This is a genomic window from Bradyrhizobium sp. BR14999, from assembly GCF_056106085.1.
Window position 1 is genome coordinate 2,398,874 of record NZ_CM148536.1, and the last position, 115,021, is coordinate 2,513,894.

Below are 115,021 nucleotides of genomic sequence, written 5' to 3' on the forward strand. Positions count from 1 at the left end.
CGTTCGAATTGCTTGTGAATGCAGCGCTCTCAGTTGCGGCACGCCACTTGCTTTGTTCAGCGTCGCATCGCCACCCAGCCTGGTGATGTGGGGGCGGGCCGGCGCGCCCCCGCTCGTGCGTCAGGCCCGCCCTGTTTCGCTCTCTGAGCCAGACTTGCATCGGCCTGGCGGCAATTCAAAAACTTGAGACGGCCCAATATTGAAGGCCGTCCGAAGGGATAGTCGTATGGAACGCCTGGACCAACCGCAGTCGCAGTATCGCTTGTCGCATGCGGGCCTAAACATGCGAAGGCCATTGTCGTATCTGAGGCGCATCGTCGGCATTGTTGCGTTGCAGCCACAAAACGTCGCCCACAGTGAGACAACGCCAATCCACTCACACCATCCTCTGGTGCTGGATGCCTGTCTCGCGGTGTGAGATCTGCCGTTTCGTCAGTCCAAATTCCCTACAGCTATTGGAGAGATAGCCGATGCACAACGTCGTCTGCATAAAGCAGGTTCCGGATTCCGCGCAGATTCGCGTCCATCCCGTAACGAACACCATTATGCGTCAGGGCGTACCGACAATCGTCAATCCTTACGATTTGTTTGCGCTCGAGGCAGCCATGGAGCTGCGCGACAAGATTGGCGGCGAGATCACTGTTCTCACCATGGGCCCTCCAGCCGCCGAGGACTCGCTGCGAAAAGCGCTGACCTTCGGCGCAGATCGCGCTGTATTGCTCACCGATCGTGTTTTCGCAGGCGCTGATACGCTGGCAACGACTTACGCGCTGGCGGCGGCCATTCGTAAGATCGGACAAGAGTACGGCCCGCCAGACCTCATATTCGCTGGCAAGCAGACGATCGATGGCGACACTGCGCAGGTTGGGCCTGGTATTGCCAAGCGGCTTGGCGTGGTTCAGCTCACCTACGTCGCCGGAATCACGAGCCTGGATCTGGCGGCCCGCGCAATCGAGGTGGAGCGACGTTCGGAAGGCGGCGTACAGGTGCTGCGTACAAAGCTTCCATGTCTCATCACCATGCTCGAGGCGACAAATGAGATCCGGCGAGGTGGAATGGTGGATGCGCTGCGCGCGGCGCGTACTGACATCGTAAAATGGAATGCACATGATGCCGGTATTGCAGATATCTCGAAATGTGGTCTTAAGGGCTCGCCGACTATCGTCAAGCGCGTTTTCGCCCCCTCCAAGCGCGCGGAGAAGGCGATGCTCGTCGAGGGGGCCGACCAACCTGTGTCGGCATTGATCGACGCAATTTTCAAGCACCGGCCGAAGCTTGAAACTGACCTTGCAGCCCTGGCGCGCTCTTCCGATGTGGGGTTGGAGCGATGATCCGTTGAAATGTCTTTCGGTTTTCGCGTCGTGGTGCGTCCCATGAAGCCTTGGTACAAGAGTCTGTACGTACAGGTGCTGATCGCCATTGTGCTGGGCACCATCGTCGGCTGGCTATGGCCCTCGGTCGCCACCAACGACTGGGTCAAGGCAATGGGCGACGGCTTCATCAAGCTGATTAAGATGGTGATCGCCCCGATCATCTTCTGTACCGTGGTCTCCGGCATTGCCCATATCCAGGACGCAAAGAAGGTTGGTCGCATCGGCGTGAAGGCGCTGGTCTATTTCGAGATTGTATCGACCTTCGCACTCCTGATCGGGCTCATCGTCGGCAATCTGGTCAAGCCGGGTGCCGGCTTTGGCAGTGCGGCGGCGAGCGCGAATGCGGTCGCCCACTACGCCAAGCAGGCCGAGGGGCAGAAGACCGTCGACCTCATTCTGCACATCATCCCCGACACCGTTGTCGGGGCCTTTGCACAAGGCGAGATCCTGCAAGTGCTGCTGTTCTCGGTGCTGTTCGGATTCGCCATCATGGGCCTCGGCGAGCGCGGCCACGCGATCCGCAACTTCATCGACGATGCGGCCCATGCTGTGTTCGGCGTCATCTCGATCGTGATGCGGGCAGCGCCGATCGGGGCGTTCGGCGCGATGGCCTACACGATTGGCAAGTTTGGTACCGGCGCGATCCTCAACCTGCTCGGGCTGATCGCGACGTTCTACGTCACAGCCGCATTGTTCGTGTTCATTGTGCTCGGCACCATCGCGCGATTCGCCGGCTTCTCGATCTTTCGCTTCCTGGCCTACATCAAGGATGAGCTATTGATCGTGCTCGGCACCTCGTCGTCGGAAAGCGCGCTGCCATCCTTGATGGTAAAGCTGGAACGCCTCGGCTGCTCCAAATCGGTGGTCGGTCTCGTGGTGCCCACCGGCTACTCGTTTAACCTCGATGGCACCAACATCTACATGACGTTGGCGACGCTCTTCATTGCGCAGGCGCTTGGCTTCGATCTCACCTTGGGCCAGCAACTGACGATCCTGGTGGTGGCGATGCTGACCTCAAAAGGCGCCTCCGGCATCACGGGCGCAGGCTTCATCACGCTCGCCGCGACGCTCGCGGTGGTCGATCCGCGGCTCGTGCCGGGTATGGCGATCGTGCTCGGCATCGACAAATTCATGAGTGAATGCCGCGCACTAACCAATCTCTGCGGTAACGGCGTCGCCTGCGTGATCGTCGCCTGGTGGGAGGGCGAGCTCGACCGGAAGAAGCTCAATGGGCGCGTCTGCCAAAATCGATCCCACGAGCATCAGCAAATCAGGATAGACTAGGGGGCGTTACGCACCGGACATTGGGATAGCCGAATCGGCACGTGGCGGCAATCCGGGGGCTGATGACCTAGGCATGACCGGAGGGTAACCTACAGATTCGAATGTCGCTGCCAAGCCAAGAAGCCAGCGGATTTCGATATCTAGATACTAGGAGAGCCGGACGTAGCCGATTTCTTAAGCTCATGGACATCGGCGCTAGCTCGCGATGGAGCCCAAGGGGTATCTGGAGGCGACACTATTCAGGTGCAAGGTGCGCAACCCTCCACCGGGGCCGACTGAGTTGATTTGCTCCGGCGACCGTCCGCCACGCTTGCATGAGCCGTCCCCTTTCTTAGCTCGCGCCATGTCTTAGCGATGTCGTGGCCGAATTGGAACTGCTGGTCAAATGCTTGGCGGTTTGAAGTCGCGCCAGACCTGCTCTTGTATCTGGCATCTCCGCAGCCGCTACCGTGTGTTGATGAGTAAGCGTGGGATTCACCAAGCTGGTGGGATGGCCGGTCGTGCATAAGGGTTTGGCGTGGGCTTGAATCTGACGTTACGTCAGGTTGTAGGACTGCAGACAATCGAGATCGACCTCACGGCGACACGCGGGTCGATGTCGTCGGCGCTCGGAGAGAGTTGGCGGCCTCGCGGGGGATCAAACACGTGTAAAGAGCGTTCAAATCAATGCGCGATGAAGGGCACAAGCGAGATCAGGATCGCTATGGTCGCAGCGTTCGTATCGAAGCGCCCGCACGTGGCCGCCAATGGCGGAAGGAGCCTTTGAGGGCGAACGCGGCGCGACCGTTTCGTTCGGCCCGGATGCTCGAAGCATTGCAGCGAACGACAACGGAGCTCGAGGTCAAGGTCGCCGCTGGTCGCTATCGGTGAACTAGCGCGTTGGTTCTGGTGCCTGGGAACCCCGAAGCGAGATCGGCGCGTTCAAATCGATCGATCGAACAAGCCAACAGAAGTGGTGCGTGGCGCTCCCTGTCGTTGCATCTGGGGCGTATCTACCCAGTGTGGACGCGATGGCGCCTTGGTCCAAATCAGGACGAGGCACGCCAGAGCAGAGCTGAACGCGCGGAATAATGACGCATCACATTGATGCTTAGAGTGAACGGATCAGGAAGCAGAATGGTCTCGTCAGTCAGGAAAGTTGCACGGCGTCATCCCAGGAAAGGCTCCCTGCCACATCCGCTTACAGATCATCACATTAGAAGGGACGTAACAGCATTGTTCGGCAGTGCTCGTCTGAAGGCGAAGGCCTGGGCAGAACGTGATCTACGCCAGAACAGTGTATCTGCGCGGCAAAGGAGGTAGCATGCGAGCGCAAATAGGGGACCAGCTCGAGGACGGTCGTGTACGATATGGACAATTCGCCAGTGCACCGGGATCAGGCCCTTGCGGTCTCTTCATTGTGCAGGGGCCGTGCGGCTGTGAACTCAAGATTATTGGACTGCTCCACCCGGGTTGGGAACACGTCTCCGTTTCGATACCGCGGCGCTGTCCGAATTGGCAAGAGATGTGCTTCGTCAAGGATCTATTTTGGGATGAGGAAGAGTGCGTGATGCAGCTTCATCCGCCCCGCTCCGAATACGTGAATAACAACCGATACTGTCTGCATCTCTGGAGGCCGACTAGTCAGGAAATCCCAACGCCACCCTCGGGGCTCGTCGGCATAGTCGGGATTGGTCCATCCGAAGCGGCTAGGCTCGCTGCACAAATACGGGTCGGATGACCCCGACCCGTTGGACCTGTCTTGAGGGAGAGGGCGCGATCAAGAATTGAGGCGCATCTTCCCGTAAAGGAGGTGCGCCGCACGGCGGTCCGTGGGCAGAAAGCACTGACGGTTACCTCGATCCATTTCGCGGTTCTCAAGAACTGCGACATGGATCCGTAATCGTTCGCGCTCGCGGTCCGTGCTCGTAGTCATCGCCCACTTTTGCCCATGATGCGGACCCATCCACTGTTCGGATATGTTCTATCGATACAATCGATTTTACGAGCTACCGAGAACGGCGGATAAGAAAAACACTTCAAAGACGAATTCAGGTATATCAGGATGGCACCGAGAAGAATTCTCAGGTTCGCCGCGAGCATCGAGGGCGGTCGCCCATCAAGGCGACGTCTTCTCGGCGGCTCACGCAAAAACTTGCCAGAGGCGCCTGGTCGACCGCCGTCAGCAAACCTTCGTATAGATGTCCCAACCAATTCGACTTCTGCCACCTACTTCCGTTCGATTGAACCTTCCGGTGCTCCCGTCCTAGCCTCGCGGCGAAGTCGAGAACTGTCGATTGCAGGTGTCTAAATGCTGCTTCAGAAGGATCGAGTGCCGTGCGGTCAGATCGTGCCGAAAGTGCAAACGAGGTCACTCCTAGATCTCGTCCGAATGGCCCACAAGCTCGATGTCGTCTCCGTCGTGTGCGACGATGGATCGGTTCAAGAACCACTATTGAACCTGCTCATCTCCGCCGGCTGCGTGCCAGAGCTCTTCCAGAGTGCCGATGAATTCCTGAGCTCAAAAGGCTACATCAGCACGTCGTGTTTGATTGCGGACATGGAGTTACCGACCGCAAGTGGGCACGAACTATACGAGCAGCTCATCGCATTCGGAAAAGTAATTCCCACCATTCTACTTGTGGCTGCCCCAGACGACGACAGCCGTGTGGGCGCGATGCAAGCCGGCGTGTCGCATTTCCTGCGTAAGCCGCTCAACAATAGCGAACTGCTCGCGTGCATCAAATCGACACTCAAACCGAATGACGCTTCGAGGGCGCCCGTTAATATGGGCATGCCAGCTTCGAGATCCCGTGGTGCGGGCACCGGTTGAGCCCGCTCCTGGGCCGCGAACGGGATAAGGATGTCAACCACGCCGAAACTCAAATCGTTTGGCCTAACGATTCCGCTTTTCCAGCGCATTGAAAGACGATCGAACGAAGAGCGCCAGCGCGTTGGCTGACAATCGCACGGCAAGAAACGCACGTGCCTTAAGTAGAGGAGAGGTTCAGTGAAATGAGGTCATTGTTCAGAAAGAGTGTACCGGCGGCGATAACGCAATTCGCGCACGAGGACCACAGCGCATGTTAGAATCGACCTCATCTTTAGATGTACACCAGCAGCTTGTTTCCCTTCTGGGAAATCCAAGCCCTGTTATCTTAGATATAGGCTGTAACGATGGAACTGATACGAAACGGTTTCTCGAGCTGTGCCCCGAGGCGCTGTTCTATTGTTTTGAGCCGGATCCCCGTGCGCTGGCCCGCTTTAAAAAGAACATGCAACCGGATCTCAACAACGTGAGGCTGTTTGAGATCGCCATCAGCGATCGCAATGGACAGATTGAATTCCACCCCAGCAATGCAGATGGAGAGGTGCGCGAATGGGACCTCTCCGGTTCAATACGCCGGCCAAAGAACCACCTTGCTGAGTATGAGTGGGTTCGATTTGATCAACCAATCTCCGTTGAAACGCGAAGGTTGGATGACTGGGCGAGTGAGGCGGATATAAGCAAGGTTGACTTGATCTGGATGGATGTCCAGGGGGCGGAGTCGGATGTCATCACTGGCGGCAGGCGGACCTTAAGCAATACGCGGTTCATCTACACGGAGTATAGCGACCGCGAGCTTTATGAAGGGCAGCTGACCCTGCACGCCATTCTGGACCTCCTACCTTCATTCGAAGTGGTAAGGGTCTTTTCCCGCGAAGTGGAGGGTGATGTATTGCTTAGGAATACGGGCTGTTAGCGGTCTCCGCCTTCTTTGCGGCCAGCTGTCGCATCACGCGGCTGCGTGATGCGACAGCGCGATTCTGGTCAGGGCGTCAGGGCAAGCAGATGCTTCTTAAAGTGGTTATTCGTTTCGCTCACTGGCGATAGCGCTTGCGGATGAATTCGCGCGAGACTATTTGGTTGATGAAAGTTCTCGCGCTGGCAGATCGCAATGAAAATGAATGACCTGAAGTCCATGAGTGTCGACGAGTTGTGGAATCTCCACGAGAAGGTGTCCGCCGCTCTAACACAACGGATTACAGCGGAAAAGGTCAGACTCGATGAGCGGCTGCGAACCCTCGGAGCGGTCGACAAACCCATACGGCCCGCCCCTGAGCGTCGGCCCTACCCGCCTGTGCGGCCGAAGTATCGAAATCCAAAGAACCCGGCACAAACCTGGTCAGGGCGTGGTAAATTGCCCAGCTGGCTCGACCCGCAACTTCGTGCCGGCCGAAAGTTGGATGAGTTCCTCATTGACCGATCTGCGCGTAAGCATCGCCACAAAGCCTGACAGGCCGGCCAGCAATGCTGATTTGACTTATGCGACCATCGTTGTTTCTTGTTTCGAGCTATTGGCTCTGACCAATTACGGGTCTCTTCACGCGTGTGGCGCTCGATAGCCTCGTCAGTGCCTTCTCTCCGCGTCCGCACCTTCCGGGCCACCAGTAGCCAAACATGAGCGTCCAACGCTGTCCGCGCGAGGGCTCGATGGTTTTAGTTTAGAGACCTTTCGACAAATCTCCTCCATAAACGCAATCGGCATCGCCTGTTCGGGGCCCGAAGATCTTCCAATGGAGGAGTAATGATCGGCTAGCCACCGGAGCAACGTGCCACGCATCATTTGCTGACTAAGAGATCTGGTCCGTCTTATTGCACATCTGTTTGCGTTCGCGGCCCAAAGCGCTCGAGCGGCAAAGAAAAGGCTGCTAAGTCGCGCCACAACGTCGTTAAGGGCGATGGAAGGCAAGCAATGGCTTAAAGCCGGCTACCTCAACGAGGTTAGCCGCTTCTGTGGATCTATTGGATTGCGAGTGCAGGTCCACATTTTGGACCAAGCAACCTGACGCCACGGGCTATATAGCTACCGCGCGGCGGCTCAACATGGTCGACCCCGTCGATCCAAAAGGACATATCATCGATCGCAAGCTGCGGATTATAGGTCCACCCCGTCTGGACGGCTTTCACCAGAGCGAATGCCCCGCGCGGTGAAAACGAATCCGGGATGACGACATCAGCATCCTGCTCGCATCTTGATAGAAGTTCAATAAGCTCTTTCACCTTCATTTTCGCAGCCCTGGGATCGCAGTTGCGAGGAGTATCCGTCTACGACTTCTGTAGGATCAGTAAGCCCCACGTCAAGCTGCAAGCGACCGATCGCGATCAACCGTCGCCTCTGCTGTTGCGTCCACGCGCAGCATGCTGCAGGCGTGGTCAAAGGTTCGACGCAGCCCGGCGCTTTGGGCGGCTATCATAATTAATCCGTGGCGGAATTGATCTGGCCTCTACGGAAAGATCCGCTCTCTCAGCGCCATCACAAAAGCGAAGCTGGGCGAGGAACGAGCGGCGGAATGGGATGTTCCACGAGCAGGAAGGCTAGCTCACCGCGCAGCTGATTCGTTTTCAGGCCAGCAAGGTGGTGCAAATGAGCTGATCCCTCCGATTTGGGCAGCTACGCTAACTCAGTCGAACATCATCAGTACGTCTCAGGCGATCAGGTCTTGAGTGAAGCATATCGGCCGCCGCTAATGCAGCAGCATAATATTCAAGGCGAGAGCCTCCGGGGGCTTGAACCGGACCCTGCGTCAAGTTGTAGAATCGCAAAGTAGTGTCGACACAAACAACAAAAGGGACGTTTCATGATGTCCTCGCTGTCCTTTTCGAAAGGCGCGATTGCTTTAGAAAGAGAGGCTTCTCAATGACGCTGTTTCTAGTTCTTCCGATTTTGTTCGTGGGTTTGGCAGCTGGGTACGCTGCCCATGCATGGCGTTCTCGGACGAGGCGTGAGCGGTATCGTTTGCACATGGCTCACCTTCGGCCAACATCGCGCATTACTGAACGTCCGACGGAATTGTCTAAGCGCAGAGCGTTTTGATGCGTCATGCTAACGGAGATTGGAGCTGAGGCCGACTGACTAGTGGGAAGGGCCGATAGTGGGAAGGCGCGCGTAGTTTGCGGTTCATCGAATAACGCGGATGTGTCGCTTTCGGCAAGCGATGCACATCTTGTCGACCATACGGATCATGAACGTAAAGGCGCTGGTGCAGACAGCCAGTGGTCAGAGCGGCCAATGAGTGCGGGTCCTTGATGCGACGCCTCGTTCGCGAGCCTCGCGTGATCGACTTTCAGAGCCCCCGCCGAGTGCACCGGCGCGGGTTTCTTCTGAATGCCTGCCGTCTTAAGGATGCACCGTCAGGGCATCGGCAATTGCCATCGCCCTGCCGTGAGCGAAATGTGCCGCACTAACACTGGTCTTTGGGCAGGCGGAGTGTCTCGATTCCGTCGCACGCGTTGCAGCTCAATTGACCAGCCAGAATGATGATCGTCCGCTCCTCGGTGGCTGTTTCGAAAGGCCATATCCGCCGCGATGGTCCCCGCATGAGCCGTGATGCGGGCGAAGGGAATGAAGCTCGCCAGAAGTCTTACAAGGAATGGAGCGCGCACCAGAGGAGGCGGATTGTGACGAATACTACTCGTCGCTTTATCTCACCTGATTGACCTCGCCGCTACGCGCGGCAGTCAAATCAGGCGAACTCTTCGGGCCAAGGCTGGCACCTGGAAGCTGTCGATCGCAACTTCTTGAGCCGCAGAGCGACCGCGGGCTCGCTCCGCTCGAGCAGGATAGAAATTCTCTTCGGCGGTTCGTTTTTCGAAGCGAGATCGAGAAGGCGTCTGTCGTCTTCTTTGCACCATCGACGAGATCGGTTCCTAAGCATTCTTCACTTTCGGTGATTTCCATTCCGAACGAGTCTAAGCTGAGCCACGCTAGGTAGTTCCATCCAAAATCCTGGCCGGGAGCGAATATTCTCCTCTCATGAGAAGTGCAGCACTGTTTCTTTACGCCGCCAGTCGCTGACGTGACCATCCCGAAGGAATAGTCGCGGCGCAGATACTGACAAATGTCCGGTACGCGAGGCTCATTGCGGGGCGGAATGGCGTCGAGGCTGAATAGTGTAGCAAATGCTTGCTAAGCTCGTGCACGCCGGCGTTGGCGCCCGTCTGCTTACGTTTGTGAGTGTGTGGGCGTCGAACTCGTTCGCCGAAATGGCTTGAACCTGCCGCAGTGTCAAGTTGTAAGCTTTAAAGATCGATCGTGAGGCAAAGCGACTGGTGCGCGCGAATGGCGCAGCTAGGCTCATCGCGCGCGTGAATGCTGAAATGAGGGTGGCGGGCGTGCCGGAAACGCGATCTGAAGCATCTTACAGTTGGCCCGCGCTTCACTGGATGTTGCCAAACAGTCATTGGCGCGGCCTTTGTGGAGGCCAGAAGTGGCGCCGGACAGACGGAAGGCTGTAGCGGAGCCAAACGTCAGTCTTCCACGTCGCGCATAAGCGCGCCGCTTAATTCCGTAAGCGCTACTAATAACAACTCCGACAGGCTCAAGAGCACGTGATGGATCTCAAATTGATCATGGGCAAAGTCGCCAGCGGCGTCCCATTGGACCACCAGGAAATGGCCTTGGCCTTCGACATTATGATGTCGGGCCAGGCGACGCCCTCGCAGATAGGCGGATTGCTGCTGGCGCTGAGGGTGCGCGGCGAGACGGTTGAAGAAATCACCGGCGCGGCTTCCGCGATGCGCGGCAAAATGCTGCGGGTCAATGCGCCCGCCGACTCGATCGACATTGCGGGCACGGGCGGCGACGGTCTGGGGTCAGTTAACGTCTCGACATGTACTTCTTTTATTATCGCGGGCGCTGGCATTCCTGTCGCCAAGCATGGCAACCGCGCGCTCTCGTCACGCTCGGGCTCGGCCGATGTACTGACATCGCTGGGCGTGAAGATCGACTTGAAGCCAGAAGGCGTCGCTCGCTGCATTCGGGATGCCGGCATCGGGTTCATGTTTGCGCCGGACCACCATCCGGCACTGAAAAGCGTGAGCGCAACCCGGGTCGAGCTCGCGACCCGCACAATCTTTAATCTCGTCGGGCCGCTCTGCAATCCTGCGGGGGTGAGGCGGCAGATGATTGGCGTGTTTTCGCGCAAGTGGGTGCAGCCTTTGGCGGAAGTCTGCAAGAGGCTCGGCGCGGAGTCGGCGTGGGTGGTGCATGGCTGCGATGGGCTCGACGAGATGACGCTCACCGGCCCCACCTTTGTCAGCGCCCTCGACAAAGGTCGGATTCGCAGCTTCGAGGTGACCCCGGAAGAAGCCGGGCTTCCCCGTTACGGAAAGGAGGAGCTGAAGGGTGGGGACCCCCATACTAACGCGATTGCACTACGAAGCGTACTCGAGGGCGTGCCAGGCCCATATCGCGACGTCGCTCTCTTGAATGCAGCAGGTGCCTTTATACTGGCCGGTCGGGCCACAACTTTGAGGCAAGGGGTAGCTATCGGGCAGGAGTCACTTGACAGTGGTGCCGCCGCAGCGCGCCTGAAGCATCTGGTCGCAGTCTCTAACGCAGAACAGACAAGATGACTAACCCCGACATTCTGACGAGAATTGAGACGTATAAGCGGGAAGAAATCGCAGCGGCAAGGCGTGCGCTTTCGCGTGCCCAACTCGACGCGCGCGCAAAGTGCGCGCCATCTCCGCGAGGCTTTCTAAGCACAATTCGCAAAAAGCACGCGTCGGGTGGCTATGCCCTGATCGCTGAAATTAAGAGAGCGTCGCCCTCAAAGGGGCTCATCCGCACCAACTTCCACCCGCCATCACTCGCCAGGTCGTATGAAGCAGGGGGCGCGGCTTGCCTTTCAGTCTTAACGGACAAACCGTCTTTCATGGGTGACCTTGATTTTATGGAGACGGCGCGCGCCGCCACAAACCTGCCAGTCTTGCGCAAGGATTTCATTTTCGACACTTACCAGGTGGTCGAGGCTCGCGCTCGTGGTGCCGACTGCATTCTGCTGATTATGGCCGCGCTGGACGACGGGGCGGCCCACGACCTCGAGGCCGCGGCCTTAGCATACGGTATGGACGTGTTGATCGAGATCCATGATCGCTCCGAACTCGATCGCGCCTTGAAACTACGCTCGCAGATGATCGGCATCAATAACCGCAACCTGCGCACGTTTGTGACAAATCTCAAGACAAGTGAGGCGCTGGCATCACTCATCCCGCAGGATCGACTGATCGTCAGCGAAAGCGGAATTTGTGAGTTCACTGACCTCGAGCGGCTCTCACGAGCTGGTATCGCAACCTTCCTTGTGGGCGAGAGTCTAATGCGGCAGCCCGACCTCACGGCAGCAACTCGCGCGCTGCTTTCAAAAAACTAAGCTGGAGCCATCTGGGGCGCATCAATGACACGCAAAGTCTCAAGCCCGTCGATACGGCAAGCGCGCCGAGAGCCTCAAGCAAGACAATGTCTGCACAGAGCTAAGGCGCGAACTTGCACGTTTCCCACAGGTAGGACGCTGATCCTTGGTTGTCTTGCCTAATGAGTGAGATTCAATCAATCGAGGCAGCCGAGTTTCGCCAGGCAATGCGAAATCTGGCCAGCGGCGTTGCCATCGTCGCGACAGGAACGGCGCTTGAACGGCGTGGGTTAACGGTGAGTTCTATTACGTCGATATGCGTAGATCCTCCCTGTTTGCTGGTTGGTATTAATCTCAGTTCCGGGACACATGATGCGATACTTGCGAACGGCAGGTTTGGCGTGAGCCTCCTTGCTATTGATCATCAGGACATCGCTCTGCGGTTCGCCGGCCGGGATGGCTCCAAAGGAGTCCAGCGGTTCGATACGGGTGCCTGGGACCAGGGGAGTCTCGATGTACCTTTATTGCAAGGCGCAATCTGCGCTCTCGAATGCGTTCTACACCACCATCAGGTCATTGGCACGCATGGAATATTTGTCGGTCGAACGATTGCGGTGTATCCAGGCGACGGCAATCCGCTCATCAACTGTCGTGGCGAACTTCGAGCATTACCATCAGACTGAGCGCGGTTCTGCGGGCGTTCTACACTGATAGGCTTACGATCGGAAACAGTGATGAAGCGATTGTTGATCGGACATTACTTGCGCGAGAGCGGCGCCCATCTGCGGAGCAGCTTGATAGTTGTGAGTTCAAGCGCGCCTTGAGAGGTATGCGCAGCGTCCGGCCGGGGCGGGGAGCAATCACCGTCGCTGACAAAGACAATGGGGGCCAAACTGCCTGATCGCCCGCTGGACGACCGGGCGTGGACGTTGCTTGTGGGCAGATGATCGCTGGTGCCCGCGAACGCGCCTGGATCGACCTCAAGCAATTGCGGTCCGAGTAGACCGCGAAAGCGGCATCTAAACGCAGAGCCTCCACTTCCCGCGCGAGCCGTTCGCGTATGCGTGTGCTTAACACTTCTCATCTCGGCTCGGTTTTCAGACCCGGCACAGATCACGATCTTGAACATTCCGAGCCAAGTCTTACCTTTCCCAAACACTATCGCAAGCACCGCCATCGCTGGTACGGCGGACCTTCATGTTCAACCAAGTCCCGCGGCGACTTCCGACCGAATGATGGTCGCCGTGTTCAATGAAGCATCCAGAGAGAGGTCCCCAAATGCGAGCTGACAAAGAAGGTAATTGGCGCCCGCCTCTTCGAGATGATTAAGAAGAGTGTGTCGTATCGAAGCGGCCGTCCCGGCAACGCACAACTCGCTCTCGATTGCTGCATCGAAGGTCAGGGGGAGGTTCGGCGGAGTGGGGATGTTGTTGCGCTCATAAAGGAACTTGAAGCTCTTGAGCCAATGATCGTAAGCCGGCGCAGCGAGTGCATAAGCGTCTGCTTCAGAGCTGCCGGCCACAACCATGCGGAGCAAGCCAAGAAATGGCGATTGGACATTCGCGTCTGAACCTAGCCCTCGACGTGAGCGGTACGCATCAGTAACCCTTCGAACAGACGATGCAGGTCCGATGCTTGCGATGTTCGCGCCAATCTCAGCGGCCCAGCTTGCCGAGCCAGGTTGATTTACGGCGATCCATGTCGGGGGGTGCGGTCGCTGATGAGGTGTTAGCGTCAATGGAACGTCATCCAACCGGAAGTGGTCCCCCTCGTAGCAGACCGAGCCGCCTCGCATGGCTTTAACAAGGATTTCACTGGCCTCTGCATAACGCCCTGGTGCCGCGTCGGCACTGACCCCGAAATAGCCCAATTCCACTGGAAGTGAGCCGCGTCCGATGCCAAGCTCGAGTCGTCCGCCGCTCAACTGGTCCAGCATACATGCCTCTTCAAACGCTCGCAGCGGGTGATGAAGGCTAAGCAGCATGACCATTGGGCCGACGCGAAGACGTGTCGTGCGCTGTGCGACGCTCGACAAGAACAGATTCGGTACGGGGCTTCTCCCATGCGGAGTGCAGTGGTGCTCTGCTAGATGGTACGCATAGAATCCCAGGCGATCGCATGCCTCAGCAAGCAGGAGGCGATCGTTGTATTGTTGGGCTACGTCATGACCGTTCGCGTCCAGGTGATCGAAGATGCCGAACGCTAGTTTTGAAGGGAAAGTACTTGTCACTCGATCACCTCATGTAGTGGAAGCGGCATAGCCATTGGCTTGGGGTCAGTTTGACGAGGAAAAAATATCACTGACGGTTGAAAGAAACGCATCCATTTGCCCTGCTGTGCCGATGGTAATGCGTATGAAATTCTCAAGACCGTTTTCGGGGAAAAACGCCACAAGCACGTTCTGCCTCTGGAGTGCGGCTTGCCACCAGGCGCCGTCGTGTCCTTCGGGCACGCGGGCTAGCAGGAAGTTGGCCTGGGAAGGCAAGACGGTAAACCCGAGTTTTGATAGTTCGACGCTCGTTCGCTCCCGTTCACGCATGATATGTTGATGGTTGTCGTCGAATGCGGCTCGATGCTCAATGATGCTCATGCCGACCGCATAACCAATCACATTCATGTTGAAGAGGTTCTGCATGGTACGAAGCCTGCCGATAAGCTCGGGGTGACCGAAGCCGAAGCCAATGCGGAGGCCCGCCGCGGCATAACTTTTCGAGAACGTGCGCAATAGCAGAACATTTGAATAGCGGTTGACGAGCCGTAGTCCATTGTCCGGCGCGAAGTCGGCATACGCTTCGTCAAGGACGATCAGCCGATCAGATTGTGCTACGAGCCTTTCGACATCGGCGATCGGAACAAACGTTCCCGTCGGATTATTCGGATTGGCTAGCACAACAAACTTGGCATCTCGGGCGGGGCCGAAAAGCAGCTGGTGCGTTGGCAAGGAATGATCCTCACCCCACCCTATCTCCAGAAATTGGGCCTCGTGCAACATGGCGAGCTTGCGGTTGAACGAAAATCCGGGCGACATCATCGCTACGGCGTCGCCTGGAGCGAGGAACGCTTTGTAGATAAGGCCGAGAAGTTCGGACGATCCGTTCCCAGCGATCACCTGATCGGCGGAAAGGCCGTAAGCACAGGCGGCAGCCTCTCTTAAGCCGACATTGTCATCTTCCGGATACAAATAGTGCCGCTCAAAGGCGGCAATTGCGCATTCCTTGACAACTGCGGGCAATGGAAATGGGTTCTCATTCATGTTGAGTTTGACGCAATTTGCGTCAAGCGCGGGCAGAGCGGGTGGCGGAACGTCTAATTGTTTTGCCACGTGCGAAAGGGATGAGAGTGCGCTTAGCAGCCTTGCGTCTGACATGTGGTCGCTCCGTCGAAAAGCATGGGTTTTGAGCATGGCTATGGTCCTATCTGGGTGAACACTCTGGTACTTGGCGCATGAGCTTCCGCGTCAGCAGGCCGACCCTGTCTCTGCACAGTCGGCCGGCGCGGACTTTCACCCGTCTTTAGGGGCCGATCCTTACAGTTGCATGAAACGCAAGGCGAAACCGAAACTTGCGTAAGTCAGGTCATGTATTTGCGAAGGGCGCACCAGTCGGATATGCGCTCTCCCATGATTAAACAGAGAAGGGGTCCCAACTAGGGTGCTGTTTAACTGCGGCGAATAGTCATTGCTGAGTTTGTAAACCTCAGCGATACCGCGCGGTAAGCTGTCGGCACAGACTCTGGCCAGAACTGTTCGGCAACGGTTGCCCGCACGAATGTCCGTCGGAGGCCTGGTTATGCCTCCAATGGAGGGGCAATGCGATTGCTCTCTAGCAGGCACACGCACGTGCTTGCGGGCGTTTTGCTCGAGGTGATCAGAGGGCGTGACGGTTGGTCGCGGCGCAAACATTTGCGTTTGAGACATTCACAATCCTCGTTCGCCAGCTATCGGGGGCCCCGATGCCTCCCCAGTTTTGATAGTTTACAACTTGACCTTACGTTCGTTTCAAGAGCTTTCGATCATGATCGGAAAATGTCTCACTTCCTACAACGAGAGCCGACCTCGATATGGGCGAGCTGAATTGCCAAGCCATAAATAGTTGTCACATAAGTCGTGCAGAGGATCATCCGCTGGCAAATGTCAGCGAGGTTCAAAGTCGCATTGAATCCAGCATCTCAAGTGGGTTCACAAATGAGATCGCAGTCGCATTGCTCGAGATTGGCATTGTTGTTGCAGCAGCAATGCAGCCGAAGCAGGCAGGTGGCTCACAGCGCGGCAACATGGCGCGAGCGGGAAGGAATGCGATGGAAGAGAAATTGTCATGAAGGCTCTGGAAGATAAAAACGACGTAAGAGACACGGAAACTCTCCTTTGTCACCTTGGTCGTGCGCCGGCAGAACATGCTGGGATGGCTAATGTGCCGATCTACCGCGGATCTACGATCGTATCGGAGACCTTGGAGGAATGGGACATCCGGAACAAAGACAATCCGAGCTACGGTCGCTTCGGCACGCCACTGTCGCGTGCGCTGGAGGCCGCGATCTGTAAGTTAGAGGGCGGCTATCGTTCAATTCTCTTCCCATCAGGGCAATCGGCTTGTACTCACTCTCTGCTGGCGTGTCTGAAGGCGGGCGACGCGGTTCTGATCAGCGACGGCGTTTATGCGCCTGTGAGAGCCTTCGCGGACAATGTTCTTGCGAGGCTGCAAATCAAGGTGGAGTATTTCTGTCCAACTAAGCCGTCAGAATTGGCCGCGAAGATCAAAGCAAATACACGCGCCATCTATTTGGAATCGCCATCGTCTATGACGTTCGAAGTTCAAGATGTCCCAGCGCTCGCGGCGATTGCACATCGCTCGGACGTACTTGTAATCATGGACAATACGTGGGCGACACCTCTGTATTTCAAACCGTTCGAGCACGGGGTCGACATTTCGATCCAGGCAGCGACGAAGTATATCGTTGGTCATTCCGATGCGTTGCTTGGCGTTGCCACTGCGAACGAAGCGGCATGGCACGGCCTGAAGTCAACTGCGCATCATTTCGGCGAAATTGGCGGACCAGACGATATTTATCTGGCCCTACGTGGACTTCGTACTCTAGGTTTGCGCATGAAGTGCCATTGGGAAAATGGCCTTATCCTGGCGCAGAATCTGCAAACCCATCCAGCCGTCGACAGGGTGTTGCACCCAGCCCTTCCCAACGATCCCGGCCATGTCATTTGGAAGAGAGATTTTCTGGGCGCCAGTGGACTCTTCGGAATTGTTCTGAAGCCTATGTCACGGCCGCAACTTTCGGTTCTCTTCAGCAGCCTGCGTCTCTTTGGGATTGGTCTGTCCTGGGGCGGGTACGAAAGTCTCGCGTTGCTCGTCGAGCCTCCGAAACGGATGGAAGGCTCGCTTCAGCTTCCAGGACCGCTGCTTCGCATACACGCGGGCATGGAAAGTCCGACCGAGCTGATCGCGGACATGCATGGGGCACTGAACGCCGCCTGCGAAGCTGCAGCTGACAGCATCGTTCCTCCGGAAACGAGCGAGGTCGTCAGTCAATGTCAAATAGTCAGCTAGTGTTCGTGCTTTGAACCTGACGGCTCGAGGCCGCTGCGCTAACGATCGTTCAGCGGCCCCTCCCCGGTGGTATACGTGGTACACGAGGTGCAATGCGCATTGCGCGCGATAGGACGATAATGAATTGTTCGACAGCAATTCAGTCGCCGAAGGAATGATCCTCGGCGCGTGTGCAAGCTACCAGATCCAGCCAAGCCCTCGCGGCGGGCGAGAGACACGCCTCGCGCCGCCAGATCATTGCAATGCGCCGGTCTGTATCAGCTTCGTCGAGAGGCAACCGCGCGAGCGAGAAATGCGCACGTTGCTCCGCAATCATCCGTGGCAGAAAGGCGGCGCCCATGCCCGCCGCAGCAAGTTCGATGATAAAGTCAATCTGATTGCTGCGTGCTACGACGCGCGGCTCAAAACCGTGCCGTTGGCAAGCATCCATAATCATGTGGTTCGATGCAAATCCGGGTTCGAAGAGAATGAACGGAATCTCGCGCAATGTCGAAAGATCGAGGGATTGACGCTGCGAAAGCTCATGGTCAACCGGTAGCAGTACAGCAAGGGGCTCGCGTTTGACGTCTTGCCATTCAAAGGCGTCTGATACGGGAAGAAGCGAAGCGGCAAGTTCGATCTCGCCTGATAGCAAAATGTCTTGCAGGCGCTCGCTTCCGTACTCCACGAGGCGGATGTCGACGTCTGGATAACGTTTACGGTAGATCGCAAAAAGCTTCGCGAAGAGTGTGCCAATCCCAACCGGTGGCAAACCGAGCTTGAGAATGCCGCATTTGAGGCCGCGCAGCTCGTTGAGTTCGGAAATTAGATCGTCCCGTTCAGTCAGAATCCTGATCGCACGGCGGTAAACAATTTCGCCGGCAGCGGTAAGTTTGCTGCGATGGCCGATCCGATCAAGTAAGGGCACGCCGATCTCATCCTCCAACTGCTTGACCGCCTTGCTGACCGTAGACTGGGTCGCGAATACGACTTTGCCGGCCTTGGAGAACCCGCCCTGCCGTACGACCTCCACGAAAGCGCGTAGTTTACGAAGCTCCATGTGAATTCCAAAACCGAATAGACTCTTGTCGATCAATTCATTCGCTGCGCTATCGGCGGTTCTCCACGTGAGCCCGTGTCCCCGCACTGGCCTGCCACGACAGCGCAACTCTGCAGGCCAAAAAATCTATTCTTGTTTTCGCTTCTTTGGGGCGGTTATCTGTTGTGACCGGTCGTCTTACATGCTGATCATGCTCTTGCGGCTGCGGAATCACTGTGAGTCGCGCACCTTCCTGCATGATGTCGAACTGCCCGATTGGACCACGGACAAATCAGTTTGCGCTACTAGCAGCATTCAGTACGAATGCAATTGTCAATCTGGATGAGCTTGCTGACTAAACTCTTACGGATCGTCCAATTCTAAACACAAGCAATGGTCTGACCGATCGGACTCGCGGCGCGCCGTTGAGCCCGTAAGTCGAGCGGAATGGCCGTTTCCGTGTATGCAGTCTTGTTTTACGAAGGACAATGCCTGCTTAGCGCCTCGCACGCTCGAATGGTGCTCAGTCTTGGCTCGCTCGCGTGAGCGAAGTTAACAAAGGCAGGAAATTGGAAGGCACGAATCGACGACAATTCCTGACCTCCGTACCATGGCCAGATGGTTTTGCTCAGGCGTTCTGCGTCTCGCCCGTAAGATTGCGCAGTCACAATCCGATCGACGTCGCTTTGCCCGCATCCATCACGCCAGTGCGCTTAACTGCGCATCGATCGACAGGTCGACATGCTCCTGACCGGCGCGCCGCAGGTCGGTCTTGTTTTTGCCCTAACGCAGCCAAACGCCCTTGCAAGGAGCCGAGCCGCCAGCGCGATGTTTCGACAGGAGAGATGGTACAAGTGTTGCAGGTACGAGGTGAGGTCTTCGATGCAGAAGTCCTTTCGGTGTTGGGGAAGATCTATGATGAAGCGGTGGCGGCGCTGCCTGCAAGTATGCGAACTCCCGTCAATCGAACAGAGATTGCCAAGCTGGTACTTGAACGTACGGCCGCTGGTGAGGCCGAATTGGCTCTCCTAAGAAGGCTGATGGTGGCTATCGCGCCAGTCGCTTAGTCGAGCAGCGGTTGAATGCCTCTACTTGAATTCCAGAACTATAACCGCGTTATCCGAACGCCATTGCAGCAGACTGTTGCTTGTATATTGCATGTCACTCAGCCTGCTGAGCCGTTTGCCGCAAGTCGAGGTTCGATATTGCCGACGGAAAGTTGGCAACAAAATCTGCAGGCTGTCGAAACCGCTTGAACCTCACGTGACGTTAGGTTGTAGGTTTGAAAAAGAGAAACATGACCAGACCTACAGTATTCAGGCGCCGGTGGCGGCGCATCGGTGAACTTGCAGAGGCGACCGGCGTGACCGTGCGCGCTCTGCGTCACTATGAGCACACCGGATTGCTCTCAGCGTCGCAGCGCACGGGCGGTGGTCACCGGATCTATGACTGTGAAAGCGTCAGAAGAGTGTATCACATTCTGGCGCTTCGCGAGCTTGGATTGTCTTTGCAAGAGATCCGGAAAGCGATGGAGGGCAGATCCTCGCTTCCTAACTTGTTGAGCGAACAATTGGAACGAGCGGAGATCCAGGTCGCGCGAGCGACCAAGTTGCGCGATCGTTTGCGCAATATCACGCAGAACGCCGAATCGGACGTGAGTGTAGAGGAGCTACCTGCTCGCCTTGATGCGATGTCGCAGGAAGGCTGCGGGCGTACCCGCCGGCGCGCACGCGCTCCGGATGATTCTGATCGATAGGCAGGTAGGAAAGAACCGTTGAGCTACGCGAACGATCGCCTGGGAAAGGCGACGTTCTGTACGACCGCCAACATCGGGACCGCGGCGGGTGTTCGAAACCACAGCAAGTCCTAAGACAAAACATAGCCAGGGACGTCAAATGGCATTCTTTAGCAAGAGTTCTATTGCCGGCGCTGCGATCCTAACGTCTGTATTGATCTCAGTCGCTTCCGCTGACGATGTCTATATTGCGGTGGCCGGTCCCATGACGGGCAGCAACGCTGCAGTTGGTGAGCAGATGCGGTATGGTGCGAGTGCGGCCGTGGATGATTTGAATTCTTCCGGAGTGCTTCTCGATACAAAGATCAGATTGATCATTGCCGACGACGCCTGCGATCCGAAGCAAGCCGTCGCGGTCGCGAATCGGTTGGCGGCGGACCAGGTCAGGTTGGTCATTGGTCACTATTGTTCCTCTTCATCCATTCCCGCCTCCGACGTTTACGCTGAAGCCGCAATTATCCAGATTTCACCTGGATCAACTAATCCTCAGCTGACCGAGCGGGGCCTCAAAACCGTTTTTCGAATCTGCGGCCGCGACGACCAGCAGGGGGTAGTCGCCGCCGACTATATCTTGCGGCACTATTCCAATAGCAAGATTGCCATCCTTGATGACAAGAGCACTGCGGGGAAAGGCATAGCCGATATAGTTGCATCTCGTCTTCACGAAGCGGGCCTGCAGAACCTCATGCGGCAGAGCTATATGGCCGGCGAGAAGGATTACACGGCCCTGGTGTCGAGGCTGAAGAGAGAAGGAATTCAGATCGCTTATATCGGCGGCTACTACGCGGAGATCGGCCTGATTGTACGGCAAGCCGCTGACGCACAAGCCGGTCTTACCGTCATGGCGAACGATCCCTTGATGACCGGCGAGTTTTGGGCGATTGCGAGCGGTGCCGCAAACGGCACTCTCTTCACATTCATGCCTGACGCCACCAAAAAACCTGAGGCGGCCGACGTCGTCGCTCGTTTGAAGGCCTCAAAGCGGTCCGCGGAGGGCTACACGCTTTACGCGTATGCCGCCGCGCAGGCATGGGCCGACGCGGCGAAACGCGCTGGCTCGTTCAACGCGCTGCGCGTGGCGAAAGCCCTCCGGTCGCACGAGGTCGAGACTGTAGTCGGCCAAGTCTATTTCGATGCGAAAGGAGACAATGCATCTCCCGGTTTCGTGGTTAATCGCTGGCACGACAACACGATTGAATTGGTCGAGTAGCATCGGCTGACTAAGGGCCGTTCAGGTCGACGAGGGCGCGACCTGATCTGATCAATCACTTCCAATGCTTTGGGCGGAGTGCCGAGGATGGAAGCTAGGGCAAACGAAAGCTGGAAGAGAGCATGCGATCAATTGGCAGCCGGACGGATTATATTGTGACGAGCAATTAACGGCTGAGCTGATCTTGAGAAAACGCTGGCACAGCGAGCTATGTCGCCTGGCCACCCCCGTCGAGCGAGTGGCGGTCCGTCATTCTGAGGCATCTGAAGCCGTGTCTGTAGCTGACGAAGAGTGGTTCGATAGATGGCCTACGAGCGTCTTAGAACCAGCATGGCCAGGAGCTAGGCGCGCTGCCTCCTCTAACAAAACCTCGCGCATCCATATGCTGGCTGGATCTGTATTGTGGACCGAAGGCCACTGGAGCGCCTCGGTAAAACCAGGAAGCGGTAGCGGAAGTCTGTTGGTCCGCAGTGGCATCGTCTTTGCGAAGTACTTCACCAGCGTTAAGGGCATCGTAGCTATTCGGTTGGTGCCCACGAGCATATGCGGGATCATGCCAAAGCTCTGCACGACGACCTCGACCCGTCTCTTCAGGCCGTGCTCTTTCATGTACCAATCGTCTATGGAGGGCACTCGAGAGCGCCCGAACTTGACGGCAACATGCCCCATCGACATGTATCGCTCGAATGTAAGCTGTCGAGACAGCTGCTTGTTCGAACGGCAACCGACGCACACTACGGTTTCATCAAAGAGAGCAACTCTGGGATGCGTGTCCGACATATACACCTCTGGCACGATGAGAAAGTCGATTTCCGCGCGTTCGAGCGGTTGATCGAATGGGTCAGCGTGAGGCATGAACTCGAATCTTATGCCGGGAGCCTCTCGCGCGACACGCTCCACCACGTTTCGCAGTAGTACGATCGTGGCAAAGTCCGACACGCAGATTCTGAAACGACGATTCGATTCGCTCGGTTTGAACGTATTTCCGGACGTAATAGAGAACTGGATGTGGAGCAGAGCCTCCCGAGTCGGGCCAGCGAGGGCTTCCGCACGTGGAGTCGGGATAAGCTCGCGCCCCCTCATCGTAAAGAGCTCGTCGCGGAAATACGTGCGCAGTCGGCCAACCGCCGCGCTCATGGCCGGTTGACTCAAGTTGATGCTGCGTGCTGCCGCCGTGAGGTTGCGCTCTGTCATCAGAGCATCGAGCGCGACGAGAAGATTTAGATCAAGGCCCCTGAAACGCATTGTCACCTATCCGCAGTGTAGATGTTTCTCATCCAAACAATCGATTTTACCAGTTCGCGCAGCGCCGGTTAGGAAACTGTCAGTAGTTAAGAACGTGGTAGATTTTGGAGAGGCAGAGCGTGGCGCCGCGGATCGCAAAAATTGGCGACGGGATTTCGTCCGCAGTTGCGCGCAGCTTAGCTCGACGGTCGTCATCATATTGTAGCCCTCGAAAACATTGCATCGATTCCAATACTAGCCACTCGTGCGAACGAGCTGCGATCGCTCCTGTAGAAATCCATCAAACTCTTCTTAAGTTCATTGAACGGCGCGAAATGCGTCGCGTGTACCATGGTCAGCACCAGATATTGAACTGGGCAAATCAAGCCGCGACTAAGATCATCCCGTTCCGTGTTCTTGACACGCAAGCAGCAGTTTCGCTGTGCAAGCTGGGAAGCGTGACGCCTGGTGCATCGCAGTGGCGGCACCTTCGCAACACAACCCGTCGCGAAAAAGGTTCTACATCACCGTCGTGTTCCGTTGCAACCGAATGCCGTTCAATGGCGCGTCCAGAAGCGTGGTTTAAACCATCGTATAGTCGCTACATACGGTTCTATGGAAGGCGTCTACCCCGATATGAATGGGTAGATGCGTGCTCCTTCGATAGCTTGTGTGGACCGCAAAGCCGTCGCGCAGAATGGACGTTTAGGCGCAATGGCAAGAAAATGAGATGCAGAGCAGTACATGAAGCATTTGTTCTAAAAGCACCGACCGCTACTCGCCTGACGGAGACGGCGGCAACAGTTAGCTGCGGCATACGCTGGATCGAAAGTATTCAAACGCTCGCTTGCCGCGACACCGCAAACGCCGTCAACAAGCCAACATCATTCACAGTCGCTGACGAAACCATGGAACGAGCACCGTCACGCTGCTCGTCCGCAGCCTGATGCGTGCCTCAGGTATACTGCAAGAAGCAGGAGAATCTTTCATGCGCCCTCAGCTAAAGTGGAGGACGTGTTGGGAAAATGACTTACAACTCGCCGACCACGTCGAGATATCCGAGTTCTTTCGAAATGCCTACGGACCGACGGGGGCTTTTAATGCAAAACCCTTTGAAGGCAATCGAAGCTGGGCCGGCGCCAGGCCTGAGCTCCGTGTAGTCGGCTACGATGAACGTGGCGTGGCGGCTCATATCGGCGCGCTGCGCCGGTATATCAAGGTCGGCGAAATCGATCTGCTGGTGGCTGAACTCGGACTGTACGCGGTGCGTCCGGATCTCGAGGGGCTCGGAATTTCCCATTCTATGCGCGTGATGTATCCTGTGCTGCAGCAGCTTGGCGTTCCGTTCGGCTTCGGTACGGTTCGACATGAACTCAAAGAACATATCTCAAGGCTGCTCGGCCGCCCGGGCTTGGCGACGATTGTTTCGGGCGTTCGCGTGCGGTCCACTCTTCCAGATATCTATCTCAACTTGCCGCCGACTCGCGTCGATGACGCACTCCTCGTCGTCTTCCCTATAGCGCGATCGATGAGCGAGTGGCCGCCCGGTACAATCATCGAGCGTAACGGGCCAGAGCTGTGAAAGACGCCAATTGCGCTTTCCAAGCGCACAGCAACCGCGCCAAGGATACCCGCAGCGTCTATTTGACGTTTGATGACGGGCCGAATCCATACTGCACGCCGGATATTCTCGATGTGCTGGCGGAATATCGCGCGCCGGCCACATTCTGCGTCATTGGCATGTATGTGGCGAATGAGCCGGGGCTAATCCGACGGATGGTCGCTGAAGGCCACGAGGTCGCTAACCACACGATGACGCATCCGGATCTATCCAGATGCGAACCAGAGGAAGTGCAATATGAAGTACTAGCGGCGAGTCGGGCGATCAGAAGCGCGTGCCCGCAGGCCGCGGTGCGTCGCGTGCGTGCGCCTTATGGCATTTGGACCGAACAAGTGTTCGCGATGTCAGCGAAGGCCGGGCTCGCCTCTCTGCACTGGTCGGTAGATCCGCGCGATTGGTCCTGCCCCGGCGCCGATGCGATCGTAGACGCAGTACTAGCATCTGTCCGTCCCGGCGCGATTGTGCTCCTGCACGATGGATGCCCTCCCGATGAGGTGGGGCGGCGCAGTCATGCCGATCTCCGCAGCCAGACCTTGATGGCGCTCTCCCAACTTATACCCGCTCTGCGTGATCGTGGATTTGCGATCTGCCCGCTTCCCCAACTTCACTGAACAAGATTGAGCCCTATGAGCCTGCTTGCCACAACCAGCACTGTCGTCGTCTCGTCCTATGCGCTGCTCTCCGCGGTCTACAAGACCGTGCAGGCATTTCATGCCTCACCGGAAAACACGCCGTCGACGTCGACACATGCGGTTCGCCCTGAAGCCATGCCCAGCGTGGATGTGATCGTGCCATGCTTCAACGAGGACCCGCGAACACTGTCGGCGTGTCTAGGATCGATCGCAAGCCAAGATTACGCCGGGCAGCTCCGCGTCTATGTGGTTGATGACGGTTCGTCAAATCGTGAGGACGTGGCATACGTTCATGAGGAATTTGCGCGTGACGTGAGGTTCAATTTCATTCTGCTGCAGAAGAACGTTGGAAAGCGGAAGGCGCAGATTGCCGCGATTCGCCGCTCATCCGGAGATCTTGTGCTCAATGTCGATTCGGACACGATACTGGCGACCGATATGGTCGGAAGGCTTGCATTGAAAATGCAAGACACCGAGGTCGGTGCGGCCATGGGTCAGTTAACAGCGAGCAACCGGAATGCCACTTGGTTAACTTCCTTGATCGACATGGAGTACTGGCTGGCGTGCAACGAAGAGCGCGCAGCTCAAGCGCGTTTCGGCGCGGTCATGTGCTGCTGCGGCCCATGTGCCATGTACCGACGATCCGCACTCGCTTTGCTGCTGGATCAGTACGAGGCGCAATACTTTCGAGGAAAGCCAAGCGATTTCGGTGAGGATCGCCATCTCACGATTCTCATGTTGAAAGCTGGGTTTCGAACTGAGTACGTTCCTGACGCCTACGCCGCGACAGTCGTTCCGGATAAGTTTGGCCCGTATCTGCGCCAACAGCTGCGCTGGGCCCGGAGCACCTTCCGAGACACGCTGCTTGCGTTGCGGCTTCTGCCGGGTCTCGATCCATACCTGACATTAGATGTTATTGGGCAAAACGTCGGACCCCTTCTTCTGGCTCTTTCGGTTGTAACGGGTATCGCGCAACTCGCACTCACGGGCACAGTGCCATGGTGGACATGTGTCATGATCGCATCAATGACGATGGTCCGATGCGGCGTAGCGGCCTTTCGTGCTCGTCAATTGCGATTTCTCGCGTTTTCACTGCACACCCCCATCAATATCTTTCTGCTACTTCCGGTAAAGGCATATGCCTTGTGTACGCTAAGCAACAGCGATTGGCTCTCACGCAAGTCGGCCAAGGCCACCAGTGCTGGCGGAAAAAAGGTGAGTAAGCAGAGCGAGCAGCCTCAACCGGGCGCCGCCCCGCTGTCGGGACTCGGCGTGCCGGCACGCAAGCGGGATAGTTCGCGCCGCCCTTCGGGCGGTGAGGCGACCGTACTCGCCGCGGCCAGTGATCGTGCGGACTGAGCGGCAGCTGGCCATGAACCTGCATGAGATTCGACAATTGTTGGAACGAGAATTGGCTGCCGATGATCCGTGGAAATTGGACGGCAATCCGTTCGAGCGAGAGCGTCACGCGCAAATGCTGCGGCTTTCACTTTTCAATGGCGCTATCAAGAATGGGCTCGAAGTCGGGTGCGCAGCCGGCGCGTTCACGGAAAAGCTGGCGCCGCACTGCGAGCGCCTCACAGTCGTCGACGTCGTGCCGCGAGCGATCGATCGGGCAAGCCTACGGACGATGCAATGGTCGCACATTACGTGGATTGTCTCTGACATTGAACAGTTCTCGACAGCTGAGCGGTTCGATCTGATCGTGGCGGCGGAAGTGTTCTACTATCTCCGCGATGTCGCCGAGATGCGTACGGCCGTCAGCAATCTGGTGCGAATGCTCGCGCCTGATGGTCATCTGGTCTTCGGATCAGCGCGCGATGCCACCTGCCGGGGCTGGGGGCATGCTGCCGGTGCGGAGACGATCATCGCAATGTTGAGCGAAACATTGGTCGAGGCCGAGCGGGTGCAATGCCAAGGTGTCTCGGCCAGCGAAGACTGCTTGCTCGCTCGTTTTCGGAATTCGAACCCATCCTCCGTTCTACTCAAGAATCCATCTTAAGCATTGAGGCATTATGCGCATCTGTGGCATCAAGCTGACGCATGACGGATCCGTCGCTCTTGTAGAGGATGGACACCTGGTCTTTTGCATCGAGCAGGAGAAACGCGAAAGCAATCGGCGGTATCAAACCATTGAGAATCTCGATGCAGTTGTTCTTGCTTTGGCGGAGCACGGGCTGGATCCCGGCGACATTGATCAGTTCGTCATCGACGGTTGGGACGGCGAGACCGAATCGGAATTCCAGGTCTTAAGTGGGGCCGAACTTCTCACGCTCAAAGGTGCGCCGTATGTTGAACGTCCCGAGGGACTCCTCTCAGCACACGAGAGGCCGGGCCTTGTGCTCGACGGGAAAAGTTTCTCTTACAGAAGCTATGCACACCTCACGGGCCATGTTGCCTCCGCATATTGCACGAGCCCCTTTGCGAAAAATAAAGAATCAGCATTCTGCCTCGTGTGGGACGGGTGCATCTTTCCACGGCTCTATTATGTAGAACCCGGTGGCGGCCGCTTCCTGGATTCCCTGTTCCCGATGATAGGCCATGCTTATGCTGTTGCGGGCCACCGCTTCGGGCCGTACCAGCAACCGAACCGGAATCACTGGGACCTTGGCGTCGCGGGGAAACTGATGGCCTATATCGGCCTGGGGGCCCCTGATGAAGACATTATAGCGGTGTTTAAGGACGGCTATGAGAAGCACTTTGCGGCCGACACTGAGGCTGCTCGGCGTTACCGTGCAAACATAAACAACGCCGAAGCGTCACTTGGGGCTACGCACGATTTTTTCGCGGAAAGCGCCCTTCGATTGGACGCGAAGCGCCCCGAAGACATCCTTGCATCGTTTCATGTTTTTGTAGAGCGTCTGCTCGTGCGGGAGATGGGCCTTGCTCTCCTGCGGCATTCGAATTTTCCGGGACCGCGCAACCTGTGCATAGCCGGTGGTTGTGGTCTCAACATTAAGTGGAACAGTGCGTTACGTGCGACCGGGCTATTTGATGCTGTATGGGTACCTCCTTTTCCGAATGACAGTGGCTCAGCAATAGGGGCCGCTTGTTCGGCAATGGTGGCCGACAACGGTTTCGCGCCACTGGAGTGGTCGGTCTATAGCGGTCCGTCACTCGCAAGCGGCGATGCTTCGGCGGAATGGAACGCCGCCCCGTGCAGCATGAGTGAACTCGCCGCGCTTCTTGCAAGTAATAAGCCCGTGGTCTTCCTCGCCGGTCGCGCCGAACTCGGACCGCGCGCTTTGGGTGGCAGAAGCATCCTTGCCGCGGCGACATCGCCCGGAATGAAGGACTATCTCAACGACATCAAATTTCGCGAACACTTCCGCCCGGTTGCCCCGATATGCCTGGAGGACCGAGCGTCGGATATTTTCGATCCTGGAACGCCGGATCCGTACATGCTCTTCGATCATCAGACGCGGCCAGAATGGCGAGACAAAATCCCATCCGTTGTGCACCTTGACGGATCTGCACGGTTGCAGACGATCGGCAGAACATCCCAGCATAAGGTTGCTGAACTGCTCATTGAATACGAAAAACTCACAGGCATCCCGCTGCTCTGCAACACTAGCGCCAACCACCATGGACGTGGTTTCTTCCCCGATGTCGCATCCGCCTGCGAATGGGGACGCGTCGAACACATCTGGTGCGACGGCCTGCTCTGGACCCAAACGCCAGCAACAAAAGTGTTGTCGTCCGGTCGACAAGCTGAGATGGACGCATGCCGGGCGTAGCGATCGACTTTGCCGCTGTAAACAAATCATACCGCGACAAAGTCGTTGTCAACGGGCTAACGTTCACCGTTGCGGCGGGAGAGTGCTTCGGGCTGCTTGGACCCAATGGCGCGGGCAAAAGCACCATCGTGCGTATGATCCTCGGTATGGTGGCGCCGGACTCTGGGAAGATCGCGGTGCTCGGCAAGCAAGTACCAGTACACGCTCGTTTGGCACGTGCAGGCGTGGGCGTGGTCCCGCAGTTTGACAACCTTGAGAACGAGTTCACAGTACGCGAGAACTTACTGGTGTTCGGCCGCTATTTCAGCATGAGTGCGCGTGAAATCGAGGCAGTTATTCCATCACTGCTCGAATTTGCTCGCCTCGAGAGCAAGGCGGATACGCGCGTTTCTGAGCTATCCGGCGGCATGAAGCGGCGGCTGGTGCTGGCACGTGCGCTGATCAACGATCCGCAACTGCTCGTTATGGACGAGCCAACGACAGGGCTCGATCCGCATGCCCGCCATTTGATCTGGGAACGACTACGATCGCTACTTGCCCGGGGCAAGACAATCCTGCTGACGACTCACTTTATGGAAGAGGCCGAGCGGTTGTGCGACAGGCTGTGCGTGCTTGAAGAAGGACGCAAGATCGCCGAAGGCGAGCCTCACGCGCTAATCAACGAGCAGATTGGCTGCGACGTCATGGAGATCTATGGCGGCAATCCGCAGGAATCTATTGAGCTGATAGCGCCTTACGCGCAGCGCATCGAACAGAGTGGCGAGACCATTTTTTGCTATGCGCCGGATCTGGAGCAGGTGCGGAAGAAGTTGCGGGGGCGTGCGGGCGTGCGCCTTCTGGAACGTCCGCCGAATCTCGAGGATGTGTTCTTGCGACTCACCGGACGCGAGATAGAGATATGATGAGAACGAGTTATAGCGCGGCCATGCCCGCCAATGCGGTTAACTGGATCGCAGTTTGGCGTCGCAACTACTTGGCATGGAGAAAAGTTGCGCTTGCATCGCTTCTTGGCAACCTCGCCGATCCGATGACGAATCTGCTTGGCCTTGGCTTTGGCCTCGGACTAATCGTTGGTCGTGTAAACGGGACTTCCTATATCGATTTTCTGGTGGGAGGCATGGTCGCCACGAGCGCAATGACTTCCGCGAGCTTCGAAACCATTTACGCCACATTCGCCCGCATGCACAGTCAACGGACTTGGGAGGCGATGCTGTGCACACAGCTTACGCTCGGCGACATCCTGCTCGGTGAGGTGGCATGGGCAGCCAGCAAGGCCTTGTTGGCCGGCACAGGAATTACAATCGTGGCGGCGGGGATGGGTTATGCTGCATGGCCATCCATGCTCTACGCACTACCCGCAATTGCCCTCACTGGGTTCGTCTTCGCGAGCTTGGCGATGGTCATCGTGTCACTAGCGCCGAGCTACGACTATTTCGTGTTTTACCAGACGCTAGTCCTGACACCGATGGTGTTCCTCTGCGGCGCAGTGTTCCCGATCACCCAGTTGCCCTCCGGCTTCCAGCTCGCAGCAGGCCTGTTGCCCTTGGAACACTCGATTGAACTCATTCGCCCGGCGATGCTGGGCCGGCCAGTCAGCGGAGCCGGCATACATATTGGCGCACTTTGCATTTACGCGGTGGCGCCGTTCTTATTGTCGATTGCGCTGCTTCTCCGACGCCTTATGCGCTGAGAGGTCGCAGTGGCAACTTTAACGAACGCACGGTCCATAATTTCGAGATCCGAGAAGCTTGCTAGGTCTCTTAGCCTAGTGATGGCGGGCTGGTGCATGCAGCGGCGAACAGCTGAGAGGCCGCTGGTCTCAAGGTGGCTTTCTTACAATGAATGGAGAGTATGATGCTGTGTCTCGGCGTGAGCGGTGGACTGGACAAGGTTTATGAATGCCGGCCCGAGCTTCCTAGCACATTTCTTCACGATGGCGCCGCGGTGCTCGTGCGCGACGGACGTGTGATAGCGGCCGTCGAAGAAGAACGACTCAATCGGGTCAAACATTCTAATAAATTCCCAAGCCACTCGATCCAATACTGCCTCGAAACTGCAGGTGTTCAACTGAAGGACGTCGATCGAATCGCGTTCTATGCGACCGAAGCGTACTGCAATGCTATGCTCGAGCGTCTGTTTGTTTCGCAGCCGTCCGACGCTATCCCTATGGATGCCAGGCTCTTACTGAGGATGATGCTGGGGCAAGAGTTCGGCACCGAAGTCGATCCGTCCAGAATCTCATTCGTAAGTCACCATCAGGCGCACGCTGTGAGTGCATTCGCAATGTCTGGATTTGAGCAAAGTCTGGTACTTGCAATCGATGGCGGTGGTGATTTCCTTTCTGGTCTCGTGGCCATCGGGTCCGGAACCGAAGTCAACCTGCTCGAGAGCTTCCCGGAAAGCAACTCATTGGGGTTGTTTTATCTCGAGACGATCCGGTATCTCGGCTATAGCTTGTTCGATGAGTACAAGGTCATGGGACTTGCGCCTTACGGTGATCCCGCGCCCTATCGCAAGCTGTTTGAGCAGTTCTACGAGCTCTCTGAGAACGGGTGCTACCGGCTCTACCTCGATCGTATCGGTCCAGCGTTGGTCCGCAATATTCAGGTCCGACGAAAAGGAATGCCATTCACCCAACAGCATCGAGATGTCAGCGCGTCATTGCAAGAAGCGCTTGAGCGGATCGTGTTCCATGTACTTCGACATTATCGAGAAATCACAGGCATGAAGCGGCTATGCTTGGCTGGCGGCGTAGCCCACAACTGCACCGTGAATGGTAAGCTACTCTATTCAGGGCTCTTCGACGATATTTTCGTGCAGCCGGCGGCCCACGATGCTGGTTGCGCATTAGGGGCCGCACTCATGGCGTCTCATGAGGGTGGTCGGCCCGCGCCGCGCGAGCGGCTCCAGGATGTCTATTGGGGACCCGATCTCGGTACCGAGCATGCCATGGAACAGGAACTGAATGCGTGGGCCGGGCACCTCCACATTGAGCGCAGTGATGACGTGGCGGGCAGAGCGGCCGATTGGATGGCAAACGGCTCAGTGATCGGCTGGGTGCAGGGTCGATCGGAGTTCGGACCACGTGCCCTGGGTAACCGCAGTATTCTCGCCGACCCCCGACCTGCAGCTAACAAGGATCGCATAAACGCGATGGTCAAGAAGCGCGAGGGCTATCGACCATTTGCGCCTTCCGTGCTGGGGGAGGATGCACCAGAATACTTCGATCTACCGGCGGGTCCGAGAGAATTGCCATTCATGAACTTCGTAGTTCGTGTGCGCGAGTCCAAGCGCGACTTGCTGGGCGCCATTACGCATGTTGATGGCACTGCACGGCTGCAGACAGTCTCTCGGAAGTCAAATCCGACCTACTGGGGCCTAATCCATGAGTTCAAGAAACGAACAGGCATTCCAGTTCTGCTCAATACCTCATTTAACAATAATGCCGAACCGATCGTAGATTCGGTCGCAGACGCCGTCGCCACATTTCTGACCACCGAGCTCGATGCCCTTGTTGTCGGTCCGTTTCTAGTGAAAAAGCGGGCGGTAACGCTTGAGGATTGGACTTCGCTCGCGGTTTCATTGCCGCCGTATGTATCCCTGCATCGCGTCCGCGCTCATACAGCACGAGATCGGCAAGAGACGGTATGCGAGATCCGCACGGCGTTCTCCGGCGGTGGGGCAGTGCGCATCTCAGGTGTGTTGTTCGATCTGTTGATGCGGATCAAGGGCGAATCCGTTCTCCGCGACCTCTTCGATTCTTTGATGATGGACCAGGCTGAGCGTGAAACTCTGGTCGAAGAACTGAGAGGACTGTGGGAGCAACGCCGGGTTCGCCTACATCCTCCCTCACGCGCTACTCAGTTGAAGAGTGCGCCCCATCAGATGACAGAGCAAGCACAAGCGGGCTCAATATAGTCGGAGAGTCTCGCAAATATAAGTTTAGGGGTCGAAGGAGAGCGTATTCCGGCGAAGACCCTCCAGGCGGAGAAGCCGACCGACCTGTTCGAATGCTGTGTCAAAACACCATAGCATTCGAGCAGATGGCCACTCGGTCCTAAGCAGCTTCAAAGAGTATTGCGGGCGTCGAAGAATGCGATGGGCTCGAGCCTAAGGTTTACGCGACCTGCTGACCAACCCGGTACGTTGCGACGAGGAAAGTTAGAATGCAAGTTGGATTAGCAAAGGAAAGGTTCGTCGTTTCTCGACGCCGTACCGGTCTCGGCGATTGCCTTTGGTCGCTCGCGGCAGCCTGGCAGTACGCGAAGCGGACAGGACGTACACTGGTTATCGATTGGCGCGGCTCTTGCTATCTCGACCAACCCTTTACCAATGCGTTTCGGGTCTTCTTCGAACAAATCCATGACATCGCCGGCGTACGCGTGATCTGCGATGATCAAGTCAACTCTCTCTCACTTCCAGGACCGTTTTTTCCAACCTGGTGGAATCGCCCGCCCATCGACTGCGTTTATCGACCTGATGAACAGATATTCCGAGAACGCGACGAGCTGAGGCAGCTCTTCGAGGCCAAAGATGATACTCATGCCAATACCGTAGTGTGTGATGCTTGTTTGATGTGGGCTTGCGATCAGGAGGCCGAGCGACAAATATTTCGTAGCATCAAAGTGCGGACTGAAATTCAAGCTCGGATCGACGCGATATATCACGAGCACTTTGAGGGTCAGAGCGTAGTCGGCGTTCATGTTCGACACGGAAATGGCGAGGATATCATGGCGCACAGGCCCTACTGGGCCGATCCAGATCTTGCTTTGCGGCAGGTATGCACTGCTATCCAAAAGGCCAAAGCATTGCCGCATGCAAAACCTATGAGGGTCTTTTTGTGCACAGACAGCCCGAAGGTTCTGGATCATGTCTCGGCTAAGTTCCCAGACGTGTTTACGATCCCAAAACGCTTTCAGGCGGATCAAGCGGGCCCGTTACACAGTGCCGAACTGGGAGCGGACGGCGGATCATCGGCTCTCATCGAGATGTACCTTCTCGGACGGTGCGATACCGTGATTCGCTTTCCGCCGACCAGTGCATTTACGCGCTATGCGCGACTTGTTGTTCCGCGCATTATCGAGTTCGATTTGAATGATCCGAGCCGCTTAATCCTGATCGATGAGTCGCCCAAGCATCACACGGTCTCCTGAACCGCAGAACACATTCTCGCCGATCCTACAGTGATGTCGCATGTGCTCGTTGGCTCCGTCGATGAAGCGTCCCGCAGAGCCGTGTCGGATGCCGCATGGGAAGACTTGCATCGGTCGCGGCGACGAACGAGCTTGTTAGTGACGGGCAGGGAGCCATGAGCGCGTCTCTAGATCACATGATGCAAGTCAAGAAGGGTGCGAAGCCGCCGGAGCTAATCATGCTCATATTGTGTCGCCTGTGGGACGGCTTAGCGGACAAATCGGACGTATAAGGCTGCCACGTCTGATTCCCAATCCTAGCGAAGCGCGCCAGACAATTACCGCCGTTGGTGCTGACATGTAAGCTGCCGTCCTCGGCTCCCGAAAGTCGGGGGGCCCGCTCTGGACACCAAGCGAGAGGCTAGAAAGGAAACCGGCCGCAGCCTATTGTCAGAAAAGCGCGGCAAAAGCTTACAGTGTCGATTTCTGGGCATCGAAGGCTCTCTGCCAGCAATCCGAATAGCGGGCGTAACGCTCGTCGGCTCGCAAGCAAATTGTCCAGCTTAGGAGGCATTGAAGCATTTCCGACAAACGAGGCGCGATTGTGCGGTTGCTGTCGCGGTTACGCCAATGCGAAAAGATGGCGGGGCACGTGTCCGCGGTGCGACCCCCAGATGTCTGGACGGGTGCATAGCTGTTTGCGCGGCGCGACACTGCGTCGCAATCGTGCCAAATTCCCCGCATCGCACTGGTCCAAATCCTGCACGCGCTATGACTGAGTGAATGCGGAAAGGCAAAAAGGAAGAGAGTCGTTCATTTGTTGACATGTTAGACGACGATGCGCTCTGGCGTTAATTGTTGGACTTGGACGTCGACATCTGTTCCGCGGCCGTGAGTGTGGGCAGAGTGCGAAGATCTGAAGATCACGGCTCGAAGATCCTGCGTCAGTGAAGGAAAGCTGATCTTGTCCTCGAGTTAAAGCCAAATCCCGCAAGATCTCAATTCGTGACGTAGAACATATGCGGTCGGATGCGTAGACCTGGGAGAAATTTCTGCCCTGCTTTGCTGGATCGACGCCGGTGGTATTTCAACAGAGTTCTTGCGCGATGTTATGAAGGAGATTGAACGAATGAAGGTCTCTTATTTATCGTCGCGCCATGAAAAAGTGTTATCTCCTACTGCCGTTAGAGTAGGCGCGAGATCGAGAGTGAGATGCAGGACGATGATTCGAAGGGCGAACTAACTGCAGGCAAAGAAAGCAAGGGCGGCGCCGACCTTGTTAAGGTGCAGATTGACTCCGAATGCGAATGGCACGGCCCGGAAGACGGCTCGAAGCATCCCGTGGTCTTGCCGGTGAACGAAATTGCGCTCAGAGGAGTGTTCGAAATATCGAACATGCTCGCCAGCCCTTCGCGACTCGAAGTTGCGCTGGCAAGCGTGATCGATTTGCTGCAGTCGTCCTTGCAGATGCGGCATGGTGTCGTGTCCCTCCTAGCCGACGATGACATGCCCGAGATCGCGGTTGGCGCTGGCTGGAGCGAAGGAAGCGATGAGCGCTACCGCATGCGCCTGCCGCAAAAAGCGATTGAGGAGATTGTGACGACGGGCCTGCCGTTTGTCGCTGAAGACATCGCCAAGCATCCCGCATTTAGCGCAGCTGACCTGGATGTGATCGGCGCGTCCGATCACATGCGACTATCGTTCATCGGGGTTCCTATAAGCATCGATGGAAAGGTCGTTGGCACCCTGTCCATCGAGCGTGTGCCCGACCTGGACTCGATGTTCCCGCTCGATTCCGATGTCAGGCTACTCACCATGATCGCCAACTTGATTGGACAGGCGGTGAAACTCCATCGCTTGGTCGCGCGCGACCGCAAGCGCCTCATGGCGGAGAGCTATCGGTGGCAGAAGGAGCTGCTCGACTTTAAACAGCCAGCGCGAGAGCGTAAAAAGGTTCACATTGATGGTATTATCGGTAACAGTCCGGCGCTGCGCGGGCTGCTCGACAAGATCGCGGTGGTAGCCAAGTCGAATGCTACGGTTCTGTTGCGAGGTGAATCAGGCACCGGCAAGGAGCTGGTGGCCAAGGCAATTCACGAGCTATCCCCGCGTGCAAAACGGCCGTTCATCAAGATGAACTGTGCAGCGCTGCCGGAGACCGTGTTGGAATCCGAATTGTTCGGTCATGAAAAAGGGGCCTTTACCGGCGCCCTTAACTCGCGCAAAGGCCGCTTCGAACTTGCCGACAAGGGAACCCTATTTCTGGACGAGATTGGCGAGATCTCAGGCTCGTTTCAGGCAAAGTTGTTGCGGGTTCTTCAGGAGCAGGAGTTCGAACGTGTCGGTAGCGGCCACACGATGAAAGTTGACGTCCGAGTGATTGCCGCAACCAACAAGGATCTGGAAGGGGCGGTCACAAAGAACGAGTTTCGCGCTGATCTCTATTATCGTATTAGCGTAGTTCCATTGATGCTGCCTCCCTTGCGCGAAAGGCGCAGCGATATTCCGCTGCTTGCCGCCGAGTTTCTGAAGAACTTCAACTGCGAGAACAGCCGTACATTAACGTTCGATCCGAGTGCCGTAGACGTGCTGATGAATTGCGGGTTTCCCGGCAACGTACGTGAACTCGAGAATTGCGTGCAGCGGACGGCTACACTGGCGCCCGGGCCATTCATTGTCAGGAACGATTTTGCTTGCTGCCATGGTCAATGCCTTTCCGCCCTACTGTGGAAGAGCGGATTAGATGAAGCGAAGCCGCGGGCCGCATCGATCGGTGAGCTACCAGCCAAGGCAGCTACGCCAATCCCCGACGCAGCAGCGCCGGTTACGGTTCTGAGTCCGCCTGTCGTGGCCGAGCCGGTCGATGGTGCCATTGTCAGCGGTGCGAAGCTGACGGATCGCGAGCGCCTCATTGCCGCCATGGAAAAAACTGGCTGGGTGCAGGCAAAGGCGGCGCGCCTACTCGGACTAACGCCGCGCCAAATCGGCTACGCGCTGAGGAAATATTGTATCGAAATTAAGCGCCTTTGAGTTGCTGAACCTGGTCAAGATGTGAGTTTGTCGCTTCTCGCATTCAAACCAGTCATATTAGATCTTTCGCTAGCTAGGGGAGGGCATAGTAGCCAAGGACCCAGCGGTGCTCTGCAAGTCTTTCGTAGACCAATCAGCATCGGCCGCAGAGTAACCTCAGCACCTATATGCTCGGACTCCAAGATGGGAGGAAGGCCGTCCTTGTAGCTATGCGAAACGCTCGCCGGGCCAGCGGTGTTAAAGTGCCAACCGGGCGCACAGCGACTGCGATCTATATGCTTAACCAGCTATACTTAAAGCCGGAGTATATGGGACGATCGCGAGCTGTAACAGCAGGCGCGCAGGTGATGCAATGATCAGCGGTTATCGTCGAGAGCGGCCCGCCGCGGCAGTCGGCGCTTGCGGCCGACTTCGCGGCCTCCAGTGAGCCGACACTATAGTCCGTTATAGTTGGGGCTGCCGTCCAAGTTCTGTACGCAAATTCCAGATAGCGTTGTTTGCCAGATGAAGTACATTCTTCTCGCCGTTTTTCAATGAACGTTCAAGGTGGAGGCGCAGCCGAGCGCGCAACAATGTCTCCGCATTATGGGTCAGGAATGGGTCCGTCTCTACGAAACGCCATGACTTCTCAAATGCCACGCTCATCAGAGCATCAAATGTTTGCTTCTGTTGTGAAGAAGTTTGATCCATGAATGGAAGCTCCAGCGGAAGATCCTTTCAGCAACAGCGCGCTGCTGCCAGAATTGGGAGGTCGAAAGTTGACGCTTGAACGCTGTAAGAGTCGCAGTCATTCAGCTCATATAACGCATGTCGATGCGTTGATCCGAGCCTATACATGCGATTGTTGAAGCCATGATGACTACCTTCGCGGAATTCGGTATTTTAGTATTCTAGACGTGAGATTGATGCGTTTTGCAGGACAGACGCGCCGGTCGGTCCCCTTCGGGAGGCGGCGGCAGCTTGTATGGGCTGAGCACTCACCCACCTTTATAACGGGTTCAAGCAACCCTTCATCGGGAAAGGGCGAGAAGGCCGGAGAATCTTTGCCCGGGAGCGGGTATATTTGATAAGCAAGCCACGTAAGTTTACGTACACATATGCGCAGCCGTGAAGCTTGATCGGCGACGTCGTTTGGCGCGATCCGACATGTAATTGAGCGCGCAAAAACAGCTGACCACGATGAGAGGTATCACCGGATATCAACTCCAGAATGAACTCAGTTGAGAGTCTTCGCCGAAGGCGCAAGGTGAGTTGGATCTTGCGATGGGACGCCGCACGTCGGTCTATGTTGGCACATCGGAGATCTGTCACCGATTCTGAGTTGTACTTCTAGTTTGGCGGAGTTTCCTTACCTCTCACGACTACTCTGGCCGCGCTATGGCGTGCTTCCAGCACTTGGTCTTCAGTCATGAATCCGGCTTCAACCAAGTTGTCTAGCACCGCGTTAGCGCGAGCATGCGCGGCCGTCAGATCGATGTGAGCGGTCGGTGCGTTGATCAGGCCGACCAGCATCGCAGCTTCGGCGAGACTCATATCGCGCGCAGGCTTATTGAAGTAAAACCGTGCCGCACCATCAACGCCGAGAGTGTCGGCGCCCATATCAACACAGTTGAGATAAAGTCTGAGAATTTCATCTTTAGTCATATGCCATTCGAGCCAGACCGCAAGCAATGCTTGTTTGATGGTGTGTCCGATGCCGCGCCCGTCGTTCAAAAGCAGAGTCCGGGCGAGTTGCTGGCTTATCGAGGAGCCGTCCTGGTGGCGACCGCCGTTCTTCGCGCTTACCAGCAGCGCATGGAGAGCGCCTGGGGAATCGAGCCCGAAGTGATCATAAAGATGGCGGTCCTCGGTTGCGAGGGTGGCCTTGATTAGCGTGTCCGGAAAGTCCACGAGAGGTACCCCAATCCGCCTGCCAACCGTCGCATCGGCGAACTGACTCAGAAGACAGACCGTGACATCGGAAGCCTTCGCGCAATCCTCTTGAGAGCGGGCGCTAGTAGTCGGGATCGCGAACGCCAACAACAGGAGCAATCCGCCCAAAGCGAGGGTCAGGGCTTCGGAAGCAGGTTCGAGAAGGAGCCAGCGTTGCCACCAGCTGAAAGAGATACCGTCAATAAACCTCGAGTAACGATAGCATAATTCCCGCAACTCGCTTGCGTAGGACAGTAGAGCGGAGGCGGAAGGCGACTTGCGATCGGACGAGCGGTGCCGGATGGCGGGCCGCTTAGGCGGTGCAATTTGATTCACGTGGATCTTTCAGGGTTAGGTACAGGGGCCTCGGTGAGGAGGCGACCGGGCGCCATTCGGAAGTGCAGCAGCAAAACTCAAAGCATTTGCACGCCTCAGCAGCCCGCTGCTTCCATTTGGCACGGGGTGCAGAGGCTACCGCGATGCTGAGATATGCGGCCCGTCATCTGCCGCGGCTACGGACGCTTGCGCCCGAGTCCGTACTCATCGACACAGTCCGAGTTTTCCGGCCAGCCAGAATGGCAACGATAGTTCGAAGGATCGAGGGTGAGAGGGGATCGGGGCTTGCACGTCAGTCTCTCAGCTCGACTCACTTTCTTAAAAGCTAACCTTGTCCAGATCGATCCCGGTCGTCGCAATGACGATCTTTCACTGCCCCTAGAAAGCTGCGGAGCGTCTGTTTCTTTGCTTGCCGTAGGCGAGGCTTGCCGTAGGCGAGCTATATCGAAACAGTTGATGTTCTGAACAGGTATCGATTGTCCAACTGTCTGATGTGCATTCTGCTCTGCAATTCGTCGAACAATCTCCGCCGCCTTCATACGGGGCAAGTGTGGCGCCTTCGCGCGCTTGCTGAAGCGACAAATCGACACGACCTGACATCTTTCGCGCATGTGTCAGCTTTTCCTCCCGAAAACTCGGTGAGGACGTGTTGCGGAAAATTGCAGTTCGTCTGGCCCGTTGGCTGAACGATGATTGATTCGCGGCTATCCAAGATGCCCGAGCGACAGCTGCCCGGAATCTCGCTCTATTCCCGCGGGAAACGCGATCTCAGCCTAACTGAGATGCTCCGCTGAAGTTCTGGCCGTGGCGCAACTGCTACGCGCGGGTGAAGCGCGTGAGCGTGACGGCGGGGGAACGTGCGACGACGCCCACAGTCGAGTGGTCAATCGTTGAAATCGTCTTCTTCTGATCGAGAATCGAGCTTTCTGAGTACAGCGTGCTGAACCTTGCCAAGTGCCGTTCTTGGCAATACCTCGGCAAAAATGATTTCGCGCGGAGCTTTGAAACGTGCAAGATGCGATTGCACATGCGCTACAAGTGTCCCGGCCTCTATCTGGGCTCCGGGCTGCCTGATCACATACGCAACCGGTACCTCATCCCATTGCGGATCGGGCCGGCCGATGACCGCGCATTCCGCAACATCAGGATGCTCCAAGAGTACGCGCTCGACCTCCGCCGGATAGATGTTTTCTCCACCGGAAATGATCAGGTTTTTCTTACGGTCCTGAACCCAAAAATATCCGTCGGCGTCGCGACGTGCGATGTCACCCGTACGGTACCACCCGTCATGAAGCGCCTCGCACGTGGCCGGAAGATTGCGCCAATACTCCTGCAAGACGTTGGGCCCGCGTACAACGATCTCTCCCGGCGTCCCTGCGGGCGTCTCGTTACCGGCATCATCCATGACAACCGCTTCACAGCATAGCCCAGGCAGCCCGGTCGACCCCTTCCGCGAAAGGTCTCCGCCGAGCCTCGTATAAATCGCAATGGGGCTCGTTTCGGTGGAGCCGTAAACCTGGAGCACCGGCACGCAGCGCGCAACCAAGCGATCAACCAGATACTGCGGCACGGTCGTTGAGCCGACGGAAACCGCCTTCAATGATGATAGATCGGTGCTGGACCACCTGAGGTGGTCGGTCAAGGCCTGGATGGTCGCAGGCACCAGGACCGTCAAAGTGGGCCGATCATCCTCGACCGAAGCAAGGGTAGCCTCAGTCGTAAAGCGTGAATGGATCGTGACAGTCGCGCCGAGTTGTAGTGCAGGGGTCGTTTGAATGTTGAGGCCGCCGACGTGAAATAGCGGCAGTACGGTCAGAACGTGATCGCCCGATGTCAGGGCATGCATGTGTTGACTCATGACGCCATTCCATAGCAAGGCCTCCTGCCGCAGCACTGCTCCCTTCGGTCGGCCAGTGGTTCCCGAAGTGTAGACGATCAGAAGCGGGTCGGCCAGCTGTGCGCAGAGTTCGTAGCTGTCTTCGTGCGTCTGATCCAACAAGCCTTCCCACGTGCACGCACCGCAAGACGCAAAGCCGAAGCCAACAGTTGCCATTTCGGGCAGCGCCTCTAATAGGATCGGCAGAACTGCTTCAAAAGCCTGCTCAAGGACCAGCACCTTAGCACCAACGTCGGACAGGATGAAAAGCTGCTCGGACACCGCTAGTCGCCAATTCAACGGAACCAGTATCGCCCCGAGCCGGGCACAAGCGTAGAGGAGAACTAGATAATCAGGGCGGTTGAGGCTCAGGAGAGCGACGCGATCGCCTCTCTTGACGCCAAACGCAGTTTGCAGAGCGCTTGCTGCCCGGCCGATGCGTCCATCAAGGTCGGCGTAACTCAAGGTTGCGCCCTCAAAATTGATCGCAGGCTTGTTAGGAGCGAACGCTGCGTTACGCTCTATCAATGTGGAGAGATTCACCTGTCCGTGATCCTGTGTTGTTGGGTCCACATGGCTCGCACCCAACTTGGCGGAGCCAACGCGTGTCAGCATTGTTTAAAGGTCGTGATCGCGTGTTACGCCGTCCAGGCGAATGCAGCTAAGCTGCACGCCAAACGGTTCGAGCTGAGGCGCAATGATGCGAGTGCAGTTGGCCGCACTCTCCTGAAGGCCTGTGTGAGGCTGAGGCGGCCGTGTTGGGATCAGGGGCGTTCGGCACAACTACATTTGCTACATCGTCGCAACCGATCGACTCCAGTTCCCGTGTCGGACCACCTGTGTTCTGCGTCAAAACGACCATTGCGGGATCACGCTCAGCTCGATATCGCGAAAAATCGTGTAATTCCGCCGAATCCACTGATGAAGTTCCGACGAAGAGTCCCTCTCATGGCGTAGATAGCCGGTGAAAGACAAGCCTAGTCGGCAGATGTAGTTATGTAGAAACACCGGCAGTGCCGCCAAACGGACCACGCGGCCCTCGCTCATGGCTTCAAACAATTCGCCCCGGACGAAGAATTCGTTGTGGACGGTGATCAGAATCTGCCTCGGAATCAGCCGCCGCAACATTTCATGCGCGCGCGCCGAGACCCTGTCAGTATCTGCCACGAATAGCACGATTGGCACGACCTTTTGTTGTATCGCCTCGCTCAGGAAGCCGATCTCTCCGCACATCTTGAAGAACTCGTCAAAAGCGTGGAAGCCAAGGTCGATCACCTTGGCCACTCCATCGTTGAAAACAAGTCGATCAACTAGCTGCATTTTTCCATAGGTATCAGTGACATCTGCTGTCTCTGTGATGGATGGGAGATAGTCGAGCAAGGACGGCTCCCTCAGGTTGATATCGAATGAGACCACCGCACCGTTCTTCAGCAGCAAAAATTCGCTCAAGAGCCGAGCAATTAGGGTCTTTCCGACCTGCGGGCTTGCAGAGCAGATGATGTAGACGGGGGTGGGCAAAATCGCCAAACCAGTGCGCATAGGTCCGCAAGCGGCTATCTTTCGCCCGCACGGGTCACCGACTTGGCGCCGGCGAGGTCTGTTAGATTGATGCGGTCATACTCGCTCCAGACGTTGGCGAGCCAGTGCCTTACGTAGCCGCGCAGCACAAACGAGAAGTTCGCCGCGTCATCGTGTTGTCCCTTGTTCGCGACAAAATTGACGAACGGAACAGAGGCGACCTCGACCTGCTCATAGGCCATCTCGTTGAGTTTCGGGATGGTCAGATCAGTGGCGTCTTTGATCCGGTTGAAATAAGAATTGTAGGTCGACTGATCCCACTGAAAGAACTGGGTGTCATTGATGAAGTTCTTGACCAGGAAGTATTTTGCGCCACCCATGAAATCGCTTGTTTCTGCGATCTCATCTAGCGAGGCGATGGACGACCCCAATACATGAAACACGGCGAAGGTGAGTTGGCCTGACCGGGCGGCGTCCAAAAAGCCTATGTCTCGTAGGGACGCGAGCGCTGGTGACATCAGTCCGGCTCGAACGTCGATGACGGTGACGGACAGGCCTGAATTCAGCGTATCGAAGATCTTCATCTGGTCCGCGGTTCTCGTCATGTCCACTATTTCGGTGATCGCAGGGTGAAAACGCTTCAGCGTCCCGCGGGGCGACTCGGTGTCGAATGCGCGGGTTTGCACGTTATTCGCGCTGAAATAGTCCAAAAGCGTGCGAGAGACGGTCGTTTTTCCGACGCCGCCCTTGTCCGCGCCGACCACAATTACAACTGGCTTTGCCATAGAAGTCCTCTCAAGTTGTTTGTTCTTCAATTCACGCGACCGCGAAGCGTGCGGTCTGCGTGTTTCCAGTCCTGCCTTCGACACTATGTTGGCCAAAGGAGAAGATCGTCCGATCTGCGAGACATAGACCGGCGTTATAGTTGCGGAGGGGCGCCGTCTATTACGGTCCCGGAAGCGAGTGCATTTCGGTTTGTGTCGGAGTTTACATGTTTTGATAGACTCTTCGGTTTGGGCTGAATGCGGCAGCCGTCGCCGTGAGATCCTCGATCTACGTTGCGCGAATCCGTGGCAGCATCATCGGACCGACCAGAGCGAAAAGGCCGATGGGTGAGAGAAACGGGCTTGTCGCAACACTTCCATTCGTCAACAAGTGATAGATGCGGCATTTTATAATCGTGGGGCACACCATGATGGAAACCACCCTGGTAGAGCGGCTAAGTTGATGAACATCGCCGCCCACAGCGAACTCCTGCAGCGTCAGGCGCGATAGATAATCAGGTGGGCGTTCTCGAGAGCGTCGAGGATCTCGCCTGCAACGCGCTGAGCGCCACTCTTGTGTTCGCCAACCAAGTGTGATGCCACGACTTCAGCGACTATTGCATATGCCCTTTCGCGCACGACCAACTCCTTCTCAACAAAGTCGCCGCAGGCGTTGCAAGCGATCACAGGGCGACCGCTCCAAGGGTCGTGTGACGTGCTTTGATCATTGGCACGACATTTCGGGCATTGCATGGTCAGCATGTGTCAGCTTGCAACTGATCTCGGGTGGGTGGAAAGAACTGCATACCGGTGAAAGAGAGTAGCGCCTCGCGGGGAGCGGCAAGCCAGACCGGAGCTGGAGCTCTCTTACGTAGGACGTGTGCGTCAGCGTGACAGATGTGACAGTCTTCCACGTCACCTGCGGGCTACATTCGGAAGACACCGTAGTGAGGGGCTTCGATTGGAGCATTAAGCGAGGCGCTTAAAGCGATTGAGAGTGCGTTTCGGGTATCTACGGGATCAAGAATACCGTCATCCCACAGCTCCGAAGTTGCGTAATAGGCGCTGGATCGCGCCCGATACTCCCTCATAATCGGTTCTCGAATGGCTGCCAGTTCTTGGTCGGACAAGCGCCCCCCGTCACGAGCCAATTGCCTTGCTTTGACATGGGTGAGAACGCCTGCCGCTTGCTCCGCTCCCATCGCCGAAATCTGCGATTGTGGCCAAGTAAACATAAAACGGGGGTCGAATGCTCGCCCCGCCATGGCGTATGTTCCTGCTCCGTGAGAGCCGTTGCAAATCACTGTAAGCTTTGGGACCGACGCTGCGGAAACGGCCATGATGAGGTTGGCGCCACTCTTGGTGATGCCATCATGTTCGTATTCTCGTCCAACCATAAAGCCAGTGGTATTCTGCAGGAACAGCAAGGGTGTCCGGTTCTTATCGCAGAGTTGGATGAAGTGAGCGCCTTTCAAAACACTGTGGTTCTGTAGCACGCCATTGTTTGCAATAATCCCGATCTGATGTCCCTGAAGACGCGCGAAACCGCATATCAGGGTTTGGCCATAGCTCGGCTGGTACTCATGGAGCCGGCTACCATCCACAAGGCGAGCGATGATCTCCCGAATGTCGAATTGAACGCGGGGATCTTTTGGAATGATGCCATATAGTTCGGATGCGTCGTAGACGGGAGGCTCCGGCGCGGATCGATCAACGGCTTCTTTTGTTTGACGCGTCATGTTAGCGACAATGTCCCGCGCGATGGCAATCGCATGCATTTCGCACGTCGCGAGGTAGTCACTCGTCCCTGACACGCTCGTATGAATTTCGGCGCCACCAAGCTCTTCGGCTGATACCACCTCGCCGGTGGCGGCCTTTACGACCGGCGGTCCGCCGAGAAAGATGGCTCCATTCCCTTGCACGATGATGTTGTAATCGCTCAGCGCCGGAACGTAGGCCCCTCCTGCAGTACAGTGGCCCATCACGATGGCGACCTGCGGCACTCCCATCTTAGAGAGAATTGATTGGTTGCGCAGGATTCGACCCGCGTGGTAGCGATCAGCGAAGAATTCCGCTTGCAGAGGCAAGAAGCCGCCGGCGCAGTCGCAAAGATGGACCACCATAAGGCGGTTCTCAATTGCAATATCCAACGCCCGTACAATCTTCTTTACGGATAGTGGATACCAAGCGCCGCCCTTCACGCTGGCGTCATCCGCATGAACGATGACCTCGCGACCCGCAACAACGCCGATGCCGACAATCTGCCCTGCGCATGGTACCTCACCATCGTAGGCCTTGTTGGCGGCGAGCGTCGATAGTTCGAGAAATGGAGTTCCTGGATCAAGCAGCGCATCGATCCGATCGCGAACAAAGAGCTTGTTTTGCCGGCGCAGACGTTCAATGTCTCGTGCCGGTCGATCGAAGCGAGCGGAACGCTGTCGCTCCTTCAGTTCGGCTGCAAGCCGTCGGTTATGGAGCTCGTTGAGGCGAAATTCCTGCGAGGTGGTGTCCACCCGAGAGACAATCCTCTGCATGTCAGCGCCTTTCCTCGGAAAACGTGACCAAAGGGACGCCTCGTTCAAAGCTTTCGCCTACACCAAAGTGAATACGCTCGACCACCCCGCCACGAGGCGCACGCACTACAAACTCCAATTTCATGCTCTCGACCAACATCAGCGTCGCGCCTGCGCTAACCACATCACCTTGGCATACCTTGGTCGCAATCACGACACCGGGCATTGGCGCGCGGGTTACAAGGTGACTTGCCTGCTCGTCGGAGCATGCAAGTTCTTGCAATTGATCGCGGTATCGCAGGACATGTGTCCTGCCGCGGATATGCAGGTGGAGTGCGTCACCGTCGATTGCAAATCTGATCGGGAGAGTCTCGCCCGCAATGACAAGGAGGCCGCTTCCGTCGAAATGATGTGAGAGTGCCACCGGCGCAGCTACCTCATCGGCCAAGTGAAGGCGATAGTCGCGTTGGCCAGGTGAAAGCCACAATTCATAGTTTTCGACATTAAACTCAAAACAGTGCTTCACGTCAGTTTCTCCAGTTGCCCAGCTCCGCGTGAAGCCTGGGCACGGCGTCTGCCGAATCTCGAACGCTCCTGGTCAGGAGTGCACCGGCTGCCAAGATGGCGGATAGGTCGCTTCCACGTGGGCCAATGGCCAGGTGCGGATGTTCATCGAGATAACCCGTATGAATCTGTCCGCTCAAAAATGTGTCGTCCATGAGCAGTCGCGCGAGAAAATCGGCGTTTGTCTCGCAGCCAAGAAGCACCAGCTGACGCATCACATGTGCCGCCTTCAATGCCGCTTCACGGCGAGTGGCCGAATGTACCACGACCTTTGCGAGCATCGGATCAAATGCGGCCGTGATCTGCTGACCTTGGACGATACCGCTATCGATACGCACACCGTCGCACTCCGGGTACTCCAACATGAGAATCTTCCCACTTGTCGGCGCGTATTCGCGTTCGGGGGCTTCGGCGCATAGCCTCGCTTCAATCGCGTGACCTTTGGAGACGATGTCGGCTTGCGAGAATGTGAGTTCGTGCCCCGCGGCGACATGGAGTTGTTCGGCAACAAGATCGACGCCGGTGACCATTTCGGTCACGGGATGCTCGACTTGAAGCCGAGTATTCATCTCAAGGAAATAAAACTCATGCCCATCGAAGATAAACTCGACGGTTCCTGCATTTCGATAATTGGCGCTACGAGCGATTCCGACCGCCATTTCACAGATCCGTTCCCGCAATTCTGCGGACAGGACAGGCGAAGGCGTCTCCTCGATGATCTTCTGGAAGCGGCGCTGCACAGAGCACTCGCGTTCGAAGAAGTGGACCACATTTCCGAAGAGATCGCCTAGCACCTGCACTTCGATGTGGCGTGGTTTATCAACATATCGCTCCACGTAGAGCCGGCCATCCCCGAAGTGGCGCAGTCCCTCGCGACGCGCTTGAGCAATCGCGTCATCGAGAGTGTCGAGATCGCGTACAATCCGCATGCCCTTGCCACCACCGCCTGCCGAAGGTTTCACCAGCAAAGGTAAGCCAAGGGCCCGGGCTCTGGATGCGAAGGTTGCGGGTTCGTCTTCTTCGATAGCTGAGAGGGCGACCGGAAATCCGATCTGCTGAGCAAATTTCCGCGCGCGGATTTTATCACCCATCAGTTCGATGCTTTCGGGGCTTGGCCCGACGAATGCAATGCCAGCCCCTGCAACGGCCCTCGAAAATGCGGCGCTCTCCGACAGAAATCCATAGCCAGGATGCAACGCGTCGACGTTAGCTCTGCGGGCGGAGGCGATGATTTGCTCGGCGTCGAGATAGGCAGCAACTGGGGAACAGCCCTCGAGCGCGATTGCTGTATCCGCCATGGAAACCGCTGGTGTGGCCGCATCCACATCGTGGTAGACGATAGCTGAGCGCAAGCCCAGCTTTCGCAAGGTCTTGATGATGCGGACGGCTATCTCGCCCCTATTGGCGATCAGAACTGTATCGAATGGTAGTTTCTGCATTCGCCTATTCGCTCAAGCACAGATCGGGTCTTCGGCGTTCGAGAGCTGCCGGGTCTACGAGGAACTGTCGAGGCTATTCGTAACTACGACATGCTAACGATGCCGCTCTGGATCAAGACATCCAGGGCCACGACCGTTCGGACACTTGATGCGGTCCTCATTTCGAGTCTGCTTTTACTTTTTTGCTGTCATGTGCCGACATCACGTAGCGACACTGGTCACTTAAGCTGTTGAGCTTCGTTCTGAGGCAAGCAGTGATTGCAGCGACATCCGGGATGGCGCTGCTACACAACCGAAACACATCCGGGGTGCACGCTCTTTGCTCTTCCTCCGTTGCTCCGCGATCTCGGGCCACAGCGCTTAGAGAACTCATTGCCGCAAAAGCAATGAAAGCGGTTACATGCCAACCTGCTCGGTAGCTTTGACGAGGAAAGAGATGCTGCCTTCGGTCCACGATATCCTCTTTAAGAGTGCTTGGCGCCGCATTGGCCGTCCTGCGAGGCTCAAGCGGTGCATTTGGGAAAGTCGGCTAAAGGCTCGGATTAGCCGGGGCAGTTGAACCCGCTGCGGGAGCTTGGGTCCGATCCATCGGTCCGTTCACTGCAGGATGAGCGCGATGGAAAATGCATTCGATGGTGAGACTGGTAAGAGACATAGCTGTTCTATGTCGGACAGCCTCGTGGCGCATAGGGCTGGTGCTGTATCGTACCAAGTTAGTTTGTGAGGAAGAGTACGCGGCACAATGCGACCTCGAGCGTCTGAACGGGGCCGAACTCTTTCGCGATTGGCAAAGCAAGTTGGGCTCAACTTTGACGTCGCTGTCGTTCGCCCAAGATGGGTCGAAAACCGCAGGCGAGTCCACGTATATGGGAGCCCTGGATCCTCATAGTGTCGTGCGGTGTAGATTTGAGCAGGCTGAGACACTGGCGATCCTTGAACTAGTCAGAGGCGTCGGTCCCGACGGAGACCACCGCTACTTGTTCGAGATCGTACAATTTGACGCTACGTACGATTCAACCCCTCCGAGCGGCTGATCCGACAAAATCTGTGAATTCTTATGCCGGCGGCAGCTCCTCTCGTGCAACCGTCTACAAAGTAGGGCGTCGGGCTAGACGGACAACACAACCTGAATGCTCCGGCGGCGCATCGTGCCGATTCTGCGAACGCGCTGGGCAAAAGTTAGGGCTGTTCTGTCGCCAAAGAAGCGGCCCTTCGGATTGTGCCGAGCTGCTGTTGGCCGACCCGAGCTCCGGAGTTCTGTGTCGCCCGCTGAAGGCACTCAGGTGGGGAATGAGAGCAAGTTTGCGGCCGAGACCCACAAGATCTGGTGAGGGTCGGAAGAACAGCTTGAAACTCACGTAACGTGACATTGTAGGCGTGGATCGCGGAACACGAAAGGTGCGCGCCATGCTTCACATGCTTCCCATTTACACGCTCGGCACAGAGCATAGCGACATCACGCCGGGAGCCCATGATGCCCTAGCCGTCAAATGCGGCTGGTCTAAGGACGAGCAGGAGAGAGCATTAAACCTATGGGCCTGCTGCTTCTCACCTCAGGATCGAATCAAGTACATCCGCAAAAATCGTCCACAGTTTGAATTTCACGACTACCGTCAGATGGTCGACGTCGTTCGGGGGCGCTGCTTTACCGGCTGCGCATCGGATCTAGTCAACTGGCGCCGTCAATTCAGGGTAAGGGCATGGCGCATCGCCTTATTGTTCTGCGTCGCAACGTGGATAGCTATTGCCCTTGCGGTGATTCGCGCAGCCAGTTGAACGTTTGGGCAGGCTCGCGAAGATAAGAGCAAACAGCCTTAGTGAATGGGCTCCGATCCAGAGCGCGAGAAGGCTTGCGAGCGTTCGCGAATCCGACGCGATCACGTGCCAACAGTGGACCAGGTGATCTCAGTGGATCATCGGGCTGAGGCCCGGTTAGACGAAGCAGCGGCTTCGGTGAAGATCTAGCCAAACCGGAAGTTGGTTCGCCCTGCCGTGAATTCGGCGGTCGAGGAGGATTCGACATTTGCGATGTGCTCGAGATCGCGTCCCTCGGGATTGTCGAGCCGTCCGCACGGAGGCGAAGGCAGCTCGACGCTCCTCTTTGTTGGAATCAGTACTCTGTCTGTATCGCTTGATGGTGCGGCGAAAGAGGTGGATCAGCCATCTCAAGCGGCATCGACCAGGGCGGTAATCAACTTAATAAGAAGTCGCGGTTCAACATGATCAATAGATGCACGTTCTAAAATGAGTTTGGCGATCTCGATACGGTTGGAAGGCGTTCGCATGCTTGCAGGTAATGCCAAGACTGCCCCGTCAAAAAGCCGTCCTAGAGTGGAAAGCTGTTCCGGCTCGTACAGTTTTCCGTGTTCCTGTTCGAGACGGTTGGCCTCGCCTGCGTTAAACGCACTACCAGCTTGCTCGTCGAGCTGTGAACACATGCCGAGCTTCGCCTTTACCAGCTCGCTTGTAAGCGCATTGAGATGTCGGGTCGCTTCGAGCGCGCTCTCGTCCTCACAGATCAGTCTTGCAACCTCTTCGATTTGCGAATCGATGGTTTGCTTAAGATATTGAAGATGCGAATTGCAGCGATCAGAGTGACGAGTACATTCTCCTGAGGGTGACGTATGTGGGGTAGCATCAGCCTTCCGTCGAACGGAAGATAAGTTGGCGAAAACGCGGAGGGGAAGGACGAAATATCGAAGGAGTTGCGCAAAAAAGCCAAACGTCATCTCGCGATAGGCTTGATTTAATGGCTCCACCGTCCTGGATTTACTGGACCCGTACACACTCATAGTCATGGCTGCCTCATGCATCGTTCTGGCACACGAATCGACCTTCACCGCGGTGACCTCAGCGCGGCGTAGTTGCGGCTTGACAAGACACTGCTGGCAACCGTTCGAAAACCATTCTTGAGCCTTCGTCGCGCAGGAGACAAACTAGGCCACCTAGAGCAACGGACCTCAACAGTCGACGGTTAATCCTCCCGACCTGCACTATCCCCCAGCTCAATCGCCGCTTTGACTAGCAGCCTTCATCAGGGTTGGTAAAATAGATTGTTATGATGGAGGCCATTCACCTCATGGATAGAACACAGCGGCCATTGAGTCTCCCGGCCTCCCTCTGACCTAATGACAAGCCTTACACGTAGGAACAAGATTTCTCCGGTGAACGCGTTCTGAGAGTTCGCCTGCCCAATTCCGGCCGCGACGAGGAGGGGCTGCGAGTCATTGTTTGATCCTACAAGCTGACGCAGCGTGCGATTCAAGGCGGCCCTTGCTGCTGGTCTCGCATAATTCATCTTAATCCGCCATGCGCGCATTGCATCTTGAGACAAGCTGAGGCCGCGTTTCGCGGCAGGGGACAAAACCGAGTTGCTGCTAGCAGTTACTGCAGCGCGACCAACTTCGTTGCGCTGCCGATCAGGTCCGACAGATTGCTGCAACAGGAGTTGCCCGTTTCAACTCGTTGCGGGAAACGGAGGGCTTACACGGACGGCATCTTGTCGCTGCCGGGGTACGATCGCTATCGTAGGTCTACAACGCGCTTTCCAACGCGTCGTCGGTGATCACGCCCATTCGCGTATCTCACGTCCAACTTAATTGTAGAGACAAGCTTCACGAGAACCCGAGCCGCGACAGCCGACGTCGAGAAAAGTCAGGGTTGCGCTTGCGCGAGGACGCCGAGTCTTGCGCTTGTGTCAGCTATCGCTTGTAAGTTGCGCAAGGCTTTCGCCAAGTGTCCATGGAAAAAATCAACGGGCGAGCATTAGTTCGTACCGTTCGGCATAGCAGATTGAGTGTTTGGCAGAGTTGAGCGTGGCCTCGCTCCGAGGACCAGTCGCGACATGAAGCCAAGGTCGTCCACACTCCAGCGAACAATTATCGCGATGATAACGATCGCCATGCCAAGCACAATTGCGACAGCGATTCTAGTCGGAAGATCCCAGAGTTCTCCAAATTGGACGAGGTCCATGAGACGAAAGAGGCTTGCTTGAACCAGGTAAAGAACCAGGGTGCTCTGACCCAGCTCCACCGCGATAAAGCGAGCAATCCGACTTGAACGGCCAATTTGCCAGCATCGCAGCACCATCTCAACGGCGACAGCAGAGGCAGCTGCAGAGCCAATGAACATCAGCAATACTTGTTTGGCCGACTGCGCATCGTGAATCAGGACGAGATTGTTGTAGACGTAGGTCTCCTTGCCCCAAGCAAGGAAGCATACGAGAGCCAGACCAGAGAGTAAGAAGAATAGAATCGATCTGTGACGTAGAAGAGCGCTCGTCCGCCAGTCGGAAGACCTGGCGAGCAAGAACCCGAGGCAAAAAAATGGATAGGTGTACCTAATCAACGGAGCTATCGAAAGTGTGACGGGCGCGAACGCGACCAGGACTGCAGATATGGATATGATCCTTGTCGAACCCAGACCGGCGGCGGTGAGAAGCCCAATGAGAAGAAAAGAAGCAAAGTTTGCCCAAACGAACCAGTATGCGCCTGCGAACTCGCTTGGAAGGCCCAGCAGACCGCTTGCTGCGGCGGGCGAAAATGCGGCCAACTTAACTGCTTCCATGAGCGTGCACCAGAAAAGCACAGGCAACAGTAACTGGGTCGCGCGCTCCTTGAGGCCCCGAGTGAACGTTTTTCGCAGAAGTGCGCCCGAGGAGAGATATCCGCTTATTCCCATAAAGAGAGGCATGTGAAACATGTAGATTGATTTGAAGTATGGCGAATACCAATACTCATTATCTCTGTAGATGATGTATTGTAATAGATGGCCGAGGATCACCAAAAGAATGAGAACTCCTTTAGCGAAATCAAAGCGCAGGTCTCTGTCGGGTGAAGTCGATTTGCGTTCTGTTACGGCTGTGGGTGTTTGATCAGGCATCAAAGTTCTAACTATTCGTTCCATGCGCGCGTCGTTGCCGGTTCCATTCATCAACGAAGATGACCGCGGCTCTTGCGAGCAGCGACAGAGGCAGCAGAACGCTTTCATAGCATTTCTGGTTCTCCGGATACTGGCAGACGGGCTCTCATAGCAATGGGTCCTTTGTCAATCCTGAACGTGGAAAGGTGTACACCGCAACGGCTAAACGGGATTTATTGCGGCGGATGTCTGGGGTTGCCATGCAAGAAAACGCCTCGGTATCCCTAAGACTGAATTCGCAGGGCCTGTAGTCAGCAACTTGTGATTATGCTCTTCCGCGTCCTGAAAACGGGATTCGGGGGCGTCGAGCGGCTTTAGATGGTGCGTGTCATTGCTGTTCGCGCAAGTCTGCGAGTAGAGCCGAGCTTAGGCCAGAGTGCGCGCCGGCCCGATGGTTGTCAGATGCTGTAGCCGGGCGATCTCAGAGAGCCGAATGAGAGTAGCTGCACTATCCATGGCGTGGATGCGGTCCATCAACACAATCGATTTTACCAATCCTGTCGGATCTTGCATAACAAAAGCCTCGTTGGAAGAGCTTTCGGTCTAATCTGAATGGTCATCGATCTTCGGCGGCGCGCGAGAACGTTCAGTAGCGAGCGCGCATAACCTAAGCGCTCGTGCGGTCTATCTCGTTCGGTGTCTCTCACTGTTCGATACGACGGGCCGTAGCGCAAGAACTGAGCATTGTCACAAGAGCTGCGTGCTGGCGAGCATGAGGTCGAGTTCCTTAAACGGTCTAATGGAACAGAAGAAAGAAATACAACATTACGTTGGAAGCGGATATCGGCCTTCTGTGGCTAAGGTTAGCGGCGAATGCCCTTGCCGCATATGGACCGCCGGTAGCAGCCCTCCCTCTGCCGGTGGAAGCTGGTGCGATGTGTAGCAGCGTCGCTCCTCCGAGACTGACTTCTGCCCGGCCACCGAAAGGGGCCGGGCTTCTTTTGCGGGCCGAGTATGAGCGAGAGCATGAAGGCGGAGGCCCCAATCAGCTATTCGCTTCATTCCGGCAGGCGCGGTGCACCTCTTTTGAAAACGGGGCTGGTGCATCATGAACGATCCTCGGCGCGATCGGCAATTCGTGAAGTTCATACTCGTAAATCATAGGACTCCTAGCAGCGGGTCGACCTGTGTCGACTGTCATCGACCGCTAGGGATCGGTTACTTGCGAGAGATGTCCACGCGGCAACCCTATTGCGACTACAATTGCTATCGTCATTATCGGGAGAAGAGACCATGCGTGCATCGGCTCGCGACCAAATGGAGTATCGATGGGCTCGCACTTGGCTATTTGATCTACCTCGAAACTGTCGTTTCATTTGCGACAGTTGCGTGCTGGTATTCGGTCATGTTCGTCAAGGCGGCGCTGCGGTTCGGCGAGCCGAAACTAATGAATAGACCCCTATGAGAATAACGGTCCGACAGCGAGCGCGTCAAACTTGTCTGTTAGCGAGCGCAATCCAGTGTCGCAAAACGGCGACGCGGAGTTGAGAATTATCTTGTCAAAGGTCGGAGGAAATTGATCCGCATGTGCGGGATTGTCGGCATTCTCGGTCGCGAACCGGTTGCAGAGCAACTGGTGGCTTCGCTCAAGCGGCTTGAATATCGCGGCTACGACTCTGCAGGTGTTGCCACGCTCGAAAGCGACCACCTGGAGCGCCGCCGCGCCGAAGGCAAGCTGAAGAACCTCGAGGCAAGGCTGCGCGAGATGCCGCTGAAGGGGACGACCGGCATCGGTCACACCCGCTGGGCCACCCACGGCAAGCCGACCGAGCATAATGCCCATCCGCACGCCACCGTGCGCGTCGCGGTGGTCCATAACGGCATCATCGAGAATTTCCGCGAGTTGCGCGAGGATCTCGAAGCAAAGGGTACGGTATTTCGCACCGAGACCGACACCGAGGTCGTGCTGCATCTGGTCGACGATCTGCTCGCGCACGGCAACAAGCCGGTCGAGGCGGTGAAGTTCGCCTTGAGCCGGCTGCGCGGCGCCTTCGCGCTCGGCTTCATTTTCGCGGGCGAGGGCGACCTGATGATCGGCGCTCGCAACGGACCGCCACTCGCGGTCGGCTACGGCGATGGCGAGATGTTCCTGGGCTCGGACGCAATCGCGCTCGGCCCGTTCACCGACACGATCAGCTATCTCGAGGACGGCGACTGGGTCGTGCTGACTCGCAACAGCGTTGTCATCTTCGACAAGGGGGGCTGCGCCGTCCAGCGCGACAAGATTAAGCATGTGGCCTCGACCTCGCTGGTCGACAAGGCCAACTACCGCCACTTCATGGCGAAGGAAATCCACGAGCAGCCCGAGGTTGTTGGCCATACTCTGGCCCGCTATGTGGACATGGCCACCGAGCGCGTGTCGCTGCCGGTGAAGCTGCCATTCGACTTCCGCGACATCCAGCGCGTCACGATCACGGCCTGCGGCACCGCGAGCTACGCTGGCTATGTCGCAAAGTACTGGTTTGAGCACACGGCGCGCCTGCCGGTCGAGGTCGACGTCGCGTCCGAGTTCCGCTACCGCGAGTCCCCCTTGCGCAAGGGCGATCTGGCGATCTTCATTTCGCAGTCGGGCGAGACCGCCGACACGCTCGCCGCGCTCCGCTACGCCAAGGCCGAAGGCGTGCACACGCTCGCCGTCGTCAACGTGCCGACCTCGACGATCGCGCGTGAGAGCGAGACGGTGCTCCAGACGCTCGCTGGTCCCGAGATAGGCGTTGCCTCGACAAAAGCCTTCACCTGCCAGCTCATGGTGCTCGCCTCGCTCGCCGTCGCGGCCGGCAAGGCGCGCGGCGAATTGTCCGAGGAAGACGAGACCAAGCTGGTGCACGGCCTGGTCGAGGTTCCGCGCCTGATGGCGGACGCGCTCACCACAGAGCTGCAGATCGAGAAGCTTTCGCACAGGATCGCCAAGTCGCGCGACGTGCTCTATCTTGGCCGCGGCACCAGCTTCCCGCTGGCGCTCGAAGGCGCCCTGAAGTTGAAGGAGATCTCCTACATCCATGCCGAGGGCTACGCCGCCGGCGAGCTCAAGCACGGACCGATCGCGCTGATCGACGAGACCGTGCCGGTCGTGGTGATAGCGCCCCACGATCGCGTATTCGAGAAGACCGTCTCCAACATGCAGGAAGTCGCCGCCCGCGGCGGCAACATCATCCTGATGACGGACTCCAAGGGCGCAGCGGAGGCGACGGTGGATTCGCTCGCCACCATCATCATGCCTGATATGGCGGACGCCGTCACGCCGATGGTCTATGCCATCCCGGTGCAACTACTCGCTTACCACACGGCCGTTGTGATGGGCACCGACGTCGACCAGCCGCGTAATCTCGCCAAATCCGTGACCGTCGAATAAGCCGACAGATCGGGCCAATTCTTCCTGGTCTTCAAATTTGTGGACCCTCATGACTGCGCATTTCACATCGATTGAGGGCGACAGAAGTTTAAGTTGCTGGCGGGCGCCGCCTGACGCAGACCCGCCTTTTGTTTCTGTGTCGCGTGGACGTGCCACACGTTCGTCCGTTCTAGCTCTTCAGACGGAAGGCTACGGCAGCTGTGGGTTCGGCATTCGGAGTAGATCGACGACGTAGGCAGAGTCCGCAAGATGAGAGTTCTTATGTTGGGCCGTTTGCACTCTTGGGCTTTCCTGTCGATGCTTGCCGTCATGGGTCTTGCACAAGCCAAGGATAGGCGCACTGTCGCCGAGCCCATCGCACCTAGCCATATCTGCACCCGGCTGGCGCCATCGAACGAAAGCGTCACTGATAGACTGCAAGATGCCATTGCTCACTGTCCCTCTGGATCGGCGGTTTATTTGGCGGGCGGTATCTTCCTGTCGGGCCCCCTCGAGATGAAATCCGGAGTGATGCTATGGATCGAGCGTAACGCCACGCTTATCGCTCTCGCTCAGCCGAAGGCCTATGACAGAGGCTTGGGAAATTGTGGTCGCATCGGAGGCAAGGGCGACGGCTGCCGGCCATTCATTAGCTTCTTCAAAACGCAGGGGGGCGGCATCTATGGCGATGGCATCATCGACGGCCAGGGCGGCGCGCTCATGGCCGGCGCGGGCGAGAGTTGGTGGCAGCTGGCACGGCGCGCACAAACTGAAGGTGGCAAACAGAACGTCCCGCGCCTCATCCAGATCGACCATGCCCAGGACATTACTTTCCATGGCATCACACTGCGTAATGCGCCCAATTTCCATGTGGCGATGAACCGGGTCGAAGGCGCGACCTTTTGGGGCGTGACAATCGATACACCGGCGGATGCCCGCAACACAGACGGCATCGATCCTGGCGCCAGCCAGGATGTGACAATTGCCCACTGTCAGATCCGTACTGGAGACGACAATGTCGCTATCAAAGCCGGAAGCAATGGTCCCGCCCGCTATATTTCCATCATCGACAACTACTTCGGCTGGGGGCATGGTATGTCCATCGGTAGCGAGGTTAACTCAGGTGTCAGCGACATACTGGTGCACGGCCTGACCCTGGACGGCACGACATCTGGCCTGCGCATTAAGAGTGATGTCAGCCGGGGTGGCCTGGTGGAGAGGGTCACCTATGAAGACGTGTGCCTGCGGAAGAACCGATGGCCTATTTACTTCGATACACGCTATGATCCCCAGGCGCACGGCGACGAAATTCCGGTCTATCGACAAATCGCTGTGCGCCACGTGCGTGGCGGGGCTGGTGCGCTGGTGATGCACGGACTCGATGGAGGCCATCCGCTCGAGATTGAGCTCGATGATGTGCGATTTTCCGATAGCGCGACTTGGCAGGTGGAAAATGCAAATGTGGTAGGTTCAGACGTTTGGCCGCCCTTGCGGGGTGGCCAAGGCCAAGTATCGTTTAGCGCATGGAAAGGCTGTGCAAAGGCATTCTTCAAAACAGCCAGCAAACGCACGATCGGCAACGCCCCCCATAGAACCTGTTGCTTCGGTGCACTGGACCAACCAGAGTAGCAGGGCTCTAAAGGTAGCTGGGCTATCTGATACCGTCCCGGCCCGATCGTCTCATCGGATATGATCGGCGCTTCCGATTAGCTGACGAAGTTCACGAGGGGAGCGGTGCACAGGTGTGTGCGGCAGATCCAGTGTAGATGGACCAGAATTCCACGAACGCCTCATAGCTTCCCTATCTTGATGGTGGGTTCGGCAGCCAGGTCGTGTCATCAGCAAAGAACGCTCTGAGCGACCATTGCTTGGCTTCATGGTCGGTCAGCTGATGGGAATAAGGTTCCCGTCCTTTGGGATTGGCGCCGATACCGGTGGATTTGTATTCGGCATAGTAAGCGGTCTTCAGCCTGTTGGTCTTGGTGCGATCCCACTCGCTCCAGCCCTCGGCGATGACCGGCGCATTCATCCGGGTGGATAAAAAGATCACTGTAGCGTAAGAGCGCCAAGGCCGGCCAAGGGCGATGCTGTGTGCGGCGCGATCGGCGGTCAGGATGCAATGGTCGAAAACGTAGGCGCTGTCTTCGCCCGGCGAGTCTTTGCTTTGTGCTGTATACACCACAGCCTGGTTGGCGATGCCGTGCAGCTCACAACGCTGGAAATAGGCTTTGGAGTTGCCAAATATGTAGTCGACATGTCCCTCAATGTAGCAGTCCGAAAAGTATTGCCGTGTAGGGCGGCCGTGCGGCCCTTTGTTGGCGAACAGTGTATCCTGTGCGCCGAGCAGCCGGACGCGGGTGATAACGTCCTTGTCGCCGGTAAGAGACAACGCCACCGCCTGCGACGGCGGATTCGCCGGATCCAAGGAGTATTCGTTTTGTATCGTCACATTGTCGAGCCGGAAGTCATCGCCTGATGCTTCCATGGTGGCTGAATGAACGGTTCCACCCACTTTAATGGCGCCGTCACCGTAGACGACCACCGTGTCCTCCGGCTTGTCGCCGCCGCCTCTGATGTGAACACCAGGCTTGGCAACCTTGACCTTCTCGCGATAGATGCCCGGCGCGATTAAAATGTCGCCGCCTCGAGGCGGCAACGCGTCTACCGCCTCCTGAACGGAGCGATAGCCCACGTGGCCGGTTTGCGAAACCAAAAGTCGCTCAGCATGTGCGTCCGAAACGTGGAACCAGCTGGCCAGAACGGCGACGTACATCAAGAAAAGTCGCACAACGCTCTCTCTTCGTAAGGCTAAGCGTTCTACTGTGGGCGCTTAGGATTGATCTGGACGCGATGCTCATTCAAACCTTATGTACCCGCATCTTCCTAGCAGCTTCTTCCCCATTTCACATTTGGATAGCACCGTCGGCAATTCAGTCGTGAATGCATGATCGCGCCGGATGTTCATGTCGGAAACACGACATTAGGGTGAAACTCCTTCGCTGGTCGACGAAAATCGTTGCGTTTTTCTTCCAATCGGCTGCTTGCAGGGCATGGCACGCCCATTGCTCGTAGACGGCAAGAGCCCGTCAACGACAATAGCCTTGTTGCAGTCGCTGGCGGTGAGTTCAGATGAAAAACTCACCGGCTGGTCCGGGCCATGCTCTGACAAGTTCGGCTTCTCGTCAGCTTGAACAGCGGGGCAGTGCAGCACCGCTTGTGGGGACAAGAGCTGTGCCAATCAGTGTGAAGTGACCCGAAAAGTCGGGTTGCATGGTGCCACCGGTGGTGATTGATGGCGCGACAGTGCGTGTCGCATCTGAGAACCAATGAGGATATCACAAGCGTTCAAGTTTGGGGCAGCCCACTGCCTCCCCAACGTGCCGCCCACGCACAGGTGCAGCCGCATGCACGGGCACTCCTATCGAATCGAGGTGCAACTAGATGGGCCCGTGGACCCGGTCACCGGATTCATCGTCGATTTTTTTGATCTGGAGGAGTCCTTTGTCGAAATCGTAAATGCACTTGATCATCGATATCTGAATGAGGTCGAAGGATTGTATAATCCTACGGCAGAAAACCTTGCTGTTTGGATCTGGGAAAGATTGCATCGCAAATTTCCCCAGATCTCGTGCGTCCGGGTCTATGAAACGTCTGATGCCTGGGCCGAATATGACGGACGTTGACATAAACCTGTCTCTTACGAGCGTTTCTCAGCTTTTCTCCTCCAGGATCCGCTCTTAACGACAGCGATAGACGAGTGGTCGTGCGGCGCGACGCGAACGCCGATCGCACAGCCAGCTTGCTGGACCAACTTACCGATCACGCTCGTCGACACGGAGCCAGCATCACGGTCAGTCCGTGCGCTTACGACGCGAGAAGGCGCCGCAGGAGCAAAACGGCGGAAGCGGACCGTCGCACCTCGCCAGGATGAAAGTGCGCCGGTCCGCGAGACATTGCCAATGCATTCACGGCAACGTCGTCTCCAATGAATCAAGCAGCATGGCGAATCTGAGGCGACGCTCGTCTGTCAAAGCGGCCTCTGCAACATTTGCGCGCAGACCTAATGGAGCTTGAATCTCACGTAACGTCACGTTGTATAACCTGCCGTAGGCGGTTCGGACTTGACGAAAGGTGAGCAAGATATGATTTCTCACAGTGTGCGGAGGCGCGAATCAAGCCGCGCATGCGTCGCGGGTGGGTTGCGTTTGCTGCTCGCCCTAGACGGGAAAGCGGTTTCTCCTCCGTCTGAGTTCCTTCTTCTGGATTAGCTTCGGAAGACCTCTGCCGTGCCGGAATGGGGGCGTCGTCTGATATCCTCCCAACGTCCATTTTCTGGGTGCCGTAGGTGCGATAGCCGATAAGCCATCGATGGACCTCTGAGTAACGGATGCTTCTCCTGTCACTCAGCGGCAAGCTCAGAGTAGATCGGGGTGCATACACCGAATTCGTGGCGGAAAGTGCTGGTAAAGGCAAGGAGCCGCAAGTCCCTCGTACGCGTTCATGAGGGTTATCCTCCGGACTCGCCGAACTTTGCCAATCGCCCTCGCTCCTGCCTCCGTAGCAATGATGGAGCTTGTGTGCTCGCGTGGCCTCTGATTGCCAAGCCGTTGCTCGCACAAAGAATCAACGAGGCGGCTCAAGCCGTCTTGCCGGGTACGCAAATGCGTGAGGCGGCCTTTACATCACCTATAGCCGAAGACAGGCTTCACGACTCTGATCAGGTTTGGCGACAAAAGGGAATTTAGCCGTGGACGAAACTAGCCTTCGTGACTTTGATGAAGCGATGTCGCCTCAAGCCTTGCGGTCGTGGAAAGCTTGGAGAGGAGACAGAGAGCCAGAGGCGCAAACAGAACAAGTCGCAACGACCCATTCTTCCCTATGGCCGCTGGCCATTGTGATGTGGTGCCTGCTTTCCTTTGTCGCGTTCGCAAGTTGGGTGCGAACGCACGGCGCCATGAAGTCATAGCGCCGTAATTTTCTCCACGTCCTGGACACCTTGCGGTTATGGAGGTGGTCTCCTTGTGGGCACTGGCTGCCGGATCAGATATTCGATCGTGTCGTCGGGAGCCCACGTTCCATAGGTCGGCGCGTAATGCCGGAAGACAGTTGGCTCGACGACCTCGGAGCCAAAGCATGCACCCGCACAGTGCTAGCCAAATCCATGCGCCGCATGTACCGAATGATAGTGAGGCCACTCACAAGCGGTCGCACGCTTTCGTATCGGCAATCGTGGAATTCCCAGAGTGCGTCAATCGTCGTGGTGCTCGACAGAAAATAGGCGACACCGCCAGATGCGATCTCATGACTTTGCAGCGCCGGATCGCGGTGAACGTCGGATTGACGGTGATCTCAAACTTGCTCGTTGCGCTATCGTCGTCGATCCGAAAGTAGCGACGGATCTTTCTAGCTCGATCAGTGGATTCGTTGACGTACGTCAGCCTGATCTTTGCCCCTAGCCAGTCTTGTTGGCGTGCAAACGCAGAATCTGAGATTGTACCAATTTACGCTACGTGCGATTCAAGCTCTTTCGAAGTGTTATCTCAAATTGTCTCTCAGCGCTGTAGAGCCGGTCTAGTAGCCTCAGTTTCGCCACGCTGCTCGCGTCAGTCAGAGCAGCATCATCACGGATGTACTGGTGGTGCAGAGGCGGGACCCGGCGCATTTTACGAATGGTAAAAGTGCGCCGGGCGCCTCGGTTGGCTGCGAGCCGATGCGTGGATGTCCTATCGATCGCATTCTCATAGGGCGTTTGATGGGATTTGAGTGCTGCCTCTAGCAGCATGCCATGAAATTTAAGCAGCTTTGGAGTAAACGCGCCTTTTCAGGTGCTTCGAAGAGCGCCGAGTTCTGGCACTGAATGTAGTGTAAGCGCGTAGGAGACCCCACGTAGCGCTGCGTGTTCGAATAGCAGAGAATCTCCTGGTGTTGTGCAAGGAGAATCCTGTGAGCGAACGTATGTCTGATACTAGAAGCTTCGAAGTTCTCACGGCGAGCCCTGTGCGGCTGTCGAGCAGTCCGGCGCGCAGTTACCGGTCATGGTCGGATGAGGAGAAGGCGAGGATCGTGGGAGAGACGCTGGTTGCCGGAGCGAATGTATCGGCGATTGCGCGGTCAAATGGGCTCGATCCGTCGCAACTTTTCGCGTGGCGTCGCAAGGCGAAGGCGTCCGGGGTGGTCGTGCCATTGGCCGCAGCTCCGAGCAAGCCGGTCAAATTTGCGCGCTTTGAAGCGATGCGGAGCGACATGGTAGAAATTGTTATCGGCGATGTGGTGGTGCACGCGGGCCCTGACGTCGGGGCTGACCGGCTTGTCGATGTGATGCGGGCGGTTCGCAAGGCATGATCCCGGCCGGCGTGCAGGTTTATGTCGCGAGCACACCGGTTGACTTCCGCAAGGGGGCGACCGGCTTGATGGCTCTGGTGCGGGACGGTGGTGCAGATCCGTTCAGTGGGGCGCTCTACGTATTCCGTTCGAAAAGAGCGGACCGGATCAAGGCGGTTTGGTTTGATGGCACGGGGGTATGTCTGTTCGCCAAAACGCTTGAGGAAGCGCAGTTCTGCTGGCCCCGGATTGGGCCGGCCACGGTGCAGTTGAACCATGCACAGTTGCTTGCGCTGGTCGATGGGCTGGACTGGACGAAAGTCCGACCGGTGGCTGTGAAGCGGCCGCAATCGATGGGCTGAAAAACCTGTGGCATTTTGAATCAGGGCTTTGGAAAGTTTGGGAAACCGGCCGCGAACATGCTGTGATGGCGGTGATGACGAGGGCGGTTGCGGAGCTTCCCGACGATGTTGATGCCCTCAAGGCGATCATCGTCGCCATGGCTGACCAGAGGGCGCTGCTGGAGGCACGCAACAGTCATCTCGAAGTGGCGAACAAGACGGCCGACGAGCGGATCGCGACGCTGACGGCGATCGTGAGGATGCTGGAGCGGTCGCGCTACGGCACTCGCTCGGAGCGCCTGCGCGGCGCGACATTGAGCGAGGCGCAGCACGCCTTCGTGTTCGACGAAATAAAGACCGGGATGGCAGCGATCGAAGCCGAGCTCGAAAGCGCCGTTCAGAACAAGCCGAAACGTGCGCCGCGTCCGCGGAAGGGCTTCGCGGCTCATCTGGAGCGAGTTGAGATTGTCATCGAACCTGAGAGTCCCGCAGGCTGCGAAGGGCTGGAGAAGGTTCTGATCGGCGAGGACGTGTCGGAGCGTCTGGACGTGATGCCGGCGAAGTTCCGCCTGATCGTCACGCGCCGCCCGAAATACGCCTACAGGAATCGCGACGGCGTGATCCAGGCGCCGGCGCCACCCCATATCATCGAGAGCGGCATCCCCACCGAGGCGCTGCTGGCCCAGATCGCCGTCGCCAAATATGCCGATGGTCTGCCGCTCTATCGGCAGGAGGCCATCTATGCGCGGGACAAGGTCGAGCTGGACCGTTCGCTGATGGCGCAGTGGATGGGCAAGGTTGGCTTCGAACTGCAGCCTCTGGCCGACTACGTTCTGGAGAAGATCAAACAGGGCGAACGAATCTTTGCCGATGAGACCACGTTGCCGACGTTGGCTCCCGGTTCCGGCAAGACCCAAAAGGCCTGGTTATGGGCCTATGCTCGGGACGACAGACCCTTCGGCGGCGCAGATCCGCCAATGGTGGCCTATCGCTTCGAAGACAGCCGAAGCGGTGATTGTGTCGCGCGTCATCTGGCAGGCTTTGGCGGCCTGCTGCAGGTGGACGGTTATGCGGCCTACAACCGGCTCGCCAAAGGCGCCGGCGCCAATGATGGCGTGACCCTGGCCGCCTGTTTTGCCCATGTCAGGAGGCGGTTCTACGAACTGCATGTGAACGAAAGCTCGCACCTGGCGACGCAGACGATCACGACTATGGCGGCGCTCTGGAAGGTCGAAGAGGACATCCGCGGCAAGGATCCTGCAACACGGGTGAAGGCCCGCCAGGAAAAGTCCGCCGCCATTGTCGCGAGGCTGTTCGAGCTGTGGGAAGCGGAACTGCCGCGCCTGTCGAGGAAATCAAAACTCGCCGAGGCAATCCGTTACGCTATCTCCAGGCGGGCTGCGCTCGAGCGCTTCCTGAGCGATGGGCGTGTCGAAATCGATTCCAACATTGTCGAACGCGCCATCCGACCGCAAATAATTACTCGGAAGAATGCATTGTTCGCAGGATCCGCTGGCGGTGGTCGGACCTGGGCGACCGTCGCCACACTTTTGCAGACCGCAAAAATGAACGAGGTCGATCCACAGGCCTGGCTCAGGCAGACTCTTGAGCGCATCGCTCAAGGCTGGCCGATCTCGAACATCGACCAGCTCATGCCGTGGAGCTTCAAATCCTGAACGGCCTCAGCTGGCCTGCCCCATCGATCGCCGGCGACGAAGATCATATCATGACCCTGGCGTCGGCCGCTGACCGCATCCATCAGTTCGGTGGCAGCGCCTCCGGAATCTCCTGCGCCTCGCTCGCGTCGGCAAAGACCTCATCGCGGATCACGCGCAATGTCACTTGATGAAGATAGGCTTGCAGGGCCTGGTCAAGCTCGGAGAACTCCGGCCACAGAACCTGATCGAGGAACCGTTTGGGTGCGCGAACCATGACCGTGTTGCGCCGCTGCCGATAATAGCGATAGGGCTTCATGCCGTAACGCCGGCACAAGGCGAGAAACAGATGGCGCGACCATTGATCCGGCATCGAGAACTGCATCTCAATTGACGGATCTTGCCGACCAAGTTCCGTCAAACGCTCCCGCACACGCTGTAGCGCCGCTTCCGCCGCGAGCCGCTCGCCGGCCGTTCCGGCCCCCGCGAAAAGAGCCTCGATCTTCCGCAACTTCTCGCGCAACTGGGACTCGATAGACATCGGCAGGGCTCGCGGTTGAGTCTAAAAAACCCACCATTCGGCCATATCGGCGTCAATCTCCGGGGCATCGATATCCACGCCAAAAGATCGCTATCCCCAAACGGCTTCAGCTCGACGCTTACAATGTAGTGTGAAAGGCAGACGGAGCTCTTTGCTTCAAACCGAGAAAGTATCCGAAAAGACAGAATGGTTTCGCGCATTACCTGCCATGGTCCAATTTTTGCAAACCTTCCTGCAAGATGCCAACGTTGCTTATCTCATCATGTTTTAGGGAGCTCGCTTGCCTCTTCATAGGTTAGATGGAAACAGTGTTACTGGTCCGACCTCCGCGCCGAATCTGGCGCTGTGTCCATTTCACGACGATAAGTCGCACGCGCGACTTGGCGAACGGAAGACTGTTGTACTGACCGGTGCCTCGCGCGGCATTGGTCACGCTACAGGTAGATTATTCTCCGAAGCCGGTTGGCGAATTATCTCCTGCTCTCGACAGCCTTTCGATAGCAGTCGATGTCCATGGGATTCCGGAATCAACAATCACGTGCAGGTGGAACTAAGCGATCATGCCGCATTGCCGCGGGCGATTACCGAGATCAGAGCGCGACTCGACGGAGACCCGCTTCACGCCCTAGTCAACAATGCTGGGATTTCTCCCAAGGCACCAGACGGCAGTCGGCTGAGTTCGCTAACAACATCTGTCGAAACGTGGATGAGGGTGTTTCACGTCAATTTGGTCGCTCCGATTTTACTTGCCCAAGGTCTATTCGAAGAATTGAAAGTGGCATCCGGCTCGATCGTCAATGTCACCTCAATCGTTGGCACTCGTGTGCATCCTTTCGCAGGAACTGCTTATGCGACCTCCAAGGCGGCGCTGGCCTGCCTCACGCGCGAGATGGCGCATGACTACGCTCCGTATGGTATTCGGGTCAACGCGATCGCGCCGGGCGAGATCAAGACCGACATTCTGTCACCTGAAACTGAAGCGAAGTTGGCGCCGGTCATACCGCTACACCGTGTCGGCACTCCGGACGAAGTCGCGAAGGTTATTTTTTTCCTTTGCTCGAGCGCCGCGAGTTACGTCACAGGTGCGGAAGTGCCGATCAATGGCGGACAACACGTTTGATACTGCCGGAGTGGCTAGTGGCGGGTTGCTGCGCTAATCAAGACAAGATGTCGGTGTCCGTCGTGCAATGTCAACTCTAGTGTTGCAAACTGGCCAAGTACGAAGGCGACAAGAGGTTTACGGTAGGCCGATAACGTGAATGTGGCCTTCCAGCGTAGCGCAGCACGAAGCAGGGAAAGTCTAGTCTCGTCGGACATTCCTTTCCGAAGGTGACAGCTGGCGCTGCGAGCAGACCCGCCGAGCCAAGCCAGCAGCCCCGCGAATGGCCGCTCGCAGATCGACGACACGCGGAAGACATTTGTCGCCGAATTCGAGCGCTGATGATGGGACAGGCACAGGTGCAAGTGCTGTATCGCTGGCGACGACCGGGAAAGTCGGTGTCGAGAGTTCTAGTCTCTGCGTGTGGCATGAGGCTTGAAGGGAGATGTCGAACGTACCGCCCAACCCTAGGAGTCGCAATCCATGGCCTACAAGATCGTCGCCTCGCAATGCTCGGTTTGCGGTGCATGTGAGTTCGAGTGTCCGAACGGCGCGATCAGCCTAAAGCGCGACATCTATGTGATCGATCCGGAAAAGTGCACAGAGTGCGAGGGGCATTGCGATTCGCCGCAATGCGCGATCGTCTGTCCGATCGAGGGCACATGCGTTCCTGCCTGACAATGCCGAGCAAGATTCTGGCGCCGATGGGTTCAATCGGTCGATCGTCGGCGCGCGTCCACCGGAGCGGCGTGATCAATCTTGAAATTGCGTGGCGTCGTCACTGTAGCCAGATCGCGTGGTCGAAGTAGGACGCGATACGTCGGTTGACAAGCGGAGTAATGGATAGCCAGGGCTCACAAAAAGTCGAGCGGAGGAAGCGGTTTCGATGTCGATCGATCGTTAGCCCTGATGCACCACAAGAAGGTCCTGAAGGAACGAAAGCTGCCAGAGAAGAAGTGAGCTCGCCAAGGTGCTAGCAATGGCAGCTGGAGGGCTATTGCCGCTCGCTGATGATGACCGTGTCCAGGTGCGCGTCCATTCCGAGATCGGAAGTTCGGCAGATCCATTGCTTGGTGACACTGAGATCGAAGGCCTCGGTCGTCTCGCCTCGGCACGACCGATTGAGATCCGGAAGACCGACGAGAAAGCTGCTATTACTCTGCGCGACGTCGCGATGCTGGCGATAAGTCCTGTGAAATCACGGTGGAAGCAGTCTTCAGACGGGGGTTTATGGCCCGGACCCTCATACGCTGAGCCCGCGTGAAGCTTATGGCAATTGGGAGGGCATCCGAGAGTATCCCGAGCTGGGACTGCACCATCCGAAACTGCGCAAGGAACTCCTCAATCGAACCTAGGTGGAATCAGAACGGGGGGCGGTTGGGAAAGACTGGTGCACCCAACGCTGTCCTGACGGCTCCGCAAACAGAATTGAAGGAGATTGGATTGCTGGTGTACCCGTGTGCACCTCGTTCAAGCCCAGTCTGCACCAGAGGATCGGATTTCCGCTCCGCTACGAGCAGGATCTTGGTGCGCACGAATACCCTGGCGAGCTCTCCCACGACTGCCTCTCCTCGGTCGCGCAGAATAGCAATGCCGACTAGGATTACGTCGGGAGTCTTAATTGGCGACGTCATGGCCTCATCCACATTGGCAAAAGCATGTGTCTGGTACCCTTCACGTAGGATGTAATCGAGCGCGGAACGCACGACCTGATCAGGTTCGATCAGGAAAATGGTCGGACGCTCGCTACTCGTATAAGCCTCGGTGTCGAACAGCATAATTGCCTCCGTGCATTGATCGGAACGCATCAAGCAAGCTCCGTACCGTCGCCTCTCCAGCTGTGTGCGGACGAAAGCTGTCGTTTTCGGAGGAGGTAAAGCAAAGCATTGCCTTGTTTCAGACAAGCGAATGCGACCGCTCATGTCGAGAAGTTCCGATGTCGGACTTGCGACAGCACCACCCTCTGAACCGGTATGTATCTACTCTTGCACTGCTATTTGTCTTAGGCGAGCGCTGGCACGCTCGTTGCAAAAGTCGTTGTGCAGGGGCGCGGTTGTCGGCCTTTGTAGCTCACCGAGCTGCGAATGCGGCGAGCCGAGTGATGGGATTACGAGAGAGCGCAGACGCAGATCGTCAATCGATTGATGGAGAACAACATGGCTTCGCTGAGACAAATCGCGTTTTACGGCAAGGGTGGTATCGGAAAATCCACGACGTCACAGAACACGCTGGCAGCTCTTGCCGAGATGGGCCACAAAATCCTGATCGTCGGCTGTGATCCGAAGGCCGACTCGACCCGCTTGATCCTGCATGCCAAGGCCCAGGACACGATCTTGAGTCTCGCGGCCGACGCCGGCAGCGTCGAGGACCTCGAGATCGAGGATGTCTTGAAGGTGGGCTATAAGGATATTCGCTGCGTTGAATCCGGTGGTCCGGAGCCGGGCGTCGGGTGCGCCGGCAGGGGCGTCATTACATCGATTAACTTCTTGGAAGAAAACGGCGCCTACGAGGACATTGATTACGTATCCTACGACGTGCTCGGCGACGTCGTCTGCGGCGGCTTTGCGATGCCGATACGGGAGAATAAGGCGCAAGAGATCTACATCGTCATGTCCGGCGAGATGATGGCGATGTACGCCGCCAATAACATCTCAAAAGGCATTTTGAAATATGCCAACTCCGGTGGCGTGCGGCTCGGCGGCTTGATTTGCAACGAGCGGCAGACCGACAAGGAGCTGGAGCTGGCGGAGGCGCTGGCCAAGAAGCTCGGCACTCAGCTAATCTACTTTGTTCCCCGGGACAACGTCGTCCAGCACGCCGAACTACGCCGAATGACGGTGCTGGAATATGCGCCGGACTCCAAGCAGGCGGAACACTATCGCAACCTCGCGACCAAAATCCACAACAACGGCGGCAAGGGTATCATCCCGACGCCGATCAGCATGGACGAACTTGAGGACATGCTGATGGAGCACGGGATCATGAAGCCGATCGACGAAAGCCAGGTCGGCAAGACTGCTTCCGAACTCGCCGCCGTTTCGGCCTGAACCGATACCTCACATTCAGCACAAGAAAGCGTCGGTCCAAAGGCGCAGAGAGCAATAAGGACATTCGCATGAGTCTGGCATCCACCCAGAGCGTTGCAGAGATCAAGGCCCGCAACAAGGAATTGATCGACGAGGTCTTGAAGGTCTACCCCGAGAAGACCGCTAAACGGCGTGCCAAGCACCTTAATGTCCACGAGGCTGGCAAGCCTGACTGCGGTGTTAAATCGAATCTCAAATCGATCCCTGGTGTAATGACCATCCGAGGCTGCGCCTACGCCGGCTCGAAAGGGGTCGTGTGGGGTCCGATCAAGGACATGATCCACATTAGCCACGGCCCGGTCGGTTGTGGCCAGTATTCCTGGGGATCGCGACGCAACTATTATGTCGGCACCACCGGCATCGATGCCTTCGGGACCATGCAGTTCACTTCCGACTTCCAGGAGAAGGATATTGTCTTCGGCGGCGATAAGAAGCTCGCCAAGGTGATTGACGAGATCCAGGGCTTGTTTCCGCTCAACCGCGGAATCACCGTCCAGTCGGAATGTCCGATCGGCCTCATAGGCGATGACATAGAAGCAGTGTCGAGGGCAAAGTCGAAGGAATATGATGGCAAGACAATCGTGCCGGTGCGCTGCGAAGGGTTCCGCGGCGTATCGCAGTCGCTTGGCCACCACATCGCCAATGACGCTGTACGCGACTGGATTTTCGACAAGATCAGCCCGGAAACCGAGCGGCGGTTCGAATCCACGCCCTATGACGTTGCCATCATCGGCGACTACAACATCGGTGGCGACGCCTGGTCATCTCGCATCCTACTGGAGGAGATGGGCCTGCGCGTGATTGCGCAGTGGTCGGGCGATGGCAGCCTCGCCGAGCTTGAAGCGACGCCGAAAGCGAAGCTGAATATCCTGCACTGCTATCGCTCAATGAATTACATCTCTCGCCATATGGAGGAAAAGTTCGGAATTCCCTGGTGCGAATATAACTTCTTCGGCCCATCCAAGATCGCGGAGTCGCTGCGTAAGATCGCGAGCTTCTTCGATGAGAAGATTAGCGAAGGGGCCGAGCGAGTCATAGTTAAATACCAGCCTTTGGTCGATGCTGTCATCGCCAAGTACCGGCCACGTCTAGAAGGCAAGTCCGTGATGCTCTTCGTTGGTGGTTTGCGACCTCGGCACGTGATTGGCGCGTATGAAGATCTCGGTATGGAGGTTATCGGGACCGGCTACGAATTCGGTCACAACGACGATTATCAGCGTACGGCCCAGCATTACGTCAAGGACGGCACATTAATATACGACGACGTCACTGGCTACGAATTCGAGCGCTTCGTCGAGAAGATCCAGCCCGATCTCGTTGGTTCTGGCATTAAGGAGAAGTACGTCTTCCAGAAGATGGGCGTGCCGTTCCGGCAGATGCACTCCTGGGACTATTCGGGCCCCTATCATGGCTATGATGGGTTCGCGATCTTCGCCCGCGACATGGATATGGCAGTCAATTCTCCGGTCTGGAAGAAGACCAGGCCGCCGTGGAAGGACGCTCCGCGGCCGAGCCTGATGGCGGCGGAATAAACGAGCAGGGCCAGACGATCGAACACGAATCCAATAAGGACGCCACGATGACACAGAATGCCGAAAACGTGCTCGATCATCTCGAGCTGTTCCGAGGCCCGGAATACCAGCAAATGCTGGCGAACAAACGGGCGCTCTTCGAGAATGCGCATGATCCTGCGGAGGTCGAACGTATCCGCGAATGGGCCAAAACACCCGAATATCGCGAGAAGAACTTCGCGCGCGAGGAGCTGACCATCAATCCGGCCAAGGCTTGCCAGCCGTTGGGTGCCGTGTTTGCTTCCGTCGGTTTCGAGAGCACGTTGCCTTTCGTGCACGGCTCACAGGGCTGCGTCGCCTATTATCGAAGCCACCTGTCGCGCCACTTCAAGGAGCCGACCTCCTGCGTTTCCTCGTCAATGACCGAAGATGCAGCTGTATTCGGCGGTCTCAATAACATGATCGACGGGCTCGCCAACAGCTACAATATGTACAAGCCGAAGATGATTGCGGTCTCGACCACCTGCATGGCGGAAGTAATCGGCGATGATCTCAACGCCTTCATCAAGACGTCAAAGGAAAAAGGCTCGGTTCCCGCCGAGTTTGACGTTCCCTTCGCCCACACGCCCGCCTTCGTCGGCAGCCATGTCACGGGCTATGACAACGCCCTAAAAGGCATCATCGAGCATTTCTGGGACGGCAAAGCGGGTTCTGAGCCAAAGCTCGAGCGCCAACCGAACGAAAGTATCAACTTCATTGGCGGCTTCGACGGCTACACCGTAGGCAACATCCGTGAGATAAAGCGCATTTTCGAATTGATGGGCGTCGAGTACACGATTCTCGCTGATAACAGTGACGTGTTCGACACGCCGACGGACGGTGAGTTTCGAATGTATGATGGAGGGACAACGCTGGCGGACGCCGCAAATGCCATCCACGCCAAGGCGACCATCTCAATGCAGCAGTCTTGTACAGAGAAAACGCTAGCTTTCATCGAGAGTCATGGCCAACAGGTCGTTTCGTTTAATCATCCGGTCGGCGTCAGCGCGACCGACGACTTTCTGATGACGCTGTCGCGCATTACGGGCAAAACAATCCCGAAGGTCCTAGAACAGGAGCGGGGCCGTCTCGTCGATGCCATGGCCGACTCCAGTGCGCACATTCACGGTAAAAAGTTCGCAATCTATGGCGATCCCGACCTCTGCTATGGCCTAGCGGCCTTCCTGCTCGAGCTCGGCGCCGAACCCACCCACGTCCTGTCAACCAACGGCAACAAGGCGTGGGAAGACAAGATGCAGGCGTTGTTTGCCAATTCGCAGTTCGGCAAGGACTGCCATGCCTATCCGGGGAAAGACCTTTGGCACATGCGTTCGCTGCTGTTCACCGAGCCGGTCGATTTTCTGATCGGCAACACCTACGGCAAGTACCTGGAGCGCGACACCGGCACGCCGCTGATCCGCATCGGCTTTCCCGTGTTCGATCGGCACCACCATCACCGCTATCCAGTATGGGGCTATCAGGGCGGCATGAATGTGCTGGTGAAGATACTCGATAAGATATTCGAGGAGATAGACAAGAGCACCAACGTCGTGGGTAAAACCGACTACAGCTTTGACATCATCCGTTAATGCGAGCGTCTCTCCACCTCATCGCCGCATGTCGCAGCCTTGAGGTGGGGATCTACACACCCGCTACCATTCATGCAGACAAAAGGCGTCTGCGGAAGGAGACAACCGTGACTTCGCTGTCAGCCACGATCCAACACGTCTTCAACGAGGCGGACTGCGCCAAGAACGCCAGTAAATCGCAGGCTGAACGAAAGAAAGGCTGCACCAAGCAGCTGCAGCCGGGCGGGGCGGCCGGAGGGTGTTCTTTTGATGGCGCCAAGATTGCTCTGCAGCCATTTACGGATGTCGCTCATCTCGTTCATGGCCCGATCGCGTGCGAAGGCAATTCCTGGGACAATCGCGGCTCTGTCTCCTCAGGGTCTGATCTGTGGCGCAGAAGCTTCACGACGGATATGCATGAGATTGATGTCGTGTTCGGCGGCGAAAAGCGGCTGTACAAGGCCATCAAGGAAATCATCGAGAAGTATGATCCTCCCGCGATCTTCGTGTACCAGACCTGCGTGCCGTCCATGATCGGTGACGATATCAATGCGGTCTGCAAGATCGCGGCAGCGAAATTCGGCAAGCCCGTCATTCCCGTCAACTCGCCGGGCTTTGTTGGTTCGAAAAACCTCGGCAATAAGCTCGCCGGTGAAGCGCTGCTAGAGTACGTGATTGGCACGCAGGAGCCCGATTGCACAACACCCTACGATATCAATCTCATCGGCGAATACAATTTGTCAGGCGAGCTCTGGCAGATCAAGCCGCTGCTGGACGAAATCGGCATCCGCGTCCTGTCCTGCATCTCCGGCGATGGCAAATATCGCGAGGTCGCCTCCTCACATCGTGCGCGCGGGGCCATGCTGGTGTGCTCCAAGGCCATGATTAACGTTGCGAGTAGTATGAAAGAGCGCTTCGGTATCCCCTTCTTCGAAGGATCATTCTACGGCATCCAGGACACGAGCGAGGCTCTGCGAACCATCGCGCGTATGCTGATCGAGCGCGGTGCGCCGCCCCAGTTAATGGAGCGCACTGAGGCAGCAATCGCTCGTGAGGAAGCGAAGGCTTGGGCGGCGATCGAGCGCTTCAAGCCGCGGTTTGCCGGCAAGAAGGTGCTGCTCGTCACCGGGGGCGTGAAGTCATGGTCGGTGGTCGCGGCTCTGCAGGAAGCAGGGCTCGAGATCGTCGGCACTTCTGTCAAGAAATCCACGAGCCAGGACAAGGAGCGCATTCAGAAGTTGATGGGGCATGATGCCCACATGATCGACGATCTTACGCCACTTGAAATGTACAAGATGCTCAGAGAGGCTAAAGCGGACATCATGCTCTCGGGCGGCAAGTCGCAATTTGTCGCTCTGAAAACGGCCATGCCATGGCTCGACATCAATCAAGAGCGCTGCCACGCCTACATGGGCTATGTGGGCATCGTCAAGCTCATGGAAGAGATCGATAAGGCGCTTTACAATCCGATGTGGGATCAGCTCCGTAGGCCAGCGCCGTGGGATGTCGCTGAGGTCAACTGGCAAGCTGAAGCGCTTGGGCAAATGGATGTGCCCGTCGCTCGAGGCGGGCTGAATTCGCTCGGTGCCGAGAAGGCCGCGCGCGGCAAGAAAACCGAGTCGTGCAAAACGGTCGATCCCAGCATCATCAAGGATCGCATTACCGCTCACGGCTCGACCGCTACCGATGCCATCGGCCATGATGCCAAGGCTTCCACCGCCTGTATGCGTCAGACCGTTGACAACATGCCGGCCCAGCCGACGTTCGGACTGCAGGCGGCGGAGTAGGGCGACAAGCAGAGTGCAAGCCATGGCTATCGTTACGTGTTCCGACAAGGCCTGCACGATCAACCCGCTCAAGATGAGCCAACCGATCGGCGGCTCCTTCGCCTTCTTGGGACTTCGGGGGGCGATGCCACTCTTACATGGTCCTCAGGGCTGCACGTCCTTCGGGTTAACCCTGTTTGTCCGACATTTCAAGGAAGCGGTACCGCTGCAGACCACCGCGATGAGCGAGGTGTCGACCGTGCTCGGTGGCTACGAGAATGTCGAGCAGGCAATTCTCAATATCCACAAGCGCGTCAAGCCGGAGATCATCGGCATCAATTCGACAGGTGTCACGGAGACCAAGGGCGACGACGTGGAGGCGTTCATCCGCCTTATTCGGCAGAATCACCCGCATCTCAAAAAGTTGCCGCTCGTCTACGTTTCGACGCCCGATTTCAAGGATGCCTTTCAGGATGGCTGGGAAAAAACTGTAGCCCGAGTGGTCGAAGTGCTTGTTGATCCCGTTGATGTGGCCGCGCCGCGTGATTCCTCGCGCGTTAATGTCCTACCTGGCTGCCACCTCACCCCTGGCGACCTTGACGAGCTACGGACGATCTTTGAGGACTTCGGGCTGAGACCGTCCTTCTTGCCGGATATCTCAGGTTCGCTCGACGGTCACATCCCCGACGAATTCACGCCGACTACGATCGGCGGGATCGGGGTCGACGAGATCGCGACTATGGGGCAGGCGGCCTGGACGATTGCTATCGGAGCGCAGATGAGGCGTGCGGCCGAGGCGATGCAGGCCAGGACTGGCGTGCCGTTCCGGCTATTCGAACGGCTCTGTGGCCTCATTCCCAATGATGAATTTATCACTTTCTTGAGCGAGATCAGCGGCAAGGCGGTGCCGAAAAAATATCGCCGGCAACGTTGCCAGCTCGCGGACGCCATGCTGGATGCGCATTTCCATATCGGAGGTCGAAAGCTCGCCATTGGGGCCGAGCCGGACCTCTTGTTCGATATCTCGAGCATGCTGTACGAGATGGGTGCGCAGGTGACCGCGGCGGTGACGACAACGGCATCTCCGGTGCTCGAACAGGTCAAGGCGCAAGAAGTCGTCATCGGCGATCTCGGAGATTTGGAGGATCTTGCCAAGGCGCGGCAGTGCGACCTGCTGATCTCTCATTCGCACGGCCGGCAAGCGGCCGCACGGTTAGAAATTCCGTTCTACCGCGCCGGCTTTCCGATGTTCGATCGCCTAGGCGCAGGTCACCGGATGAGCGTGGGCTATCGCGGTACGCGCGATCTTATCTTTGATCTCGCGAACCTCATCATTGCTGACCGCGAGGACAACCGCCAGCCCACGCCGACAACGTGGCGGATCGCAGACACCGGTCTGCATGTCGTTCCGCCACAACTAAATTGACGCGAAATAGGAATCAGAGCCGATGAAGGTTGCATTCGCCACCCAGGATCTAAAGCGCGTCGATGCACATTTTGGCTGGGCCAAAAACATCGCCATCTACGACGTCAGGCCGGAAGGGCACCGCTTGATCGAGGCCATCCAGTTCGACGGCGATCTTAAGGAGGACGGCAATGAGGACAAGCTTGCGCCGAAGATCGAGGCCATCAAAGACTGCGCCATCCTCTACGTTGCCGCGATCGGCGGCTCTGGTGCCGCACGTGTCGTGGCAAACAATATCCATCCGATGAAAGTGACCCAACCCGAAGCGATCGACGATCTCTGTATCAAGCTCGAAGGTGTGTTGAAAGGCTCGCCGCCACCCTGGTTGCGCAAGGTGCTGGCCAAAGGCCAGGATCGCTCGTTTGATTTCGAGGACTGAGGGAAAACGACTATGAACGAGGCGGGTGAATTGAGTCAAACCGGCCCTGCGGAGGGGGCACCCTTTGTGAAGGAGCTCGTCAAGATCTGGCGCGCCGAGGACGGCCACGGCGCTTGGGAGGGCAAAAGGGACCTCGAGCTGCTCGAGCCCTATATTCTCGACAGGGAGAAGCGCCGCGCCTTGCCGATTGTGGGCGATCCCGATCCGGACACGATCTGGCGATTGGAATTGTTCTTCAACGCTGTTGCGATATCCATCGAGAAGGCTACCGGCGTCATGATTTCGCCGATGCTGAAAATGCACCACGAAGGCTTTGGCCGCATAGTGCTGATAGGCGGTCGACTGATTGTCGTAAATAAGCAGCTGCGCGACGTGCATCGTTTCGGTTTTGACAATCTCTCAAAGCTCGTTACGGAAGCTGACAGACATGTCGACAGCGGAATCGAGATGATACGAAAGTTCCCGGAAGTTGCAAACTACTGAGGTGATGGATGAGCAACCTGGAAGCACTGAAAGCCGAGATCAAGAAGCTCTCGGCCAAGGCTACTCAGGCAAAGATGGATCTCCACGACCTGGCTGAGGAACTGCCCGCAAACTGGACGTCGATCCTTAGCGTTGCCCAACAGGTTCACGATGCCTTCGACGAGCTCGAGCGCAAGCGAGAGGATCTCAAGGCGCAGGAACAAGAATACGGATCGTGACATGTCATTTGCAACGCGCGACGGTCGCAATTGGACGCCCGAGTATCTGATTTCCATCGACCCCAAGAAGTGCATTGGCTGTGGCCGTTGCTACAAAGTATGCGGGCGCGAAGTCATGATGCTGAAGGGCCTCAATGAGGCCGGCGAGATTATCGATCTAGAAGATGATGATGACGAGATCGAAAAGAAGGTCATGGTGCTGAAGGATCAAGGAGCGTGCATCGGCTGCGGCGCCTGTGCACGGGTGTGCCCGGCCAATTGCCAGACCCACTCTCCAGCCGCTTGAATGTAGCCATCGCGACAGGCGAAGCGATGATCGCTTAGGTTCTTCGGAAGTGGGCCAAGCGCTGTTAGCCCGGAAGGCTCTTAGCGAGAGTACGAGTGACATTTCCTCCTCTCGCCGGCGGCTTGGAATAATTCTAACAAAGGGTAGGAGATCGGCGCTTAGTCCGCGGCGGTTCGGCATGCAGCAGGCAACTCGGCAGTTAGGTACTTAGTGCTAGCTCCGAGGCATTCAACTCTTGCTACTCGATCCCCTGTTCACGGGCCTTCGTCATCGCAGCAATGCGAAACCGTTCGTGGATAGCGAGGCGATTGCCGAGCATATCGGCCTGCGCCTTGTTGAAAGCGGCGAGAACGATCTCCGCTTCCTCGCGCGTTAGCGGGACGCGGCCAGCCATGTGGGTGGCCTCTGGCACCATGGCCCGAATCGCTCGGCGGTATGGGTGATCCTTGACTTCGATGAGCTCGCTAGCTTCAAGCCTGCCCCCAAGCATGATTGCGAGCCCCACAACCTCGAGCTTGCGGCCGTCCTGCGTGGTCTTGATCAGCGTTGCCATTTCTGTTCGGTCTCCAGCGCTGCAAACCAGATATAGCCAGGCGTTCCCAGAGGTGGCGTCAAGGCACGGCCGGAGCTCGAAGCGCGGTGGTCTGTCAGACCGCGCGACAACTCGGTTGAAAGCATGAGGTATCCGGGGGGCAGATCGACAATGGGAGGCTGCGTTGGACCGCAGCACAAAATCGGGCAGCTTTGTCGAGGCCAGCAACTCGAATCCCGTCGCGTCAAACCGACGCCTTTTGGCGCTTCACCCATCTTCGCACCCGCTCCTTGGACGCGGCAGAAATATCGGCCTGGCGAAGCCCGGAGTTGGCGGACATTGTCGTTGTCGGGCCATTCCAACCGTCCTCAGTGATGATTGAAAGACCCGAATCTTCAGCAGCGCATCTTGGATGCAAGAAGACTTCCGCAACTTCCGTCTCGTGCTTGGCTGGCCCCAGCGTAAAGGTCCATGATATCACCGATCTTGGTACGATATCTCGCCAATAAGTCGATGTTGTTGCAGAAAATGAAGTAGCTACCCTTCTGGCTCAAGGCACCATCCAGCACTTTTGCGACATCGGAAAGATAAGCAAAAGAATGCAGGTAGCCGGCGAGCACGGGGATCGTTGCCTCTCCCTCGTTTGCGATAGTCAGTACTTGCTCGAGCGAATAGTCGGGCGGACGCTTCTCGTCGGCAACCTGAGCCTGGAACTTCAGGGCGATATCGCCGCGGAAGCCGAAGCGGCCGGGTTTTGTGGTTTCGCCCTTTAGCACCGCATTTAGTAGACGGCCTTCCTTGTCGAGCCGACCGAGAACGGTGTTGTTAATGGACGTCATGAATCCCCTCGTTTGATGTAGCCGGTGCAGATGTCGCACCGCGTGAAATCGCCTTGGCCTGCATGCAAATTGTTTGCCGCTTCGAAAGTGTGCAGCGAACGCTAGAAAAGCGGCCCTTTGTCTGTGCTTAGACAGACATGTGTTTCCTAGCGCGACAATCGTGGTAGAGCCGTCCCAGGCTGCAAAGCCTTGTGTCGGAAGCCCGACATCCCGTGCAACGCGTTCAGGCGGCAAAAGCCAAGCGCTGTCAGGAGGCGATCCTTGGCATGGGACTTGCCAACATTTTCGCCAAAGAGCGCAGAGGGAAACCGATGATCAACCTGACAGAGAGCGCGCAAAATGCGCTGAAGAGCGCAATCTCCGCGGCAGCGCAGCCAGTGAGCGGCTTGCGGATAATGGTCGAAGGGGGCGGCTGTGCGGGCTTCAAATACACGATGGGACTTGCCGAGGCACCGAAGCCCGACGACACTGTGATCGAGCGGGGCGGCATCAAGCTGTTTATCGACAACGATAGTCACGAGCATCTTGCCGGAACCATGATCGATTTTGTGGTGTCGTTCGATAGCTCAGGTTTCACCTTTGACAATCCAAACGCAAAATCGAACTGCTCATGTGGAAAGTCATTTAGCTAGGGTTGACTTGCGAAGAACACGACAGAGAGCCGACAAATGCTCGTTGAGTCCGAACAATCGAGACAACTGAGAGCCGACGAGCCTTCGGGGCGTGAGCGGATCGTCCGTGCCGTGCTTGACGAAATCCGGCCTAGGCTGAAGGGTGACGGCGGAGATTGCGAGCTTGTCGGGATCCACGGCGATAGGATCATGGTCAAGCTCACAGGTGCGTGTGTTTTCTGCAAGCTCGCAAATGCGACCCTCGAAGGCATTCGGGCGCGATTGATCGAGCGGCTGGGCGAGTTCGTCCGCCTGATCCCGGTCGCGGGTTCTGCCAGAAATGGAAACTAAGGAAGACGAGCGGTGCGGCCGATCTACCTCGACAACAACGCAACCACACGCACGGATCCGTCGGTCGTCGCGGCCATGCTGCCATTTTTTTCCGAGCAGTTCGGCAATGCCTCCTCAGCGCATGCGGTCGGCAGGAAAGTCGCGGAAAGCATAAGGGCGGCTCGCAGGAGCGTGCAGACGCTGATCGGTGCCGCCTTTGATCACGAGGTCGTCTTTACCTCAGGCGGTACCGAATCGGACAATACCGCGATCCTCTCGGCGCTCGCTATACAGGAACAACGCGACGAGATCGTCACCACGGCTGTAGAACACCCCGCCGTGCTCTCGCTCGTAGACGAGCTCGCCCGCCGCGGCAACAAATGCCATCTAATTCCTGTCGATTGCGCCGGACGACTGGACATTGATGCCTATGGCCGCGCCTTGTCTCAGCGTACCGCGGTTGCTTCCGTCATGTGGGCCAATAATGAGACCGGCACGATCTTTCCAGTCAAAATCCTCGCCAAGATGGCGCGCGCTGCCGGCGCGCTCTTCCACACTGATGCCGTGCAGGCTGTGGGTCGAATTCCAATCGACGTGAAGACGACCGCGGTCGACATGCTGTCGCTTTCTGGTCACAAGCTGCATGGTCCAAAAGGCATTGGCGCGCTCTATGTGCGCAAAGACACTAAATTTAGGCGGCTGATCTACGGCGGACCGCAGGAGCGTCGCCGACGTCCTGGCACCGAGAATGTGCCCGGCATCATTGGGCTGGGTAGGGCTGCGGAGCTCGTTGCGGTGGAGCTCGGACGGGAGCGGATGGAAATTGCCGCGCTGCGCGATCGGTTTGAGCAAGGCGTCCTTGATCTCGGCAATTGCGTGGTGCTCGGGGACGAAGAGAACCGCCTGCCAAACACATCAAACATTGCCTTTGAACATATGGAAGGTGAAGCAATCACTCACCATTTGAATCGCGCTGGCGTTGCCGCGTCCCTGGGATCAGCGTGCAGGTCTGGCTCTATGGAGCCATCGCATGTGCTACGCGCGATGAACGTGCCGTCGGCCCGGCTGCGCGGCGCGATCCGCTTCTCACTCTCTCGCGAGACCACCAGCGACGAGATCGATCATGTCCTGGTTGCGCTCCGGAAGATCATTACGAAACTGAGAGAGGCATCTCCCGGATGGCTGGAGCGTACAAGAGCGACCTCACGATACAATGAGTCTATTCTATGAAAATTATTATTCGTCGTTCCCCTGAAAGTGGTCTTTCGATTTACGTCCCCAAGAAGGATCTTGAAGAGCCGATTGTTGAATCCGAATACGAGACGCTGTGGGGCGGCTGGATCAGAATTGCCAACGGCTGGGTGCTCGATCTGCCGCAGATGAGGAGCGACACAACGTTGCCGATTACGGTCAACGCAAAGAAGCGCGGCGGGGACCGAGAGGAAGCATGAACGTTCCCGATCCATGCATCGCGTTCGTTCATCTGCGGGCTGCCGAAGCCATGCTCCGCAAGGTTAGTGAGGGGCTTCGTCATGGCAATGTTGTTCCCTATCTGGGGCCCGGCTTAGCGAAGTTGTCGAATCCGAGTGTGCCGATGAATCCGGAGGACCTAGCGGTATTCTTCGCGGCCAAGGTGGCCTTGCCAAGGCGCGCGCGAGGGAACGCCTGGGCGTCTGCGCAGTACATCGAAAGCACGAGGCACCGTACGACATTGACAGCGATGATGGCGGACGCCTTTAGCAGGCCGGTCGAACCAACGCAGTTGCACCAATATCTTGCAATGCTGCCGCTGCCGCTCATCGTGGATAGTTGGTACGATGGCGCGATGAGAAATGCCCTGACTGGGTATAGCAATTGGGGCGAGATCCAGGGAATCAGCCGCGCCGGTCTCGGTGAGCGCCGCTGGTATCGGTTCTATGATGCCCCAGGTACCGAAGTCGATCGCTCTTCGGCAAGGAATTGGAAAACCATCCTCTACAAGCCGCACGGCAGCGTCGCCCCGGCCAAGAATTTTCTGGTCTCCGACGCCGATTATGTTGAGGTGCTAACCGAAATCGACATACAGACGCCGATTCCGGAAGAGGTGATGGCTCGCCGTACCGATCGCAGCTTCCTATTTCTTGGCTGCCGTTTCAATGACCAGCTTCTACGGACCTATGCGCGGCAGCTGTCGAAGCGCTCATCCGATGTACACTACGCGGTGGTCGAGCCAGGCACGCTCTCCAAGAATGAACGCCGTTTCTTGCTTGAGCAGGGCGTGACGCCAATCGCAATTCCGCTCACCCAGGCCGTGGAGATCCTCTCGGCCAGTTAGCGGACGCATCGCGCAATCATTCTTTTCGGCAGTTCGCAAGGAATCGTCGTCACTGCATGGCCGCCACCTGGCGAGGCATCACTCCAGGAAAAATAGAGACGAATGAGGCGATGGGTCTGTCAACATCTCTGCTCACGCCGTCGCCACAAAGCATGTCGGCTTTCCGACATGCCTCGGCAACCCTCTATCCGTGCGTTTTCTAACTCTTTGAACACGACGATAAAAATCGCCTGCCGGTGCCATGGCACGCCGGTTGCTAAGACCCGGATACACCATGCGTTTCAGGCCGAAGGGAGAACTGGGCATATGGATGCTCCAACGCTACAGGAAGCATCGAGCAGCGATCATGAGATCGGCGAGATCAGGCAAGTGATTGCCGGGCAAAAGGGCTGCGGCACGAGAAGCCGCAGCGGCACGGCTGGTTGCGGTTCGCGAGCGGGCCGTGGCGATCTGCCGGCCGAGACATGGGAGAAAGTAAAAAACCACCCGTGCTACAGTGAACAAGCGCATCATTACTACGCGCGCATGCATGTCGGGGTCGCACCGGCCTGCAATATCCAGTGCAATTACTGCAACCGCAAATATGATTGTGCCAATGAATCGCGTCCCGGTGTGGTGAGCGAGAGGCTGACGCCCGAGCAGGCCGCTAGAAAAGTGATGGCGGTTGCTTCTACCATTCCGCAGATGACCGTGGTCGGCATCGCCGGTCCTGGCGACCCGCTCGCCAACTCCGAAAAGACCTTCAAGACGATCGAGCTCGTCCATGAAGTAGCACCCGATCTCAAGCTGTGTCTGTCGACGAACGGTCTGGCGTTACCCGATCACATCGACGCCATCACAAAATTAAATGTCGAGCACGTCACGATTACGATTAATATGGTCGAGCCCGAGATCGGCGCAAAGATCTATCCCTGGATCTTCTACAAGCACAAACGCTACACCGGCATCCAAGCCGCAAGAATTCTCAGCGATCGCCAGCTCCAGGGGGTTGAGATGCTCGCAGAACGCGGCATCCTCTGCAAAATCAACTCGGTCATGATCCCCGGGATAAACGATCGGCACCTCATCGAGGTCAACAAGGCCGTGAAATCCCGCGGTGCTTTCCTGCACAACATCGTGCCGTTGATTTCCTCGCCCGAACACGGAACCGTGTTCGGCCTGAATGGCCAGCGTGGCCCGACCACACGGGAACTGAAGGCGCTGCAGGATAGCTGCGAGGGGCAGATGCAGATGATGCGCCATTGCCGTCAGTGCCGGGCCGACGCGGTCGGCCTCCTCGGGGAAGACCGCGGGGCGGAGTTCACCACCGAGAAAATCATGCAGATGGATGTCAAATACGATCTCGAGAGTCGCAGGGGCTATCAGGCCAAAATCGAACAGGAGCGCTCCGCCACCGTCGCCGAGCGCGCAGACCTTACGAAACGCACAGATGACAATAGCGACATTAAGGTTCTAGTGGCAGTCGCGACCAAGGATTCAGGTCTGATCAACGAGCACTTTGGTCATGCCAAGGAATTCCAAATCTATGAGCTCTCCACAGGCGGCGCCAAATTCGTTGGCCATCGCCGCGTCGATGTGTACTGCCAGGGTGGCTATGCCGAGGAAGGAAGCCTCGAGACCATCATCCGCAGCATCAACGATTGCCACGCGGTATTCATCGCCAAGATTGGCGGCTGCCCCAGGGCCGAATTGACCAGGGCCGGCGTTGAGCCGGTCGATGAATACGCTTATGAGCCAATCGATAAGTCGACGAGCGCTTGGTTCGAAGCCTATCTCAACAGGGTGAGCAGCGGCGCGATCATACATGTAGAACACGGCGATCCTGCGATCTGCCGAAGCACGCTAATCTCCGCGGCGTGAGATAGGAGAAACAATGCCATTCAAGATTATTGCCTCTCAGTGCACGGGCTGCTCGGCGTGCGCGCCAGAATGTCCGAACGTCGCGATCACAGAGAAGGGCGGAACGTTCGTGATTGATCCAAAAAAGTGTACTGAATGCATCGGCCATTTCGATGAACCGCAATGCGTGGCGGTCTGCCCAGTTGACAACACTTGTGTCATCGAGACGACGCTTGCACGCTACCAGGTGCCCGCATGAACAGGAGACAGCATATGAAGCGCAGGCTTATAGAAGCTGTACGACGAATGGTCCGCATGATTCTCTACTCCGATGGGCTCGCCGGCTGCGACTCTTGTCTTGCGATTAGCCCTAGCGGATGCTCCGCGCTTGCCTGTCGAACGCGGGTATCCAAAAGCCGCGCGTCTTTGACGCTGGCACCTAGCCCGATCACGTCAGGCTCTTCATGCGCCGGAAAAGAAACAGCTGCTGCTGCGCGGCGGTGGGACAGTCGACGCCGATAAGCTGAAGCGTACCTGGTCCGCATTATCAGAGCGCCGGAAAGTCTCCAGCGCGAACGATTGATGGAGGAGGCTGCCAGCGATGCCAGATGCTCCGTTCAGCCCACAATCCGAAATCAATGAGGCGCTTCTCACGAGCACCTTACTCGGACATGGGTTGCCCAGCGAAGCTGAGCATCACCTTTGGGAGGCGAGCCTTTTCTATCATCTCGATGACATTGCCGAAAGCCACTTGCGCCAGGCGGAGGCGCTCGCACCAGGGCACGCGGCGGTGCTGATTGGCCTCTTTCGCTTTTATTTCTACAAGGCGCGCCTTCCCGAGGCGCTGCAGGTCGCTCAGCGCTGCATAACCAAGGCGGCCGAGGTGAATAGTCTTTCGACAGACTGGCGCCTTGTGCGAGCGGGTGACGCGGAGTTCGGGCGATATGAAAGCATTCTGCCGCGCTTTTTTCTATTTTCTCTGAAAGGATATGCCTATTTACAAATGCGCCTCGGTGAAACCGAGGAAGGGCGCACAGCTATTCAAAAGCTCTTGGAGCTCGATCCCAGCGATAAGATTGGTGCCAAGGTCCTCCTGCATGTGCTGCAACGCATGGGGCAATACGATGAGTGACGACATCGACGAGGCCCGAAATTGGCAGGACAAACAGGTCGATTGTGCGCGCTGCGCGCATGCCGATCTGAAGGCCTCTGGCCGCTGTCAGCCAAAGCACGCTTGCGTGGACGACCGCTATACTCAACGGGTCGATCGCTTCTTCGACTGGAATCCAGAACTCGCGGACACGTACCTAGCTCACCCGCATTTTGAGGTGCGCGCGACCGCGGCGAAATTCGCCAGTCTCTTTCTTTTGCCTCCATTGCTCGCCGATGACGATGAAACCGTACGTTCAAGCGCTGTCCGCCGCCTGCCTGGACGCTACGCCCTGCAACTACGCAATGATCCTTGTGATGAAGTCAGGATGTGGGTCGCAACTCGGCTCGAAGGCGATGATCTACTGCTGGTCGTTTCGGATAAATATTATTACGTCCGCCTTGTGGTAGCGCGGCGGATCGCGCCATCGCTGCTCGGCGGATTGGTCCACGATGAGGAAGCCGAGGTTCGTCGTGTGGTAGCGCGACGGATCCCGGATGAATGGCTGCTTCGCATGGTCGACGACCGCGACGCGTCGGTGAGGCTGACGATAGCCCAACGACTGTCGCCGCAGTTATTGTCGCTTCTGCGCCACGACCAAGACTGGCGCATCCGGCACGAGGTGGCGAGCCGGATCGCACCCTCCGAACTCATAGGCCTTATCGATGACCCATACAGCCTAGTGCGTGACGTCGCGCGCTCGCGACTTGTCCTCGAGCCAGGACGAGGACCGGGGGCACCGGCATGAGCAGTGGTGTTCCTGATAATGACCTCGTCGAGCTGATCGCTGCACCCGCGTTCGACTTCGGCGAGAAGGTGCGGGCCAATCGCACCATCCGCAATGACGGGACCTATGCTGGCAAGGAGATCGGCGACATCCTGGCCAAGAAGGGCGAGGTCGGCTACGTCGTATCGATAGGCACTTTCCTGCAGCAGTTCTACATCTACGGAGTCGAATTCATCGAATCCGGCAACAGAGTCGGCATGAAGCGTAAGGAACTTGATCGGGTCGTACCACGCGACGGGGCCGAAGACCTGCTCTTGCGCGGGAGCTGAATCACGATGATCGAAGCCAAACCGCCAAAATATCAGCGGGGCCAGCGCGTCAAGGCGATGTTCGATCTGATCAATGACGGGTCCTTTTCCGATGCTCGACCCCAAGGCGTCCTGGTCAGTCTCCGCGACATTGGCAAGATCGTCCGAGTTCTCCGGCGCAGCGAGGCGAACCTGCCGATCTATCTGGTCGAGTTCCGTAATAAATTGGTCGTCGGCTGCCTCGAAAGAGAAATCGGCCTGATCGAGGAAGAGGGCGCATGATCGTCGGCTCAGGCGTAAATCCAAGGCGACCGGCGCACCCTAACGACATCGATCGCAGGCGAATCGAGCGTGCGCTGAAGTCGAGAGACCGCTACCGGTATGTTTCAGCGAGTATCACCTTGGTTGCCGGCGGCTACTTGATCAAAAGCCCATGCTGCTCGCGTAACATCGACACCGAAGGCGGCATCATTGAGGTGGCCCTGCTGCGCCACGACAGCGCAAGCGGTTGGTGGAAGGTGTTCCGAAAGGATCATAAGCAATGCGTCTGGAAGCTGCACTCGACGCACCGGCGCTTGGCAGCGGTTACCGATCTCTTGAACGCCGATCCGGAACGGCTGTTCTGGCAGTAAGGAGACAATCGATGGCTTTGGCGGCAGTTGAAATCGCAAGTATCGAGCAGGAACTCGAGTCATTCGATGATGTGTCTCAAGCCTACGCGGCTTTGCGACAGAGATACCCGCATCTGGCTTGGGTCCGCTGCGACTCCTCCGACCTCACCGAAACACCCTTCTGCAGTATCAGGCAATTCGACCTGCATTTGCTCGATAGCGCTGATCATTGTGTGCGGATCACGGACGACCCGAGACGTGCGACCGGGATTGTTCTGGCCAAGAAGGTGGCCGGGCCGTGACGGACCACGCCTAGCTTACGGCTACGCTATAGAGGCGGACGAAGAGTTGGGTTCAAGGAGACCCGAAGGCTCCGTCGTCATTTACCCAGGCCGAAATCGCGGCAGTCGATCGCGTGTTGCGCTCACAAGCGCTCTCGGATGGTGTGTTCACGGTAAAATGGAAAGCGCAATTCGCCGCCTATCTCGCGCGCAAGCATGCCGTTGCGGTACTGACCGGCACCATCGGCCATCTCGTCGAATGACGGTCGTTGAAGTTGGTTCGGAGCTTGCATGGAGCCGTGCGAGAGCAGGAGTGAACGACCATGGCGATGGAAGGACCGGCGATTGAGACGTTGATCCGCGAAGCGTTTCCGGACGCAGATGTGATTGTGACCAAGCTCGCAGGCACCGGGCGCCATTGTGGGGTACGAATCGTGTCGCAGGCCTTTGCCGGCAAGAGTCGCATCGAACAGCATCAGATGATCTATGAGGCGCTAAAGGGAAAGATAACCGATACGGTCCACCCGCTCGTGCTCGAAACCGCCGTTCCAATGAGCCACTTGCAAGGAAAGACTTAATGGGTGACCTAACTCATCAATGCATTAAACACGTCAGTGCTGGAGGCGACATCAAAAGTGTTTCGAACTGGCCGATTATCCTGCCGCTCTACGTTAACACAGAAACTCTCGGCGGCTGCGAGAGTGATCCCAAGATGTCCAGAGAGGTCAGCCTAACACGTCTGACGATGGTGGATTAGGGTAACAGCAGTATGAGCAGCAACATGAACGAGTGTGAAATCCCCCAGCTCTACCGGCATCACGTTTTTGCCTGCCACACTGAACGCCCACCCGACCATCCACATGGTAGCTGTGGGACGGCGGGCGGTGGACCGTTGTGGGAGCGGCTCGGCAAAGCGATCGAGACGAGAGGCCTCACCGATGTCGGTTTCACTGCAACCAGCTGTCTCGGCTTCTGCAGCTCCGGTCCACTGATGGTCGTCTATCCTAACGGTGTCTGGTATCGTCCGCGTACCCCGGAAGACATTGACGAGATTGTTGACTCGCATCTGACGCATGGCCACCGCGTTGACCGCCTCGTGATCGTGCTCACGCGAAGTTAGCGCCCCGTGTGGTATAAAGACGGACGCCGCTGCGTTGGCGCGGGGAGGAAACCCCTCTCCTCGCACTTCAGCGGCGGCCTGCTGGAACGATGCTGCGCGTCTTTCCGCTGCCCAGAAATGCTGCTTTCATTCGGTCTTACAAGGCGGTGACGTCTCTGTGCGCGTGCAGCCCTGAAGCTCCCGCTTCGGGCTTGCGCCTAGGAGTGACAGTACCGGCTCCCGGTCAAATCCGGCACATTTCAGGTTAATGGCCTCGATCAGTGGACGCCGGATCAGCAGCGGATCCTCAAGCAATAAGGCGATCGCGTCGATTGCATTGATGGCCGCCGGGTCAACGGCACCCGATTTCACCCGCGGCGCGGCGGGATTGAACCATGATCGAACCGGCGAGTCACCAAAGAAAGAGAGCAGAGTTGGCGCGGTCCAGAGCTCGGTCATCAAGTTCTTTGCAATGACCTGATGGCCCGCCGACTCCAGCGCGCGAATCTGGCGCGCGTTCGTGCCGCAACCGGGCTTCTCCCAAAACAGAACAGGAGCCATGTCCAAAATCCCTATTCCATTGCGCTGAGCTGGATCAGTGGCGTCGTTGTCGATCCGTTTTTCGGATGCGTCGAGCGTTTGGGTTGATCACCGCAGCTGTTGTTCCCGTCGGTGCGATCATCTCGTCGGATTTGTCTAGGCGATCAAAATGCAGACAGCTTCGAGGTTCCCGGCGAATTGACCGATTGGGTCCAACTCGCCGCTTTTCAGTAAGGAGAGCCGAGCAGGCGTATGGGGCGAGCGAGTTGATGGTTCTGAACTTGTCATGAGCTCCCTATTGCAATGCCGTGCGTGATCTCGTGCTCAGCGATCGCGAGACGCACCGCTGGTCAACTGCTCTGGTTGCCCCGAGACGCGATCTGTATGTCGAGGTTGTCCTCATATCGCCGCTTGGCAAGGGCCAGCAATTTCTGTTCCGCGCGGTTGACGGTTGGATCCGCAGCAGAATTCCACTTTCGCGACCGGCTTTGTCCTGCTTCTAACAGGACCGCTATTAACGGGGCCGTTATCGGTCGGGGCGCCTGGCAGCCGTGAACTTCAACAGTTCTTTGAGCGTGATCAAGCACCTAACGCACGCGCCGCGAATGGCACGCCAGTTGCTAATTGGATGCTGCAGCAGCGCTGGGCATGCCGGCGCCTCTGCCGAGACCTTGCGAGCAAAGGCCGGCATCGAAATTGAAAGCCTAACGCGCCGGAGTTGTTCGTGGTTGTAGAACATAGGCCAATCGATTTGATGTCAGCTCCGTTAGGCGGCCTCCCTGCGGGTACACGGCAGGCCGGAATTGAACTCTACAATCTTTTAACTGGCTGCGATCCGGCGGATGCCGACGTAAGAGACGACCGAGATTTTGACCGGCATGTACTCGCCTCCGTCCTTTGTGCCGCTGTGATGGATGGCGGGCCGCTCCCCGAGCGAGCGGGCCTGACCGCGGAGGATCTCAATGAATTGCTGGCGCAGTGTTTCTCATCGGCGCCCGTTCCCACCGTCGTTGCAATGGAGAATGCCGGTTCGACCAGCGACGAGGAGATCATGGTGCGTGATCTTCTGCTTGCACAGCGATCGACGGAAGGCGACATCAGCCGCTGGTTGGCGGCCATGATCGCACGGCGAGCGATGGAGCCGAATCATTTGTGGGAAGATCTCGGATTGCGCGAGCGGCCCGAGTTGTCGCGCCTGTTGGCCCGCCATTTTGCTCCCTTGGCAGCGCAAAATACCAAGAACATGCGCTGGAAGCGTTTCTTCTATCGCAGATTGTGTGAGGACGATGGTTTGGTCATGTGCACGACGCCTGTATGTACGCAATGCAATGATTTCAATCACTGTTTCGGTGAGGAGGGCGGCGAGAGCCGGATGGCCGCGCCGCCGCGACTAGCTGCGCGGAGATGAAGGCATGTCGGTGCCGCCAGCAATTCACAAGGCTGAGTGAAGATTATGGACGGGCGCTCCGCCAACAAACTCGCAGGAGCCCCGGAGGCTGCGCAGCCTGAACTTGCGCGATCGCATTGCACCGAAAATTCAGCGAAACCGTGTATGCACCGACTGCGTGCGGCGGGCATGCGGCAGACGCGCCGGCGCGTACTGCTGGCTCAGTTACTCTTCGCAAGGGGCAAGCGCCACGTCACAACCGAAATGCTCTTCAACGAGGCGATCGAAGCCCACATCGAAGTCGCGATTGCGACCGTATACAACACGCTAAGCCAGTTCACGGAAGCTGGCTTATTACGCCGAATCATGCCCAACCGCTCAAAATCATTCTTTGACACCGACACCAGCATACATCCGCATTTCTATCTCATCGGCGAAGGCACCTTGATCGATATCCCCGAAAAGCTTCTGTTCGCGCGGATGCCGACGGCCTTACCGGGCTATGAGATTTCCCGGCTCGACATCGTCGTCCACATCCGCCGTAGGCGCCCCGACATCTGATGCGTCAGGTCTCCTACATTGTTGTATTTGCGACCAACCGGTTGCTGCCCATAAGTACTTCAATTTCAGGAGCCTGCGTCATCCATTTCGCTGGCACAGCCGTTGCTCACGATTGAGCGGGGAGACGGGATCCGCGCATGGCCTTTGGAACGACTGTGTCTGGCTGGTTGCAGACAAGACAGATAGTCCTAAATGACACCACGTTGCGCGACGGTGAGCAGGCCCCCGGCGTGGCCTTCACAACAGCGGAAAAGGTATCCATTGCACGTGTGCTCGCAAAGGCTGGGATCACCGAGATCGAGGCCGGCACGCCAGCGATGGGCCATGAAGAAGTCAGCGCAATCCGCGCAATTGTCGAAGCCGGCCTGGCAGCGACAATCATCGGCTGGTGTAGGCTGAAAACGTCAGATGTCGACGCGGCAATCGATTCTGGCGTCTCTATGGTGAATGTCTCCGTCCCATCCTCTGACCTGCAACTAGCTGCCAAGCTCGGTACCGGTCGGGTCGCCGCGCTCGAGGAATTGAAGCGGGTCGCGGGCTACGCTCGCGACAGGGGGCTCGATGTCGCAGTCGGAGGCGAAGACTCATCGCGTGCGGATATCGACTTCCTAGTCGAGCTAATTGCCGCGGCGAAAAGTGCCGGCGCCCGGCGCTTTCGTGTCGCCGATACGCTCAGCGTACTCGATCCAGATGCAAGCTTTGCGCTGGTATCGGAGTTATGTGCAACCACCGATCTTGAGATCGAATTCCACGGCCACGACGATCTGGGCCTCGCAACCGCTAACACGCTCGCCGCAATCAAGGCCGGCGCAACTCACGCGTCAGTCACCGTGATCGGCCTCGGTGAACGTGCTGGCAATGCGCCGCTGGAAGAGGTCGCTGTCGCGCTCAAACAGCTGTATGGATGCGATACGGGCGTCGCGCTGTCGGAGCTCGAGACTGTTGCGGCCCTCGTCGCGGGTGCCGCCGCCCGCGCCATTCCGCTCAACAAGGCGATCGTCGGCGAGCATGTCTTTACCCACGAGTCCGGCATTCATGTCGATGGTCTGCGGAAGGATCAGCGGAGCTATCAGGCACTCGATCCACGACTGCTCGGTCGCTCAAACCGCTTTGTGATAGGTAAACACTCCGGGCTGTCTGCTATCACGGCGTTGCTGTCCGAACTGCAGCTTTCGGTCACCGAGGAGGAAAGCAGGGCGATACTTGCGCGCGTCCGGAAGCATGCCCTTGAGCACAAGGGCGGGGTTGCGCGCGAGACTGTGATGACGATCTGGCGGGAGGTCCGCGAGCGCTCGCTGCTTAACGGAACGTAAGGCCGGCATGTCACGAATCGCGTCATCTCGGTCCTTGAATAGGTGGTTAAGTCAGCACGCCAGGATGTTGACGTCTTGATGACCCGCGTGCTGGCCATACCCAGCACTGCACAACGCTAGAGACGCGGAGGGAAACGATGGCTAGCGGAATCCTTTTTCAATTGAGCAAGGCCGCTGCGGCCGAAGAGTTTTTTGAACTGCTGGGTGTCAAGTACGATCCTAAAATCGTGAATGTGGCGCGGCTCCATATTCTGCGGCGCATGGGGCAGTATCTCGCAGGCGAAGACTTGACTGCAGCAAACGATGCGGAAGTCGCGGAACGGTGTAAGGCCGTGCTGGAACGGGCCTACGCCGACTTCGTGACTTCCTCTCCAATCGATCAACGCGTTTTCAAAGTTCTCAAGGAAGCTGTCGCACCACAGCCGAAAGGACCCTTCGTGCAACTGAAAGGTTGAAGTGACAGCACTTTACGTCACCTCACCTCGCTTCCATTCGCTGCTCGTCCTGGGAGGCACAGGGTGCGGGAGCCCGGATTTGCTTGAAAGCTCTTGAGGTTGCGAACGTTCGGTTTGCGACATCATGCTAACACTCCTGGTCGTGGCGATGTTCGCCTGCGACGAGCACCAGAACGGCTCCAGTGCCTCTGTTCGGTTTCCGACGCGTCGTCCGCCTATCTTTGTCAGGCCTCGGGCCTCTGACGGAAGAAGGGCACGCCGCGGATCTTGTAAGTCTCTATATTAACACCGAATTCGATTGTGTGCCCAGTTGGTACGACACTTGCTGTCTCTATTCGCAGCGAAGCCTTGGAGAAGCGCATGCACATCGTAGTCTGCACTAAGCAAGTCCCTGTTTCCGCGCAGATGCGAGTGCACCCTGTGAAGAAGACGATCATACCACAGACTGAGAGGGCCAACCTCGACGACCGGTTTGCACTCCTGGAATGCGGCCTCCGCCGCTCGGCGTCTATGCCGAGCGCCTATTTGGGCCTGGGTCACGCAGTGAGATATTTCTAATCGAAGTTCGGCGAGCAACCCGGCCGCGGCGCTTAAAGGGGTGATCCTCGCGGGGCCAGACGAACTCGAAAGCCGATTTCGCGGCGTTGGCGCGTGGCTCGTATAGCAAGGAAAACCAATACCATGAGCACCACCTCTAAAAGCCGCGCTCCGGCCGCTGCTTCTGGACGCGCCGCAACCAAGAAGGAGTTGCCTGAGCGCTTTAAGGCCTACAAGCACGTCTGGGTCTTTATCGAACAGGAACGTGGAATTGTGCACCCCGTGTCGTGGGAACTCATGGGGGCCGGCCGTAGGCTTGCCGATAAGCTCAAGGTGGATCTCGCGGCAGTGATCATCGGACCAGAAAGCGAGGCGACACAGCAGGCGGCTGCCGAGTCTTTCTGCTACGGCGCTGACCTCGTTTACATGGTTCCAGACGCTCTTTTAGCCGACTATCGCAACGAGTCCTACACGAAGGCTTTGACTGACCTCGTCAACGGCTACAAGCCGGAGATCCTGCTCTTGGGCGCCACTACGCTCGGCCGGGATCTCGCAGGCTCCGTCGCAACCACGCTGCTCACGGGACTTACTGCCGATTGCACAGAGCTCGACGTCGACGCCGACGGATCGCTCGCCGCGACGCGACCGACCTTCGGCGGCTCTTTACTCTGCACGATCTATACGCTGAACTTCCGCCCGCAGATGGCAACCGTCCGGCCACGTGTGATGCCGATGCCAAAGCGCATCACGCGCCCTGTCGGTCGTGTTATCACGCACTCACTCGGTCTCGTCGAACACGACATCATTACAAAAGTTCTCGATTTCCTGCCCGACCGCAACTCAGCAAAATCCAACCTCGCTTATGCAGACGCCGTCGTCGCCGGCGGCCTTGGGCTCGGATCACCCGAGAATTTTCAGCTGGTACACCAACTGGCGAACGCGCTCGGTGCCGAATACGGCAGTTCGCGGCCGCTGGTGCAGAAGGGCTGGGTCGCCTCCGATCGTCAGATCGGCCAGACGGGCAAGACGATCCGACCAAAACTCTATATCGCCGCCGGCATTTCGGGAGCAATCCAGCACCGAGTCGGCGTCGAGGGGGCCGATCTTATCGTCGCTATCAACACCGATAAGAACGCGCCAATCTTCGACTTCGCTCATATAGGCATCGTTACCGACGCCATTCATTTCTTGCCGCCCCTCATCGCTGCGTTCCGCGAGCGGCTGTCGCCGCATTCCCGCGATCGGATAGCAGGTTAAAGGAGTACGACCATGATCGAGGAAAAATTCGATGCCATCGTCGTTGGCGCGGGCATGGCCGGCAATGCGGCCGCGCTCACCATGGCCGAGGGTGGCATGAAGGTGCTGCAGCTCGAACGCGGTGAGTATTCGGGCTCGAAGAATGTGCAGGGAGCGATCCTCTACGCTGACATGCTCGAAAAGCTGGTCCCCGATTTCCGTGAGGACGCTCCGCTTGAGCGACACTTGGTCGAGCAGCGCTTCTGGATGATGGATGATCGTTCGCACACCGGCTTGCATTACCGGTCCGAGGATTTTAACGAGGAGAAGCCGAACCGTTACACCATCATCCGAGCCCAATTCGACAAATGGTTTTCGCACAAGGTTCGCGAGGCCGGCGCCACGGTATTATGCGAAACGACGGTCACCGACCTTGCGCGAGACGCCTCCGGCAAGGTCATCGGCGTGAAGACCGATCGCCGCGATGGGGAGATCCACGGCGACGTCGTCGTACTGGCGGAGGGCGTGAACGGCATGCTCGGTACGCGAGCTGGCCTGCGTGAGCGGCCGAAGCCCGAGAAGGTTGCGCTCGCAGTCAAGGAAATGCACTTCCTGCCGCGCGAGACTATTGAGGCGCGTTTCAATCTTAGGGGTGACGAAGGCGTCGTGATCGAGGCCGTGGGTACCATTTCTCGCGGGATGACCGGCATGGGCTTTATCTATGCCAACAAGGAATGCATCTCGCTGGGCATCGGCTGCCTGGTCGCCGATTTCCAGCGGACCGGCGAGGCGCCTTATGACTTGCTTGATCGTTTCAAGCGTCATCCTTCGGTCGCCCCACTGATAGAAAGCTCCGAGGTGAAGGAATACTCCGCCCATCTCATTCCAGAGGGAGGGTTCAAGGCGATACCGCAACTCTACGGCAAGGGCTGGGTAGTGGTCGGCGACGCCGCTCAGCTAAACAACACAATTCATCGCGAAGGATCAAACCTCGCGATGACCTCGGGCCGGATTGCAGCGGAAGCGATTCTTAAGATCAAGTCGCGGAATCAACCGATGATCCCGCAGAACCTCGCGCTGTACAAGAAGATGCTCGATGAATCCTTCGTGATAAAGGATCTAAGGAAGTACAAGGATATGCCGGCGCTGATGCACACCCGCTCGCAAAACTTCTTCCTGACCTATCCGCAGCTCGTATCCAAGGCTATGCAGAACTTTCTGCGCGTCGATGGCACGCCTAAGATCGACAAGGAGAAGCTCACACTCAAGTCGTTTACAAACGCGCGCTCGCGGAGCGGCCTGTTTGGCGACGCCTTTCGCCTCGTGCGCGCATGGCGGTGAATGGAAGAACGCGACGTCAAAGACGGAGACTGAACTATGTCGATCGAGCTATCCACGCGCGTCGAGGACAAGCTATTCAATAATCGCTATCTCGTCGATACGGGCCGCCCCCATATCAAGGTGCGTCCCCATGCCAAGCCATCGCCGCAGCTTTTATCAATGCTCAAGGCCTGCCCAGCGCGTTGCTATGAGCTCAACGAACATGGCCAGGTTGAGGCAACCGTCGATGGCTGCATCGAATGCGGTACTTGCCGAATAATTTGCGAGGAGGGCGGCGACATTGAATGGAGCTATCCTCGAGGCGGTTACGGCGTGCTGTTCAAATTCGGCTAAGACAAAAATGAACGGTTGAGGAGATTCGAGATTCTGCAGTTATCAAGTTCCGATCGAGGGCCCCAGGGGGCCGTGAAACTGTCCGAGGATGACGAGCTTTCGGGCGAAAGCAGGCTCTCGGCGTGCGATCAGAGCAGACCTATTTCGAGCATCGCGGAGGATTTCGATGAGGGCCGAACATCTCCCCTCCTACGTTTTAAAGGGTGGAGAAGAGGGGCGGGCACGTCTTGCAGTACTCGCCCGCGTGCTGGCCGAGCCGACACGCTTGCTGCTCGATCAATCGGAACCGCTCGAGGGGCGCATGGCCATCGATGCAGGGTGCGGCGGTGGCGATGTCACGTTCGATCTGGCAAAGAGGGTTGGTAATGCCGGTCGAGTCATCGGTCTGGATTTCGACGAAGACAAGATCCTCCTGGCGCGGGCAGAGGCCAAGCGACGCGGTGTCCCAAATGTGGAATTCCGCTGCGCAAACATCACGCATCATTGGCCGGAGAGCGGGGTATCCCTGGTGAGCGTGCGGTTCGTTCTTACCCATCTCGCCAATCCTGCCGATGCGCTCAAACGAGCATACGAGGCACTTAGCCCGGGGGGCATGGTCGTGGTGCAGGAGATCGATTGCGAAGGCGAGTTCTGCGATCCGGCGTCGGCTGCATTTCGTCGCAAAGGCGAGCTCTTCATTGAAGCCGTGCGTCGGCGCGGCGGAGATCCGTTGATTGGCCGCAGCCTTGTCGGCCTCCTCGAAGCGGCAGGCTTCTCTGACGTTCATTCTTCAGTGGTTCAGCCGTACGGGCGCAACGGTGACATGAAACGCGTTCCATTGCTGACTTTCGCAGCTCTTCGCGACGCGCTGATGCAGCTCGGACTTACCAGCATCGAGGAGATCGGGACCATTACGTCTGAGCTCGAAGCCTTCCTTGATCGACCTGACACGACTGTCGGGCTACCGCGTATCTTCCAAGCGTGGGGACGGAGGCGGTGAAAGTGCAGCCTGTCGCTTGGTATTTCAAACGAGGCTTCACGATGGTTTGAGAACGCATGATGATGGTTCGTCAGTGCATGACGTTGGGAGTGCTGCTGGACCGTCCGTTGCCGGGCGCACTGCCAGCAATCCGCAGCAAAGGAGGCACTACGAAAGGCTCGTCAGCGTCCGCTCACCAGCGCGTTGCACAAATTCAAGTACGCAAAGACGAAAGCGTGAAAAGGATGATGAGCGAAGAATTTGCTGCCCTGCGCACTCACCGTAACCGGATCCATCGATATCGCCGTTTGCTAAAGGCCCAGCCAAATGGGCCCGAGCGTCTATATCTCGAGCGACGGTTTGGCGATGAGCGTAGTGCTTTCGACGCCTTGGTGGCCTGTAGCTTTCCGCTAGTGCTCGAAACTCAACATCTCGCTGACCGACAGACATCTGTTTCAGCAGCGGCGCAGGGCGCTATCCTTTGACCAAAGGCGCCAGGACCGCTGCCGCCTCAATGCCGTTCTCTTCTGCGGCGACGACTATCAGTTGTGCATCCAAACGTTGTGAGTTTTTGTTCGTTTTGCAACGGGGGTGCCCGTCACCAGCTAGCTTACAAGCCTATATAGTTCTGAGTAAGGCGCCTATGGCGCCTCACTCGCGTCTAGTGAAATCAGAGATGCTGCCAGAGACGGTCAAACGCTGTATGCGAAGTACGAGTCGTCGTTGTAGTCGAACAGATGGGCGTCACGACGCGTAACTTTAACTGAGAAACGGGACGACGTGTCCCGATCAAAGCCGCTGTACGCCCCGGAGCCGTTCGGCATGAGCTTAAAATGCGATCTCTCACCATGGTGGTAGACGTTCGCTAGCTCGCCACTGACGTAACAATGGCTGATGTAGTCATATCCGCTTACTCTGCCGTCCCGTACGGAGACGCTGATCCTGTTGTAGGCGTTGGTCTCGTGGTCGTAAACCCTAATGACAAGGCGCCCGAGATTGTGAGCCAAAGCGACAGCGGCTGCGGCTGCCCGAATACAGTGTTTCACGTTGCCTCCGTGCTGATTGATCGAAGAAACTGAGGCGAGCGGCGGCCTGATACCGGCCCGGAGATGCGCGAATCCAACTAGACGGGCGTTGGCGGTTTGTGCCTCAAGAAGCAAGCAGTATGCCGAGCTGCATCTCAACCGGCGGCAAGCGCCACCGCTCTCGAAGAGCCTCGTCTCTGAGCCATTCTGTGTCGAAATAGTCGGCACGACAGTGATAAGTACCTGACGTAAGTCGTCGGTCGTCACCGCGCGAACGTGAGGAGGATAATCCCTTCCGAAAAGGGTTGAATTGGACGTTGCGTCAAGTTGTACATGGGATGCGAGAAACGCGTATCAGAAGACCTAACCAAGATGACACGAACCTTCCTTGCTACTATACTATGTTCCGCATTCGGCTTGATTGGGATGGGCGGAGTTACGCTCGCTGGCACAATCGGACGCTACGATTGCACCATAGTCGCTTCAACTCGATATCCAGTCGGTGATCGCAATGAACACGACGTTGTCAGCTTTCAATATACATGCACCGGCGTTGATGGGGTATTCAAAGAAGCCGTAGTGACAGCAATCGCTGTCGTCGAACTTGAAAACGAGGAGGGAAACCTTTTGGCTTCCTTCGGTCTTCACCGCTCGCCCCATGGTTTTGCAGCCGAGCAGCTCTTGGATGGCGTGGGGAACATTGTCCTAGAAGACGACAACGCAGTTGGAGTCGAGGCATACGGTAAGACGTCGTTTAAATTCGCATCGGGTACCTTGGAGTGTCTCACAGACAAGACGGTCAACTTCAAAGCAAAGCCAGCCGGTTTTGGTCAATTCAAGCTTGAGTTTACAGACTGAGTCGTTCGTCAACTGAAGCCATCAGTGCTGGGTGGAAACGGCGCTCCAGGTGGCAAAACGCTCCTGACCTTGTCCTCTTGATCAACTTGACCTGTCGCCGCAAAGCTTTGCGGCGCAGAAGCGGCACACGACAAATGCGTCCCTCTTAGGAAGAGAGCCGCAGCGGTTTAGTGGTGTGGTGCGACACCTATGGTCCTGGTATTGATCTGTGAGTTATGCATACGCCGGAGGCGATGCCTATCTACCGTCGTTGCGAGACCCGCTAATTGAGTAGTCCCGAGCAAGCTATCGACCGGGGGCGTTCTGTGCGCGGCATATGGGAGGCGAATGTAAGGCCAGCTCCGCTGCAAAGCGCCGATATTGCACGCGTCTTTTAGACATCAAAATGGCCATGACCGTGTGTGGGCCATCGACGATCGCATTCCCCCAGTTCGTCGAGTGCAGCTCGAAACGCACGAGCCGTGCCTTCTAGGAACGTGACGCCCCTTGGCGCGGCCGATCAGTCTCAGTTCGTCAACAGGAAAGCTTCCGCGGCCTGGGGGCTTGTCTCGGTGTGCGGTGTAATCGTTACTCGCTCCTGCGCCTCGAACAAGCTGAGATCGAAGCAAGAGATTGCAGGGCGGAATCTTCGGCAATTAGCTGACCGAGCTCTCTGGGGCGCACAATCCGCGATGCGTGATTAATCATCCGATGAAGCGCAGCTATGCCAGGACTTGATAAGCCGGTTCGAGACCACGTGGCTGGGTAATAATCGTACAGACCGTTCCGCTCGGTGTCGTGCGTCTGATGTCCGACCATAGGTGCCGATGTCAAGCAGTGACCAAGTTGTCGCGAGAACTGACATTTGTCGGAAAGGCCACACGCGTGCCTGCGTCCCACTGGCCCAAATCCTGCACCGCACAAAAAAGCGACGCCCAAGGCTTACGGAGCGGAGGCCCATTTGAAATTCGATGTAGTAAAGCGACGCTGCGGATGTGTCTCCACTGCTGGTGAAACATGGCGGCAATTTGCCCAAAAGCCTGGAGGGTGCAAAGAGCATCGTCCCGACAACTTCAGCAGAAGCCTCGATGATCTCGTTCGAGGACAATCGGCGGGCAATCTGGCTCGCGTAAGGTCTCGTTTGCGAGAAGGCCGTCAATCCGACATTGATTCCTTGCTGGCGAGCGCACCGACTTGGCGGTCGCCGACCATGCCGCTCGCGGTGATGCGAGTGTTGCTTGCTCGGGAGGCCTCGATGGGCGATCAAATGGATTTGGCATTATTCAAACTGCACCCCGAGCGGGAAGCTGTCCTTGGCGAAGTGCATACGCGACCGTTTACCGGTCTAGTGTCGTCCTTCGGCATGGTGCGTTTTGTATTCCTTGCGAAGGGCGACGATGCGGCAAACGATCGCCGTCGGTTTATAGACTTCTGTCGGCAGCACAAGGTAACCCCGCCCGGTCCATCCGCGAAGCATCATCAGATCGGGCTCGGGCCGGTGGTGCTACGCTGGGAGCAGCATTCGGAATTTGCAACCTTCACTTGGATCTGGAGCACCACGAACAGTCCAGCCGCTCGTCAATTCGGCGACGTCCATAACTCCGCGCAATCACTCATCCGTGCACTACCGCAGACTGGAGAATTGCTCCCCGCGATCAAGTTAGAGGCAGAGCGGGGCACTTGTCCGGCCGAGCGGGCCGAGGAGATCTTTGATGAAAGCAGCCTGGCGATGGTCAACGTCAAAGGCGGGGCGGGCGTTGTGGCCTCCGACTTTCGCGCTGACGATAAGGGTTTCACGAGAATTCTGGTCCACGATCGCGGATTGACGCCACACGATCTCGGTGCGCTGGTGCAGCGTTTGTTAGAAATCGAGACCTACCGATCCCTGACGCTGCTTGGTCTATCGACCGCGTTGGAGCTTGCGCCATCGGTCGATCGAATAGATCGCCGTCTCGTCGAGGTGCTCGAGGAGATGCAGGGCGCACAAGGGCTAAAGGTCAGCAACCATCTCCTTGAAGAACTGACAGAGCTGGCAGTCTCTTTTGAAAGAGACGTGGCCGGAAGTTTGTTCCGTTTCGGTGCCAGCAGAGCATACAATGAGCTAGTGCAATCGCGATTGTCGATCGTTGAAGGCGACGGCATCGCAGATTATCCGACTTGGTCGTCCTTCCTGGCGCGCCGCATGGCGCCTGCGATACGAACTTGTGCAACGATGGAGGAGCGTCAAGCGAATCTATCGGATAAGCTGGCACGCGCTGCGGATCTATTGCGAACACGTGTAGACGTTGAAATCGAGCAACAGAATCGCGACCTGTTGCGCTCGATCAACGAACGAACGAGGCAACAGCTTCGCCTGCAGTCCACAGTCGAGGGATTGTCAGTCGGGGCCATCGGATATTATGTGGTCAGCCTATTTGCCTATCTTGCCAAAGGCGCGCAGGATGTCGGACTGCACGTAGAGCCTGCGTCCGTAACGGCGGCTTTCGTCCCGATCGCCGTCGGCGTGATCTGGCTGATCAGTTACAATATTCGCAAACGGCACCTTAAGCCAGACGAGGCGTCGTCCAGGGCTGGCGAGTAGGGTTTCTTGAGACAACATCGATCGCGAAGTCCCGCAGCGCGGGCGCAGTCGGCAAGCGCATATATCAACGACACGCCGAGGGCGATACCAGTTCGCATCGCCAAGGCCAGATTGTTGTCGAAAAACCGTCACAGCTTTCGGGCGCCTGAGGTCCTGCTCCACACGTACGCTCAACCGCCCAATTTGAGACCAAGGGACGTGAAGCGAAGCCGCTATTGATACGGAAGAGTCCGACGTTCCTGCGCCAAGATATCCTTGCATCGTTTGCAATGTCTGCACCGCGTAGAACCAATGCTCGGAGTCGGCCAATTGCCAATTGCTGTGCCGGTTTGTCAGGATTCCAACGTCGTCGCGGGATTATGGTCGATCGAAATCCTGCCGATTCTCCATTTGTGAACGCACGGATCCATTGGCCTGTTTCTTGCTGTCCTCGTCATCGATAACTCATCAACCGGCACAGTCGGTGGGGAGGCTCATGGCCGCGGCGACGGAAACGTTTTATGGGGTGATCAGGCGGCAAGGCATCACCCGTCGAAACTTTCATAAATTCTGCAGCCTGACGGCGACGAGCCTCGGGCTAGGGCCTCTGGCGGCGAGCCGAATTGCAAATGCGCTCGAAACAAAGCCACGCATACCGGTGATCTGGATGCACGGGCTCGAATGCACATGCTGTTCGGAGAGCTTCATCCGCTCAGCCCATCCCCTGGTGAAGGATACGATGCTGTCCATGATCTCGCTCGATTATGACGACACCATCATGGCCGCTGCTGGCCATCAGGCCGAAGCGATCCTCGAGGAGACCCGCGCTAAATATAAGGGGCAGTATCTGCTCGCGGTGGAGGGCAATCCGCCGCTGAACGAGGGCGGCATGTTCTGCATCCAGGGTGGCAAGCCGTTCGTAGAGAAGTTGAGGATGATGGCCGAGGATGCGATGGCCATCATCGCCTGGGGCTCCTGCGCTTCATGGGGTTGCGTTCAAGCGGCAGCGCCCAATCCGACGCAGGCAACGCCCATCGACAAAGTTATCACCAGCAAGCCGATCATCAAGGTACCGGGTTGCCCGCCGATCGCGGAAGTGATGACGGGCGTGGTGACCTTCATTACCACCTTTGGTAAGTGCCCCGAGCTCGACCGGCACGATCGGCCGAAGATGTTCTACTCGCAGCGCATTCACGACAAATGCTACCGACGCGCGCATTTCGACGCAGGCCAGTTCGTCGAGGAATGGGACGATGAGGCTGCACGCAAAGGATATTGCCTATACAAGATAGGCTGTAAGGGGCCGACCACATACAACGCCTGTTCGTCGGTGCGCTGGAATGGCGGTATCTCGTTTCCGATCCAGTCGGGCCACGGCTGCATCGGCTGCTCAGAAGATGGCTTCTGGGACAAGGGCTCGTTCTACGATCGCCTGACCAACATCAAGCAGTACGGAATTGAGAAGAATGCCGACCAGATCGGCATGGCGGCGGCAGGCGCGGTCGGCGCAGTGGTCGCGGCACATGCGACGGTGACAGCGCTGAAGCGCTTCGCCGGCAAAGGCAAAGATGCGAACCGAAGCCACTGAGCGTTCTGAGGTAAGACAAGAGTGGGCCTCCGCACATCCAAAGACGTCATGCCTAAAAATTCTGGCAAGCGTATTGTCGTCGATCCGCTGACCCGGATCGAGGGGCACATGCGGGTCGAGGTCAATGTCGACTCCGACAACGTAATCCGCAATGCGGTCTCCTCGGGCACGATGTGGCGGGGCATCGAGATCATTCTGAAGGGCCGCGATCCGCGCGACGCCTGGGCCTTCACCGAGCGGATCTGCGGCGTCTGCACCGGAACGCATGCGCTCACCTCGGTCCGTGCGGTCGAGAACGCGCTAAGCATCTCTATTCCGGAGAATGCCAACTCGATCCGAAACATCATGCAGCTCTGTCTCCAGGTGCACGATCATCTGGTGCATTTCTACCACCTTCATGCCCTGGACTGGGTTGATGTGGTCTCGGCGCTGAAGGCTGATCCGAAGGCGACCTCGGCGCTGGCGCAATCGATCTCGTCCTGGCCGTTGTCCTCTCCCGGCTATTTCAAGGACCTCCTGATCCGGCTGACGAGGTTCGTCGAGTCCGGTCAGCTCGGACCGTTCAAAAACGGCTATTGGGGCCACGCCGCCTATAAGCTGCCGCCCGAAGCGAATCTGATGGTGGTTGCGCATTATTTGGAGGCGCTCGATTTTCAGAAGGACATCGTCAAGATTCACGCCGTCTATGGCGGCAAGAACCCCCATCCGAACTGGCTGGTCGGGGGCGTGCCCTGCGCAATCAATATCGATGGCACCGGCGCGGTGGGCGCCATCAACATGGAGCGGCTGAACCTCGTCTCCTCTGTCATCAATCGCTGCATCGAGTTCACCGAAAAGGTCTACCTGCCCGACATCGTTGCGATCGGCTCGTTTTACAAGGACTGGCTCTATGGCGGCGGGCTCTCTGGCAGAAGCGTGATGGCCTATGGCGACATTCCGGAGGACGCCAACGACTATTCTGCGAAGAACCTGAAACTGCCGCGCGGCGTGATCATCAACGGCAATCTCAATGAGGTGCTGCCCGTCGACCATGCCGATCCCGAGCAGATACAGGAGTTCGTCACTCACTCCTGGTACAAATATGCTGACGAGTCCAGGGGCCGGCATCCCTGGGACGGCATCACCGAACCGAATTACGTGCTCGGTCCGAATGCCAGGGGCACCAAGACCGACATCAAGGAGCTCGACGAAGGCGGCAAGTACTCCTGGATCAAGGCTCCGCGATGGCGCGGAAATGCCGTCGAGGTCGGGCCACTGGCCCGCTACATCATCGGCTGCGCGCAGAACAACCCGGAATTCAAGGAACCGGCCGAAAAGCTGCTCAAGACGCTTGGCCTGCCGGTCTCCGCATTGTTTTCCACGCTCGGCCGCACCGCGGCACGCGCGTTGGAATGCGAATGGGCGGCGCACCAGATGCGCTACTTCCAAGACAAGCTGGTCGCGCGCATCAAAGCCGGCGACTCCTCGACGGCCAATACCAACAAGTGGAAGCCGGAGAGCTGGCCGAAGGAGGCCAAGGGCTACGGCTTCACCGAGGCGCCTCGCGGCGCGCTCGCGCACTGGATCAAGATCAAGGAGACCAAGATCGACAACTACCAGTGTGTGGTGCCGACCACCTGGAATGGGTCGCCAAGGGATCCCAACGGCAACGGCGGCGCCTTTGAAGCGTCGCTAATGGATACGCCGATGGCGGACCCGGAAAAGCCTTTGGAGATCCTGCGCACGATCCACTCCTTCGATCCCTGCCTAGCGTGCTCGACCCACGTGATGAGCCCGGAAGGCCAAGAAATGGCAACCGCCAAGGTCAGGTAATGAGGGAGGAACGCCATGATTGATGTCGTAGCGCATCCGGCAGAAACCGAGCCGGCTCCCGCCGCAATCGCGGTCGATGCCGCCGGCGAACACGCCGCCGCTCAGCCCACCGTCTATGTCTACGAAGCGCCGGTGCGGATCTGCCACTGGGTGAATGCGTTGACGATCCTGGTGCTTATTGTGAGCGGTTATCTGATCGGCACGCCGCTGCCGACGGTCGCGGCGTCCGAAAACTTCGTGATGGGCGACATCCGGTTTGCCCATCTCGCGGCGGCGCAGGTGCTTGCAGTGTTCTTCCTTGCGCGCATCCTGTGGGCGTTGGCCGGGAACTACCACTCCCGGCAGATATTCTACGTTCCGGTGCATCGCAAGCAGTTCTGGAAGGGGATGCTGCACGAGATCCGCTGGTACGCCTTCCTGGAGCGAGAGCCGAAGATGTATGGCGGCTACAATCCGCTGGCGCAGACCGCGATTTTCACGGGCTTTACGTTGATGGGGGCCTTCATGATCGTCACGGGCTTTGCCCTCTATTCGGAAGGCGCCGGGATCGACAGCTGGCAGCACCAGCTGTTTGGCCAGGTGTTCGCGATCTGGCCCAACAGCCAGGATGTGCGCACTTGGCACCATCTTGGCATGTGGGGGCTGATCATATTTTTGATGTTCCACATTTACGCCGTCGTTCGCGAAGACGTCATGACGCGCCAGGGCATCATCTCCTCCATGATCTCGGGTGCGCGTCAGTGCCGGGACCCGGAGGGCAGCAGGCTTATGCCGACATGTTTACAGTCAAGGCGTGTCCTGGTGCTCGGAATCGGAAATATTCTTTGGGCAGATGAAGGCTTTGGGGTGCGAGCGGTGGAAGAATTTCATCGCCGCTATGCCGTGCCCCATAACGTCATCATCCTGGACGGGGGCACGCAGGGGCTCCAGCTTGTGAATTATCTTCAGGAATCTGACTGCGTGATCGTATTCGACGCGATCGATTATGGCCTGGAGCCTGGACAGTTGAAGCTCGTGCGCGACGAGGACGTGCCACGCTTCACCGGCGTCAGGAAGATGAGCCTACATCATACCGGTTTTCAGGAAGTTGTCAGTGCATGTGACCTGCTCGGACATTGCCCGAAACATCTCGTGTTGATCGGCTGCCAGCCGCTTGATCTCGAGGACTGGGGTGGGCCCCTGACACCGGCCGTGCGTAATCAGATCGGCCCTGCGGTCGAGCTTGCCAGCTCCATTTTAGCAGCGTGGGGAATTCAGGTGACGCCGCGCAGCACACCGTTACGGGAATCCGAGTGGTTGCTCGCCAATGGTATCGATCACCTGCATTACGAGATGAGAGTGCGGACCTGAATGGCCATCAAGGTGTCGGAGACATGGCAGATGTGTCTTGGTTTGCCAATGACGATTATCGAAACCGACGGTATCTCTGCGCTTTGCGAATTTCGCGGCAAACGGCGGCGTGTTTCGGTGCTCTTGCTCTCCAGTCCGTCTCCCCGCACCAAGGTACTTGTCCATGTCGACACTGCGATCCGCCTTTTGGATGATGAGGAAGCGCAGCAAATTGGCAATGCTATTGAAGGCATCGGCGCAGCGATCAACGGCGAGGATTGCGATCGCTTCTTCGCCGACCTGATCGACCGCGAGCCGACATTGCCTGAGCATCTCCGGCTCCACAAGGCCTGTGACCAGCTTCGACATTCCATGACGGACCGCGTGACAAGTACTGGTGAAACTACCAGCGAAGCTCCAAAACAAGCTCTGATCCAAACTGTCAGCTGTTCATGAGCGCGAATGTTCCATCTCGAGAGCTTCGTAGCATAACTAATCTGGCTCAGATCTGGAGGATTGATGGAATTTGAGCACGGGACGCCGGATCTCTCACGACGCAGCCCTTCCGTGCTCGATAAGAGCCCCGCCGGTCGTTCTCAAGCCGCGCCCGGTGAGGCGGGTGCGATCGACCGCACGTCGACGCCGATCAGCCGCCCCCGCGACGCAGTCGTAGCAACCGTCGTCACATACCAAAGGTCACAGGGTATCGGGCCATGAAGACGAATTTCCGGACAGCGGCTGAAGACAAGGAGCAGCCAGTTTGGGCCCAGATGAATCCCGACGCGGCTGCTGGCGCCTTGGCAAAACTTGCAATGCTCGACAGTGCCGAGCTCGCGAAGAGCTGCTCGAATGGGGTCGAGCTCCTGTCGAAGCTGGCTGACGCTATCGCGAGCCAGAAGGCAGACGCGCCGACGCGGTTGTTCCGGCTTGGCGATCTGGAAGCTCTCGAACGCAAGCTCGTCGCTGACGTGATCGGCGAAGGCGAGGTGACCGGCCTCGTCGCCCTGCCGGATGGATCGGTGGTGCAGATCCAGGAAGCGGCGCTTGCAGGCCTCTGGCGTGTGCGGATCAAGACCGACACTCTGCACGAATATCTTGAGGTCGGCGCGATTCCGGAGATCATCAAGCGCGCGGCCACGGACCTGACGGCCGCAGACATTGAGATCAGCCGGCCGCCGGAGGGCGCCATGAACGTGCTGCCGGTGCTAGCCGAGATACGCGAGCATGCGCTCGCTTGGCGGCCCGGTATCCCCTCGCAGATCATCAATTTCACGCTTCTGCCGATGAGTCCGGTCGACTTAAGCTTCCTGCATGAGACGATCAGAAACGGACCAATCCAGCTCGTCTCGCGCGGTTACGGCACCTGCCGCGTGCTTGCGACCGGAATCCGCAATGTCTGGTCGGTGCAGTTCTTCAATGCGATGGACGCGATCATCCTCGACACGATCGAGGTCGGCGGTGTGCCGACGGTTGCGGTCGCGGCCGATGAGGATTTCGAGGACTCAGCCGAGCGACTCACGGAGATCATCGAGGCCTATTTCAAATGAGCGGATTCGAGAATGTTGGCTTGCGCCAGGATGTCACTGAGGTCACGCGGCTAGAGTGCGGCATCTGCTGGATCGTTTACGATCCCGTCGATGGCGATGATGTGGCGCGGATCGCGCCCGGCACGCCGTTTTCCGCGCTGCCGGAGGATTGGCGCTGCCCGAATTGCGACGCCTCGAAATCAAAATTTATGACGATCTGAGTCATGGTGCTTGACACGCAAACGCTCACGGCTGACGTCGATCCCCGGGGCGAGCGAGTTGCTGACGCCTATCGCGCGACCCGCGTGCGCGCGATGCGCGATGCACCGGTCTGCCATGACGCACTGGGTGTGGAGGCGGTCGGCATCCGCCCGTTCAGCGCTGCTATCGTTGGCATCATGGTGGCACCCTGTTACATCAACGCCGTAATGCCGCGGGATGAGATCACGCGTGCAGCTTCCGGATCGAGCTTGCTCGTGCATCTGCCGACCGGAACCATCGAGCTCGCGCTCAGCGAGGTCGTGCTTATCGCGAGCTGCTCGCTGTTCTCGCCGATGTTCGACTGTGCGGACATGGCCGTCGCGCGGGCGGCGGAGGATGGGCTGGCCGAGCTGAGCCTGCTGGCCGACTGTGAGGAAGCCGTCTGTTGCCGTGCGCCCGCGATAGGTCCAATCGAAGGGCGTGACTTCGTGCGCGGTGTCCTGACGGAGCTGCGCGCATGAGCCTGGTTTTTCGCAACGAGATCGACATCACAGTGTGGCTCGCCGGGCGCACCATCGCCGACGTCGCGATCTTGCCGCGCAGCCGGCCGCCCGTCATGCGCCTGTTTGCGGGCAAGCCGGCCTCGTCGCTGCGCTCGGTGCTGCCCCGGCTGTTCTCGCTTTGCTCGGTCGCCCACCAGGTGGCCTATCTGTCGGCGGTCGAAGCTGCGCGGGGTGAAGCCGCCGCCGCAGATACGGTGCAGCGCCGCGTCACGGCGGTCATCGCGGAACGATTGACTGAATTGTTACGAGGCCTGTTCGTAGGGCGGCTTGCGTCCGACGGCACCAGCGCCGTGGCCGTGCGCGTCCTGATGCAAGCAGCCACCATTCTTGCCGGTGTTGCCAGCGAAGGCGCATGGGGAATAGCGGGGCGTGAGGCGGTGTCGCAGATCAGCTCCGCGCTGAGTGCGCTCGGGATCATTCGTGAAGATCAACCTCCTCGGCCAGGCAGTGCACTGGCTGCGCATCTCGCGAACTTAAATGGTGAGGCGTTGTCGCTTCCGGCCGCCGAGCAATTATTCCTGTCGGCTGCTGACGACCTGGACGTCGTTGTCAAGTTGCTCACCGAGGGCGTGAGCTTTTCCGACGCGCCCGAACTTCACGGTCGGATTCCGGAGACCGGCGTCTGGGCACGCAGGGCCGGCCGCGCGCCGATGCTGCCGCCGCACTCAGGTCCAGCCGGGCGCCTTAAGGCCCGGATCGCCGAAGTGGCTGGTCTCTTGGCCTGGCTCGATCACGGCGAGCGGGAGTTTGAAGGCGGCGTTATCGCAAGCTATGGCCTCGGCCCACGGCGGGGGGCGGCCGCGGTCGAATCTGCACGCGGCCGGCTTTACCATGCCGTCGAGCTCGACGACGACGACCGTATCGTGCGCTTCGAATACTTGGCGCCAACCGAATGGAATTTTCACGCCCGCGGACCACTGGTCCGGAGCCTCAAGGGCTCACTGCTCGCCGCCGGCCGGCCCGGACAGGTTGCGGTTCGTACCCTCGTCGGGTCGTTTGACCCTTGCGTCGGCTTCAATCTCACCTTCCGCGAGGTCCGCCATGCATGAAATGGCGCTATGCGAGGGCATCATCGGGATCGTCGAGGAGGAGGCGCGCAACCGTCCGTTCTCGAAGGTGAAGGCCGTCTGCCTCGAGATCGGCGTGCTCGGTCACGTCGCACCGGAAGCGATGAGATTCTGCTTTGAGGCTGTTGCCGCGCGGACCATTGCGCAAGGTGCAAGGCTCGAGATCTTCGAGATGCCCGGGATCGCGTGGTGCATGGCCTGTTCGAAGAGCGCCAAGATCAAGCAACGTTACGAGCCATGTCCATCCTGCGGCAGCTACCAACTGCAGGTGACTGGCGGTGAGGAAATGCGCGTGAAGGAATTGGAGGTCGACTAATGTGTACGGCTTGCGGCTGCAGTGACGGAAAGACCATCGTCGAGCATGCGCATGATCACGATCATAAGCATGGCAACGACGTCATTCATCCCCATCATGGTGGCGAGCACGGTCATCGTCACGATCATCAAGCCAGCGCTCATATGCGTGACAACGTCGGACCTCTTGATTGCAGCACGAATCCGGCGGATCAGCAGATAGCCCGCATGAGCAGTGACCGTATCATCCAGGTCGAGCGCGACATTCTTGGCAAGAACGATCGTCTCGCCGCCGACAACCGCGCCCGCTTCCGCGCCGACCAAGTGCTTGCCTTCAACCTTGTCTCGAGCCCCGGTGCTGGTAAGACTTCGCTGTTGGTCCGCGCAGTGTCCGAGTTGAAGGGCAGCTTTCCAATTGGCGTGATCGAAGGTGATCAGCAGACCTCCCACGACGCGGAGCGCATTCGCGCCACAGGCCTGCCGGCCATTCAGGTCAATACCGGAAAGGGCTGTCATCTTGATGCTGCCTTGGTCGGTGAGGCCTATGAGCGGCTGCCTTGGCTGGGCGGTGGCATTCTCTTTATTGAGAACGTCGGCAATCTCGTTTGTCCCGCGGCGTTCGATCTCGGCGAAGCCTGCAAGATCGTCGTATTCTCGACTGCCGAGGGTGAGGACAAGCCGCTGAAATATCCCGATATGTTCGCGGCCTCATCGTTGATGCTGATCAACAAGATCGACCTCGCGACGGTGCTCGATTTCGATCTCGCCAGAACCGTCGAATATGCCCATCGGGTCAACTCCAAAATCGAGGTTCTGACGGTGTCGGCGCGCACGGGCGAAGGGCTTCCGGCTTTCTATGACTGGATCCGCAAGCAGGCGTTCAGAGCGAAACCGGCCGCAAGGACTGCGGTAGAATGACGGTCGGCGAAGCCACAGCGCCCTACGGACGGCGGCTGCGCCTGCATGTGCGTGGCGCCGTGCAGGGCGTCGGCTTTCGTCCCTACATCTACGGTCTCGCCATGCGCTACCGTCTCGGCGGCTTCGTCGCCAATGATCCGCATGGCGTCGTCATCGAGGTCGAGGGCGAGCGCACGTTCGATTTCGTGACCGCACTGCCCCTTGAAAAGCCGCCGCTGGCGCGGATCGACAAGATTTCGGTGCAGCCGATCAGCGCAGTGGCGAGCGAGGAGTTCTGCATCCGCGCCAGCGAGCAGGGCAGGGTGTCGACGCGGATCGTCGCCGACGCCGCAACCTGCCCGGAGTGTCTGGGTGAGCTGTTCGATCCGGCCAGCCGCTTCCACCTTTATCCCTTCGTCAACTGCACCCATTGCGGTCCACGCTACACCATCGCCGAGCAGCTCCCCTATGACCGCCCGGCCACGGCAATGAAGCGCTTTGTGATGTGTGAGGCCTGCGCCGCGGAATATGCCGATCCCGCCAGCCGCCGGTTTCACGCCGAGACGATTGCCTGCCCACGATGCGGCCCGAGACTTAGCCATGCCGTCCCGGATATCGCCGCCGCCATTGCCAAGGGCATGATTGTCGCGATCAAAGGACTCGGCGGCTATCAGCTCATCTGTGATGCCCGCGACGACGAGGTCGTAGAGCGCCTGCGGCGGCGCAAGCAGCGCGATCAAAAGCCCTTCGCCGTCATGGTCGGATCGCTGGACGCAGTTACCGAGATCGCCGCAGCCGATGCTGCCGAGCAGGCGCTGCTCCAGACGTTAGCGCGCCCGATTGTGCTGATGACGTCGCGTCATCGTCTCGCGTTTGCGATCGCGCCGGAGCTGTCGCGGGTCGGCGTCATGCTCCCGGTTGCGCCATTGCACCATCTGATCTTCGATGCGCTGAATGTGGGCCATCCGCGAGACGCCGAAAGCTGGGCGATCGTCACAACCAGCGCCAATCTCGGCGGCGAGCCGCTGCTGATCGACAACGATCAGGCCACGCGACGGCTTGCCGGCATCGCCGATCTCGTCGTCACCCATGACCGCGACATTGTCACTCGCGCCGACGATTCCGTCGTATCGGTCGTGGCGGGCCGCACGCAGTTCATCCGTCGCGCCCGCGGTTACGTCCCCGAGCCGGTCCGCCTCGCGCGATCCGTGCCGTCGATCCTTGCGATTGGTGGCGCCCTCAAGTCGACCGTGACGGTTACGCGCGGCAACGAGGCCTTCGTCTCCCAGCACATCGGCGATCTCGATACTGCGGAAGGGATCCGCTTCTTCGAGGAAACGGTGGGGCATCTGCTTACCACGCTGGATGTCAAGCCGGTCGTCGTGGCCCGTGACCTGCATCCGAACTTGGCTTCGTCCCGCTTCGCCGAAGCGAGCGGGACAAGGCCGGTCGCGGTCCAGCATCACCACGCCCATGCGGCCTCCGTGATGGCGGAACACGGTATCGAAGGGCCGATGCTGGCGCTGGTGCTCGACGGATCCGGCTATGGCAGCGACGGCGGCAATTGGGGGGGCGAACTGCTGCTGTGCGAGCGCGCGCACTTCCGGCGTCTGGGTCATCTCGCACCGCTCAAGATGCCCGGCGGGGACCGCGCAGCGCGCGAGCCGTGGCGGATGGCTGCGAGCGTGTTACATAGCCTGCACCGCGGCGAGGACATTTCGCGCCGCTTTGCGGCGCAGCCGCATGCAAGGCATCTCTCTGCTTTGCTCGATCGGTGCGACTTGCCGGCGACAACGAGCGCTGGACGGCTGTTCGATGCGGCGGCAGGGCTGCTCGGGCTTTCCGCGGTGCAGAGCTACGAAGGCGAGGCCGCGATGAAGCTGGAAGCACGTGTTCGCCAGCCCCGCGTTGCGCAGGACGGCTGGGTAGTCGAGAATGGCGTGCTCTCACTCTTCCCGTTGCTCGAAAGGCTGGCGAGCGATGGGCTGGAGCCGACCGAAGGCGCTGAGCTCTTCCATGGCACGTTTGCGGCCGCCTGCGTCGAATGGATCGTTCGCGCGGCGCGGCAGACCGGTATACCGATCGTGGCCTTGAGCGGCGGCTGCTTCCTCAACGCGATCCTGTGTGCCGAGATTGAGCGGGGCTGCCTCGCCGCGCATCTCGCGCCGCTGCTACCCCGCCAGGTGCCACCGAATGACGGAGGCCTAAGCCTGGGGCAAGCCTGGATTGCCGCGCTCCGCTTGGAACACAACGGCCAGGGAGCCGTCTGATGTGTCTCGCTATACCAGCAGAGGTGACAAAAATCTTGCCAGACGAAATGGCTGTCATCTCCATGGACGGTGTTAGCAAGAAGATTTCGGTCGCCCTGATCGAGGATCTCGCCGTCGGTGACTACGTGATCATTCATGTCGGCTATGCTCTCGCCAAGATCGATCCTGAGGAGGCCAGACGGACATTGGATTTGTTGCGCGAGCTCAGCGCCGATGAACAAGGGCCCATGCAATGAAATACGCCGACGAGTTTCGCGACAAGGAGATCGCGTTGGGGTTGGCGAAAGCAATTCGCGCCGAGACCGATAAGGCAAGACCCTATCGCTTTATGGAATTCTGCGGCGGCCATACGCACGCGATCTCGCGCTATGGTCTCGAGGACGTGCTGCCGACCAACGTGCGGATGATCCACGGCCCGGGCTGCCCGGTCTGCGTGCTGCCGGCCGGGCGTATCGATATGGCAGTCCGTCTCGCGACGCGGCGCGAGATCATCCTGTGCGTCTACGGCGACCTGTTGCGCGTGCCGGGTTCGCAAGGCGTCTCGCTGCTAAAGGCAAAGGCCCGCGGCGCTGATGTCCGCATGGTGTATTCCAGCATGGATGCCATCGCGATCGCAGAGGACAATCCCTCGCGCGAGGTCGTGTTCTTCGCCATTGGCTTCGAGACCACGACGGCGCCGACGGCCATCATGGTACGTCTGGTCGAGAAGAAGCAGCTTTCGAACTTCAGCGTGTTCTGCAACCACGTGCTGACGCCGCCGGCGATGAAGAACATTCTGGAAGGCTCCGATATCCGCGATAATGGCCGGGTCGAGATCGACGGTTTCGTAGGGCCGGCCCATGTCTCAACCATCATCGGCACTGAGGCTTACGAGGTCTTCGCAGAGGAGTTCAACAAGGCGGTCGTGATCTCCGGTTTCGAGCCGCTCGACATGATGCAGTCTATCCTGATGCTGGTCCGGCAAATCAATGAACGTCGCCATGAAGTGGAAAACCAGTATCGCCGCGCGGTGACCCGCGACGGCAATCTGCGCGCCAAGGAGGAGATTTCCGACGTGTTCGAGCTGCGAGACCGGTTCGAATGGCGCGGCCTCGGTCAAGTCCCCTATAGCGGGCTGAAGCTGAAGCGCGCTTACGCCATATATGACGCGGAGATGCGCTTCGATATGCAAGAGCTTTGCGTTGCCGACAATCGGGCTTGTGAATGTGGCGCCATCCTGCGCGGCGTAAAAAGGCCGGTGGATTGCCAGCTGTTCGGGACGCTCTGCACACCGGAAACGCCGATGGGATCCTGCATGGTTTCCTCGGAAGGCGCCTGCGCCGCGCATTGGACCTATGGCCGTTTCCGCCATCACAGACAGAGGCGAGCCTCATGAAAGGCCATCAGCGCAAGCTCGACGTCGAGAACGGCTGCATCGACCTGTCTCACGGCTCCGGTGGCCGTGCGACGACGCGGCTGATATCGGGACTCTTCCACGAGGCTTTCGGCAATGAATGGCTGGCGCGCGGCAATGATCAATCGGCCTTCGACGTCCGCGCCGGGCGCATGGTGATGACGACCGATGGCTACGTCGTCTCGCCAATATTCTTCCCGGGCGGGAATATCGGTTCGCTGGCCGTGCACGGGACGGTCAACGACATCGCGATGGCCGGAGCGCGACCGCTTTACCTGTCCGCGAGCTTCATTATCGAGGAGGGGTTTCTCTTCTCCGACCTCAAGATGATCGCCGAATCCATGGGGGAAGCGGCGCGATCGGCCGGCGTCCACATCATCACCGGCGATACCAAGGTGGTCGAACGCGGCAAAGCCGACCGCCTATTTATCTCGACAGCTGGCGTCGGTGTGATCCCTAACGGGCTCGATCTCTCCGCAGAGAACGCGCGCGTCGGGGACCGCGTGCTGATCTCTGGCACGCTTGGCGATCATGGAATCGCCATCATGTCCAAGCGGCAGAACCTGGCTTTTGAAACCGAGATCGTCTCAGATTCGGCCTCGCTCCACGATCTCGTCGCGAAGATGGTGCAGGCCGGCGGCGGCGGCATCCGCCTCATGCGTGATCCGACCCGCGGCGGGCTTGCCGCAACACTCAACGAGATTGCCGAGCAGTCGGAGCTGGGCTTTCGCTTGCAGGAAGAGGCGATTCCGGTGAAGCCGGGCGTGGCGGCTGCCTGCGAGCTCTTGGGACTTGATCCGCTCCACGTTGCCAATGAAGGCAAGCTGGTTGCGGTCGTGTCGCCCGACGTCGCCAATGCCGTCCTCTCTGCCATGCAGGCGCATCCGCTCGGCTACGATGCCGCCGACATCGGCGAGGCAATCGCGGATGACCATCACTTCGTGCAGATGGCGACCAGGGTTGGTGGGGGCTGCATCGTCGACTGGCTGTCGGGCGAGCAAATACCACGTATCTGCTGAGTCTCGGGCACGCAAAGATCGCAACGTCGTGGTCGCACAGAATCGACTAGGGCACGTTGACGGGCGGCATGGATTCGGTCGCGCGCGGCACGAAAGCGTCTTGGTGCCGGCCCCGTGCCGCCAACATGATTGCAAATGCCGCAATGAGAAGTAGGAGCCTACGCATTCGAAGAAGTTATTCCGGAAGCTGCATCGTGATTATAAGGCTCATAGCATTCTGCGTTGAATGAAAGCTGAATAATATTGGCCCGAAGGCTCGATGTTATATTGGAGAGCTGCTGCATGCTCCTCAGCATCGATTTTCTTTGCTCGCGCCGCAAGACGGCAAACCCGTCCTCGGATCACGCCGGATAACCGCATGTCTTCGTAGAAACTGCAGGATTATTGCGCCGGCTTCGAGTCACTATTGATGTACAGGCGTTGACCGGAAGCCCCGACCGCGCGCTAGAAATGCGGCTATCCGCCATGAGCACCGGCGTCGATACTACAAATAATACTGGCGACCGCAGCCACGTTGGCACCGAGATGCCGCGTGCAGGGCCATCAACTCCATCACTTCAAGAGGGGCCAACAAGTTCCCAAAGACGCTGCGGATCTATCTCGGAGCGTCATCGGCGATATCGGCCGCAAGATTGAGAACA

The 115,021-nt window shown here is 57.7% G+C and carries 103 protein-coding genes and 4 pseudogenes; 85 read left to right on the plus strand and 22 right to left on the minus strand.

Annotated elements, in window-relative coordinates; all coding sequences use genetic code 11:
- Positions 1-470 precede the first annotated feature (470 nt).
- The 6 genes from ACR9YP_RS11120 (at position 471) to ACR9YP_RS11145 (ending at position 6,913) form a co-directional block, all read left to right on the plus strand.
- Positions 471-1,331 (plus strand): electron transfer flavoprotein subunit beta/FixA family protein, encoded by an 861-nt coding sequence (locus ACR9YP_RS11120; protein ID WP_474219748.1) that lies wholly within the window; start codon positions 471-473, stop codon positions 1,329-1,331.
- A gap of 9 nt (positions 1,332-1,340) precedes the next feature.
- Positions 1,341-2,657: a dicarboxylate/amino acid:cation symporter gene (locus tag ACR9YP_RS11125; RefSeq protein ID WP_438102098.1), complete on the plus strand. Its 1,317-nt coding sequence runs from the start codon at positions 1,341-1,343 to the stop codon at positions 2,655-2,657.
- Between the two features lie 1,303 nt (positions 2,658-3,960).
- Entirely contained in the window at positions 3,961-4,377 is a 417-nt protein-coding gene (locus tag ACR9YP_RS11130) for a DUF7694 domain-containing protein (RefSeq protein WP_438110335.1), read from the plus strand.
- Between the two features lie 651 nt (positions 4,378-5,028).
- A complete protein-coding gene (locus ACR9YP_RS11135) occupies positions 5,029-5,469 on the plus strand; it encodes a response regulator (protein ID WP_438102097.1) in 441 nt (146 codons plus the stop codon).
- A gap of 250 nt (positions 5,470-5,719) precedes the next feature.
- Complete coding sequence (locus ACR9YP_RS11140; RefSeq protein ID WP_438102095.1) at positions 5,720-6,379, plus strand: FkbM family methyltransferase; 660 nt, start codon at positions 5,720-5,722, stop codon at positions 6,377-6,379.
- Positions 6,380-6,598: 219 nt separating this feature from the next.
- A complete protein-coding gene (locus tag ACR9YP_RS11145) occupies positions 6,599-6,913 on the plus strand; it encodes an H-NS histone family protein (RefSeq protein ID WP_474221033.1) in 315 nt (104 codons plus the stop codon).
- 506 nt (positions 6,914-7,419) lie between these two features.
- Here the strand turns inward: ACR9YP_RS11145 and ACR9YP_RS11150 are convergent.
- Positions 7,420-7,686, minus strand: a complete 267-nt coding sequence (locus ACR9YP_RS11150; protein ID WP_438102091.1) for a hypothetical protein — start codon at positions 7,684-7,686, stop codon at positions 7,420-7,422.
- 2,322 nt (positions 7,687-10,008) lie between these two features.
- Here ACR9YP_RS11150 and trpD point away from each other — a divergent pair.
- From trpD to ACR9YP_RS11165, 3 genes are all read left to right on the plus strand, one after another.
- Positions 10,009-11,034 (plus strand): anthranilate phosphoribosyltransferase, encoded by a 1,026-nt coding sequence (trpD, locus tag ACR9YP_RS11155; protein WP_474219749.1) that lies wholly within the window; start codon positions 10,009-10,011, stop codon positions 11,032-11,034.
- Positions 11,031-11,831, plus strand: a complete 801-nt coding sequence (trpC, locus tag ACR9YP_RS11160) for an indole-3-glycerol phosphate synthase TrpC (RefSeq protein WP_474219750.1) — start codon at positions 11,031-11,033, stop codon at positions 11,829-11,831. The genes trpD and trpC overlap by 4 nt, the downstream gene beginning before the upstream one ends.
- Positions 11,832-11,992: 161 nt before the next feature.
- Positions 11,993-12,493 carry a flavin reductase family protein gene (locus ACR9YP_RS11165; RefSeq protein WP_474219751.1) on the plus strand — a complete coding sequence of 167 codons (501 nt, stop codon included), beginning with the start codon at positions 11,993-11,995 and terminating at the stop codon, positions 12,491-12,493.
- Between the two features lie 518 nt (positions 12,494-13,011).
- Here the strand turns inward: ACR9YP_RS11165 and ACR9YP_RS11170 are convergent.
- Both ACR9YP_RS11170 and ACR9YP_RS11175 read right to left on the minus strand, forming a co-directional pair.
- The gene (locus ACR9YP_RS11170; RefSeq protein ID WP_474219752.1) at positions 13,012-14,040 is read right to left on the minus strand and encodes an LLM class flavin-dependent oxidoreductase; all 1,029 of its coding nucleotides are present in this window, start codon (positions 14,038-14,040) and stop codon (positions 13,012-13,014) included.
- A gap of 45 nt (positions 14,041-14,085) precedes the next feature.
- Entirely contained in the window at positions 14,086-15,177 is a 1,092-nt protein-coding gene (locus tag ACR9YP_RS11175; RefSeq protein ID WP_474221034.1) for a pyridoxal phosphate-dependent aminotransferase, read from the minus strand.
- 692 nt (positions 15,178-15,869) lie between these two features.
- On the opposite strand from ACR9YP_RS11175, the gene ACR9YP_RS11180 reads away from it, so the two are divergent.
- Both ACR9YP_RS11180 and metC read left to right on the plus strand, forming a co-directional pair.
- On the plus strand, positions 15,870-16,127 hold the full coding sequence (locus tag ACR9YP_RS11180) for a hypothetical protein (RefSeq protein WP_474219753.1): 258 nt from the start codon (positions 15,870-15,872) through the stop codon (positions 16,125-16,127).
- Entirely contained in the window at positions 16,124-17,368 is a 1,245-nt protein-coding gene (gene metC / locus ACR9YP_RS11185; RefSeq protein ID WP_474219754.1) for a cystathionine beta-lyase, read from the plus strand. The genes ACR9YP_RS11180 and metC overlap by 4 nt, the downstream gene beginning before the upstream one ends.
- Before the next feature lie 139 nt (positions 17,369-17,507).
- On the opposite strand, the gene ACR9YP_RS11190 is transcribed toward metC, so the two are convergent.
- A complete protein-coding gene (locus ACR9YP_RS11190) occupies positions 17,508-18,407 on the minus strand; it encodes a LysR family transcriptional regulator (protein ID WP_474219755.1) in 900 nt (299 codons plus the stop codon).
- Positions 18,408-19,231: 824 nt separating this feature from the next.
- Between ACR9YP_RS11190 and ACR9YP_RS11195 the strand changes: the two genes are divergently transcribed.
- The 3 genes from ACR9YP_RS11195 (at position 19,232) to ACR9YP_RS11205 (ending at position 21,391) form a co-directional block, all read left to right on the plus strand.
- A complete protein-coding gene (locus ACR9YP_RS11195; protein WP_474219756.1) occupies positions 19,232-19,453 on the plus strand; it encodes a hypothetical protein in 222 nt (73 codons plus the stop codon).
- Positions 19,454-19,683: 230 nt separating this feature from the next.
- Entirely contained in the window at positions 19,684-20,142 is a 459-nt protein-coding gene (locus tag ACR9YP_RS11200) for a MerR family transcriptional regulator (RefSeq protein WP_474219757.1), read from the plus strand.
- Between the two features lie 139 nt (positions 20,143-20,281).
- Complete coding sequence (locus tag ACR9YP_RS11205; protein ID WP_474219758.1) at positions 20,282-21,391, plus strand: branched-chain amino acid ABC transporter substrate-binding protein; 1,110 nt, start codon at positions 20,282-20,284, stop codon at positions 21,389-21,391.
- A gap of 249 nt (positions 21,392-21,640) precedes the next feature.
- Here ACR9YP_RS11205 and ACR9YP_RS11210 read toward each other — a convergent pair whose 3' ends face one another.
- Positions 21,641-22,636: a LysR family transcriptional regulator gene (locus ACR9YP_RS11210; protein ID WP_474219759.1), complete on the minus strand. Its 996-nt coding sequence runs from the start codon at positions 22,634-22,636 to the stop codon at positions 21,641-21,643.
- Between the two features lie 967 nt (positions 22,637-23,603).
- Here ACR9YP_RS11210 and ACR9YP_RS11215 point away from each other — a divergent pair.
- From ACR9YP_RS11215 to nifA, 10 genes are all read left to right on the plus strand, one after another.
- Positions 23,604-24,197: a NodA family N-acyltransferase gene (locus ACR9YP_RS11215; RefSeq protein WP_474219760.1), complete on the plus strand. Its 594-nt coding sequence runs from the start codon at positions 23,604-23,606 to the stop codon at positions 24,195-24,197.
- A complete protein-coding gene (nodB, locus tag ACR9YP_RS11220) occupies positions 24,194-24,847 on the plus strand; it encodes a chitooligosaccharide deacetylase NodB (RefSeq protein ID WP_474219762.1) in 654 nt (217 codons plus the stop codon). The genes ACR9YP_RS11215 and nodB overlap by 4 nt, the downstream gene beginning before the upstream one ends.
- A 15-nt stretch (positions 24,848-24,862) precedes the next feature.
- Positions 24,863-26,227 carry a chitooligosaccharide synthase NodC gene (gene nodC, locus ACR9YP_RS11225; protein WP_474219763.1) on the plus strand — a complete coding sequence of 455 codons (1,365 nt, stop codon included), beginning with the start codon at positions 24,863-24,865 and terminating at the stop codon, positions 26,225-26,227.
- 13 nt (positions 26,228-26,240) lie between these two features.
- Positions 26,241-26,870, plus strand: coding sequence for a nodulation methyltransferase NodS (nodS, locus tag ACR9YP_RS11230; protein WP_474219764.1), 630 nt, complete (start codon positions 26,241-26,243; stop codon positions 26,868-26,870).
- Between the two features lie 13 nt (positions 26,871-26,883).
- Complete coding sequence (gene nodU, locus ACR9YP_RS11235; RefSeq protein ID WP_474219765.1) at positions 26,884-28,605, plus strand: nodulation protein NodU; 1,722 nt, start codon at positions 26,884-26,886, stop codon at positions 28,603-28,605.
- On the plus strand, positions 28,593-29,507 hold the full coding sequence (gene nodI / locus ACR9YP_RS11240) for a nodulation factor ABC transporter ATP-binding protein NodI (protein WP_438102066.1): 915 nt from the start codon (positions 28,593-28,595) through the stop codon (positions 29,505-29,507). The genes nodU and nodI overlap by 13 nt, the downstream gene beginning before the upstream one ends.
- Positions 29,507-30,295, plus strand: a complete 789-nt coding sequence (locus ACR9YP_RS11245) for an ABC transporter permease (RefSeq protein ID WP_438110331.1) — start codon at positions 29,507-29,509, stop codon at positions 30,293-30,295. The genes nodI and ACR9YP_RS11245 overlap by 1 nt, the downstream gene beginning before the upstream one ends.
- 164 nt (positions 30,296-30,459) lie before the next feature.
- Positions 30,460-32,523, plus strand: a complete 2,064-nt coding sequence (locus ACR9YP_RS11250) for a carbamoyltransferase family protein (protein WP_474221036.1) — start codon at positions 30,460-30,462, stop codon at positions 32,521-32,523.
- Between the two features lie 248 nt (positions 32,524-32,771).
- Positions 32,772-33,758, plus strand: coding sequence for a nodulation protein NodZ (locus ACR9YP_RS11255; protein WP_474219766.1), 987 nt, complete (start codon positions 32,772-32,774; stop codon positions 33,756-33,758).
- A 1,191-nt stretch (positions 33,759-34,949) separates the two neighbouring features.
- Complete coding sequence (gene nifA, locus ACR9YP_RS11260) at positions 34,950-36,767, plus strand: nif-specific transcriptional activator NifA (RefSeq protein WP_474219767.1); 1,818 nt, start codon at positions 34,950-34,952, stop codon at positions 36,765-36,767.
- 444 nt (positions 36,768-37,211) lie between these two features.
- On the opposite strand, the gene ACR9YP_RS11265 is transcribed toward nifA, so the two are convergent.
- The 9 genes from ACR9YP_RS11265 to ACR9YP_RS11305 all read right to left on the minus strand — a co-directional run bounded on the left by ACR9YP_RS11265 (position 37,212) and on the right by ACR9YP_RS11305 (position 47,688).
- A complete protein-coding gene (locus ACR9YP_RS11265; protein ID WP_474219768.1) occupies positions 37,212-37,457 on the minus strand; it encodes a hypothetical protein in 246 nt (81 codons plus the stop codon).
- A 639-nt stretch (positions 37,458-38,096) separates the two neighbouring features.
- Positions 38,097-39,014, minus strand: a complete 918-nt coding sequence (locus tag ACR9YP_RS11270; protein ID WP_474219769.1) for a transglycosylase domain-containing protein — start codon at positions 39,012-39,014, stop codon at positions 38,097-38,099.
- An 883-nt stretch (positions 39,015-39,897) separates the two neighbouring features.
- Entirely contained in the window at positions 39,898-41,433 is a 1,536-nt protein-coding gene (locus ACR9YP_RS11275; protein ID WP_474221038.1) for a class I adenylate-forming enzyme family protein, read from the minus strand.
- Positions 41,434-41,739: 306 nt separating this feature from the next.
- Complete coding sequence (locus ACR9YP_RS11280; protein WP_474219770.1) at positions 41,740-42,429, minus strand: hypothetical protein; 690 nt, start codon at positions 42,427-42,429, stop codon at positions 41,740-41,742.
- Positions 42,430-42,443: 14 nt separating this feature from the next.
- A complete protein-coding gene (locus ACR9YP_RS11285; RefSeq protein WP_474219771.1) occupies positions 42,444-43,193 on the minus strand; it encodes a P-loop NTPase family protein in 750 nt (249 codons plus the stop codon).
- A gap of 477 nt (positions 43,194-43,670) precedes the next feature.
- On the minus strand, positions 43,671-43,934 hold the full coding sequence (locus tag ACR9YP_RS11290; RefSeq protein ID WP_438102056.1) for a hypothetical protein: 264 nt from the start codon (positions 43,932-43,934) through the stop codon (positions 43,671-43,673).
- 164 nt (positions 43,935-44,098) lie between these two features.
- Positions 44,099-45,706: an acyl-CoA carboxylase subunit beta gene (locus ACR9YP_RS11295; RefSeq protein WP_474219773.1), complete on the minus strand. Its 1,608-nt coding sequence runs from the start codon at positions 45,704-45,706 to the stop codon at positions 44,099-44,101.
- 1 nt (position 45,707) lies between these two features.
- The gene (locus ACR9YP_RS11300; RefSeq protein ID WP_474219774.1) at positions 45,708-46,211 is read right to left on the minus strand and encodes an acyl-CoA carboxylase biotin carboxyl carrier protein subunit; all 504 of its coding nucleotides are present in this window, start codon (positions 46,209-46,211) and stop codon (positions 45,708-45,710) included.
- Between the two features lies 1 nt (position 46,212).
- Complete coding sequence (locus ACR9YP_RS11305; protein WP_474219775.1) at positions 46,213-47,688, minus strand: acetyl-CoA carboxylase biotin carboxylase subunit; 1,476 nt, start codon at positions 47,686-47,688, stop codon at positions 46,213-46,215.
- 1,407 nt (positions 47,689-49,095) lie between these two features.
- Between ACR9YP_RS11305 and ACR9YP_RS11310 the strand changes: the two genes are divergently transcribed.
- On the plus strand, positions 49,096-49,464 hold the full coding sequence (locus tag ACR9YP_RS11310; RefSeq protein WP_474219776.1) for a hypothetical protein: 369 nt from the start codon (positions 49,096-49,098) through the stop codon (positions 49,462-49,464).
- Between the two features lie 389 nt (positions 49,465-49,853).
- Here the strand turns inward: ACR9YP_RS11310 and ACR9YP_RS11315 are convergent, their stop codons facing one another.
- A complete protein-coding gene (locus ACR9YP_RS11315; protein ID WP_474219777.1) occupies positions 49,854-50,486 on the minus strand; it encodes a hypothetical protein in 633 nt (210 codons plus the stop codon).
- A 967-nt stretch (positions 50,487-51,453) separates the two neighbouring features.
- Positions 51,454-52,569, minus strand: a complete 1,116-nt coding sequence (gene nolL / locus ACR9YP_RS11320; RefSeq protein WP_438102046.1) for a nodulation factor fucose acetyltransferase NolL — start codon at positions 52,567-52,569, stop codon at positions 51,454-51,456.
- Positions 52,570-54,133: 1,564 nt separating this feature from the next.
- Here nolL and glmS point away from each other — a divergent pair.
- Both glmS and ACR9YP_RS11330 read left to right on the plus strand, forming a co-directional pair.
- A complete protein-coding gene (glmS, locus tag ACR9YP_RS11325; protein WP_474219778.1) occupies positions 54,134-55,960 on the plus strand; it encodes a glutamine--fructose-6-phosphate transaminase (isomerizing) in 1,827 nt (608 codons plus the stop codon).
- Between the two features lie 261 nt (positions 55,961-56,221).
- Complete coding sequence (locus ACR9YP_RS11330; RefSeq protein ID WP_474219779.1) at positions 56,222-57,568, plus strand: glycoside hydrolase family 28 protein; 1,347 nt, start codon at positions 56,222-56,224, stop codon at positions 57,566-57,568.
- Between the two features lie 172 nt (positions 57,569-57,740).
- Here the strand turns inward: ACR9YP_RS11330 and ACR9YP_RS11335 are convergent, their stop codons facing one another.
- Entirely contained in the window at positions 57,741-58,712 is a 972-nt protein-coding gene (locus ACR9YP_RS11335) for a pectinesterase family protein (protein WP_474219781.1), read from the minus strand.
- Between the two features lie 553 nt (positions 58,713-59,265).
- Between ACR9YP_RS11335 and queD the strand changes: the two genes are divergently transcribed.
- The 4 genes from queD to tnpC all read left to right on the plus strand — a co-directional run bounded on the left by queD (position 59,266) and on the right by tnpC (position 64,277).
- Positions 59,266-59,622, plus strand: coding sequence for a 6-carboxytetrahydropterin synthase QueD (gene queD / locus ACR9YP_RS11340; protein ID WP_474219782.1), 357 nt, complete (start codon positions 59,266-59,268; stop codon positions 59,620-59,622).
- Positions 59,623-61,882: 2,260 nt separating this feature from the next.
- On the plus strand, positions 61,883-62,281 hold the full coding sequence (locus ACR9YP_RS11345; protein ID WP_474219783.1) for a transposase: 399 nt from the start codon (positions 61,883-61,885) through the stop codon (positions 62,279-62,281).
- Positions 62,278-62,622: an IS66 family insertion sequence element accessory protein TnpB gene (tnpB, locus tag ACR9YP_RS11350; protein ID WP_027556403.1), complete on the plus strand. Its 345-nt coding sequence runs from the start codon at positions 62,278-62,280 to the stop codon at positions 62,620-62,622. Before ACR9YP_RS11345 ends, tnpB begins: the two co-directional genes overlap by 4 nt.
- Positions 62,623-62,696: 74 nt before the next feature.
- Positions 62,697-64,277: an IS66 family transposase gene (gene tnpC, locus ACR9YP_RS11355; protein WP_474221039.1), complete on the plus strand. Its 1,581-nt coding sequence runs from the start codon at positions 62,697-62,699 to the stop codon at positions 64,275-64,277.
- An 82-nt stretch (positions 64,278-64,359) separates the two neighbouring features.
- Here tnpC and ACR9YP_RS11360 read toward each other — a convergent pair whose 3' ends face one another.
- Positions 64,360-64,779, minus strand: a complete 420-nt coding sequence (locus tag ACR9YP_RS11360) for a hypothetical protein (RefSeq protein WP_474219785.1) — start codon at positions 64,777-64,779, stop codon at positions 64,360-64,362.
- 355 nt (positions 64,780-65,134) lie between these two features.
- Between ACR9YP_RS11360 and ACR9YP_RS11365 the strand changes: the two genes are divergently transcribed.
- Positions 65,135-65,917 (plus strand): SDR family NAD(P)-dependent oxidoreductase, encoded by a 783-nt coding sequence (locus ACR9YP_RS11365; protein ID WP_474221040.1) that lies wholly within the window; start codon positions 65,135-65,137, stop codon positions 65,915-65,917.
- 462 nt (positions 65,918-66,379) lie between these two features.
- Entirely contained in the window at positions 66,380-66,574 is a 195-nt protein-coding gene (locus ACR9YP_RS11370; RefSeq protein ID WP_438102041.1) for a 4Fe-4S binding protein, read from the plus strand.
- Between the two features lie 683 nt (positions 66,575-67,257).
- On the opposite strand, the gene ACR9YP_RS11375 is transcribed toward ACR9YP_RS11370, so the two are convergent.
- The gene (locus tag ACR9YP_RS11375) at positions 67,258-67,674 is read right to left on the minus strand and encodes a response regulator (RefSeq protein ID WP_438102038.1); all 417 of its coding nucleotides are present in this window, start codon (positions 67,672-67,674) and stop codon (positions 67,258-67,260) included.
- Positions 67,675-68,052: 378 nt separating this feature from the next.
- Between ACR9YP_RS11375 and nifH the strand changes: the two genes are divergently transcribed.
- The 9 genes from nifH to fdxB all read left to right on the plus strand — a co-directional run bounded on the left by nifH (position 68,053) and on the right by fdxB (position 76,697).
- On the plus strand, positions 68,053-68,943 hold the full coding sequence (gene nifH, locus ACR9YP_RS11380; protein WP_438102037.1) for a nitrogenase iron protein: 891 nt from the start codon (positions 68,053-68,055) through the stop codon (positions 68,941-68,943).
- Between the two features lie 68 nt (positions 68,944-69,011).
- Entirely contained in the window at positions 69,012-70,514 is a 1,503-nt protein-coding gene (nifD, locus tag ACR9YP_RS11385; RefSeq protein WP_474219786.1) for a nitrogenase molybdenum-iron protein alpha chain, read from the plus strand.
- Between the two features lie 47 nt (positions 70,515-70,561).
- Positions 70,562-72,121 (plus strand): nitrogenase molybdenum-iron protein subunit beta, encoded by a 1,560-nt coding sequence (gene nifK, locus ACR9YP_RS11390; protein ID WP_474221041.1) that lies wholly within the window; start codon positions 70,562-70,564, stop codon positions 72,119-72,121.
- A gap of 107 nt (positions 72,122-72,228) precedes the next feature.
- The gene (gene nifE, locus ACR9YP_RS11395; RefSeq protein ID WP_438102035.1) at positions 72,229-73,887 is read left to right on the plus strand and encodes a nitrogenase iron-molybdenum cofactor biosynthesis protein NifE; all 1,659 of its coding nucleotides are present in this window, start codon (positions 72,229-72,231) and stop codon (positions 73,885-73,887) included.
- Positions 73,888-73,909: 22 nt separating this feature from the next.
- Complete coding sequence (gene nifN / locus ACR9YP_RS11400; RefSeq protein ID WP_474219787.1) at positions 73,910-75,292, plus strand: nitrogenase iron-molybdenum cofactor biosynthesis protein NifN; 1,383 nt, start codon at positions 73,910-73,912, stop codon at positions 75,290-75,292.
- Between the two features lie 22 nt (positions 75,293-75,314).
- The gene (gene nifX / locus ACR9YP_RS11405; RefSeq protein WP_438102032.1) at positions 75,315-75,710 is read left to right on the plus strand and encodes a nitrogen fixation protein NifX; all 396 of its coding nucleotides are present in this window, start codon (positions 75,315-75,317) and stop codon (positions 75,708-75,710) included.
- A 12-nt stretch (positions 75,711-75,722) separates the two neighbouring features.
- Positions 75,723-76,193, plus strand: coding sequence for a NifX-associated nitrogen fixation protein (locus ACR9YP_RS11410; protein ID WP_438102030.1), 471 nt, complete (start codon positions 75,723-75,725; stop codon positions 76,191-76,193).
- 8 nt (positions 76,194-76,201) lie between these two features.
- A complete protein-coding gene (locus ACR9YP_RS11415; protein ID WP_474219789.1) occupies positions 76,202-76,411 on the plus strand; it encodes a CCE_0567 family metalloprotein in 210 nt (69 codons plus the stop codon).
- A 1-nt stretch (position 76,412) separates the two neighbouring features.
- Positions 76,413-76,697: a ferredoxin III, nif-specific gene (gene fdxB, locus ACR9YP_RS11420; RefSeq protein ID WP_438102027.1), complete on the plus strand. Its 285-nt coding sequence runs from the start codon at positions 76,413-76,415 to the stop codon at positions 76,695-76,697.
- A 238-nt stretch (positions 76,698-76,935) separates the two neighbouring features.
- On the opposite strand, the gene ACR9YP_RS11425 is transcribed toward fdxB, so the two are convergent.
- Together ACR9YP_RS11425 and ACR9YP_RS11430 are read right to left on the minus strand one after the other, a co-directional pair.
- A complete protein-coding gene (locus tag ACR9YP_RS11425; RefSeq protein ID WP_438102025.1) occupies positions 76,936-77,250 on the minus strand; it encodes a hypothetical protein in 315 nt (104 codons plus the stop codon).
- A gap of 452 nt (positions 77,251-77,702) precedes the next feature.
- Positions 77,703-78,068: pseudogene (locus tag ACR9YP_RS11430) on the minus strand (hypothetical protein); the annotation flags it as partial.
- Between the two features lie 311 nt (positions 78,069-78,379).
- Here ACR9YP_RS11430 and ACR9YP_RS11435 point away from each other — a divergent pair.
- The 16 genes from ACR9YP_RS11435 (at position 78,380) to ACR9YP_RS11510 (ending at position 87,359) form a co-directional block, all read left to right on the plus strand.
- Positions 78,380-78,700: a HesB/IscA family protein gene (locus ACR9YP_RS11435; RefSeq protein ID WP_474221042.1), complete on the plus strand. Its 321-nt coding sequence runs from the start codon at positions 78,380-78,382 to the stop codon at positions 78,698-78,700.
- 36 nt (positions 78,701-78,736) lie between these two features.
- On the plus strand, positions 78,737-79,030 hold the full coding sequence (locus ACR9YP_RS11440) for a NifU family protein (protein ID WP_474219791.1): 294 nt from the start codon (positions 78,737-78,739) through the stop codon (positions 79,028-79,030).
- Between the two features lie 12 nt (positions 79,031-79,042).
- Positions 79,043-80,239: a cysteine desulfurase NifS gene (gene nifS, locus ACR9YP_RS11445; RefSeq protein WP_474219792.1), complete on the plus strand. Its 1,197-nt coding sequence runs from the start codon at positions 79,043-79,045 to the stop codon at positions 80,237-80,239.
- Complete coding sequence (gene nifT, locus ACR9YP_RS11450) at positions 80,236-80,460, plus strand: putative nitrogen fixation protein NifT (protein ID WP_438102018.1); 225 nt, start codon at positions 80,236-80,238, stop codon at positions 80,458-80,460. Before nifS ends, nifT begins: the two co-directional genes overlap by 4 nt.
- Complete coding sequence (locus ACR9YP_RS11455; protein WP_474219793.1) at positions 80,457-81,323, plus strand: SIR2 family NAD-dependent protein deacylase; 867 nt, start codon at positions 80,457-80,459, stop codon at positions 81,321-81,323. The genes nifT and ACR9YP_RS11455 overlap by 4 nt, the downstream gene beginning before the upstream one ends.
- A gap of 306 nt (positions 81,324-81,629) precedes the next feature.
- A complete protein-coding gene (nifB, locus tag ACR9YP_RS11460; RefSeq protein WP_474219794.1) occupies positions 81,630-83,183 on the plus strand; it encodes a nitrogenase cofactor biosynthesis protein NifB in 1,554 nt (517 codons plus the stop codon).
- Positions 83,184-83,196: 13 nt separating this feature from the next.
- Positions 83,197-83,421 carry a 4Fe-4S binding protein gene (locus ACR9YP_RS11465; protein WP_474219795.1) on the plus strand — a complete coding sequence of 75 codons (225 nt, stop codon included), beginning with the start codon at positions 83,197-83,199 and terminating at the stop codon, positions 83,419-83,421.
- Between the two features lie 342 nt (positions 83,422-83,763).
- Complete coding sequence (locus ACR9YP_RS11470) at positions 83,764-84,294, plus strand: hypothetical protein (RefSeq protein WP_474219796.1); 531 nt, start codon at positions 83,764-83,766, stop codon at positions 84,292-84,294.
- Positions 84,287-85,060, plus strand: a complete 774-nt coding sequence (locus ACR9YP_RS11475; protein WP_474219797.1) for a 4Fe4S-binding leucine-rich repeat protein — start codon at positions 84,287-84,289, stop codon at positions 85,058-85,060. The genes ACR9YP_RS11470 and ACR9YP_RS11475 overlap by 8 nt, the downstream gene beginning before the upstream one ends.
- Positions 85,057-85,368 (plus strand): nitrogen fixation protein NifZ, encoded by a 312-nt coding sequence (locus tag ACR9YP_RS11480; protein WP_474219798.1) that lies wholly within the window; start codon positions 85,057-85,059, stop codon positions 85,366-85,368. Before ACR9YP_RS11475 ends, ACR9YP_RS11480 begins: the two co-directional genes overlap by 4 nt.
- A 6-nt stretch (positions 85,369-85,374) precedes the next feature.
- Positions 85,375-85,629, plus strand: coding sequence for a nitrogen fixation protein NifZ (locus ACR9YP_RS11485; protein WP_438102008.1), 255 nt, complete (start codon positions 85,375-85,377; stop codon positions 85,627-85,629).
- Positions 85,626-85,979: a DUF3024 domain-containing protein gene (locus ACR9YP_RS11490; protein WP_438102006.1), complete on the plus strand. Its 354-nt coding sequence runs from the start codon at positions 85,626-85,628 to the stop codon at positions 85,977-85,979. Before ACR9YP_RS11485 ends, ACR9YP_RS11490 begins: the two co-directional genes overlap by 4 nt.
- An 11-nt stretch (positions 85,980-85,990) precedes the next feature.
- Positions 85,991-86,260 (plus strand): DUF6129 family protein, encoded by a 270-nt coding sequence (locus ACR9YP_RS11495; RefSeq protein ID WP_474219799.1) that lies wholly within the window; start codon positions 85,991-85,993, stop codon positions 86,258-86,260.
- 95 nt (positions 86,261-86,355) lie between these two features.
- Positions 86,356-86,502: a DegT/DnrJ/EryC1/StrS family aminotransferase gene (locus ACR9YP_RS11500; protein ID WP_438110318.1), complete on the plus strand. Its 147-nt coding sequence runs from the start codon at positions 86,356-86,358 to the stop codon at positions 86,500-86,502.
- Positions 86,503-86,562: 60 nt separating this feature from the next.
- Positions 86,563-86,817 carry a BolA/IbaG family iron-sulfur metabolism protein gene (locus tag ACR9YP_RS11505; RefSeq protein WP_438102003.1) on the plus strand — a complete coding sequence of 85 codons (255 nt, stop codon included), beginning with the start codon at positions 86,563-86,565 and terminating at the stop codon, positions 86,815-86,817.
- Between the two features lie 191 nt (positions 86,818-87,008).
- On the plus strand, positions 87,009-87,359 hold the full coding sequence (locus ACR9YP_RS11510; protein ID WP_474219800.1) for a (2Fe-2S) ferredoxin domain-containing protein: 351 nt from the start codon (positions 87,009-87,011) through the stop codon (positions 87,357-87,359).
- Positions 87,360-87,485: 126 nt separating this feature from the next.
- Here the strand turns inward: ACR9YP_RS11510 and ACR9YP_RS11515 are convergent, their stop codons facing one another.
- The gene (locus tag ACR9YP_RS11515; RefSeq protein WP_474219801.1) at positions 87,486-87,899 is read right to left on the minus strand and encodes a thioredoxin domain-containing protein; all 414 of its coding nucleotides are present in this window, start codon (positions 87,897-87,899) and stop codon (positions 87,486-87,488) included.
- A gap of 733 nt (positions 87,900-88,632) precedes the next feature.
- Between ACR9YP_RS11515 and ACR9YP_RS11520 the strand changes: the two genes are divergently transcribed.
- The 27 genes and pseudogenes from ACR9YP_RS11520 to hypE all read left to right on the plus strand — a co-directional run bounded on the left by ACR9YP_RS11520 (position 88,633) and on the right by hypE (position 114,380).
- Positions 88,633-89,286 carry a nitrogen fixation protein NifQ gene (locus tag ACR9YP_RS11520; RefSeq protein WP_438110314.1) on the plus strand — a complete coding sequence of 218 codons (654 nt, stop codon included), beginning with the start codon at positions 88,633-88,635 and terminating at the stop codon, positions 89,284-89,286.
- 45 nt (positions 89,287-89,331) lie between these two features.
- A complete protein-coding gene (gene irrA / locus ACR9YP_RS11525) occupies positions 89,332-89,826 on the plus strand; it encodes an iron response transcriptional regulator IrrA (protein ID WP_474221043.1) in 495 nt (164 codons plus the stop codon).
- A gap of 137 nt (positions 89,827-89,963) precedes the next feature.
- The gene (nifV, locus tag ACR9YP_RS11530) at positions 89,964-91,139 is read left to right on the plus strand and encodes a homocitrate synthase (protein WP_474219802.1); all 1,176 of its coding nucleotides are present in this window, start codon (positions 89,964-89,966) and stop codon (positions 91,137-91,139) included.
- A gap of 137 nt (positions 91,140-91,276) precedes the next feature.
- The gene (nifW, locus tag ACR9YP_RS11535) at positions 91,277-91,594 is read left to right on the plus strand and encodes a nitrogenase stabilizing/protective protein NifW (protein WP_474219803.1); all 318 of its coding nucleotides are present in this window, start codon (positions 91,277-91,279) and stop codon (positions 91,592-91,594) included.
- 360 nt (positions 91,595-91,954) lie between these two features.
- Positions 91,955-92,080 (plus strand): annotated as a pseudogene (locus ACR9YP_RS11540) (nitrogen fixation protein FixA); the annotation flags it as partial.
- Between the two features lie 195 nt (positions 92,081-92,275).
- Positions 92,276-93,388, plus strand: coding sequence for an electron transfer flavoprotein subunit alpha/FixB family protein (locus ACR9YP_RS11545; RefSeq protein ID WP_474219804.1), 1,113 nt, complete (start codon positions 92,276-92,278; stop codon positions 93,386-93,388).
- A gap of 12 nt (positions 93,389-93,400) precedes the next feature.
- Positions 93,401-94,708, plus strand: a complete 1,308-nt coding sequence (locus ACR9YP_RS11550) for an FAD-dependent oxidoreductase (protein ID WP_474219805.1) — start codon at positions 93,401-93,403, stop codon at positions 94,706-94,708.
- Between the two features lie 36 nt (positions 94,709-94,744).
- The gene (locus ACR9YP_RS11555) at positions 94,745-95,041 is read left to right on the plus strand and encodes a ferredoxin family protein (RefSeq protein WP_438101990.1); all 297 of its coding nucleotides are present in this window, start codon (positions 94,745-94,747) and stop codon (positions 95,039-95,041) included.
- Between the two features lie 166 nt (positions 95,042-95,207).
- Positions 95,208-96,020: a class I SAM-dependent methyltransferase gene (locus tag ACR9YP_RS11560; RefSeq protein ID WP_474219806.1), complete on the plus strand. Its 813-nt coding sequence runs from the start codon at positions 95,208-95,210 to the stop codon at positions 96,018-96,020.
- Positions 96,021-96,076: 56 nt separating this feature from the next.
- The gene (locus ACR9YP_RS11565; protein WP_474219807.1) at positions 96,077-96,484 is read left to right on the plus strand and encodes a hypothetical protein; all 408 of its coding nucleotides are present in this window, start codon (positions 96,077-96,079) and stop codon (positions 96,482-96,484) included.
- A 912-nt stretch (positions 96,485-97,396) separates the two neighbouring features.
- The gene (locus ACR9YP_RS11570) at positions 97,397-97,882 is read left to right on the plus strand and encodes a hypothetical protein (protein ID WP_474219808.1); all 486 of its coding nucleotides are present in this window, start codon (positions 97,397-97,399) and stop codon (positions 97,880-97,882) included.
- Positions 97,883-99,116: 1,234 nt separating this feature from the next.
- Positions 99,117-100,442, plus strand: coding sequence for a DUF3422 family protein (locus ACR9YP_RS11575; protein WP_474221044.1), 1,326 nt, complete (start codon positions 99,117-99,119; stop codon positions 100,440-100,442).
- Between the two features lie 475 nt (positions 100,443-100,917).
- Positions 100,918-102,009 (plus strand): hydrogenase small subunit, encoded by a 1,092-nt coding sequence (locus tag ACR9YP_RS11580; RefSeq protein ID WP_474219809.1) that lies wholly within the window; start codon positions 100,918-100,920, stop codon positions 102,007-102,009.
- 48 nt (positions 102,010-102,057) lie between these two features.
- Positions 102,058-103,821, plus strand: coding sequence for a nickel-dependent hydrogenase large subunit (locus ACR9YP_RS11585; RefSeq protein ID WP_474219810.1), 1,764 nt, complete (start codon positions 102,058-102,060; stop codon positions 103,819-103,821).
- Positions 103,822-103,836: 15 nt separating this feature from the next.
- Positions 103,837-104,571 (plus strand): annotated as a pseudogene (gene cybH / locus ACR9YP_RS11590) (Ni/Fe-hydrogenase, b-type cytochrome subunit); the annotation flags it as partial.
- A gap of 18 nt (positions 104,572-104,589) precedes the next feature.
- On the plus strand, positions 104,590-105,171 hold the full coding sequence (locus tag ACR9YP_RS11595; protein ID WP_474221045.1) for a HyaD/HybD family hydrogenase maturation endopeptidase: 582 nt from the start codon (positions 104,590-104,592) through the stop codon (positions 105,169-105,171).
- Positions 105,172-105,201: 30 nt separating this feature from the next.
- Positions 105,202-105,489: pseudogene (locus ACR9YP_RS11600) on the plus strand (HypC/HybG/HupF family hydrogenase formation chaperone); the annotation flags it as partial.
- A gap of 374 nt (positions 105,490-105,863) precedes the next feature.
- Entirely contained in the window at positions 105,864-106,697 is an 834-nt protein-coding gene (locus ACR9YP_RS11605) for a hydrogenase expression/formation protein (protein WP_474219811.1), read from the plus strand.
- The gene (locus ACR9YP_RS11610) at positions 106,694-106,897 is read left to right on the plus strand and encodes a rubredoxin (RefSeq protein WP_474219812.1); all 204 of its coding nucleotides are present in this window, start codon (positions 106,694-106,696) and stop codon (positions 106,895-106,897) included. Before ACR9YP_RS11605 ends, ACR9YP_RS11610 begins: the two co-directional genes overlap by 4 nt.
- A 3-nt stretch (positions 106,898-106,900) precedes the next feature.
- Positions 106,901-107,398, plus strand: a complete 498-nt coding sequence (gene hybE, locus ACR9YP_RS11615) for a [NiFe]-hydrogenase assembly chaperone HybE (protein WP_474219813.1) — start codon at positions 106,901-106,903, stop codon at positions 107,396-107,398.
- On the plus strand, positions 107,395-108,489 hold the full coding sequence (locus ACR9YP_RS11620; protein ID WP_474219814.1) for a hypothetical protein: 1,095 nt from the start codon (positions 107,395-107,397) through the stop codon (positions 108,487-108,489). Before hybE ends, ACR9YP_RS11620 begins: the two co-directional genes overlap by 4 nt.
- Positions 108,482-108,823, plus strand: a complete 342-nt coding sequence (gene hypA, locus ACR9YP_RS11625; RefSeq protein ID WP_474219815.1) for a hydrogenase maturation nickel metallochaperone HypA — start codon at positions 108,482-108,484, stop codon at positions 108,821-108,823. Before ACR9YP_RS11620 ends, hypA begins: the two co-directional genes overlap by 8 nt.
- Positions 108,823-109,719 carry a hydrogenase nickel incorporation protein HypB gene (gene hypB / locus ACR9YP_RS11630; RefSeq protein WP_474219816.1) on the plus strand — a complete coding sequence of 299 codons (897 nt, stop codon included), beginning with the start codon at positions 108,823-108,825 and terminating at the stop codon, positions 109,717-109,719. The genes hypA and hypB overlap by 1 nt, the downstream gene beginning before the upstream one ends.
- Positions 109,716-111,968, plus strand: coding sequence for a carbamoyltransferase HypF (gene hypF / locus ACR9YP_RS11635; RefSeq protein WP_474219817.1), 2,253 nt, complete (start codon positions 109,716-109,718; stop codon positions 111,966-111,968). The genes hypB and hypF overlap by 4 nt, the downstream gene beginning before the upstream one ends.
- The gene (locus ACR9YP_RS11640; protein ID WP_438101971.1) at positions 111,968-112,204 is read left to right on the plus strand and encodes a HypC/HybG/HupF family hydrogenase formation chaperone; all 237 of its coding nucleotides are present in this window, start codon (positions 111,968-111,970) and stop codon (positions 112,202-112,204) included. The genes hypF and ACR9YP_RS11640 overlap by 1 nt, the downstream gene beginning before the upstream one ends.
- Complete coding sequence (hypD, locus tag ACR9YP_RS11645) at positions 112,201-113,343, plus strand: hydrogenase formation protein HypD (RefSeq protein WP_474219818.1); 1,143 nt, start codon at positions 112,201-112,203, stop codon at positions 113,341-113,343. The genes ACR9YP_RS11640 and hypD overlap by 4 nt, the downstream gene beginning before the upstream one ends.
- A complete protein-coding gene (gene hypE, locus ACR9YP_RS11650) occupies positions 113,340-114,380 on the plus strand; it encodes a hydrogenase expression/formation protein HypE (protein WP_474219819.1) in 1,041 nt (346 codons plus the stop codon). The genes hypD and hypE overlap by 4 nt, the downstream gene beginning before the upstream one ends.
- The last annotated feature ends 641 nt before the right edge of the window (positions 114,381-115,021 follow it).

What these genes read in the sequence shown, in the direction of transcription:
- ACR9YP_RS11205 (WP_474219758.1), top strand. Translation starts at nt 20,282, where the DNA reads ATGGCATTCTTTAGCAAGAGTTCTATTGCCGGCGCTGCGATCCTAACG.
- ACR9YP_RS11620 (WP_474219814.1), top strand. Translation starts at nt 107,395, where the DNA reads ATGAGCCTGGTTTTTCGCAACGAGATCGACATCACAGTGTGGCTCGCC.
- ACR9YP_RS11575 (WP_474221044.1), top strand. Translation starts at nt 99,117, where the DNA reads ATGGGCGATCAAATGGATTTGGCATTATTCAAACTGCACCCCGAGCGG.
- nolL (WP_438102046.1), bottom strand. Translation starts at nt 52,569, where the DNA reads ATGCCTGATCAAACACCCACAGCCGTAACAGAACGCAAATCGACTTCA.
- metC (WP_474219754.1), top strand. Translation starts at nt 16,124, where the DNA reads ATGAAGGCTCTGGAAGATAAAAACGACGTAAGAGACACGGAAACTCTC.
- ACR9YP_RS11375 (WP_438102038.1), bottom strand. Translation starts at nt 67,674, where the DNA reads ATGCTGTTCGACACCGAGGCTTATACGAGTAGCGAGCGTCCGACCATT.
- ACR9YP_RS11370 (WP_438102041.1), top strand. Translation starts at nt 66,380, where the DNA reads ATGGCCTACAAGATCGTCGCCTCGCAATGCTCGGTTTGCGGTGCATGT.
- hybE (WP_474219813.1), top strand. Translation starts at nt 106,901, where the DNA reads ATGGTGCTTGACACGCAAACGCTCACGGCTGACGTCGATCCCCGGGGC.
- ACR9YP_RS11505 (WP_438102003.1), top strand. Translation starts at nt 86,563, where the DNA reads ATGGCGATGGAAGGACCGGCGATTGAGACGTTGATCCGCGAAGCGTTT.
- ACR9YP_RS11210 (WP_474219759.1), bottom strand. Translation starts at nt 22,636, where the DNA reads ATGCGTTTCAGGGGCCTTGATCTAAATCTTCTCGTCGCGCTCGATGCT.
- fdxB (WP_438102027.1), top strand. Translation starts at nt 76,413, where the DNA reads ATGTCATTTGCAACGCGCGACGGTCGCAATTGGACGCCCGAGTATCTG.
- ACR9YP_RS11585 (WP_474219810.1), top strand. Translation starts at nt 102,058, where the DNA reads ATGCCTAAAAATTCTGGCAAGCGTATTGTCGTCGATCCGCTGACCCGG.
- ACR9YP_RS11150 (WP_438102091.1), bottom strand. Translation starts at nt 7,686, where the DNA reads ATGAAGGTGAAAGAGCTTATTGAACTTCTATCAAGATGCGAGCAGGAT.
- ACR9YP_RS11190 (WP_474219755.1), bottom strand. Translation starts at nt 18,407, where the DNA reads ATGGAGCTTCGTAAACTACGCGCTTTCGTGGAGGTCGTACGGCAGGGC.
- hypF (WP_474219817.1), top strand. Translation starts at nt 109,716, where the DNA reads ATGACGGTCGGCGAAGCCACAGCGCCCTACGGACGGCGGCTGCGCCTG.
- ACR9YP_RS11310 (WP_474219776.1), top strand. Translation starts at nt 49,096, where the DNA reads ATGCTTCACATGCTTCCCATTTACACGCTCGGCACAGAGCATAGCGAC.
- hypB (WP_474219816.1), top strand. Translation starts at nt 108,823, where the DNA reads ATGTGTACGGCTTGCGGCTGCAGTGACGGAAAGACCATCGTCGAGCAT.
- ACR9YP_RS11255 (WP_474219766.1), top strand. Translation starts at nt 32,772, where the DNA reads ATGCAAGTTGGATTAGCAAAGGAAAGGTTCGTCGTTTCTCGACGCCGT.
- ACR9YP_RS11605 (WP_474219811.1), top strand. Translation starts at nt 105,864, where the DNA reads ATGAAGACGAATTTCCGGACAGCGGCTGAAGACAAGGAGCAGCCAGTT.
- ACR9YP_RS11570 (WP_474219808.1), top strand. Translation starts at nt 97,397, where the DNA reads ATGACACGAACCTTCCTTGCTACTATACTATGTTCCGCATTCGGCTTG.
- trpC (WP_474219750.1), top strand. Translation starts at nt 11,031, where the DNA reads ATGACTAACCCCGACATTCTGACGAGAATTGAGACGTATAAGCGGGAA.
- glmS (WP_474219778.1), top strand. Translation starts at nt 54,134, where the DNA reads ATGTGCGGGATTGTCGGCATTCTCGGTCGCGAACCGGTTGCAGAGCAA.
- ACR9YP_RS11130 (WP_438110335.1), top strand. Translation starts at nt 3,961, where the DNA reads ATGCGAGCGCAAATAGGGGACCAGCTCGAGGACGGTCGTGTACGATAT.
- nifN (WP_474219787.1), top strand. Translation starts at nt 73,910, where the DNA reads ATGGCTATCGTTACGTGTTCCGACAAGGCCTGCACGATCAACCCGCTC.
- tnpB (WP_027556403.1), top strand. Translation starts at nt 62,278, where the DNA reads ATGATCCCGGCCGGCGTGCAGGTTTATGTCGCGAGCACACCGGTTGAC.
- ACR9YP_RS11520 (WP_438110314.1), top strand. Translation starts at nt 88,633, where the DNA reads ATGTCAGCTCCGTTAGGCGGCCTCCCTGCGGGTACACGGCAGGCCGGA.
- ACR9YP_RS11560 (WP_474219806.1), top strand. Translation starts at nt 95,208, where the DNA reads ATGAGGGCCGAACATCTCCCCTCCTACGTTTTAAAGGGTGGAGAAGAG.
- ACR9YP_RS11545 (WP_474219804.1), top strand. Translation starts at nt 92,276, where the DNA reads ATGAGCACCACCTCTAAAAGCCGCGCTCCGGCCGCTGCTTCTGGACGC.
- ACR9YP_RS11200 (WP_474219757.1), top strand. Translation starts at nt 19,684, where the DNA reads ATGACCAGACCTACAGTATTCAGGCGCCGGTGGCGGCGCATCGGTGAA.
- ACR9YP_RS11410 (WP_438102030.1), top strand. Translation starts at nt 75,723, where the DNA reads ATGAACGAGGCGGGTGAATTGAGTCAAACCGGCCCTGCGGAGGGGGCA.
- ACR9YP_RS11145 (WP_474221033.1), top strand. Translation starts at nt 6,599, where the DNA reads ATGAGTGTCGACGAGTTGTGGAATCTCCACGAGAAGGTGTCCGCCGCT.
- ACR9YP_RS11290 (WP_438102056.1), bottom strand. Translation starts at nt 43,934, where the DNA reads ATGCTGACCATGCAATGCCCGAAATGTCGTGCCAATGATCAAAGCACG.
- hypD (WP_474219818.1), top strand. Translation starts at nt 112,201, where the DNA reads ATGAAATACGCCGACGAGTTTCGCGACAAGGAGATCGCGTTGGGGTTG.
- ACR9YP_RS11510 (WP_474219800.1), top strand. Translation starts at nt 87,009, where the DNA reads ATGAGCAGCAACATGAACGAGTGTGAAATCCCCCAGCTCTACCGGCAT.
- ACR9YP_RS11315 (WP_474219777.1), bottom strand. Translation starts at nt 50,486, where the DNA reads ATGACTATGAGTGTGTACGGGTCCAGTAAATCCAGGACGGTGGAGCCA.
- nifT (WP_438102018.1), top strand. Translation starts at nt 80,236, where the DNA reads ATGAAAATTATTATTCGTCGTTCCCCTGAAAGTGGTCTTTCGATTTAC.
- nifB (WP_474219794.1), top strand. Translation starts at nt 81,630, where the DNA reads ATGGATGCTCCAACGCTACAGGAAGCATCGAGCAGCGATCATGAGATC.
- ACR9YP_RS11580 (WP_474219809.1), top strand. Translation starts at nt 100,918, where the DNA reads ATGGCCGCGGCGACGGAAACGTTTTATGGGGTGATCAGGCGGCAAGGC.
- queD (WP_474219782.1), top strand. Translation starts at nt 59,266, where the DNA reads ATGAGGATATCACAAGCGTTCAAGTTTGGGGCAGCCCACTGCCTCCCC.
- ACR9YP_RS11330 (WP_474219779.1), top strand. Translation starts at nt 56,222, where the DNA reads ATGTTGGGCCGTTTGCACTCTTGGGCTTTCCTGTCGATGCTTGCCGTC.
- ACR9YP_RS11550 (WP_474219805.1), top strand. Translation starts at nt 93,401, where the DNA reads ATGATCGAGGAAAAATTCGATGCCATCGTCGTTGGCGCGGGCATGGCC.
- ACR9YP_RS11120 (WP_474219748.1), top strand. Translation starts at nt 471, where the DNA reads ATGCACAACGTCGTCTGCATAAAGCAGGTTCCGGATTCCGCGCAGATT.
- ACR9YP_RS11425 (WP_438102025.1), bottom strand. Translation starts at nt 77,250, where the DNA reads ATGGCAACGCTGATCAAGACCACGCAGGACGGCCGCAAGCTCGAGGTT.
- ACR9YP_RS11475 (WP_474219797.1), top strand. Translation starts at nt 84,287, where the DNA reads ATGAGTGACGACATCGACGAGGCCCGAAATTGGCAGGACAAACAGGTC.
- ACR9YP_RS11180 (WP_474219753.1), top strand. Translation starts at nt 15,870, where the DNA reads ATGGGCGAGCTGAATTGCCAAGCCATAAATAGTTGTCACATAAGTCGT.
- ACR9YP_RS11245 (WP_438110331.1), top strand. Translation starts at nt 29,507, where the DNA reads ATGAGAACGAGTTATAGCGCGGCCATGCCCGCCAATGCGGTTAACTGG.
- ACR9YP_RS11435 (WP_474221042.1), top strand. Translation starts at nt 78,380, where the DNA reads ATGATCAACCTGACAGAGAGCGCGCAAAATGCGCTGAAGAGCGCAATC.
- ACR9YP_RS11305 (WP_474219775.1), bottom strand. Translation starts at nt 47,688, where the DNA reads ATGCAGAAACTACCATTCGATACAGTTCTGATCGCCAATAGGGGCGAG.
- ACR9YP_RS11285 (WP_474219771.1), bottom strand. Translation starts at nt 43,193, where the DNA reads ATGGCAAAGCCAGTTGTAATTGTGGTCGGCGCGGACAAGGGCGGCGTC.
- nifW (WP_474219803.1), top strand. Translation starts at nt 91,277, where the DNA reads ATGGCTAGCGGAATCCTTTTTCAATTGAGCAAGGCCGCTGCGGCCGAA.
- ACR9YP_RS11140 (WP_438102095.1), top strand. Translation starts at nt 5,720, where the DNA reads ATGTTAGAATCGACCTCATCTTTAGATGTACACCAGCAGCTTGTTTCC.
- ACR9YP_RS11415 (WP_474219789.1), top strand. Translation starts at nt 76,202, where the DNA reads ATGAGCAACCTGGAAGCACTGAAAGCCGAGATCAAGAAGCTCTCGGCC.
- ACR9YP_RS11295 (WP_474219773.1), bottom strand. Translation starts at nt 45,706, where the DNA reads ATGCAGAGGATTGTCTCTCGGGTGGACACCACCTCGCAGGAATTTCGC.
- nodC (WP_474219763.1), top strand. Translation starts at nt 24,863, where the DNA reads ATGAGCCTGCTTGCCACAACCAGCACTGTCGTCGTCTCGTCCTATGCG.
- ACR9YP_RS11335 (WP_474219781.1), bottom strand. Translation starts at nt 58,712, where the DNA reads ATGTACGTCGCCGTTCTGGCCAGCTGGTTCCACGTTTCGGACGCACAT.
- ACR9YP_RS11470 (WP_474219796.1), top strand. Translation starts at nt 83,764, where the DNA reads ATGCCAGATGCTCCGTTCAGCCCACAATCCGAAATCAATGAGGCGCTT.
- ACR9YP_RS11195 (WP_474219756.1), top strand. Translation starts at nt 19,232, where the DNA reads ATGGTACAAGTGTTGCAGGTACGAGGTGAGGTCTTCGATGCAGAAGTC.
- nifD (WP_474219786.1), top strand. Translation starts at nt 69,012, where the DNA reads ATGAGTCTGGCATCCACCCAGAGCGTTGCAGAGATCAAGGCCCGCAAC.
- ACR9YP_RS11280 (WP_474219770.1), bottom strand. Translation starts at nt 42,429, where the DNA reads ATGCGCACTGGTTTGGCGATTTTGCCCACCCCCGTCTACATCATCTGC.
- ACR9YP_RS11495 (WP_474219799.1), top strand. Translation starts at nt 85,991, where the DNA reads ATGGCTTTGGCGGCAGTTGAAATCGCAAGTATCGAGCAGGAACTCGAG.
- irrA (WP_474221043.1), top strand. Translation starts at nt 89,332, where the DNA reads ATGGACGGGCGCTCCGCCAACAAACTCGCAGGAGCCCCGGAGGCTGCG.
- ACR9YP_RS11265 (WP_474219768.1), bottom strand. Translation starts at nt 37,457, where the DNA reads ATGGATCAAACTTCTTCACAACAGAAGCAAACATTTGATGCTCTGATG.
- ACR9YP_RS11440 (WP_474219791.1), top strand. Translation starts at nt 78,737, where the DNA reads ATGCTCGTTGAGTCCGAACAATCGAGACAACTGAGAGCCGACGAGCCT.
- ACR9YP_RS11490 (WP_438102006.1), top strand. Translation starts at nt 85,626, where the DNA reads ATGATCGTCGGCTCAGGCGTAAATCCAAGGCGACCGGCGCACCCTAAC.
- ACR9YP_RS11465 (WP_474219795.1), top strand. Translation starts at nt 83,197, where the DNA reads ATGCCATTCAAGATTATTGCCTCTCAGTGCACGGGCTGCTCGGCGTGC.
- ACR9YP_RS11515 (WP_474219801.1), bottom strand. Translation starts at nt 87,899, where the DNA reads ATGGCTCCTGTTCTGTTTTGGGAGAAGCCCGGTTGCGGCACGAACGCG.
- ACR9YP_RS11215 (WP_474219760.1), top strand. Translation starts at nt 23,604, where the DNA reads ATGCGCCCTCAGCTAAAGTGGAGGACGTGTTGGGAAAATGACTTACAA.
- ACR9YP_RS11610 (WP_474219812.1), top strand. Translation starts at nt 106,694, where the DNA reads ATGAGCGGATTCGAGAATGTTGGCTTGCGCCAGGATGTCACTGAGGTC.
- ACR9YP_RS11165 (WP_474219751.1), top strand. Translation starts at nt 11,993, where the DNA reads ATGAGTGAGATTCAATCAATCGAGGCAGCCGAGTTTCGCCAGGCAATG.
- ACR9YP_RS11455 (WP_474219793.1), top strand. Translation starts at nt 80,457, where the DNA reads ATGAACGTTCCCGATCCATGCATCGCGTTCGTTCATCTGCGGGCTGCC.
- ACR9YP_RS11640 (WP_438101971.1), top strand. Translation starts at nt 111,968, where the DNA reads ATGTGTCTCGCTATACCAGCAGAGGTGACAAAAATCTTGCCAGACGAA.
- ACR9YP_RS11595 (WP_474221045.1), top strand. Translation starts at nt 104,590, where the DNA reads ATGCCGACATGTTTACAGTCAAGGCGTGTCCTGGTGCTCGGAATCGGA.
- ACR9YP_RS11250 (WP_474221036.1), top strand. Translation starts at nt 30,460, where the DNA reads ATGCTGTGTCTCGGCGTGAGCGGTGGACTGGACAAGGTTTATGAATGC.
- nodU (WP_474219765.1), top strand. Translation starts at nt 26,884, where the DNA reads ATGCGCATCTGTGGCATCAAGCTGACGCATGACGGATCCGTCGCTCTT.
- nifH (WP_438102037.1), top strand. Translation starts at nt 68,053, where the DNA reads ATGGCTTCGCTGAGACAAATCGCGTTTTACGGCAAGGGTGGTATCGGA.
- nifK (WP_474221041.1), top strand. Translation starts at nt 70,562, where the DNA reads ATGACACAGAATGCCGAAAACGTGCTCGATCATCTCGAGCTGTTCCGA.
- ACR9YP_RS11135 (WP_438102097.1), top strand. Translation starts at nt 5,029, where the DNA reads ATGGCCCACAAGCTCGATGTCGTCTCCGTCGTGTGCGACGATGGATCG.
- nifV (WP_474219802.1), top strand. Translation starts at nt 89,964, where the DNA reads ATGGCCTTTGGAACGACTGTGTCTGGCTGGTTGCAGACAAGACAGATA.
- hypE (WP_474219819.1), top strand. Translation starts at nt 113,340, where the DNA reads ATGAAAGGCCATCAGCGCAAGCTCGACGTCGAGAACGGCTGCATCGAC.
- nodI (WP_438102066.1), top strand. Translation starts at nt 28,593, where the DNA reads ATGCCGGGCGTAGCGATCGACTTTGCCGCTGTAAACAAATCATACCGC.
- nifX (WP_438102032.1), top strand. Translation starts at nt 75,315, where the DNA reads ATGAAGGTTGCATTCGCCACCCAGGATCTAAAGCGCGTCGATGCACAT.
- nodS (WP_474219764.1), top strand. Translation starts at nt 26,241, where the DNA reads ATGAACCTGCATGAGATTCGACAATTGTTGGAACGAGAATTGGCTGCC.
- hypA (WP_474219815.1), top strand. Translation starts at nt 108,482, where the DNA reads ATGCATGAAATGGCGCTATGCGAGGGCATCATCGGGATCGTCGAGGAG.
- ACR9YP_RS11175 (WP_474221034.1), bottom strand. Translation starts at nt 15,177, where the DNA reads ATGTCAGACGCAAGGCTGCTAAGCGCACTCTCATCCCTTTCGCACGTG.
- nifA (WP_474219767.1), top strand. Translation starts at nt 34,950, where the DNA reads ATGCAGGACGATGATTCGAAGGGCGAACTAACTGCAGGCAAAGAAAGC.
- ACR9YP_RS11555 (WP_438101990.1), top strand. Translation starts at nt 94,745, where the DNA reads ATGTCGATCGAGCTATCCACGCGCGTCGAGGACAAGCTATTCAATAAT.
- ACR9YP_RS11125 (WP_438102098.1), top strand. Translation starts at nt 1,341, where the DNA reads ATGTCTTTCGGTTTTCGCGTCGTGGTGCGTCCCATGAAGCCTTGGTAC.
- ACR9YP_RS11480 (WP_474219798.1), top strand. Translation starts at nt 85,057, where the DNA reads ATGAGCAGTGGTGTTCCTGATAATGACCTCGTCGAGCTGATCGCTGCA.
- tnpC (WP_474221039.1), top strand. Translation starts at nt 62,697, where the DNA reads ATGACGAGGGCGGTTGCGGAGCTTCCCGACGATGTTGATGCCCTCAAG.
- ACR9YP_RS11485 (WP_438102008.1), top strand. Translation starts at nt 85,375, where the DNA reads ATGATCGAAGCCAAACCGCCAAAATATCAGCGGGGCCAGCGCGTCAAG.
- ACR9YP_RS11565 (WP_474219807.1), top strand. Translation starts at nt 96,077, where the DNA reads ATGATGATGGTTCGTCAGTGCATGACGTTGGGAGTGCTGCTGGACCGT.